This is a genomic window from Amycolatopsis sp. NPDC104819, assembly GCF_055583145.1.
In genome coordinates, this window is sequence record NZ_JBVJON010000006.1 from 65,928 (window position 1) to 153,213 (window position 87,286).

At 70.6% G+C, this 87,286-nt stretch carries 81 protein-coding genes and 2 pseudogenes; 45 read left to right on the forward strand and 38 right to left on the reverse strand.

The genetic code is table 11. The annotated features are described in order from the left end of the window. Positions 1–23 precede the first annotated feature (23 nt). Positions 24–767: an ANTAR domain-containing protein gene (locus ACZ63E_RS19690; RefSeq protein WP_465337574.1), complete on the forward strand. Its 744-nt coding sequence runs from the start codon at positions 24–26 to the stop codon at positions 765–767. Positions 768–1,088: 321 nt separating this feature from the next. Here the strand turns inward: ACZ63E_RS19690 and ACZ63E_RS19695 are convergent, their stop codons facing one another. Beyond that, positions 1,089–1,334: a hypothetical protein gene (locus ACZ63E_RS19695; protein ID WP_465337575.1), complete on the reverse strand. Its 246-nt coding sequence runs from the start codon at positions 1,332–1,334 to the stop codon at positions 1,089–1,091. A gap of 24 nt (positions 1,335–1,358) precedes the next feature. On the opposite strand from ACZ63E_RS19695, the gene ACZ63E_RS19700 reads away from it, so the two are divergent. The 3 genes from ACZ63E_RS19700 to ACZ63E_RS19710 all read left to right on the forward strand — a co-directional run bounded on the left by ACZ63E_RS19700 (position 1,359) and on the right by ACZ63E_RS19710 (position 3,275). Further along, complete coding sequence (locus ACZ63E_RS19700; protein WP_465337577.1) at positions 1,359–1,901, forward strand: hypothetical protein; 543 nt, start codon at positions 1,359–1,361, stop codon at positions 1,899–1,901. 298 nt (positions 1,902–2,199) lie between these two features. Continuing rightward, positions 2,200–2,586: a hypothetical protein gene (locus ACZ63E_RS19705; protein ID WP_465337578.1), complete on the forward strand. Its 387-nt coding sequence runs from the start codon at positions 2,200–2,202 to the stop codon at positions 2,584–2,586. After that, on the forward strand, positions 2,583–3,275 hold the full coding sequence (locus ACZ63E_RS19710) for a hypothetical protein (protein ID WP_465337580.1): 693 nt from the start codon (positions 2,583–2,585) through the stop codon (positions 3,273–3,275). The genes ACZ63E_RS19705 and ACZ63E_RS19710 overlap by 4 nt, the downstream gene beginning before the upstream one ends. A 221-nt stretch (positions 3,276–3,496) precedes the next feature. Here the strand turns inward: ACZ63E_RS19710 and ACZ63E_RS19715 are convergent, their stop codons facing one another. From ACZ63E_RS19715 to ACZ63E_RS19725, 3 genes are all read right to left on the reverse strand, one after another. Further along, positions 3,497–5,944, reverse strand: a complete 2,448-nt coding sequence (locus ACZ63E_RS19715) for a glycoside hydrolase family 3 N-terminal domain-containing protein (RefSeq protein ID WP_465337582.1) — start codon at positions 5,942–5,944, stop codon at positions 3,497–3,499. A gap of 215 nt (positions 5,945–6,159) precedes the next feature. Further along, a complete protein-coding gene (locus tag ACZ63E_RS19720; protein ID WP_465337584.1) occupies positions 6,160–6,711 on the reverse strand; it encodes a hypothetical protein in 552 nt (183 codons plus the stop codon). Between the two features lie 75 nt (positions 6,712–6,786). Continuing rightward, the gene (locus tag ACZ63E_RS19725; RefSeq protein ID WP_465337586.1) at positions 6,787–7,797 is read right to left on the reverse strand and encodes a helix-turn-helix transcriptional regulator; all 1,011 of its coding nucleotides are present in this window, start codon (positions 7,795–7,797) and stop codon (positions 6,787–6,789) included. Positions 7,798–7,807: 10 nt separating this feature from the next. On the opposite strand from ACZ63E_RS19725, the gene ACZ63E_RS19730 reads away from it, so the two are divergent. The 3 genes and pseudogenes from ACZ63E_RS19730 to ACZ63E_RS19740 form a co-directional block, all read left to right on the forward strand. Then, a complete protein-coding gene (locus tag ACZ63E_RS19730) occupies positions 7,808–9,214 on the forward strand; it encodes an FAD-dependent oxidoreductase (protein ID WP_465337588.1) in 1,407 nt (468 codons plus the stop codon). 30 nt (positions 9,215–9,244) lie between these two features. Then, positions 9,245–9,382, forward strand: a pseudogene (locus tag ACZ63E_RS19735) (helix-turn-helix domain-containing protein); the annotation flags it as partial. A gap of 382 nt (positions 9,383–9,764) precedes the next feature. Then, a pseudogene (locus ACZ63E_RS19740) lies at positions 9,765–9,977 on the forward strand (SDR family NAD(P)-dependent oxidoreductase); the annotation flags it as partial. Positions 9,978–10,206: 229 nt separating this feature from the next. On the opposite strand, the gene ACZ63E_RS19745 reads toward ACZ63E_RS19740, so the two are convergent. Further along, entirely contained in the window at positions 10,207–10,938 is a 732-nt protein-coding gene (locus tag ACZ63E_RS19745) for an anti-sigma factor domain-containing protein (RefSeq protein WP_465337590.1), read from the reverse strand. Continuing rightward, on the reverse strand, positions 10,895–11,509 hold the full coding sequence (locus ACZ63E_RS19750; protein ID WP_465337592.1) for an RNA polymerase sigma factor: 615 nt from the start codon (positions 11,507–11,509) through the stop codon (positions 10,895–10,897). The genes ACZ63E_RS19745 and ACZ63E_RS19750 overlap by 44 nt, the downstream gene beginning before the upstream one ends. 155 nt (positions 11,510–11,664) lie before the next feature. Between ACZ63E_RS19750 and ACZ63E_RS19755 the strand changes: the two genes are divergently transcribed. The 7 genes from ACZ63E_RS19755 (at position 11,665) to ACZ63E_RS19785 (ending at position 17,282) form a co-directional block, all read left to right on the forward strand. Then, positions 11,665–12,495, forward strand: coding sequence for a DUF4397 domain-containing protein (locus ACZ63E_RS19755; protein ID WP_465337594.1), 831 nt, complete (start codon positions 11,665–11,667; stop codon positions 12,493–12,495). After that, the gene (locus ACZ63E_RS19760) at positions 12,492–13,154 is read left to right on the forward strand and encodes a class F sortase (RefSeq protein WP_465337596.1); all 663 of its coding nucleotides are present in this window, start codon (positions 12,492–12,494) and stop codon (positions 13,152–13,154) included. Before ACZ63E_RS19755 ends, ACZ63E_RS19760 begins: the two co-directional genes overlap by 4 nt. Before the next feature lie 436 nt (positions 13,155–13,590). Further along, positions 13,591–13,719 (forward strand): hypothetical protein, encoded by a 129-nt coding sequence (locus ACZ63E_RS19765; RefSeq protein ID WP_465337598.1) that lies wholly within the window; start codon positions 13,591–13,593, stop codon positions 13,717–13,719. A 246-nt stretch (positions 13,720–13,965) separates the two neighbouring features. Beyond that, on the forward strand, positions 13,966–14,433 hold the full coding sequence (gene msrB / locus ACZ63E_RS19770; RefSeq protein WP_465337600.1) for a peptide-methionine (R)-S-oxide reductase MsrB: 468 nt from the start codon (positions 13,966–13,968) through the stop codon (positions 14,431–14,433). Continuing rightward, complete coding sequence (locus tag ACZ63E_RS19775; protein WP_465337601.1) at positions 14,430–14,981, forward strand: molybdenum cofactor biosysynthesis protein; 552 nt, start codon at positions 14,430–14,432, stop codon at positions 14,979–14,981. The genes msrB and ACZ63E_RS19775 overlap by 4 nt, the downstream gene beginning before the upstream one ends. A 67-nt stretch (positions 14,982–15,048) precedes the next feature. Next, positions 15,049–15,675, forward strand: coding sequence for a TetR/AcrR family transcriptional regulator (locus tag ACZ63E_RS19780; protein WP_465337602.1), 627 nt, complete (start codon positions 15,049–15,051; stop codon positions 15,673–15,675). Beyond that, complete coding sequence (locus ACZ63E_RS19785) at positions 15,672–17,282, forward strand: carboxylesterase/lipase family protein (protein ID WP_465337603.1); 1,611 nt, start codon at positions 15,672–15,674, stop codon at positions 17,280–17,282. Before ACZ63E_RS19780 ends, ACZ63E_RS19785 begins: the two co-directional genes overlap by 4 nt. 19 nt (positions 17,283–17,301) lie before the next feature. On the opposite strand, the gene ACZ63E_RS19790 is transcribed toward ACZ63E_RS19785, so the two are convergent. Beyond that, positions 17,302–18,537, reverse strand: a complete 1,236-nt coding sequence (locus ACZ63E_RS19790) for a hypothetical protein (protein WP_465337605.1) — start codon at positions 18,535–18,537, stop codon at positions 17,302–17,304. A gap of 305 nt (positions 18,538–18,842) precedes the next feature. Between ACZ63E_RS19790 and ACZ63E_RS19795 the strand changes: the two genes are divergently transcribed. The 3 genes from ACZ63E_RS19795 to ACZ63E_RS19805 all read left to right on the forward strand — a co-directional run bounded on the left by ACZ63E_RS19795 (position 18,843) and on the right by ACZ63E_RS19805 (position 20,943). Continuing rightward, a complete protein-coding gene (locus ACZ63E_RS19795; RefSeq protein WP_465337606.1) occupies positions 18,843–19,451 on the forward strand; it encodes a hypothetical protein in 609 nt (202 codons plus the stop codon). A gap of 145 nt (positions 19,452–19,596) precedes the next feature. Continuing rightward, positions 19,597–20,223 (forward strand): hypothetical protein, encoded by a 627-nt coding sequence (locus tag ACZ63E_RS19800; RefSeq protein WP_465337607.1) that lies wholly within the window; start codon positions 19,597–19,599, stop codon positions 20,221–20,223. Positions 20,224–20,442: 219 nt separating this feature from the next. Then, on the forward strand, positions 20,443–20,943 hold the full coding sequence (locus ACZ63E_RS19805) for a hypothetical protein (RefSeq protein WP_465337609.1): 501 nt from the start codon (positions 20,443–20,445) through the stop codon (positions 20,941–20,943). Here ACZ63E_RS19805 and ACZ63E_RS19810 read toward each other — a convergent pair. Further along, the gene (locus ACZ63E_RS19810; protein ID WP_465337610.1) at positions 20,934–23,966 is read right to left on the reverse strand and encodes a S1 family peptidase; all 3,033 of its coding nucleotides are present in this window, start codon (positions 23,964–23,966) and stop codon (positions 20,934–20,936) included. The two genes, ACZ63E_RS19805 and ACZ63E_RS19810, sit on opposite strands and share 10 nt — an antisense overlap. 804 nt (positions 23,967–24,770) lie before the next feature. Between ACZ63E_RS19810 and ACZ63E_RS19815 the strand changes: the two genes are divergently transcribed. Beyond that, positions 24,771–26,606, forward strand: a complete 1,836-nt coding sequence (locus ACZ63E_RS19815; RefSeq protein ID WP_465337611.1) for a DUF262 domain-containing protein — start codon at positions 24,771–24,773, stop codon at positions 26,604–26,606. Positions 26,607–26,694: 88 nt separating this feature from the next. Here ACZ63E_RS19815 and ACZ63E_RS19820 read toward each other — a convergent pair whose 3' ends face one another. Both ACZ63E_RS19820 and ACZ63E_RS19825 read right to left on the reverse strand, forming a co-directional pair. Further along, on the reverse strand, positions 26,695–27,111 hold the full coding sequence (locus ACZ63E_RS19820) for a peptidase inhibitor family I36 protein (protein ID WP_465337612.1): 417 nt from the start codon (positions 27,109–27,111) through the stop codon (positions 26,695–26,697). A 198-nt stretch (positions 27,112–27,309) separates the two neighbouring features. Further along, positions 27,310–28,209, reverse strand: coding sequence for an RNA polymerase sigma factor (locus ACZ63E_RS19825; RefSeq protein WP_465337613.1), 900 nt, complete (start codon positions 28,207–28,209; stop codon positions 27,310–27,312). A gap of 1,419 nt (positions 28,210–29,628) precedes the next feature. On the opposite strand from ACZ63E_RS19825, the gene ACZ63E_RS19830 reads away from it, so the two are divergent. The 11 genes from ACZ63E_RS19830 to ACZ63E_RS19880 all read left to right on the forward strand — a co-directional run bounded on the left by ACZ63E_RS19830 (position 29,629) and on the right by ACZ63E_RS19880 (position 36,281). Next, positions 29,629–30,018 carry a hypothetical protein gene (locus ACZ63E_RS19830; protein ID WP_465337614.1) on the forward strand — a complete coding sequence of 130 codons (390 nt, stop codon included), beginning with the start codon at positions 29,629–29,631 and terminating at the stop codon, positions 30,016–30,018. A 240-nt stretch (positions 30,019–30,258) separates the two neighbouring features. Continuing rightward, complete coding sequence (locus tag ACZ63E_RS19835; protein ID WP_465337615.1) at positions 30,259–30,558, forward strand: hypothetical protein; 300 nt, start codon at positions 30,259–30,261, stop codon at positions 30,556–30,558. A gap of 47 nt (positions 30,559–30,605) precedes the next feature. Continuing rightward, the gene (locus ACZ63E_RS19840; protein WP_465337616.1) at positions 30,606–31,022 is read left to right on the forward strand and encodes a YbaB/EbfC family nucleoid-associated protein; all 417 of its coding nucleotides are present in this window, start codon (positions 30,606–30,608) and stop codon (positions 31,020–31,022) included. After that, positions 31,019–31,330, forward strand: a complete 312-nt coding sequence (locus ACZ63E_RS19845; RefSeq protein ID WP_465337617.1) for a YbaB/EbfC family nucleoid-associated protein — start codon at positions 31,019–31,021, stop codon at positions 31,328–31,330. Before ACZ63E_RS19840 ends, ACZ63E_RS19845 begins: the two co-directional genes overlap by 4 nt. After that, positions 31,327–31,725 carry a hypothetical protein gene (locus ACZ63E_RS19850; RefSeq protein WP_465337618.1) on the forward strand — a complete coding sequence of 133 codons (399 nt, stop codon included), beginning with the start codon at positions 31,327–31,329 and terminating at the stop codon, positions 31,723–31,725. Before ACZ63E_RS19845 ends, ACZ63E_RS19850 begins: the two co-directional genes overlap by 4 nt. Beyond that, positions 31,722–32,456, forward strand: a complete 735-nt coding sequence (locus ACZ63E_RS19855) for a hypothetical protein (RefSeq protein ID WP_465337619.1) — start codon at positions 31,722–31,724, stop codon at positions 32,454–32,456. Before ACZ63E_RS19850 ends, ACZ63E_RS19855 begins: the two co-directional genes overlap by 4 nt. Beyond that, positions 32,453–33,043, forward strand: a complete 591-nt coding sequence (locus ACZ63E_RS19860) for a DUF3558 family protein (RefSeq protein ID WP_465337620.1) — start codon at positions 32,453–32,455, stop codon at positions 33,041–33,043. Before ACZ63E_RS19855 ends, ACZ63E_RS19860 begins: the two co-directional genes overlap by 4 nt. A gap of 175 nt (positions 33,044–33,218) precedes the next feature. After that, positions 33,219–33,761: a hypothetical protein gene (locus tag ACZ63E_RS19865; protein ID WP_465337622.1), complete on the forward strand. Its 543-nt coding sequence runs from the start codon at positions 33,219–33,221 to the stop codon at positions 33,759–33,761. A 141-nt stretch (positions 33,762–33,902) separates the two neighbouring features. Continuing rightward, on the forward strand, positions 33,903–34,532 hold the full coding sequence (locus ACZ63E_RS19870; protein WP_465311269.1) for a TetR/AcrR family transcriptional regulator: 630 nt from the start codon (positions 33,903–33,905) through the stop codon (positions 34,530–34,532). A 100-nt stretch (positions 34,533–34,632) separates the two neighbouring features. Continuing rightward, entirely contained in the window at positions 34,633–35,190 is a 558-nt protein-coding gene (locus ACZ63E_RS19875; RefSeq protein WP_465337623.1) for a DinB family protein, read from the forward strand. After that, on the forward strand, positions 35,187–36,281 hold the full coding sequence (locus ACZ63E_RS19880; RefSeq protein ID WP_465337624.1) for a winged helix DNA-binding domain-containing protein: 1,095 nt from the start codon (positions 35,187–35,189) through the stop codon (positions 36,279–36,281). Before ACZ63E_RS19875 ends, ACZ63E_RS19880 begins: the two co-directional genes overlap by 4 nt. On the opposite strand, the gene ACZ63E_RS19885 is transcribed toward ACZ63E_RS19880, so the two are convergent. Further along, the gene (locus ACZ63E_RS19885; protein ID WP_465337625.1) at positions 36,278–37,117 is read right to left on the reverse strand and encodes a GNAT family N-acetyltransferase; all 840 of its coding nucleotides are present in this window, start codon (positions 37,115–37,117) and stop codon (positions 36,278–36,280) included. The genes ACZ63E_RS19880 and ACZ63E_RS19885 overlap by 4 nt on opposite strands. Before the next feature lie 43 nt (positions 37,118–37,160). Beyond that, the gene (locus ACZ63E_RS19890) at positions 37,161–38,117 is read right to left on the reverse strand and encodes a helix-turn-helix transcriptional regulator (RefSeq protein ID WP_465337627.1); all 957 of its coding nucleotides are present in this window, start codon (positions 38,115–38,117) and stop codon (positions 37,161–37,163) included. A gap of 111 nt (positions 38,118–38,228) precedes the next feature. Between ACZ63E_RS19890 and ACZ63E_RS19895 the strand changes: the two genes are divergently transcribed. Both ACZ63E_RS19895 and ACZ63E_RS19900 read left to right on the forward strand, forming a co-directional pair. Continuing rightward, entirely contained in the window at positions 38,229–38,687 is a 459-nt protein-coding gene (locus ACZ63E_RS19895; RefSeq protein WP_465311264.1) for a nucleoside deaminase, read from the forward strand. Positions 38,688–38,725: 38 nt separating this feature from the next. Continuing rightward, positions 38,726–39,685: an isopenicillin N synthase family dioxygenase gene (locus tag ACZ63E_RS19900; protein WP_465337629.1), complete on the forward strand. Its 960-nt coding sequence runs from the start codon at positions 38,726–38,728 to the stop codon at positions 39,683–39,685. Here ACZ63E_RS19900 and ACZ63E_RS19905 read toward each other — a convergent pair. Further along, on the reverse strand, positions 39,682–40,959 hold the full coding sequence (locus tag ACZ63E_RS19905; protein WP_465337630.1) for a GGDEF domain-containing protein: 1,278 nt from the start codon (positions 40,957–40,959) through the stop codon (positions 39,682–39,684). The two genes, ACZ63E_RS19900 and ACZ63E_RS19905, sit on opposite strands and share 4 nt — an antisense overlap. A gap of 239 nt (positions 40,960–41,198) precedes the next feature. On the opposite strand from ACZ63E_RS19905, the gene ACZ63E_RS19910 reads away from it, so the two are divergent. Continuing rightward, positions 41,199–42,158: a chitinase gene (locus tag ACZ63E_RS19910; protein WP_465337632.1), complete on the forward strand. Its 960-nt coding sequence runs from the start codon at positions 41,199–41,201 to the stop codon at positions 42,156–42,158. A 131-nt stretch (positions 42,159–42,289) separates the two neighbouring features. On the opposite strand, the gene ACZ63E_RS19915 is transcribed toward ACZ63E_RS19910, so the two are convergent. The 11 genes from ACZ63E_RS19915 to ACZ63E_RS19965 all read right to left on the reverse strand — a co-directional run bounded on the left by ACZ63E_RS19915 (position 42,290) and on the right by ACZ63E_RS19965 (position 55,008). Further along, complete coding sequence (locus tag ACZ63E_RS19915; protein ID WP_465337633.1) at positions 42,290–42,778, reverse strand: hypothetical protein; 489 nt, start codon at positions 42,776–42,778, stop codon at positions 42,290–42,292. A 127-nt stretch (positions 42,779–42,905) separates the two neighbouring features. Then, on the reverse strand, positions 42,906–44,687 hold the full coding sequence (gene murJ / locus ACZ63E_RS19920) for a murein biosynthesis integral membrane protein MurJ (RefSeq protein WP_465337634.1): 1,782 nt from the start codon (positions 44,685–44,687) through the stop codon (positions 42,906–42,908). Between the two features lie 97 nt (positions 44,688–44,784). Further along, positions 44,785–45,042, reverse strand: coding sequence for a hypothetical protein (locus ACZ63E_RS19925; RefSeq protein WP_465311257.1), 258 nt, complete (start codon positions 45,040–45,042; stop codon positions 44,785–44,787). A gap of 186 nt (positions 45,043–45,228) precedes the next feature. Continuing rightward, positions 45,229–45,831 (reverse strand): TetR/AcrR family transcriptional regulator, encoded by a 603-nt coding sequence (locus ACZ63E_RS19930; RefSeq protein WP_465337635.1) that lies wholly within the window; start codon positions 45,829–45,831, stop codon positions 45,229–45,231. Further along, complete coding sequence (locus ACZ63E_RS19935; RefSeq protein WP_465337636.1) at positions 45,828–46,661, reverse strand: SDR family oxidoreductase; 834 nt, start codon at positions 46,659–46,661, stop codon at positions 45,828–45,830. The genes ACZ63E_RS19930 and ACZ63E_RS19935 overlap by 4 nt, the downstream gene beginning before the upstream one ends. A gap of 10 nt (positions 46,662–46,671) precedes the next feature. Beyond that, a complete protein-coding gene (locus ACZ63E_RS19940; RefSeq protein ID WP_465311254.1) occupies positions 46,672–47,838 on the reverse strand; it encodes an acyl-CoA dehydrogenase family protein in 1,167 nt (388 codons plus the stop codon). Next, entirely contained in the window at positions 47,835–49,784 is a 1,950-nt protein-coding gene (locus ACZ63E_RS19945; RefSeq protein ID WP_465337637.1) for an acetyl/propionyl/methylcrotonyl-CoA carboxylase subunit alpha, read from the reverse strand. Before ACZ63E_RS19945 ends, ACZ63E_RS19940 begins: the two co-directional genes overlap by 4 nt. 7 nt (positions 49,785–49,791) lie before the next feature. Next, a complete protein-coding gene (locus ACZ63E_RS19950) occupies positions 49,792–51,390 on the reverse strand; it encodes an acyl-CoA carboxylase subunit beta (RefSeq protein WP_465337638.1) in 1,599 nt (532 codons plus the stop codon). Then, positions 51,387–52,535: an acyl-CoA dehydrogenase family protein gene (locus ACZ63E_RS19955; RefSeq protein WP_465337639.1), complete on the reverse strand. Its 1,149-nt coding sequence runs from the start codon at positions 52,533–52,535 to the stop codon at positions 51,387–51,389. The genes ACZ63E_RS19950 and ACZ63E_RS19955 overlap by 4 nt, the downstream gene beginning before the upstream one ends. Further along, positions 52,532–54,220 (reverse strand): acyclic terpene utilization AtuA family protein, encoded by a 1,689-nt coding sequence (locus tag ACZ63E_RS19960; RefSeq protein ID WP_465337640.1) that lies wholly within the window; start codon positions 54,218–54,220, stop codon positions 52,532–52,534. Before ACZ63E_RS19960 ends, ACZ63E_RS19955 begins: the two co-directional genes overlap by 4 nt. Further along, positions 54,217–55,008: a TIGR03084 family metal-binding protein gene (locus ACZ63E_RS19965; protein WP_465337641.1), complete on the reverse strand. Its 792-nt coding sequence runs from the start codon at positions 55,006–55,008 to the stop codon at positions 54,217–54,219. Before ACZ63E_RS19965 ends, ACZ63E_RS19960 begins: the two co-directional genes overlap by 4 nt. A gap of 139 nt (positions 55,009–55,147) precedes the next feature. On the opposite strand from ACZ63E_RS19965, the gene ACZ63E_RS19970 reads away from it, so the two are divergent. From ACZ63E_RS19970 to ACZ63E_RS20000, 7 genes are all read left to right on the forward strand, one after another. Further along, the gene (locus ACZ63E_RS19970; protein ID WP_465337642.1) at positions 55,148–55,978 is read left to right on the forward strand and encodes an enoyl-CoA hydratase-related protein; all 831 of its coding nucleotides are present in this window, start codon (positions 55,148–55,150) and stop codon (positions 55,976–55,978) included. Beyond that, entirely contained in the window at positions 55,975–56,577 is a 603-nt protein-coding gene (locus ACZ63E_RS19975) for an acetoacetate decarboxylase family protein (RefSeq protein ID WP_465337643.1), read from the forward strand. The genes ACZ63E_RS19970 and ACZ63E_RS19975 overlap by 4 nt, the downstream gene beginning before the upstream one ends. Positions 56,578–56,855: 278 nt before the next feature. Beyond that, the gene (locus ACZ63E_RS19980) at positions 56,856–59,792 is read left to right on the forward strand and encodes a ribonucleoside-diphosphate reductase subunit alpha (RefSeq protein ID WP_465337644.1); all 2,937 of its coding nucleotides are present in this window, start codon (positions 56,856–56,858) and stop codon (positions 59,790–59,792) included. Positions 59,793–59,806: 14 nt separating this feature from the next. Then, on the forward strand, positions 59,807–60,880 hold the full coding sequence (locus ACZ63E_RS19985; protein WP_465311245.1) for a ribonucleotide-diphosphate reductase subunit beta: 1,074 nt from the start codon (positions 59,807–59,809) through the stop codon (positions 60,878–60,880). 162 nt (positions 60,881–61,042) lie between these two features. Further along, positions 61,043–62,503, forward strand: a complete 1,461-nt coding sequence (locus ACZ63E_RS19990) for a cytochrome P450 (protein ID WP_465337645.1) — start codon at positions 61,043–61,045, stop codon at positions 62,501–62,503. Between the two features lie 236 nt (positions 62,504–62,739). Continuing rightward, positions 62,740–64,557, forward strand: coding sequence for a putative bifunctional diguanylate cyclase/phosphodiesterase (locus tag ACZ63E_RS19995; RefSeq protein ID WP_465338086.1), 1,818 nt, complete (start codon positions 62,740–62,742; stop codon positions 64,555–64,557). A 70-nt stretch (positions 64,558–64,627) separates the two neighbouring features. Further along, the gene (locus tag ACZ63E_RS20000) at positions 64,628–65,089 is read left to right on the forward strand and encodes a peroxiredoxin (protein ID WP_465337647.1); all 462 of its coding nucleotides are present in this window, start codon (positions 64,628–64,630) and stop codon (positions 65,087–65,089) included. 209 nt (positions 65,090–65,298) lie between these two features. Here ACZ63E_RS20000 and ACZ63E_RS20005 read toward each other — a convergent pair whose 3' ends face one another. The 5 genes from ACZ63E_RS20005 to ACZ63E_RS20025 all read right to left on the reverse strand — a co-directional run bounded on the left by ACZ63E_RS20005 (position 65,299) and on the right by ACZ63E_RS20025 (position 69,405). Next, on the reverse strand, positions 65,299–65,496 hold the full coding sequence (locus ACZ63E_RS20005; protein ID WP_465337648.1) for a hypothetical protein: 198 nt from the start codon (positions 65,494–65,496) through the stop codon (positions 65,299–65,301). Beyond that, a complete protein-coding gene (locus ACZ63E_RS20010) occupies positions 65,493–66,023 on the reverse strand; it encodes a GNAT family N-acetyltransferase (protein WP_465337649.1) in 531 nt (176 codons plus the stop codon). Before ACZ63E_RS20010 ends, ACZ63E_RS20005 begins: the two co-directional genes overlap by 4 nt. A 42-nt stretch (positions 66,024–66,065) precedes the next feature. Further along, positions 66,066–67,268, reverse strand: coding sequence for an LCP family protein (locus ACZ63E_RS20015; RefSeq protein ID WP_465337651.1), 1,203 nt, complete (start codon positions 67,266–67,268; stop codon positions 66,066–66,068). 97 nt (positions 67,269–67,365) lie between these two features. Continuing rightward, entirely contained in the window at positions 67,366–68,619 is a 1,254-nt protein-coding gene (locus ACZ63E_RS20020; protein ID WP_465337652.1) for a class I SAM-dependent methyltransferase, read from the reverse strand. 93 nt (positions 68,620–68,712) lie between these two features. Further along, positions 68,713–69,405 (reverse strand): alpha/beta hydrolase, encoded by a 693-nt coding sequence (locus tag ACZ63E_RS20025; protein ID WP_465337653.1) that lies wholly within the window; start codon positions 69,403–69,405, stop codon positions 68,713–68,715. Between the two features lie 117 nt (positions 69,406–69,522). Here ACZ63E_RS20025 and ACZ63E_RS20030 point away from each other — a divergent pair, with 117 nt between their 5' ends. Both ACZ63E_RS20030 and ACZ63E_RS20035 read left to right on the forward strand, forming a co-directional pair. After that, positions 69,523–70,251 (forward strand): SIS domain-containing protein, encoded by a 729-nt coding sequence (locus ACZ63E_RS20030; protein WP_465337655.1) that lies wholly within the window; start codon positions 69,523–69,525, stop codon positions 70,249–70,251. A gap of 113 nt (positions 70,252–70,364) precedes the next feature. Beyond that, entirely contained in the window at positions 70,365–71,531 is a 1,167-nt protein-coding gene (locus ACZ63E_RS20035; RefSeq protein ID WP_465337656.1) for a serine hydrolase domain-containing protein, read from the forward strand. Between the two features lie 136 nt (positions 71,532–71,667). Here ACZ63E_RS20035 and ACZ63E_RS20040 read toward each other — a convergent pair whose 3' ends face one another. Both ACZ63E_RS20040 and ACZ63E_RS20045 read right to left on the reverse strand, forming a co-directional pair. After that, positions 71,668–73,542 carry an ABC transporter ATP-binding protein gene (locus tag ACZ63E_RS20040; RefSeq protein ID WP_465337657.1) on the reverse strand — a complete coding sequence of 625 codons (1,875 nt, stop codon included), beginning with the start codon at positions 73,540–73,542 and terminating at the stop codon, positions 71,668–71,670. Between the two features lie 97 nt (positions 73,543–73,639). Beyond that, positions 73,640–74,077 (reverse strand): MarR family winged helix-turn-helix transcriptional regulator, encoded by a 438-nt coding sequence (locus ACZ63E_RS20045; RefSeq protein WP_465311234.1) that lies wholly within the window; start codon positions 74,075–74,077, stop codon positions 73,640–73,642. 72 nt (positions 74,078–74,149) lie between these two features. Here ACZ63E_RS20045 and ACZ63E_RS20050 point away from each other — a divergent pair, with 72 nt between their 5' ends. Beyond that, complete coding sequence (locus ACZ63E_RS20050; RefSeq protein WP_465337659.1) at positions 74,150–75,004, forward strand: LLM class flavin-dependent oxidoreductase; 855 nt, start codon at positions 74,150–74,152, stop codon at positions 75,002–75,004. Between the two features lie 81 nt (positions 75,005–75,085). Next, on the forward strand, positions 75,086–76,399 hold the full coding sequence (locus ACZ63E_RS20055) for a glycosyltransferase 87 family protein (RefSeq protein WP_465338087.1): 1,314 nt from the start codon (positions 75,086–75,088) through the stop codon (positions 76,397–76,399). On the opposite strand, the gene ACZ63E_RS20060 is transcribed toward ACZ63E_RS20055, so the two are convergent. The 5 genes from ACZ63E_RS20060 to ACZ63E_RS20080 all read right to left on the reverse strand — a co-directional run bounded on the left by ACZ63E_RS20060 (position 76,386) and on the right by ACZ63E_RS20080 (position 83,962). Continuing rightward, positions 76,386–76,595, reverse strand: coding sequence for a helix-turn-helix domain-containing protein (locus tag ACZ63E_RS20060; RefSeq protein ID WP_395924901.1), 210 nt, complete (start codon positions 76,593–76,595; stop codon positions 76,386–76,388). The genes ACZ63E_RS20055 and ACZ63E_RS20060 overlap by 14 nt on opposite strands. Before the next feature lie 177 nt (positions 76,596–76,772). Then, positions 76,773–78,401, reverse strand: coding sequence for an ABC-F family ATP-binding cassette domain-containing protein (locus tag ACZ63E_RS20065; RefSeq protein WP_465337660.1), 1,629 nt, complete (start codon positions 78,399–78,401; stop codon positions 76,773–76,775). A 136-nt stretch (positions 78,402–78,537) separates the two neighbouring features. After that, on the reverse strand, positions 78,538–79,209 hold the full coding sequence (locus ACZ63E_RS20070; RefSeq protein ID WP_465337661.1) for an acVLRF1 family peptidyl-tRNA hydrolase: 672 nt from the start codon (positions 79,207–79,209) through the stop codon (positions 78,538–78,540). A gap of 72 nt (positions 79,210–79,281) precedes the next feature. Beyond that, positions 79,282–82,158 (reverse strand): S8 family serine peptidase, encoded by a 2,877-nt coding sequence (locus ACZ63E_RS20075; protein WP_465337662.1) that lies wholly within the window; start codon positions 82,156–82,158, stop codon positions 79,282–79,284. 232 nt (positions 82,159–82,390) lie between these two features. Beyond that, positions 82,391–83,962: a deoxyguanosinetriphosphate triphosphohydrolase family protein gene (locus ACZ63E_RS20080; RefSeq protein ID WP_465337664.1), complete on the reverse strand. Its 1,572-nt coding sequence runs from the start codon at positions 83,960–83,962 to the stop codon at positions 82,391–82,393. Positions 83,963–84,021: 59 nt separating this feature from the next. Here ACZ63E_RS20080 and ACZ63E_RS20085 point away from each other — a divergent pair, with 59 nt between their 5' ends. Beyond that, complete coding sequence (locus ACZ63E_RS20085) at positions 84,022–84,378, forward strand: PASTA domain-containing protein (protein ID WP_465337665.1); 357 nt, start codon at positions 84,022–84,024, stop codon at positions 84,376–84,378. On the opposite strand, the gene ACZ63E_RS20090 is transcribed toward ACZ63E_RS20085, so the two are convergent. Continuing rightward, positions 84,375–85,010, reverse strand: a complete 636-nt coding sequence (locus ACZ63E_RS20090; protein WP_465337666.1) for an SRPBCC family protein — start codon at positions 85,008–85,010, stop codon at positions 84,375–84,377. The two genes, ACZ63E_RS20085 and ACZ63E_RS20090, sit on opposite strands and share 4 nt — an antisense overlap. Then, positions 85,007–85,354: an ArsR/SmtB family transcription factor gene (locus ACZ63E_RS20095; protein WP_465311226.1), complete on the reverse strand. Its 348-nt coding sequence runs from the start codon at positions 85,352–85,354 to the stop codon at positions 85,007–85,009. Before ACZ63E_RS20095 ends, ACZ63E_RS20090 begins: the two co-directional genes overlap by 4 nt. 157 nt (positions 85,355–85,511) lie before the next feature. On the opposite strand from ACZ63E_RS20095, the gene ACZ63E_RS20100 reads away from it, so the two are divergent. After that, positions 85,512–87,176: an EAL domain-containing protein gene (locus ACZ63E_RS20100; protein ID WP_465337667.1), complete on the forward strand. Its 1,665-nt coding sequence runs from the start codon at positions 85,512–85,514 to the stop codon at positions 87,174–87,176. Positions 87,177–87,286: the final 110 nt, after the last annotated feature.

The following is an 87,286-nucleotide window of genomic DNA, read 5'->3' on the forward strand; positions in this document are numbered from 1 at the left end:
ACAGCCACCCGAGGGAGCGCCCGATGGACGACAACCTGCTGCACGAGCGCGACGCCGCGCGGAGAGTGGACGACGTCACCGCCGCGCTCGACCGGCTGGCCGGCACCTTCGCGGAGGAAGACGACCTGCTGGTGGTCCTGAACCGGGTGTGCCGGCAGGTCATGCACGCGGTGCCGGACGCGGAGCTCGCCAGCATCACGCTGCTGCGCGACGGCGCCCCGTACACCGCGACGGCGACCGGGGACAGCGCGCACCACGTCGACCAGGCGCAGTACGCCGCCGGGCGCGGCCCCTGCCTGGAGGCCGCCCGGACCGGCGAGCTCCAGCGGGTCAAGGTGACCGAGGCGGCTCCGCGGTGGCCCGAGTTCGCCGCGGCCGCGGGCGAGTCCTCGATCGTCGCCTACCTGTCCGCCCCGCTGTTCGTCGACCACCAGTACCACGGTTCGCTCAACCTGTACGACACCGGCGGCAACAGCTTCGGCGCGCTCGACGCGGCCCTGCTGGAGCTCTACACCGCCGCCGCCGAAGCCGCTCTTCGCAGCACCCGCCGGCACCAAACCGCCCGCGAGACCATGGAGCAGCTGCGCACGGCGCTGACCTCCCGCGCGGTGATCGACCAGGCCAAGGGCATCCTGATGGCCCTGCACCGCATCCCGGCCGACGACGCCTTCCAGCTGCTCGTCAAGGCGTCGCAGGAGCGGAACGCGAAGCTCCGCGAGATCGCCCACGACTTCGTCGAGACCGCCTTGGCCGCGCCGGACCGGTGACGCACGAAGGCGCCGGCTCGCTGCTGAACCGACGCCGTCGCCGAATCACCGCCAAGCACGGGAGGTGACTCGACTCGGCGGATACCCGGCTCGCACGGTTCTTGAACACGGTAGTGAGCAGAACGCAGCCCGGGACGTCGAAGGACGAAGAGCCGATCCTGCTCGACCCGCTACCGGGGCGCACGACTGACCGCTCGGCCGCCTATCTCTCCCTGCTGCGGGAGCTGCTCGAGCTGGTCGGCGCCGACCTTCCGGCCGCGGACGAGACCGACGTTCATTCGCGGTGGTACCACGATGCCCGCAGGTCGATCGGCGACATCGTCACGCGCCGCGCGAAAGCGGCTCCCGTTCCCGAGGAATGGTTCGAGCCAGCCGCAGGACGAACCGTGCGAAGATGCCGGCCATGGGCTCGGACTGGAACTGGACGTTGTCACTGCCCAGCGGAACGATGAACCCCACGACGGTAGAGCTGCTGCTGACCCTGGCCGGCAACGCCGGGCTGTCACGTACCGGCCGGACGGCAGGATCAACGGTTTCGACAACGCGCCGGGCCGCGAAGGCGAACACCGGGTACTCGACCGGGATCAGCTGGTGCACAGCCTCGCCACGGGATCGTGGTCGACCAATCTGTGGACCGGGACCGAAGTGGACATCTGGCTCTCCACCAAGCCCGACGACGGACGCGGCTGGGACTCCCTGCACCTGGCGCTGGACTCGGTCCACTGCCCACGGACCCCCGCCGCCCACGCCGAACCGTTCCGGAAGCTGCACCGGCTGCTCACCGACCTGTGGATCACGATCGCGGACCAGACCGGTGCGCTGTTCGGCCGCGTCGAGGACGAATGGTCGTGGGAACAGATCTGGTCCGAGCTGCCCGACCCGCTCTCGGGCGGCACCCCGCCACCGTGGGGCTCCTGGCCGGACTGGCTGAGCTGGTGGACCTACGTCGACGCAGACCACTACCGGCTGCTGCCCCCGATCACCGAACACCTGGGCACGGACATCCGCCGCACTCCCGGCAACGCGGCGGTGATCGCGTTGCCGACCGACCCGGCCACCGTCGACCCGCTGAGGTTCGCCCGGCTGAACCAGGAGTACCGGCTCGCCGTCACAGCCGATCCTCGTCGCGGCTGAGCAGCCATTTCGTCCGGTCGATCGCGACCGCGGGACATCCGGTGCCATGTCCCCGCCGCTCCGTGAGGCACGATTCCCGAGGCCGCGCTGGGTGACACCTTCGTCTTCGTGAATGCCTCGGGCGTCGGCGAAGCGGTCCAGCCACTGGCGGGCAACGGGGGACACCAAGGTGCCCGGCGCGATGTCTGCACCTAGCCGTACCTGCGCGAGTAACAGCGCAGCCGCCGCACGCGACTTGCCGACGTCCGATCGGAACGCGGAAGAGGCGGCTGTGCCGAGTGTGTGGAACCGACTGTCGGTGCTCGAGAAGGTCGTCGAGGTCCTGCGTGAAATGACCCCAGAGCCGCCGGGTCACCACCTCGGCCGCCCGTACGCCACGGCCTATCAGCTGGCCATCGCGCTCCACACGAGGTACCCCGAAGTCGCCCATGAGCTGGGCTTCGAGATCGGCGGCGCCGAGACCGGCCGCCACAACAGCCTCGCGCAGTACCTGGGCCAGCAGCTATCGACGCGCATCGCCCGCGAGGGCGACGCGAGCGCGATCGAAGGGGCCTTCCTGTCCGGCGACCACATGGCGGCCCTGGAATTCGTCGATGCCCACGGCGGCCGTCACGCCAGCAGCCTCATCGACAGTGGTTTCCCGCTGACGATGTTCCGCCTCCGCCCGGTCGAAGCACGGCCATGACCACGGCCGCGGACGTCCACCGCCTGGTCGAAGCCGCCACGGGGCTCGACATCCGGCCCCGCGCCCGACGATGGGCGCACCTGCCGGTGTGCGTGCTCGACTCGGTGTTCTCGATCAACGCCCGGTACACCAGCACGATCGCGGTCTGCGACCGGTACGCGAAGCACCAGGGTCTCGTGCCCCACCTGGTCGACGTCGCCGACTTCGCCACCGTGGCCGGCACCACCGCCGAGCAGCCCGTCGACGCGCTGGCGGACCTGGGCCGCCGGCTGGGATCGGACCGGTTCGCCACCGACATCCTGGAGAACCGGGGCCGCACCAGCACACGAGGCGGCGTGCTCAAGGCGGAAGCCGCAGTGTGCTACGCCGAAGTCCTCGCCGGCTCCGGCGTGCACACCCTCGGCGAAGTCACCACGCTCCTAGCAGACCTCACCCGGCTCGACGCCGTGGAAAGCCGGCTGCGAGCCGTCCCCGGCAACGGCACGCACGACATCCGGCTCCGCTACCTCTGGATGCTGGCCGGCACCGACGAGCAGGTGAAACCGGACCGGAAGGTGCTTGGCTGGCTGATTCGCCACCTAGGCCACCAGGTCACCGTCCCGGCCGCACGGCGGCTGCTCGCCGACGCCGCTGCCGAGCTGGGCCGGACACCCTGGGAACTCGACCACGCGATCTGGAAGGCCGCTTAACCGGAGATCTTGGCCTCGCAGCTGGTGTTGCCGCAGACGCATTCGACCGGTCGATCTCGGCTCTCCGGTAGCCGCGCCACGGCTGCGACTCGTCTCCTCGTAGTGAAGTCTTCATTCGACGCCGGGGAACGGTCACCATCGCCGAACCTCAGCAAGAGGACCAGAGCCTGGACCGCCCGTGCGGAGCGACGCGCCGACGTCGCCCCGCACTCGACCCCGGGCTACCGGATCAGGAACGGCGCCGACACGTCCACCTCGTACGGTGTCGTGCCGTTCTTGTCCAGCTGCAGCACATAACTGCCCGGCACCACGGCGGGCGGGCCGGACGCGTTGATGTCCGGTGCGCTTTCGGCCAGTGCGGCCGCCGGGAAGGACACGCGCACGACCTGTGACCGGCCCGGGTCGAGCGTCACCCGCGCGAAGCCGACCAGCCGTTGTGGCGGGACCACCACCGGGCTCACCGGCTGGGCCACGTACACCGGCACGATGTCGGTGCCGGCGCGGGTCCCGGTGTTGGTGACGGTGAACGTCGCGGTGGCCGTCCCGCCCCGCGCGACCTTCGGCGTCACCGCCAGGTTCGTGTGCGTGAACGTCGTGTACGACAGGCCGTAACCGAACGGGAACTGCGGGTTGTACGCGTTGCCCTGACCGGACGCCGTGCTGGGCAGCTGGTCGAAGAACTTCGGCTGGTCACCCAGCGGGGACGGCGCCGTGCCGGCGAAGTCGCCGCCGACGGCCGGCGCGTCGGACGGCCAGCTGATCGGCAGCTTGCCCGCGGGGTTCGTCTTGCCGAACAGCACATCCGCCACGGCCGTGCCGGCTTCCGTGCTGCCCTGGTAGGCCATCAGCACTGCGTTCGCCTTCTCCGCCGGGCCCAGCCCGACCGGCCGGCCCGCGACGACCACGACGATCACCGGTTTGCCGGTCGCCTCCAGCGCCGTGATGAGGGCCTGCTGGTCGGGCGCCAGGGCCGGCGCCGGGTTGTCGCCCAGCCCCTCCGCATAGGCCTTCTCCCCCACCACCGCCACATAGGCACTGGTGTCCGCCGCGGCCGCGACGGCGCTGGCCTGGTCCGGCGCGTAGACCGCGGCCGGGTCCTCGGCCCGGATGCCGCCCAGCACGGTGGTGCCCGGTGGAATCTGGTTCTCGGGGCCCATGCAGCACACGTGCCCGGCACCCGCCACGCCCTGCCAGCTCACGCTCCAGCCGCCGAGCTGGTTGGTCATCGAGTCCGCACTCGGGCCGGTCACCACGACCTTCGCGCCGGCCGGCAACGGCAGCGCGTTGTTCTCGTTGCGCAGCAACGTGATCGACTCCCGCGCGGCCTTGGCCGTCTGGTCCCGGCCCGCGGTGACGGCGGCGTTGGCGGCGTTCGCGTTCACGCACGGTTTCGCCGGGTCGGCCACGCACGGCTGGTCGAACAGGCCGAGCTGGAACTTCAGCGTGAGGATGCGGCGCACCGCCTGGTCGATCCGCGCGGGCGAGATCTTGCCCGTGCTGACGGCCTGCAGGATCGCGGTCTGCCACCCCGCCGCGTCGGAGACCTGCATGCTCATGTCGACACCCGCGTTCACGGCGGCGGCGATGGCACCCGGGAGATCCGCCGCGATGTGATAGGCGGTCTGCAACGCGGTGACGTCCTGGTAGTCGCTGATCACGACACCCTGGAAGTGCATCTGGTCGCGCAGGACGTCGGTCAGCAGGTAGTGCGACGACGTCGCCGGCACGCCGTTGATCGACCCGGAGTTGACCATCACCGTCCCGGCGCCCGCGTCGATCCCGGCCGCGTACGGCGGCAGGATCGTCGTCTGCAGGTAGTTCATGGGAAGGAGCGCCTCGGCCCGGTCGTGGCCGTTGACCGACTGCGAGTAGCCGGCGAAGTGCTTGACCGTCGCGCTGACGTTCAGCTCACCGCGCCTGCCGGGCGTCTGCAGGCCCTTGATGTTCGCGGCGCCCATCGCGGCCGCCAGGGCCGGTTGCTCGGCCCACGTCTCGTAGGTGCGGCCCCACCGGTTGTCGCGCGCGATGTCCTGGACCGGGGCGAAGTTCCAGTTCCAGCCGGTCGCGCGCAGGGCGTCCGCGGTCGCCTTGCCCCCGGCCTGGGCGAGCGCGGGGTCCCAGGTGGCGCCCATGCCGATGGACTGCGGGTACAGCGGCGCCTGCCACGGGTGGCCGAAGCCGTGTACCGCGTCGACGCCGAACACCACCGGGAGGTGCAGGCGCGAGTTCTTGATCGCGAACTGCTGGATGATGTTGTATTCCGTGGCCCAGTCGTAGCCGGTGTTGCCCACGCCGCCCTTGCCCGTGGTGTCGACCGGATTGTCGGTACCGCCCGCGAGAATCGAACCGACGTTGGAGTCGACCAGGATTTTTCGCATGCAGTCGGGATTGGGCAGGTTGAAACCGTTGTTCCCGCACCGCGTGCTGTCGGCGTCGGTCAGCGTGCTGACCAGCTGCTGGTCCATCTGGCCGACTTTCTCGGGCAGCGTCATCGCGCGGAGCAGGGCCTCCACCCGCGCCGGCACGGGGCGGTGGGTGTCCAGCCAGGGCGTGGCGCCCAGGTCGACAGCGGCACTGCTACTGGCGGTGAACGTGGGAACCGCGAGCAGGGCCGCGGCCGCGAGCACCGTGACGGTGGAGCGGGTACTGCGTCTGTGGTTGCGGAACACCTGACCTCCTTCAGCCGTGGTCGGCATGGACCGGCCGCGTGGGTGCGAGCGCACCGTAGGACCGTCGGCGTGAGCTGTAAAGCGCCGAACGGCGGCCGGGCATCCGTTTGTACACACCTTGAAGTAAGGGCATCCCGTGCCGGCGTCGTCGACCCGCTGAGGTTCGCCCGGCAGGCCGCCGGAGGTGGCCGCTCGGGCCACCTCCGGCGGAGCGGTTACTTGCGGATCATCGGGTTGCCATACCCGATGACCAGCCCCTGGGTGAACGCCGTGACGCCGAACGTCTTGTTCAGCAACGCAGCCGCCGGCGCGGTGAGCGCCAGGGTGACTCCGGCGGGGGTGGCCGCGCCGATCGTGAACAGGTCGGCGCGCGCCCCGAAGTTGATCTTCCCGCTGAGCACTCCGCGCTTGAGGTCGATGGTGTAACTCGTCAGGTAGAGGCACTTGCCACCCGCACGCAGCAGCAGGCCGCCCACGTGCTCGATCGTCCCGTCGTTCGGGTTGCCGACGATGGTGAACCCGAAGACGGTCTTCCCGCCGGGATGGCTGACCTTGGCGAAGACCGGCGACACCTTGACGCCGAGCGACGTGAGCGCCTTCGCCGCGGCGGCGTCCAGCGTGAGGTCGGTCCGGCCCTTGCCGAAGTGGTGGTGCGAGACGGCGTGGGAAGACGCGGTCACCGGCTGAGCAGCCTGGGCCGGCGCCGCGGCGACACCGGCCATGGCGGCCGCGGCGACGACGGACACCCCGAGCATGCGAAGGCGCATGATGACTCCGTTCTCGTTGCTTCCTGGACACGAGGGATACGCCAAGAGCACCTCGAACGGATGCGGGCAAGCGACCTAGCCTGGCGAGTCCGCGTCCGCCGCGACAGCCCTCCATCGCTGCATCAGGCGGCGGCAGGCCTGGACCAGCTCCGGTGGCTGCACGTGGGTGAGATCGGCGTCGAAGGTGGCGAGGATTCCCGCGATGCCGGCCCACGACCAGGCGCCGATGCTGACCCGGCAATGCCGCGCGTCGAGGTGTTCGACGACCGATCCGCCGGGAGCCCAGCGGGCCACGGTCTCGGCGGGCAGGTTCAGGTGCGCGGTGCCGGTGCACTGCCAGGCGGCCGGCGTGTCGCCCCGCTCGTGGCTCGTCATGACGAAGTGAGCGACGTCGCCGCCGGGGAGCTCCCGCGCGGCGAACGAGGAGCGCGTCTCGGCGCGAGCGTGAAGGCGGTCGACTCGGTGGACGCGCCACCGCTCGTCGGCGACGTGGTAGGCGACCAGGTACCACCGTCCGGCCCACACGACCAGGTGGTGCGGCTCGATCCGGAGCGCAGGCGTGAAGCCGGCATCCCGTGGCTCGGCGCGTGAGCCGTCGGCGCGCAGTTCCTCCACGGTCAGCACGCGGCGGCGGCGCACCGCATCACCCACCGTCTTGAGCGCGTCCGAGTCGATGGGCGGAGCCGGGAACTCCCAGTAGTTCGGCAGCCTGGTCAGCCGCAGGGACTCCATCGCGGCCCGCAGCCGGGCCGGCATGACCTGCTTGAGGGCCTCCAGCGCCCGGGCCGCGTCGTCTCCGAGACCGAACACCGTGCGGGGTGCGGTCTGCAGGGCCACCGCGACCGCGAGGGCTTGGTCGTCGTCGAGCAGCAACGGCGGAAGCGCGTGACCGGCGCCGAGCCGGTAGCCGCCGTCGGGACCGTGGACGGTGGCGATCGGATAGTCCAGCTGCCGGAGCGTCTCGATGTCACGCCGGATGGTGCGTTCACTGGCGCCGAGCCGGCCGGCGAGCTCGCCGAGCGACCACTGCCGGCGGGCCGCGAGCAGCGACAGCAGTCGCAACGCCCGCCGTGAAGTGTCCGCCACGAGAAACATCATGCCCGGTCGAGGCCACTCGGTGTCCACTACTGGTGCGAGAGTCGCCGCTGAGGGGCAGCAACCAAGAGGGAGTCGAAACAGGATGCGTGTTGTCGTAGTCGGGGGCGGAATCGGTGGCCTTGCCCTGGGTGCAGGTCTGCGTCGCCGGGGGTTCCGGGTCACGGTGTTCGATCGCGACCTCGAGGTGGCGGCGACCGGTGGATACCACATCACGTTGGACGAGCGCGCGCAGTCGGCGTTGCGGAAGCTGATCGCACCGCAGATCTTCGAGCGGCTGCTGGCGTCCGCATCCGCACTGCGCCTGCGGGACAGGGATGCGTTCTGGGACCGGCGCGGGCGGTTGCTGGGAGAGGGCCCTGACCTCAGCGGTGAGTCCGGTGTGGACATCGACCGCGTCACCTTGCGGACTCTGCTGGCCGAAGCCGTCGGCGACGACCTCCACCTCGGCCACGAGGTCACCGGCGTCGATCGCGCCGAAGACGGCACGCCCCTGGCCAGGTTCGCCGGCACCCCGGCCGTTCCGTGCGACCTGCTGGTCGGCGCGGACGGGACCCACTCCCTGGTGGCTCGTTACCTGGCAGGCGGCCCCACCAACGCACCAGCGGGCATCGTCGGCTTTTCCGGGCGAACGTCCTTCGAGGCTTTGAGCCCGGGCGAGCAGCAGCGGCTCGGACGCCGATCGGGGCTGGCGATCGGCCCTCGTGGAGCGGCCCTCTACGTCGGCTTCCTCGACCCTGCCGGCAACGCGGTGCTCGACGCGCCCGGCCTGCGGATGGCGGTCACCACCGGGCCCACCTACATCTGGGGCGCCATGTTCCCCGAGTCCCCGGCCACGGACTCGCTGCGCGACCTTCGCGACGCCGGCCTGCGGGACTCGCTGGCGGCCAGGTTCCGCGAGCTGGGCTGGCGCGGGCACGCACTCGAGGTGATCACCCGCGCCGATCCGGGGAGTGTAGCCGCGTTCCGGTTCAACGCCGCCTCGACGCGAGCCCGTGACCTGGCCCCGTGGCCCGCCGGTTCGATCACCGCTCTCGGCGACGCCGTCCACGCGACTCCCCCGACCGCCGGCATGGGTGCGGGAGCTGCCATTCGCGACGCCGCCAGCCTGGTCGAACACCTGGAAAGGGTCGCCGCCGGCACGACCACACTGACCGTGTCCATCAGCCTGTTCGAGGCAGCGATGCGGGCCCGCGGAAGTGAAGTCCTCACCACGGCCATGAAGCCGGTGCGGTGGATTCTGGCCACCGACACCCCGCTGGGCGCCGCGGCCACCTTCGCGGCCACCCCGGTCCTGGCTGCGGCGAGACGGCTCGGAAGGTGGGTGTCGCAGAGCTACCCGGCCGCCGAGGGGGCGGCCTACCGTCGGCTGCGGCAGGAACGGCGTGCGGAGGAGGTCGCGACATGACAAAACGGCAGATGGCTCCTCGTTTGGGCGATTTTCTCCGGGCGCGGCGAGGTCGCGATGCTGGCCGGGGTGAGCACGGACTACTACGTCCGGCTGGAACAGGGCCGGGACCGGAATCCCTCGTCGCGGGTCGTCCAGGCGCTCGCTGACGCGTTGCTCCTGGACGAAGAAGCGACCGCGTACCTCCGCGGCCTGGCAACGCCCGCGAAACCGAAGCGGACACGGGCGGCGCCGGAGCTCGTCTCGCTGCTGAACACGTGGACCACCACTCCTGCCCTGCTCTACGGCCGCTACTTCGACATCCTGGCCGTGAACCCGCAGGCGCAGTCGTTCTACCGGGACTGGCCGAGGATCGCTGTGGGGCCGGCACGACGTGCGAGCGAAGACCGCGACGACCAAGTCGTGGCAGCAGCCCGAAATCCCGCGGCCGTCGCCGAGCATCTGTCACGGCACGGCGGTGCGCTGCTGACTGTGCCGCTCGACGTCACCGACCCCCGCTCAGGCCGAGGCAGCCGTCGCTGCGGGCGTAGCGCGTTTCGGCCGGATCGACGTGTTGGTCAACAACACCGGCTACGGACTCTTCGGCGCGGTGGAGGAAGCTTCCGGCTCGGAAGTGCGGGATCTCTTCGACACCAACGTGTTCGGCCTGCTCTCCAGCGCCGGTTTCGCGTCCGGAGCGGGACGCGGCCTTTACAGTGCCTCGAAATTCGCCGTCGAAGGGATCAGCGAGGCCCTGCGGGCAGAACTCGCCCCGCTGGGCGTCCACGTCATGATCGTGGAGCCCGGCTCGTTCCGCACGGACTTCTTGACCAGCACCAGCAAACGCCGCACCGGAACCGCCGCTTCGCCTGCAACTGGGCAGCGACTGCTTGCGGCTGGTGGAAGACAAGCTCGCCACGGTGGCCACCGAGCTCGCGCAGTGGCGCGAACTGGCGGAATCCACTGACTTCGCCGACGAATGATCTTTCTTCGCCGGCCGGCACATCGCCCGCTCAGGTGCCGAGTTTTCCCTGCAACATGCTGACGCCGTGCTCCTGCTGGCCGAGCTCCTGCACGGAAACGTCGACAACGGGATAACTGCTCAAGGCCAGGTTGGGCGGCACCGAGACGTCGGCTTCGGTACCCGCAGTCACCCCGAGGGGAATCATCGTCTTGGCGCCGTCGTACAGCCAGATTTCGTACAGCCCGGCCGGAGCCGGCATGCCGGTCAGCTGGACCTGCAGCCGCAACGAGCCTGTTCCGGTGTCGACGATCCGGACCCGCCCGGACGCGCCGGGCGGGGCGGATTCCTGAGGGCTCAGCTGGGCTTCCGCAACGATCCGGTCGTTCTCACCACCAGCGTTCACGACGATCAAGGTGCCGGCCACACCGATCGCCGCGGCGGCGGCCGCGACGACCGTATAGCGCGCGCCGCGGGAGATCCGGCGGCCACTTGTGCGTTCGACGCCCGCCGGCCGGCGCGAGTGGACCTGCCCGCCGTTTTCGTTCGACGGTGGCCGGGTCGCCTGACCGGTTTCGGCGGCGATCCGCTCCCAGACGGCTTCCCGCACCGGCGGCAATGACGTTTCCGTGATCGTCTCGCGGCCGAGCCCCGCGACGGCACGCAGCGACTCGATCTCGTCGCGACACTCGGCGCAGCCGTCGAGGTGGGCGGTGTCCTCCGGTTCGAGGTGCTGTTCGTCAAGGGCGAGCAGCACGAGCCGATCGGGATCCGGGTGCGACATCGTTCACCTCCTCCGGGGTGCGGTCGAGCTGAGAGCGCAGGTTCTGCATTCCACGCCGGAGGTGGCTCTTCACCGTGCCCAGCGGCAGTCCGGTTTGCTCGGCTATCTGAGTGTGGGTCAGATCAGCGTAGAAGGCGAGCTGGAGGACTTCCCGCTGCGGGTCGGGCAGCCGGGTCAGGCCGTCGACGACGACCAGCCGGTCGAGCACGCGTTCCGGCGACTCGGCCGCGGCCTCCTCCGTCGGCGCGACCGCGGCGACCGCGGCACTGTCCCGCTGCTGGCGGCCCCGGGCACGCAGCAGGTCGACTACGCGCCGTCGCGTGATCCCCAGGAGCCAGGCCAGCAACCCGGCCTTGTCCGGGTCGTAGGTGTGACGGCCGCGCCACGCCGAGACGAAGGTCGCCTGCACGACGTCGTCGACGTCGGCGGAATCGCGCAGGCTCGCCCTGGCCAGGCGCTGCACCGCGGGTCCGTGGCGGTCGAAAACCGCGCGCAACGCATCCGGCTCGCCCGCGGCGAACCGCCACGCGAGATCGTCGGCTGTGCCGCTCGTCACGGCATCTTCGGACACGGACGACACCCTAGCCGCCGGCGGAGGTGAGGCGACACCGTCGATCGTCACGTCGGAGAGGGCATCCGGAAAGAAGACTCACGCCGCTGCATCCGGCCGGGCGGTTCCGGACGAATCGACAAGCACCTGGAACGTCGGCCTCGAAGGAGCAGTTGATGAACTCCGCTCTGCGTTCACTCACCCTACTGGCCTCGGCCGGGATTCTGGCCGCGCTCTCGACCGTCTCGCCCGGGGTGGCGGCGGCAGCCGCCGAGTCGATGGTGTCGGTGGTGCACGGCATTCCCGGTCAGCCGGTCGACGTCTACGTCAACGGGAAGAAGACCCTCGACAACTTCCAGCCGGCCGCCATCGCCGGACCGCTGAGCCTGGCCGCCGGCACGTATGACGTCGCGCTGACCAAACCGGGCGAGGCGGCGACCAGCGCGATCCTGGAGAACAAGAGCCTCGCGGTGCCGGGTGGCAAGAACCTCAGCCTGGTCGCGCACCTCGACACCGCGGGCAAGCCCGCGCTGACCGCGTTCGTCAACGACACCGCGATGATCGCCGCGGGCCAGGCCCGGCTCGTGGTCCGGCACACGGCCGCCGCCCCCGCCGTCGACGTCCGGGCCGCGGGCAAGCCGGTGTTCCCCGGTCTGACCAACCCGAAGGAAGCAATGGCCGACCTGCCGGCGGGAACGGTGAGCGCCGACGTGACGCTCGCCGGGACCGGCACCGTGGTGCTCGGCCCGAAGGACCTGGACCTCGCGGCGGGCACTTCGACCATCGTCTACGCGATCGGCTCGGCCGACGCCAAGACGCTCGCGCTCACCGCGCAGACGATCAAGGACCTGGGTGGTGCACCCTCCTCGATGCCCACCGGCACCGGCGGACTGGCCGCCGACGACGCCGGCGCCTGGTGGTCGACGCTGTCCGTGAGCGGTGTCCTGCTGGTGCTCCTCGGCGTCTTCCTGCTGTTCCGGCGGCGCGCGGGCAACCCGGCCCGGTGAACCGGGATCGACGCAGCGGCGCGTCCCGGCAGTTCGCCGGGACGCACTGCCCCGCGGCTGTCGCACTCGTCACCGCCGGTGTGCTGGCGGTAGTGGCCGGCACCCTGCTGGGCAACCGGGCGGACTCACCCGGCCCCCCGGCCCCGATCGTGACGCGGCTGGAGGCGCCACCACCGACCGAACCCGCACGGCCGGCCACCCCCGGAAAACCGGCCGTGCGGCCGGTGCGCCTGACCATCCCCCGGATCGGCGTCACGGCGAAGGTCACACCGGCGGGGGTCGACCGGACCGGCGCCTTTTCGGTCCCGCCGAGCGTCGACACCGTCGGCTGGTACCGGTTCGGGCCGGCGCTGGACAGTCCGGCCGGCTCGCTCGTCATCGGCGGCCACGTCGACAGCGCCACCACCGGACCCGGCGCGTTCTTCCGGCTGCGTGAACTCGACCCGGGGGCAACGCTGTCGCTCACCGGCGAGGACGGGGCGACCCGTTCGTTCGTCGTCGTCGCGCGCGAACAGATCCCCAAGGACAAGATCGACCTGCAGCCGTACTTCGCCACCACCGGCAGGCCCCGCGTCACCCTGTTCACCTGCGGCGGTTCCTTCGACCGCACAGCCAGGAGCTATCGGGACAACATCGTCATCACGGCTGTTCCCGGGTGATGTTTCCCCGCGGTGACTGACGCGCTCGGCAGCGGAACCGCTGGGCGACCGGTCTGCAGTTGGGCCTGTTCATCGTGTTCGTGGGCGCGGTCGCCCGGCGCGTGCCCGGTCCGCCCCCGCCCGGACCGTGACCCTCGCCGCCGGGGACCGGTCCCCACGGTGTTCCGCTAAGAAGAGAACGAGACCGGCCGTCCGGCGGAGCGAGGTGGGAATCGACGTGGTGAGGAAGCGTGGCGGTCCTGGCTTCGACGGTCGGCCCCGACACCTACGTCGACTCATCGTCCACGGTGGACGTCTACACCAACGTGGTGGGAGGAACCGGGAGAAGACCAAGGCGGGCATCGGACTCGCGGTCGAGGACTACTCCGAAGGCCGGCTGCCGTCCTCGGTGCGAGTCTTCGACAACCTCTCCACCGGCAAGGCAAAAGGATCCCTCGTGATCGATGCCGACCGGTTCGCCGGGACGAACGTGCTGCGCAACAAAGTCGTCGCCGGGCCGTTCACGGCCGACCACAACCGCCCGGCGGGCGCGGGCTACGACATCGGCGCATACGAACGGAACTGACGACACCCGCCGGAAAACCGGTCTCCCAGCCGACGGCTCGCCGTTCATCCCAGGCGACGGGCCGTTCGGGCGCGGGGGCGTCCGTCCGGGAACACCCGGCCGGGCGTCCCCGGACGCCCGCTGCGGCGGGGAGGGCCTGCGCCTGTCGGAATAGAGCGGGTACGCCGCACGTCTGTACAGCTGTACGTCCAGGTGCGCTTCACCTGGCGCCCCAGCTTCGCGCCGCAAGGCGGGGAAGGGAGAGCTGTGTCCCAGCAGGCCAAGTACCACAAGAGTCCGGACGCCGTGTCGCAGCTGGCTCCGGAGCAGTACCGCGTGACCCAGCAGGACGGCACGGAACGTCCGTTCGCGAACGCGTACTGGGACAACCACGAGCCGGGGATCTACGTCGACGTCGTGTCCGGCGAGCCGCTGTTCGCTTCGGTCGACAAGTACGACAGCCGGTCCGGGTGGCCGAGCTTCACCAAGCCGATCGTCAAGTCGAACGTCGTCGAGCGGGAGGACTTCAGCCACGGGATGATCCGCGCAGAGGTCCGCTCACTCCACGGGGACAGCCACCTCGGCCATGTCTTCGACGACGGCCCGCTCGACCAGGGCGGAATGCGCTATTGCATCAATTCCGCGTCGTTGCGGTTCATCCACCTCGACGACCTGGAAGACGCGGGCTACGGCGACTACCGCACCCTGTTCACCAGCGACACCGACGGGCAGTGAGAACGGCGGGCACGATCTCGGCCCCGGTGGAGATCGTCGCGCTGCTGGTCTCGTCCGCACACGCCTTCGAAGGCCGTCCTGCGGACGGCCCGCGGCCCGACCCGGAACCCGTCGAGCGCGCCGAGGTCGCCGTGCGCGCCACGCTCGGGATCGTCGGCGACCGGTACTTCAACCAGCCCGCCCACCGCCGCGCCGCCGTCACCCTCTTCGCCGCCGAGTCGCTCGACGTTCTCGGACTCGACGTGGTACCCGATCCGCACCTGGCGCGACGCAACATCGTCCTTCGCGGGTTTCCCGTTGACGAGCTGGCCGCGCCGCGTGGCGGAACCGGAGCCGTTTTCGGCCTCGACTCAGGGGCGGGCGAAGTCCGTTTCCAGGCCTACCGCCCGGCCCACCCGTGCGCCTGGATGGACGTGGTGCTGGCGCCCGGCGCGTTCCGCGGCCTCCGCGGGCGCGGCGGCGTGCGCTGCGCCCCTCTCGATGACGGAATCCTGCGAGTCGGTCCCGCGACCCTCACCGTGGTGCGCTCCCCCGCGGGCCTGACGTAGCTCCCGCCGGGGACACGAGATTACGAACAGGGCTGTTCGATTCCGAATAGGCCTGTATGGTGAGCCCATGGCAGCAGCCGGCGAGCCGACCGATCGCACCAAGCGGCCCTCGTTCATCCGCACGGCCAGGCGGGCCCAGCTGGTCGAGTGCGCGATCGAGGTGATCGCGCGTGACGGCCTGGAGAACGCCTCCACGGTCGTGATCGCGCAGCACGCGGGCGTCAGCAGGGGCGTGCTGACCCACCACTTCCGGGACCGTGCCGACCTGATCGACCAGGTCCTGCAGACCGTGTACGAGCTCGGTGTCCGCGAGGTGGGACCGGCCGTTGCCGCCGCGGAAAGCCCGCGGGACGCGTTGCTGGCGTTCATCGGAGGCAGCGTGGACTTCTACGCCGCCTACCCGAACCACGTCGCCGCGCTCGGCGAGATCTTCGGCGCCGCACGGCACACCGATGCTCCGACCCGCCCGCAGACCGCGGCGCACAACCAGGAGATGACCGACGTCCGGGAGGTCCTGCTCGCGGGACAACGCGACGGTCAGTTCCGTGACTTCGACGCCGACCTCATGGCGTCCACCGTCCGCGCGGCGCTCGACGCGGCCGCGGGACACCTCTCCCGAGGCAGCCGAGCAGACCACGTACGCGGCGAACTGCTGCGCACGCTGGATGCCGCCACCCGCAAGGAGGACACGTGAAACGCACCACCACAGCCTTTTCCCTTGCCTTGGTCACGCTGGCGAGCACACTCGTGGCGTGTTCGTCCACTCCCGGCACTCCGGCCGCCGAGGACTCACCGCTGACCGTGCAGACCACCAGCGGCAGCCTGCACGGCCTGAACACACCCACCGCCAGGGAGTTCCTCGGTGTGCGCTACGCACAGCCCCCGGTCGGGGCGCTGCGCTGGCAGGCACCCCAACCCGCGCCTGCGGCACCGGGCGTCGTCGAAGCGACCAAACCCGGGGCGGCGTGCGCGCAGGCGTCCACGCTGCCCGGTGCCGAACCCTCGGCGGCCGAGGACTGCCTGTTCCTCAACGTGACGACACCCCGCCGGATGCCGGCCGGCGCGAAGCTGCCGGTGATGGTGTGGTGGCACGGTGGCGGCTTCACCTCCGGCTCCGGTGCCGCCTACGACGCGCAACGCCTCGCCTCACGCGGCAACGTCATCGTGGTCACGGTGAACTACCGGCTCGGCGTGTTCGGCTACTTCGGACTGCCCGGCCTCGCGGGCTCCGGCACCTTCGGGCTCGCCGACCAGATCGCGGGCACCGGGTGGGCGAAGCAGAACGCCGCCGCGTTCGGCGGTGACCCCGCCAACGTCACCGTGTTCGGGGAATCCGCGGGCGGCATGTCCGCCTGCGCGTTCCTGACCTCCCCGGCGGCCAAGGGCCTCGCGCAACGGGTGGCCATCTCTTCGGGCTCGTGCCTGCTGAACTGGCCCGCCGGCGTCATCTACCCGGGCCTGCCCGCCGACACGCCGTACAAGCCGCTGGCCGTCACCGAACAACGCGGCGACGCGGCCGCGAAGACGTTGGGCTGCAACGGCTCCAATCCGATCGAGTGCCTGCGCAAGCAGCCGGTGTCCGCGTTGACGAAGCTCAACACGGACTTCTCCAATGGCCTGACCTACGGCACGGACCTGCTGCCCGAGGCGCCCGCCGACGCGCTGCGGGCGGGCAAGGTCGCCGACGTTCCGGTGCTGTCGGGCGGAAACCGCGACGAGCACAACGCGTTCGTCGCCGGAGACATCGCGGCCGACCCGACGACGATCACCGCGGCGACCTACCCGGCACTGGTCCAGGCCGCCTACGGCGCGGCGGCTCCGCAGGTGCTGGCGCGCTACCCGCTGAGCAGGTTCCCGTCGGCGCCCGCGGCCTGGGCCAAGGTGACCTCCGACAGCACCTGGGGCTGCCAGACGCTGTCCGGCAACCGCGCGATGGCCGCGAAGACAAAGGTGTACGGCTACGAGTTCGCCGACCCGAACCCGCCGAACATCAACGGCAACGTGGTCCCCGGCCTTCCCCAGGGCGGCGCCGCCCACGCCACGGACCTGCCGTTCCTGTTCGACCTCGGCGGACGCAACCTGGTGACCGACCCGGCGAAGGCCCAGCTGGCCGACACGATGATCGGCTACTGGAGCAGCTTCGCCCGCACCGGCGTGCCGACCGCGCCAGGTGCACCGGCCATGCCGGCCATGAATCCGGACTCCAGCTCCGTTCTCGCCCTGGCACCCAACGCAACCCGCGCCGACGACACCTCGGCCACCCACCAGTGCGACTTCTGGCAGACCACGCAACCACACTGACGAGGAAGGCTCCGACCGGTCAGCGGCCGTGCCACTCGCCGCGATCGGTGAGGTAGGCGCCGGTGGGCCGCATCGTCGTCCTGTCAAGCGCGTTGAACCGCTTCGTGTTCGCGTCCCACTTCGCGAACAACGGGAACAGCGCGGAGCGGTGTGTGCGGTAAGCCATCACGATCTCGTTCACCTTCTGCGCGGCGCCCGCGCCGAGGATCACGCTGTGCTGCAGGGCGTTGGTCCGCCGGGCGGCGAGGTCGGTGTCGTCCGCCATCACCTCGTCCTCGCCGCGCGCCCGCTGGACCCGGCCGGTGACGCCGTAGCGGATCTTCGGCGGGTCCTCCGGCCGCTCGCTCACGTCGACCAGCGTCGTGTGCATGTCACTGCCCTGGGCGAACCGGAGGTGAGTGAACGAACTGCGCTTGCCGCGCAGGTCGGTGACGTCCGGGTCGCGCAGGGTCGTGATCGCGTGGAAGATCTGCGCGTCGTCCTCGGTGGGCACCGGCATGAACACCACGATGGAGTCCTTGTACGGCTTGAGCTGGCCGAGAACGGTCAGCGACTCCTTCGTGCTGTCCAGCAGCGTCGCGCTCAGGTCGTGCAGACCGAGCTCGTCCTTCCGGCGGCGCCCGGTCTCCGGGTCGAAGAAGTTCGTGGGCACCAGCCGCGCCAGGATGCCGCCGGCGCCCCGGTCCAGCACGATCTTGCGGCTGCGCGCCGGGTTCTTCCGGTCGAACTTGTTCTGCACGGTGAACGTGCCGCCCATGACCGACGTCGACCCGATCTGCCGCGCCGACATCCGGTTCTGCGAGAAGGCGGTCTGCCATGTCTCGGCCGCCTCGGCATCGCGCACCCGCGACCACCACGCGTCGATCTCGCGCTTGCGTCCGGCCCACGTGTCGCCCGCGCCCCCCAGCTTCGACAGGCCCAGCCGGAGCAGTTCGGCCTCGGTGGCCGCCTGCGCGGCCGCCCGCCGCTCGGCCTTCTCCTTCTGCTCGGCGATCCAGAGGGGGTCGTTGCGCTGCCGGAGGACGACGTCCATCTCCTTGAGCGCGACGTCCTCCACCCACGGCGCCCGGCCGCGGCCGAGGATGCCGCGCAGCTCGGTCAGGTCGGGGACGGACAGATCCGACGTGGAGGCCAGGTACTGCATGACCATGACGCCGTCGACCATCTTCTCCTCTCCGGTCGTCACCAGGGCCGCGAACCTGGCCTTGTCTCCGTCCTGGATGCCCTTGCCCCACGCCGAGCCCTTGATCAACATCTGCGGTCCGCTCCTCATCGCCCCGTGCCGGTCAGCCGTGACGGGTGTCGCCGGGGGCCGCGCTTCTGTTAACCGCCGTCCGGACGGACAACCCGGTCGGCCGAGCCGGGCAGGCAGTCCACCGAGATCTCAGGTACCAAGCGCTCACTTTGTGGCGATCTTGGGGGACGTGTCCCCGACCGAGCAACGGCAGGTTCGACCAGCTCGACTACGCAGAGTCGAAGCCTCCGCAGGGGAGGCGACATGTCGCACCTCCCGCGCGGCCGGTCTGGACAGGCGCGCCCCGCCGACCTCTGGCGCAGCCGGTGTCCCAACCAGGCATCGCACAGTGGACCTACGGCCTGTGCAGCGTCGACGGCTCCGGCCGCGTGTCCGAACCGGCGGTCCTGCGCACCCTCGGCTGGACGGCGGACGACCGCATGACCTGCGCCGAGCACCAGGCGAAGCACGCGATACGCCGTGACGTGGCGGCCCTTGTGCTCGACGAACTACACGACCGCTGTGGCCGGCCTCCCGGCGACAAGGACGAATACCGCGAAGCTGGAGAGGCAGGCCCTGACATCGTCAGCTCGACCTGCGGATACGTTCGGACACGCTCGCGCCGATCCCGCCGTCGGGATGGCCGCGCGGCAGACGCTTTATTCGGCACCAACCGCAACAACAACCGATCAATCACGGCCGACATCATCGCTCACCAGCGAGCAATCACCACGCAAGGCGCACTCTTAGTGTCGACAAACTGCGGTGGCACAACGCTGCCCACCGCGAACGCCGCAGCCGCGAGCATGAAGATCGAGTTCGGCAAGTGCTCACTCAGGCTGCCGACAAGTCCGCCAGTCGTGCCGCTGACGTCGAGAACATTGATGTGGACGCGACATGCGGCTGTAACGGGCACCGGAACCAGACCGATCTAATCCGGTGTACAACATGAGTCGATCGTGCCCGAAGGCAGGTGAGTTCGAATTTCCTCGGCCCTTACTTCGGCGCGTCTCGCAATCGTCAAGAGCGCCCGAGATGTGAACGCGTGCGACCGGACCGCGACGATAGGCGAGTGACCTGATGCCCAGCAGGCAAGCATACAACGCGTCCACCATTGACTGGTCGCGCCTCCGCGCCTACGCGCGGCGTGTCGCCCAGGAAACCCGTAAAACCGCCGAGAAAGACATCTCCTACACGATTACTGAACACAAGACCGTTACGAAGCGAGTCGAAGTAAAGTACGGTCTTTTCAACATGTTCACGAAGTATCAAAATAAAGAAGAGGAAATCACGGCCAGCAGGCAGGTCGACGTCGTCGGACGTCACTGGAAACTGGATCAGCGCCACCACCACATCCGACGCATCACAAAGGAGCGGACCTACACGGTGGAGGAGACCACTCACGAGAATCACCATATCGTCCTGCTCGCGGACGGTAGCCTGAAGAAGGTCGTCCTGATGGAAACCGAGGTCCTCAGCACCTCTCACGGCCGCACCTCGCACTTCGCCACGAACGAGCACAGCTTGTCGGACCCGGACGCCTCTGACATCGAGGCGATGGACTTCGAGAAGATCCACTACGAGACTAGCCCCGACCGCACGGGCACCAAAGCCTGGGGCGATCGCGAACCCGGGAGCCGGTTGCTCAACCACGCCAAGGGTGTCGGCGTTACCAAGGCACTGAAGCGATTGTTGCCAAGCTCGTAGCGAAGGTGCCGGTCCAGGTGAGGGACCTGCTTTCCGCTCGGCAAGCGAGTCAGGTAATGGATCCTCCGGGCAGTACCGGGCCCTCGTGGTCAGTTCGTCCGGCGCAGGGGTTCGTCCGGCTCGGCTCATCAAGGGACATCGGGCCGCACTCCGGATTCGGTGCGGGGCCGAACAGCGATCTAAGCAGCCGTGACACCGCTGCTTGAAGGGACACCCACCATGCCGGACCACCAGACCACCGCGGAGAACGTGAAAGCACCCGGGCAGTGGACGTGGCAGTTCTGGACCACGATTGGGCTGGTGGCTGTCTTTGCCGTGTTGATCGCAGTGATGTTCACCTATGCGGACGGCAGTGAAACGCTGTGGCAACGTCGGGTCTACCTCTTCAGCGCGCTGGAAGCGATCGTCTTCACCGCCGTCGGCTGGCTCTTCGGCCGCGAGGTGCACCGGTCGGCCGCTGAAACCGCGCAGAAGGATGCGGCCGGCGCCAAGCAAGAGGCGAGTGACGCGAAGGCCGAGGCGCTGTCCGAAGTGCGGGAGGCCGAGACAGCCAAGCGGCAGGCCGCCGAAGAGAAGCTCAAGGGCAGGTTGGTGCAGAGTGCGGTGCGCAGCGCCGTTTCGACGGCGCCCGGAAACGGCATGCGGGACGTGAGCGCTTCGGGGCAGGGCGAGCCGCCGCTGCACGCCCTCGCGGCGCTGCTGGATGAGCTCTACGACTGAGCCATCGTCTTCAGGATTTCAGCGCGCCGCATCCGGGCACGCTGCAGGCCGTCGCGGTTGCGTGGAGTGTCCGGCAACGACTCCCGTTCCGCGATCGCTTCTTCGGCGTCACGCAGGGCTTCGTCCATCCGCCCGAGCGCCGTCAGGCATCTCGACCTGCGCAGCAGGGAAGTCGCGAGGCTGTCGGCTTGCCGGTGGGGCGAGTCGGGCGCCGCGCGCTTGATGGTGATCGCCCGGTCCACCGCTTCGAGTGCAGCCGCGTGCTGGCCGACATCGCAGAGCCGGGCGGAAAGGTTGTTCAATGACAAGGCGAAAGAACGCTGGTAGCGCTCCGGGGCGACGTAGGCGAGCCGCTCTCGGATCCCGACCGCCTCCCGCGCCAGGTCCAGCGCCCGGTCGGGGTCGGCCGACCCGACGTAGGCCGCCTGGTTGTTCAGCGACATCGCCAACGCGGGCAGGTAGGCGTCCGGGTACTGCTCGGCCAGCCGACGCCGGAGGTCGACGGACTCCGCGATGGTCGTCAGCGCGCTCTCCCGGTCACCGCCGCGTGCGAGCCGGACCGCCAGATTGTTCAGTGACAGCGCCAGGCTCGCGACGTCGCCTTCGGCCTCGCCGGCGACCTCCCGTTTGATCCGCACCGCCTCCCGGATCGTGCCCAGCGCGTCCTCGCCGAGCACGGCCAGCCGCACCGCCAGGTTGTTCAAGGACTTGGCCAGTTCCAGCTTCCGTCCGGCGTTGCCGTCCGACGCCAGCGTCATGTTCAGCTCGACTGCCTCCTTGGCGAAGTCGGCGGCCTCGCCGGACCGGCCGAGGTTGCCCAGCCGGATGCTCATTTCTCGCAGCGACTTGGCGAGCGGGATGTTCGCGACCGGGTCGCCGGCCGCCAGCTGCCGGTGGATCTCGAGTGAGCGTCCCGTCTGCTCGAATGCCTCGTCGTACCGCCGCGCAGAGCTGAGCCGGATCGCGTACCGGCTGATCAGTGCCGACCGGTCGGCATCCGGCAGGTCGTCCGCCAGTTCGACGGCGCGTTCCGCAAGCTCCAGGGCCACGTCGCCCAGCGAGATCGAGACCTCCGGAATCCGGCGCTCGACATCAGCGAGCGCGATCGGGTCGGTAATGCCGGGTGAGGCCGTTTTGAGGATCGGCACCACGATGGCGGGTTCGCCGCCGTCGATCGCCCCAGCGACGGCGGCTCCCAGCCGGCCGGTCACGTCTGCCAGAACGCTGTCGGCCAGCAGTTCCGCCAGCCGCGGGTGCCGAGCGGCCGCCCGGGCGAGCACGATCCAGATCCGCTGGGCCTGACGGGTACTCGCGGCGGTGAGCACCGCGTCGAGCAGGTGTGGCCGGACGCCGAGGCAGCGGGCGACATGATCCTCACCGAGCCGGTCGGGTTCCAGCGGATTGAGCCACTGCTCGCCCGGGTACAGCGTGCGCAGCCAGGCGCAGTACCGGCCGAAGTGGGCCGCCGGGAACTCGGGCACCGCGGTCAGCAAGGTTCGGGCTTCCGCGCGGTCGTCGGCCGCGGCCAGCGTCACCGCGCAGACGATGTCCGCGAGCAGGGTGGTGTAGCTGTCCGGCAGTTCGGCGGCCAGCGCTGTCTCTCGCCAGTACCGGGTCTCGTGGTCGAGCAGGCGCGTGCTCGGCTCACCGAGGGCTCGGCGGGGCACCTCGCCGGCGCCGTTCAGCACGGTGCCGAGCGCGTCCACACAGATAGTCAGCGCGTGACCCTGTGTCGGGGCGAGCGGAGGAACAGGCTCTGGCAGAACCAGTTTCGCTGCGAAGGCTCCAGCCGCCTGAGTCCACAGTGTCCACCGGTCCTCAGCAGTATCCGCCAGCGGCGGAAGGTGCCAGAACGGCGCGGCCTCCAGGAACAGGGCCACCGTATCCGGGCTGCGTTCGCGCAGGCGTTCTGGCCAGTCTGCGTCCGAGCGGGCGAGCAGCAGCACACGCACGTGGTGCTCGCCTGGCGCCGCGATTTCCGTGCAGAGCCGGATGAGCTCTGCTTCGCGGCTCTCCGCGTAGTCGACGATGATCAAGACTTTCCCAGTTACGGCGCGCAGGCGAGCCAGTGCACTGGCCGGGGCGTCGCGTCGCAGGAACCCCGCGATCGCCGTGCCTTGCGCCGTCGCGGCGCGGCAGAGTTCGAGCGCCAGGCGGGTCTTCCCCTCGCCGCCCCGGGCTGTGATGGCCGAGACCGCGACGTGCCCGGGCTGGTTCTGCCACACCGCGAACTGGTCCATGACGTCCGTCCGGCCGAAGAACGGGGTAACGCCGTAGTCGCTGCGCAGCAACAGACTGGGCGGGCACGGTTCGGGCAACCTGCCCGGCGACGTCAGCACCTCGTCGATCAGCCCAGGCCAGTCCTCCGCGCGCCGCAGCCAGTCCAGGTCGGGCTCGGGGACGGCCACCGCAGGGCGCACGGCACGCAGCTCTTCGAGAACGCGCGGGCTCGGCACGATCAGGGCGCCGAGGGCGCTGCCCACGTCGCGGCTCGTCCGCAAGAGGCCTGCCACCCTGCCGGTCCGCACATTCAGGGCGGGGCTGCCGCTCATCCCGGGCACGGCCTGCCCCATCCCCAGCTTGACGATCTCCTCGGCCTCGGTCCGCAGCTGCCCGGTGACCCGGAACAGTTCCGACTCGACTCCACCGCCGAACGCCAGACTCGTACCGTGGACGAGGACTTCGTCGTCGAGTTCGGGCGGTGACCGGTCGAGCAAGACGCACGGGTGCGGCGGAGCGTCATCGAGCCGAACGACCGCGATGTCGGGTGGCGGGTGCAGCCCGCCGCCCGTCGGCCCGGCCGGACAGACGTGCACGACGACGCCCTGGTAGGACAGCCCGCCCCAGCCGACAATGACATGGGTCCCGGCGCCGCCGCGCACGAGGTGGGCGCACGTGACCACGATACCGGGGGCCACGAAGAACCCCGAGCCCTCTACCACGCCGTTCACCCACACCACCGCTGTGGCACCCGCCAGCAAGTCCGCGAGGGCGCCGAGGCGGGCCGATGCCAGTTCCGTCACGCACGGAAGTCGTTCGGGGTGGGGCTCGCATTACTCTCGGGAAAATCTCATTTTCGACGGTCAGTCGGTGCCGGCGCTCTGGTGGCGAGCGGCTGCTCCCGGCCATCAAGGCCGTTGGGCTGGCGGCGTTGAGCCGATCCAGGCGTCCAGGTGCCGGCGCCGTTCGCCTCCCTGAAGTCGGCGGTTGTGCCTTGGCCTGCCTACGTGTTGCTGGAGAAGCTTCCGGCGCCGACGGACGGCGTCCGCCGGACCGGCTGGTGTTCGACCTCCTCGTCGCCGACGGGCTCGCCGCATACGCAAAACGCCGGGTGCCAAGGGAATGCATCGGTATCATGGCATCGACACCGGCGGCGCCGTCGGCCTACGCCAAGAGGCCGGCACAGCGGCTCGCTCGGGAGACACCGGAGTCCGTGGACAGCGGTGGTCGCGAAGGCCCAGCGCACCGGCCGGGCGTTCGTCGACTGCGGGTCGAATGCGTCGTCGGTGGCGCCGACCGACACCGCGAGTCCACCCAACAGACTCCATATTGTTCCACTTGACACAACGACCTCGCGCCGGCCGGCAATTCTACTCGAACGGGTCATCTACAGAATTTCGCTTCTGCCACGGCATCCTCATCCGTTGATACGGTGCCAGTTCGCGCTGCAGGTCACGGTCCTTGCCGACATCAGCTTGGGCTCGCAGGTGGACCTCGCGGCGCCGGCGTACGGGTGATCCGCCGTGGTCTCGGGCCAGCGGCGACCGGCGGCAATCGGAAAGGGCCGCTAGGCTTCCTGATCGCACCCAATTGCCGTACTCCGGGGGATGTCGTTCGTGGAAGCCAACACGCTGACGCCGCAGAAGCTGTTCGAGCCGCAGGTCCGCTACGTCATCCCGGTCTTCCAACGCCCCTACGTCTGGGACTTCGAGAAACAGTGGGAACCGTTGTGGGAGGACGTACGGGCAGTGGCCGAGGAGGTGCTCGAAGCCGGCCAGCGATCGACGCCGTCCGAGGTGACCGCACACTTCTTGGGTGCCGTCGTTCTCGATCAGCAGCCCAACCCCGCCGGTTTTATCCAGGTCAGGCACGTCATCGACGGCCAGCAGCGGCTCATCACACTCCAGCTACTGCTCAACGCCACGCGTCAGGTCGCAGCAAAGCACGGCCGACCACGGGACGCGGCTCTCCTGACCACCTTGGTCCGGAATCCCGAGCATATTGTCGACAGCGACGACGAAATCCTCAAGGTCTGGCCGATCAACGCCGACCGTGCTGCCTTCCAAACCGCGATGGACGATGACGAGGCCAACGACACGAGCGACCATCGTGTCAGCCAAGCCATCGTCTTCCTGCGTGAACGCATCACCAGCTGGGCGTTCGACGCCGCGACCGACAACAACAGCGCGCCGTCCGATCGGCTGCGCGCGCTCACCATGGCCCTCGCCCTCAACCTCAAACTCGTCGTCATCAACCTGGAGCCGGCGGACAACGCTCAAGCGATCTTCGAAGCCCTCAACGACCGCGGTGCGCCGTTGCTAGCGGCCGACCTGGTCAAGAACGCCGTCTTCCAAGCCGCCGAGCGGCAACACCTGGACGTCGACAAACTCGATCGCGACTACTGGGACACGCTGTCCGGCGACTTCTGGCGCGAAGAGCAGCGGCAGGGCCGGCTGAACCGGCCGCGGATCGACATCTTCCTGAGTTACTGGCTGACCATGCGGCGCGCACACGTCGTCCCATCCGACCGCGTCTTCACCGACTTCCGTGACCACGTGCTGCAGCCAGCCGAAGACGTTCTGCCCGTCATGGCCGACCTGCAGGCCGATGCGAAGACGTACCGGCGCCTGTCCGACTTCCCACCGCATTCGGTCCCAGGCACCTTCTACTACCGGGTCATCCAGGTCATGGACATCGCCGCGACCATGCCACTACTGCTCTGGCTGGCGCGCCCAAGTTCGGGAGTGCCCGAACAGGCCCGCGACCAAGCACTGACCGCCCTCGAAAGCTGGCTCGTCCGACGCATGCTCTGCCGACTCAGCATCGCCGACACGACCAACTTGGTCGTCGAACTCCTCCGACGGCTGCGCACAGCCGACCCGGCCGACGCCGGACAGATCACCGAGACGTTCCTTGCCGAGCAAACCGCCGAAACCCGCCGCTGGCCAACAGACGAAGAAGTCATCGACTCAATCCGGCGCATCCGCTTCTACAACGCCATGACACCGCGCCGCCGCGGACGCATGATCCTCGAAGCACTCGAGGACAGCTACCGATCCCCCAAGACCGAAGAAGCCCACTGCCGACGCGGCGACCTCACGATCGAGCACCTCATGCCCCAGAGCTGGGAGCAGTACTGGAGCGCGGGCTACCCCTCCGACCCTGCCTCGATCCAAGATCGAAATCACCGTGTGCAGACCCTCGGCAATCTGACGCTGGTGACCGCCCGGCTCAACCCCCTCATCTCGAACAGTCCGTGGCCACCGACACCCGGCGCTCCAAGCCCCGAGGGAAAGCGCGCCGGCATCAGCACGCACAGCGTCCTGCTCCTGAACAAGCGACTCGTCGACGATCACCTCGACGAGTGGACCGACCAGGCGATCGCGGATCGAACAGCGGATTTGGCGCAGCGAATCACAAGGATCTGGCGGCTCCGCGCCTAGCTCCGCTCGACTGAAACAGCCCGCTCGCATGGAAACACTTTGGCGGGATACCCATGACGGGATATCGCGAACGTGAGAACCCTGGCATTCAGCAGGGCTTGACGTCGACGACGGGCGTCCAATCGGCCTCAGGATCCGACGAAGGAGCGGGCGTGGTGATGTACTTCGTTCCATCGAAGTTGGTGAATACCGCCCGAGTTCCGGAGGTCTGGTTGTTGATCCATGATCCGATGCCCACCCACCTCACCGGGTAATCGTGACAGTAGTACAAAGGAAACATTTTTCCCGTGTAGTTCGCCCCCTGGTAGATGCAGAAGTTCTTGTAGGGACAACTCTCCGCGCCGGTCGCGCCACCGCCTGAGACGACGGACGCTGCCGCAGCGGGTCCGCCGAACGCAAGCAATGCCGCCTTCGTCGCGGCCGACGCGCCGATGATTCGCCGAAGTCGACGTCCCCTGAAACCTTGCGACAGGACCGCAGGCGCTGCGACGTAGCACGAAATCATTATTCCTCCTGTTTGGGTTACATTCTTTTGACGGTCCACATCAGCAGGTCGCCATGCGGACCCTCGTCGATCGCCGGCAGACACTGGAAATAACGGCGACGTAGTTCGAATAAGAGCAAAAGACAGATCCGATAGTTCGACCCGAACCACAGAATGACCGACCTGCACCGACCTTTTACCCGCCCGGCGAGGCGAAAATCACCCCTGGCCAGTCTCGGTGACAGGCGGCGGTACAGCTCCGGCCTCACTCGTGGCAGGAGGCACCGGCCCCTCCGACCCTGGCAGATGAGGTTCGCCGCTACCAGGAGGAGGCACGCTCAGCTGTGTGGTCATGGGCGTTGTCACCGGCGCCGAAGACGCTGGCCGCGACAGAGCGTAACCGGCACCGAGCATCAGCAGACCTGCCGCCGCCGCGGCCGCGATCTTGACCACGACCGCACCCGACGCCGCGGCGGGCGGAACCGGAGCGTTGTGCCCACCGGATCCTCGCTCGACGTTGCCCGGCCGAGTACCGGCCGAGGCAACGGGCGGGAGAAGCTGCAAGACCGATTTCAACCGGCCGGATTTGCGCAACCCGGCCAACCCCCGAGAGAGGCGGCTTTTCACCGTGCCTGCGGAGATCGCGAGAACCTGAGCGGTTTCGGCCTCGGACATCTCCAGCAGGTACCGACAGACGATGACCTGCCGATACTTCGGTGCGAGAGCGTCGAGGGCCTCGAGCAGCAAGTTCCGTCGCTCCGTCGCAAGGCAGCTCAGATCTGCGGGTGCGGCCGGGCGCGGTCGATCGACCTCGGCCAACCGGGACACCAGAGCAGCATGGCGTCCGGAACTCCGACGCTGGTTGAGCGCCTCGTTGATGACGATGCGCTGCAACCAGGGCCGGAACGGCCGGGACGCGTCGAGCCACCCGAGCGCGGCGTGGGCCCGGGTCAGCGCCTCCTGCAGGACGTCGTCCGCCTGGGCTTGGCCGACGATCGCAAGTGCGGCCCGTCGCGCGGCTGGGAGATGCCGGCTGACCAGCCACCCAAAAGCGCGCTGATCACCGGCACGCGCGCGCTCGACGAGCGCTGCATCGTCTTCGACATCGATCCCGTTCATCGGCCCCCCTCGCGGTCCACTCACCTACTACAAACCACGGGGCGGGAATCGGTTCCCGAATCGAAGCCGATCGAGGAGACTTCGCGGATGGTCACGACGAAGGGCGTCGCCTGGGCCGCGGGGGTGTCGCAGGGCCGCGGGCATGAGCAGTATCGCGGTCGGCGTCGTCAGCAAGGGCGCGGCACGGCGGCGACGGCCGCGATCACCGGAAGTCCCGGGTGCGGAGCCATGTCCCGGGACGGCCCGGTCGTCGGAGTGAACCGGCGGCTCGAGTCCATGTGGTGCCGGCGGGTGACCTCCAGGTGGATCACCCGCGAGCTACCCGCCCGGACAGCCGTCACCAGGCTCAGCAGCCCCCACAGGTGCCGGTTCTTCACCGGCACCGTCGAGGATCGCGGCTCGCAACGTGGGTGCCGAGACGCCGAGTGCCGCCAGGATCGCCTGCACCAATCCGCGTCGGTCGCCACCACCACGGCTCCCAGCTGATGCGCCCCCACTTGGGTCGCGCCGCCACAGCCGGCCTCGCGCACGGCGGCCCGCAGGCACGACCGCGCCCGGCAGGTGGCCTGGCAGCCGGCGGCGGGTCCGGTGCGGAGACGTTCGCGACCGTCCGAAGTTCGCTTCGATTGCCTCTCGTACCGCGTCCAACATCCGGCGCGGCGTGACGATGAGCCGGTCGGTCGCCATGGCGACGCCTGGTTCCTCATCTCGTCCCCGGACGCGGCGCCCGTGCTCGCGGTTCACCGTCTGCTTGGCCACGCCCAGCCGCGCGGCGATGTCCTGCCACGACCGACCCGACCCGCGGGCTCGGACCTGGTGGTCGCGGTGCCGATCCTGCACGACTCCCGGCTCCAAGGCATCGTGCGCGCCTCGGCTCCACACACCGAGTGGTACCAGAAGGTAGCGGTCTCCTGGCCGGCGATGGCCGGGCCGGCCCTCGCCGCACTCGCGTTGACCTGTTCACTCAGCTCGCGGCTCGCGGCCCGCGTCGCCAGTCCGCTCGAGCAGCTGTCCGGATCGGGGACGCACTGGACCGCCGGCGCGCGCTCGCCGCGGACGCGTCACACCAGCTGCGAACCCCTGGCCGGACCGCGGCTGCAGCTCGAATCGGACCTCGATCCCCCGATCAGGGTCTGGCCGCCGCGGTGGAAGCCGCGCTCACGAAGATGGATCGGATGGAGACCACGATCGACGACCTGGTGACCCTCGCCAGCCGCCCCCCCTCGGATAACCGCGGCGTGATCGATCCCGAAGGCCTGCTGCGTGACGTCGTGGTCGGCCGGCGAGGCATACTCGCCGGCCAAGACCCCGCCTGCGGATCGACGGTCAAACGGCGAACTGGCCACGGGCGGCCGAAGCAGCGTTGCGGCAGACCCTCGGCGTCCTGCTCGACAACGCCGTCGTCCACGGCCGGGGAACGTGACGATCACGACCCGCGAAACCGGCGACGCCTTCGTCGTCGACGTCGCGGACGAGGGACGCGACGCCGCCGACGTGCCGAACATGTTGACCCGCGGCCACAGCGGCGCCGGTGGCTCGGGGTTCGGCCTGGCCCGGGACCTGGCCGAGGCCGAAGGCGGGCGGTTGCAGTTCGGCGGCACGACGCCCACGACGTTCACCTTGCTGCTGCCTTCGGCCCGCTCAGCGCACCGGCTCGCGGTCGGCATGTCCTGGGTAAGCGCCGTGGGCGACGAGCCGGCGACGTCGGGCCGGAACAGGTTGGCGCTGACCCTTCCGCCGCGGATGTCCAGCTCCATGCCTCGCACGGCCCCGCGGCCGAGAGCGCGTCCGCGAGCGCGGACAGGGTGAGCTGGGTTCCCGCGACGTAGATCAAGCGGCCCTGCGCATCGACGCCCACCCGGAGCGCCAGGTGAACTGGAACTGGTTCTTCGCGGACAGCCGAGACCAGCAAACGGGGACAACGCACGCCCAGTGACGTCAGCGCGGTACCAGCGCGAGGCTGCACGACAACATACGCCGCGGCCCGGGCGGTGACCGTCAGCGGCCGTTCCGCGGGGCAGCGCGACTTCGGGGTTCAGGCTGGGATTCGTGTCGTTCAGCGCGCTCTCGCGCTTCACCGCTCCGGTCTCCACCCCAATCGGACGGCGCAGCCCTCGCTGTTCGGCGGGCTGCGACTCCTACCGAGAAAGCCGGATCACGCTCGGGGTCGCCCTGCACCACCACGCCAGCACCTATCTCGCCCACCGCGAGGCCCTGGCCGGCTACCACGGCACCGCCGACTGGCTGGTCAAACACGCCCGCGATCTCGTGTCCTTCCGGAAGTTCGGACCGTTCGGCAAGTACGACGGGCTCGACATGGAACCGACCCGAGCAGCCACGACGTCCTAGGATGACCACCGCAAGGGGAGCACACCGTGGTCAGGGGAGGACCGAACGTGGCGCTGAACGTCGCCAAGCTGCGCGCGCAAGCCGCCGAACTCGACGCCCAGCTGGGCGCAACCCGGTACCCAGGGAAATCGCCCGACGGCACCGTCAAGGCCGTGGTCACCGGACACGGCGAGCTGGTCGACCTCACGATCGACGAGTCCGCCGTCCGCGGCCCACATCCACAGGAAGTCGGCAACCTCGTCGTCATCGCGGTCACCGCCGCTCGGCGGTCCGCCCTCGAATCCGCCGCACCACAGGTGCGGGCCGTCCTCGACGACAAACTCGAGTGGCAGCCGGCCTCACTCGCCCAACCACCAACGCCGCCTCCCCCGCCCGCGCCGTCGCGGGCGGCGGTCGACGACGAGAACTTCGCCGAGCTGGACTTCCTCACCGACGAGGACGAAGACGACCGGGGGCGCTGGTGAGCACCGACGACGAGCTCTACAACCTCGCCCGCGAGATCGACGAGGCCGTCGGCGAAGTACGCGCCACCGCCTCGCGGGTGGCGACGTCACCCGTCGAGATCCGGCTGCCGGGCGAGCTCGGCACCATCACCGTCAGCGGCGCCGGCGAGCTGCGCCGGATCGACCTCGAACCCGACGAGGTGCGCAACTACTCCGCTGAAGCGCTCGCCCGCCAACTACTGACCGGCATCCGGCAGGCCGAACGCGACGCCGCCCAGCGGCGTCGGAGCACTATCGACGCGGCGATCGCGAAGGAGCACCTGCGATGACCTTCGACCCGATCACCCCCGTCAACCCCGGTGACCCCGGGCCCGGCAAGGGTTACCACGTCTATCCCGAAGCGCTCCGCTCCACCGCGGCCAAGGTCGCCGAAGCCGCCGGCCTGCTGAAAGCTCTCGCGGACCGCGACCTGCAGGACACCGTGCTCGGCGAATACGACCTCGGGCTGCCCGGCACCCTGACCGTGCTCATGCCCGGCCGCCAAGGCCGCGGCACCGTGCACGAGTTCAACGAAGCCGTCGGCGCGATCCGCTCCACCACCTCGACCAACGCCGACCGGATCCAGCGCCTCGCCGACGCCCTCGCCACCGCGGCGACCTACTACGAAACCCGCGACGAGGCCGAATTCGAACGGCTCAAGAAGCTGGAAGGCGGCGACCGGTGACCAGCCCTGACCTGCAGAAGACCCTCGAGGATCTGAACAACCTGCAGTACCCCGAAGACACCGACGCCGAAGTCCGCAAGTACGCGAACCTGATCGGCGCCCACGGCATCACCCACCTGCTCGACACGCTGCGCGTGTTCATCGGCGGCAACATCGGCAAAGTCCTGGTCATCGGAGACAGGTTCGCGAAGGACAACACTTTCACCGAAGCGGTCAAACTGCTCAACGAAGCCAAACTGGACCTGCAGGCACGCTGGCACGGCGACGCCGCCGACCAGTTCAACTCCTACACGACCACAGCTGTGGCCGTCCTCGGCCAGAACCAGACGTCGCTGAAGGCGCTGATGGACGAAACCGCCCGGATCGCCACCGTGATCATCAACAACTACAAGGATCTGCTGCTCGCGCTCGCACGGTGCGCGTCCAACCTCGCCAGGCTGGGGGGCTCGATCGTGATCTCCTTCCTCGAGACCACCCTCGTCCCGCCGATCGCACCCTTCAAGCTCAGCGACATCGCCGAGGACATCAACAGCGCCTTCAAGAATTTCTGGGACGACTGCTCCGCCCTCCTCGGGTCGATGCTCAGCAGCATCGCCGCCCAGACGAGCACCCTCTTCACGCTCGAAGCGGTCAGCAGGAACTTCGCCCAAGTCCCCGACCTCGCCTCCACCACCGAAGTCGTCGACGACCCCGCCCGCTACCGGGTCAAGCCAGGAGCCGACCACCAATGACCCGCCAGCACCTCACCGTCCTCGCCGTCCTGCTGCTCGCCAGCACCGCGGCCTGCACACCGAAGCTTCGGCCCGCGCCGCCGCCCGAACCGTCGGTGTCCGTGCCGCCCATCCCCGGCTTCGGCCTGAAGGTCGTCGGGCTCAACGCCGACCCGTGCAAGGCACTCTCCCTCGACCAGCTGCACGAGATCGGGTTCGTCGGCGGCCGGCAACAGGTCGAAAACGGCTATCGCTGCATCGCGCGCTTCGACGAAACGACCTCCGTCGGCGTCTGGATCAACGGCGCCACGCTGAAATTCCTCTACACCGAGCGCGCGCGTGGCCACTCCGGCGGCCTGAACCGGTTCGACCCCATCACCATCGACACCTACCCCGCGGTCGTCACCTACGTGAAAGAGTCACCCCCTTCCATCCGTATCGGGACGGACACCTGCAGCATCGAACTCGGCGCCCGGGACGACACCCTCATCGACATCGACGTCTACGTCGGTTACTCCACTCCCGACCCCGCCGGGCCATGGAGCCACGACGCCCGCGGCGCGGCGGAAAAAGTGGCCTCGCTGGTCATCGGCAACCTCTCGCGCTGAAAGCCTGGTCAAGAGATAGCGAGCTCCGCCGCCAGGAGCGAGCACGGCAGCGACGAACAGTCCCAGTCTGATCTCTGCGAACCGCACATCCCCCGAGGAAGATGCCAGCGATGCGCCGCTGAAGTCGGCGATGTGGACCGGACCACACATTCGCCGGCCGTTTTCCATACCAGCCGTGTTCACCACCACCGCTCAGGTCGCTGTCACAGCCTTTTCGATCATGTTCCTCTCGATGCAGGTCAAATCATCGGTGTGGCGCGGCAGAACTCTGCTGAGCGTCGCCGCGGTCGCTGCTCTGGTGGAGCTCTTCGTTCCCCTTCTCACCGCGATGATCACGGCGATGGGCGATCACCCGTGGCGGCTCGGTGCCGCCTTGGCCGGCGGTCTGGGGCTCGTCATGGTGCTCGTCCACTGGACCGTGTACTTCTTTGAGAAGGGGAAGACCACGCCCTCCGGCTTCGATCGCCTTCAGCTGTGGGGAAGCCTGCTGTCCCTGGCTATCTACTCCTTGGTGGCGGTCTCCGCGTTCGACCCCGGCGGCTGGGGACTCCAGCTTCTCGCCGGGACGTGCGTGTGGTTGCTGCTGTCGGGGTCTTTCGAGGCGTGGTGGCTCCTTGAACCCGGCGACACGTCCGCGAAGCCAACGGAAAACGAGGATCACGCCGATTCCGGCAAAGCGCCGGAGCAGCCATCGGAAGGCCAGGCTGCCGGCAGCTGAGCTGCTCAAGCCCTCCCCCGCCGTGTCGTGCGACGGGATATGTCCCCAGACTCGCCGACAAAGCGCTCGCTTACAATGGGCCGATCGGGGCTGGCCCTCGTGCCCGGCACTCGGGGCGGTGCGATCTGGGAGGATCACCGGATGACGATGTCGCTGTCGGCCGAACTGTGGCCGGACGTTCAGCCCGAGACCGCTCGGCGGCTGATGCTGGCCGGCGTCGAAGCCTTTGCCAAACGGGGGTACCACGCCACCACCACGCGGGACATCGCCGGCGCCGCGGGGATGAGCCCTGCTGCTCTCTACGTGCACTTTCCGTCGAAGGCCGCGCTGCTGTTCGCCATCAGCCGGTACGGGCACGAGCAGACCCTCGCCCTCGTGGAGAACGTTGTCGCGAAGGTGTCGGATCCCGTTGAGCGGATCCGGCTGATCGTCGAGGACTTCGTGGCCTGGCACGCCCGGCGCCACACCGTGGCCCGGGTCGTGCAGTACGAGCTGCAGGCCCTGCCCGAGCAGGAGTTCGAGGTGGTCGCCGAGCTGCGGCGGCGGATCGAGCGGATCGTGCGCGACGTCATCACCGCCGGCGCCGCCGATGGCGTCTTCACCGTCTCCGACCCGCACATCTCGGCGCGCGCGGTGCTCTCGCTCGGGGTCGACGTCGCCCGCTGGTACACCGACCGGGCTCGGCAGACGCCGACCGCGCTCGGCAAGGAGTACGGCGAGCTCGTGCTGCGGATGCTCGGCGCGAAGCCTGAGACTCAGGTCACAGACTGAGCGGTTGGTCACGGCGCCGAACCCGCGAAGCCCGGAGGTTCCGGCGTCGCCCCCGTAATAGCGGACACACCCTGCCCGCTATTGCTGACACAGTGGCCGTATGCCGAACAACGAAGACGAGCGAGCCGATCTGATCGCCGAGCTCGCCACTGCCCGGACCGCGCTGATCTCGACGACGCACGGGCTCACCGACGAGCAGGCCGGCGCCCGGCCCACCGTCAGCGCGCTGTGCCTGGGCGGCCTGGTCAAGCACGTCGCGGCCATCGAGGAAGGCTGGCTGCGCTTCGTCGTCGACGGCCCGGCCGCGCTGAGTTTTGCGCTCCCCGACGGCGTGACCTGGGCGGACATGGCTGCCGGGACCGCTCGTGAGGTCCCGCAATGGGCGATCGACCACCAGAACAACTTCCGGATGCTGCCCGGCGAAACCCTGGCCGAAATCGTCGCGCGCTACGAGGACGTCGCGAAGCGCAGCGAGGAGATCATCACGGCTTTGCCCGATCTGGCCGCGAAGCATCCGCTGCCGGAGGCGCCTTGGAGCCCGCCGAACGAAGAGCGGAGCGTGCGCCGGGTGCTGATGCACGTCATCGCCGAAACCGCCCAGCACGCCGGGCACGCGGACATCCTGCGCGAGACGCTCGACGGCCAGAAGTCGACGTGAGCGTTCTAAACGCCCGGGCGCTCAACCGCGCCACGCTCGCCCGGCAGCTGCTGCTCGACCGCGCCGACCTGTCCGCGCACGACGCCGTCGCGCACCTCTGCGGCCTGCAGGCGCAGGAACCGCAGGAACCCTTCGCCGGGCTGTGGTCCCGGCTGCGCGCCTTCGACCCGGCGGGGCTGTCGGACCTGCTGACCGGACGGCGCGTCGTGCGGACCCACCTGATGCGCCGGACCGTCCACCTGCTCACCGCCGACGACGTCCTGACCTGGCGCTCCCGCTTCGACGGCATGCTGCGCCAGCGTGTCCTCGGCACGTACCGCCGCGAGCTGGACGGCGTCGACCTCGACGAGCTCGCGGCGGCGGGCCGGGCCGTGCTGGCCGACGGTGAGCCACGCTCGATGGGCGAGATCGCGCGGGCCGTCGGCGACCGCTGGCCCGAGCCGGGGCCGCGGCCGCTCGGCGAGATGCTGATCGCCGCGCTGATCCCCACGGCCCAGCTGCCGCCCCGCGGGCTGTGGCGCACGAATGGCGGCGTGCGCAATCTGCCGCTGGCCGCCTGGCTCGGCCGCGACGTCGACCCGCCTGCCCCGGACGGTGCCGACCCCGTCGGGCAAGCCCTGGTGCGGCGCTACCTGGCGGCTTTCGGCCCGGCGGCCACGGCCGACCTGCGGGCTTGGAGCGGCCTGGCCGGGTTGCCGGCGGCGGTGAAGGCGGTGCGCGAGGAGCTGGTGGCCTTCCGCGACGAGCGCGGCCGCGAGCTCCTGGACCTGCCGGACGCGCCGCGCCCCGACCCGGCCACCCCGGCCCCGGTGCGGTTCCTGCCGGCGTTCGACAACGCGATCCTCGGCTACGACGACCGCGGCCGCATCATCGACGACGCCCATCGCCTGCTCTCGGTGGCCGGGGAGCGGGTCGTCCTGGTCGACGGCCGCGTCGCCGCGACGTGGAAGACCGACGACGGAACCGTGGCCGTCACCCCGCTGGGCCGTCTCGGCCGGGCTGACCGCGACGCCGTCGCGGAGGAGGGCGCCGAGCTCGCGAAGTTCCTGTCCGACGGCGAAAGCGACCAAGTGCGGATCGAAAAGACCTAGGCGTCCCGGCGCAGGTCGCGGACCTCGGCCAACGGCTCGAACCCCGCAGCGACGTAGGTCGCGACCCCACCGACGTTGGCGCTCGGCGTGCAGACCAGGGCGCTCGACGAGCCCAGCTCCCGCAGCGCGGCCGCGGCGGCGAGCGTGATCGCCCGGCCGTGCCCGCGCCCCCGGTGGTCGTGATGCACGCCCATCGGCTCCAGCAGCCCGGGCCTGCCCGCCCCGGCCGACCACACCGTCACCGCCGCGACCGTGTCACCGCCGTCGAGCGCGACCAGGCTCCGGGCCTCCGCGTACGGCGAGCCCGAAGCCATCGCGTGCCAGCGCTCTTCGGTGAACGTCGACCTGGCGAACGCCGCCCGCACGACCGCGGCGTGTGCCTCCGCCCGCGCCGGTTCGATCACCTCGATCCGGACGCCCGGCTCTTCCACCGGCTTCGCGAGGGAACGACGCAGCGGCGTCCACGGCTCGTCGGCCTGCCACCCGGCCGCCGGCAGCAGGTCCTGGACGACGGCGTCTCGCGGCGCTTCGAGGTTGACCTTGCCCGGGGGCAGCACGCCGGCCAGCTGCCGCGCCAGGTCCTCGTCGCCCCGGGCGTCCGGCGCGAACGTCACCCGCAGCAGCCCGGGCCCGTCCAGCAGCCCGACGGCGACGATCCGGCCGTCGCGGCGCCAGGTCCGGACCGCCGCGGCCGTCGCTTCCGCGCCGAACCGCCAGAACCAGCCGATGTCCCCCGGGTGCAGCTGCATCGGCGCCGCGTCCTCCTGCCACTCGCGCAGCGCGGCCACGGCCTCGCGCAGGCCCCCGACGGCCGGCTCGTCCACGAAGATCCCCATGCCCCCGATCACACACCACGGCCGGGGCGACGGCATCCGGTTTTCAGCCGACCGCCCGCGCGAAGCGGCCGGCGATCTCCCGCAGCCGCTCGACCAGCCCCGGCGGGGCCTCCTCGACCACGAAGTCGTAACCCCACTGGGCCAGGTAGTACGGCACGGCGTCGAGCGAGCTCGCCCCGGTCCGCACGCGGCAGCTGTGCTCGTCGATCGGCTCGACCGCGCCGCTGGTCGGCGGGACGCGCTGGGCCAGCACCTCCGCCGGCGCGGCGACCCGCAGCACGAGCTGGTGCGGGTAGGGCGCCGACGAGATCTGGCGCGAGACGTACGCCGCCAGGTCCTCGGCCGGGGGTTCGCGCGGGGTGAACCGGAAGCTCGGCGCCGGGACGCCGGTGATGCGGTCGACGCGGAACGTGCGCCAGCCGTCGCGATCGAGGTCGAACGCCACCAGGTACCAACGCCGTCCGGTGTGGACCAGCCGCAGCGGCTCCACCGACCGCTCGGTCTCGGCGCCGGAGCGGTCGCCGTAGCCGAAGCGCAGCCGTTCCTGGTCGCGGCAGGCCGCCGCGATCGCGGTCAGCACCGACGCGTCGACCGTCGGCCCGCCGCCGGGCAGGGACACCGTCGCCGCCTGGAGGGCGCCCACCCGCGGCCGCAGCCTGGCCGGCAGCACCTGCTCGAGCTTCGCCAGCGCGCGGACCGACGTCTCCTCGATGCCGCTGACCGTGCCGCTCGCGGCCGTGCGCAGGCCGACCGCGACCGCGACGGCCTCGTCGTCGTCCAGCAGCAGCGGCGGCAGGGCGGCGCCCGCGCCGAGGCGGTACCCGCCGGCCACCCCCGGTGTCGCGTGCACCGGGTACCCGAGCGAACGCAGCCGCTCGACGTCGCGGCGGATCGTGCGGACGTCGACCTCGAGGCGCGTCGCGAGGTCGGCGCCGGGCCAGTCGCGCCGGGCCTGCAGCAGTGACAGCAGCCTGAGCAGGCGTTCCGAAGTGCCGTACATGGTCGGCAGTGTGCCAGACATCGCGGACAGTTCCGGTCCTCGATCGGCCGGATGGTGCAGCCGTGCGGTCAAAGACTTGCCAGGCACCGCCCCCGGCGGAAAGAGTGGCGCATGCCGATCGACCCTGGCGCCCTGCTCGCCGTCGCCCGAGAAGAAGCCGAGCTGGGCAAGGCCGAGGGCGGCGTGCCGATCGGGGCCGCCCTGTTCGACACCGCGGGCACCCTGCTGGGCCGCGGGCACAACCGGCGCGTGCAGGACGACGACCCGTCGATGCACGCCGAGACCTCGGCGTTCCGCAACGCCGGCCGGCGCCCGCACTACCGCGACACGATCATGGTCACCACGCTCTCGCCGTGCTGGTACTGCTCCGGGCTCGTCCGTCAGTTCGGCATCGGGCGCGTTGTCATCGGCGAAGCGGAAACCTTCCACGGCGGGCACGACTGGCTGGCCGGCCTCGGCGTGGAGATCACCCTGCTCGACGACCCCGCGTGCACGGCGCTGATGACGGAGTTCATCAGCACGCGCCCGGACCTGTGGTTCGAGGACATCGGGGTCGAAAAGTCCGGATAGGACAGTGCTTTCCAGCACAGCGCTTGCGAGGAGCCGGTATGCCGTCATCCGTTCCGCTCGTGGACCTTTCGCCGTGGTTCGCGGGCACCTCCGATGGCCGGGCCGAGGTGGCCGGGCAGGTCGACCGCGCGCTGCGGCAGTCCGGGTTCCTGCTGGTCACCGGGCACGGCGTCGCGGACGACCTGCGCCGCCGGACCCGGGACCTGGCCCGGCGGTTCTTCGCGCTGCCGGAGGACGTCAAGCAGCGCTACGCCGTCACCGTCGGCGGCCGCGGCTGGCTGCCCCCGGGTGTCGAGGCCAACGGCTACGCCGAGGGCACCGAGACCCCGCCGGACCTCAAGGAGTCCTACTCCGCGGGCGCGGACACCCGGATCGGCGTCGCCGAGGTCGACGGGTTCTGGTTCCAGCCCAACGTCTGGCCGGACGAAGTGCCGGGCCTCGCCGAGACGGCCACCGAGTACATGCGCCGGATGCGCGCGCTGTCGGACCACCTGCTGGAGATCTTCGCCGCGGCGCTCGGCCTGGCGGAGAGCCATTTCACGCGGCACACCGCGCACCCGACGTACACGTTCAACATCAACTGGTACCCGCCGATGACCCGCGTCGGCGCGCCCGAGCCGGACCAGTTCCGGATCGGCCCGCACACCGACTTCGGCACCGTCACGGTGCTCGACCGCCAGGCCGGCGTCGGCGGCCTGCAGGTCTACACCGGCGGCGAGTGGGAGGACGCGCCGTTCCACCCCGACGCGCTGACGGTGAACATCGGCGACCTGATGGCCCGCTGGACCGGTGACCGCTGGCGCTCGACCCGCCACCGCGTCCTCCCGCCGGCGGCGACGGCGCCGGACGAGGACCTGATGTCGCTGGTCTTCTTCTACGAGACCGACCACGACGCGCGGATCACGTCGCTCGCGCCGCCGCTGGGCCGGCGGATCTACCCCGAGGTCATCGCGGCGGACTACCTGCGGGAGAAGCTCGACGCGATCACCATGAGCTAGCCCGGCTCCGGCTCCGCGCAGATCGTGCGGTTGCGGCCCGCCGCCTTGGCCCGCAGCAACGCCGCCTCCGCGGCCAGGAGCGCGTCGGCCAGGGGCTCGTCGGCCGCGCAGCCCGCCACGCCGATCGACACCGTCACGCCGACGAACTGGGGCCCGTCGCCGGACGCCTTGAGCGCCACCAGCGTCGAGGCGACCCGGAGCCGGATCCGCTCGGCGATCGCCATCGCGTCGAAGCGGCCGGTGCCGGGCAGCAGCACCGCGAACTCCTCACCGCCGGAGCGGCCCACGAGGTCGGCGGCGCGGACCTCGTCGCGCAGGGTGTCGGCGACCGCGCGCAGCACCGCGTCGCCGATCCGGGCGCCGTAGCGGTCGTTGAGCTGGCGGAAGTGGTCGAGGTCGAGCAGGAGCACGGCCTGGCCGGGGCCGTGCCGGCCGAGGCGCGTGACCTCGGCTTCGGCGGCGCCGCGCCACGAGGCGGAGGTCAGCACGCCGGTGCCGGGATCCACGGTGACGTGCTCGCGGCGGCCACGGCCCAGCCCGCCGCGGTGCAGGACGACGGTGGCGCCGGCCAGCAGCGGCACGAGCAGCGGCGCGGCGGTGGCGGCCCAGGCCAGCGGCAGGCCGAACGTGGTCATCGCGGCGTCGAAAGCGTGTCCCGGCAGGGCTTCACGGGGGCCGCGGGGGCCGTCGGCGGCGGTCACGAGCGCGGCGTTCACGGCGAGGAACACCACCCCGGCGACGACGAGCAGGGCGACCGCGCGGGTGTCCAGGACCGTGCCGAACGGCCGGCCGCCGGTCGCGGTGAGGAACGCCCCGGCGACCAGACCGGCCAGCGCCGTCGCCGCGGCGCCGAACACCTGCCGGTAGACGGGTCTTCTCCGGACCCGGACCCACTGGTGCAACGCCGAGAGCGCGATCAGCGCGACGGCGAGACCGGGCCGGAGCACCACGACGCCGGCGAAGATCCACGCCGTGTCGACGCCGGGGCCGAGGAGGGTCTCTTCGCGGTGGCGTTCCACCGGGCGCGCGAGCTCCGCCGAGGCGAGCATCCCGGCCAGGAGCAGCGCGAACGGCGTCAGCATCGTGGTCAGCGGCGGGAACCGGACGGCGGCGAGGACCACGGCGGCGACCGCGAGGACGTCGATCAGGACGAGGTAGCAGACCTGGCCGCGGCGCGGCAGCCGCCACAGCGCCCACCGCTGCAGGAGCACGGCGGGCGGAAACCGGCCGGGGCGGCGTCCCCCGCCGGCTGCGACCGTGGAATCCCCCACCATTTCGGCAAAGTAGCCGGTACGCGGCGTCGTGTCACTCCGCCTTCAGGGGAATCTCACATCGCCCTGAGCGACGGGACGCTCGGGAGCCGAACGCACACAGTGGGTCATTTTTCCGACCGAAGAAGGGTTGACACGCAACATTGGTCTAGTCCACTGTGTGGGGGCACACAGCGCTCCTCCTGGGATGATCCCGCCGCCTCAAACCGGAGGTGCTCCACTCACAATTGGAGGACCCCCCTATGAAATCAGTGCGCCGTCTGGTGACCCTCGCGGTCGCGGCCGGAGCCGCGATGGCGACGGCCGTGGGTCTCGCCCCGCAGGCCATGGCCGCGGTGGACCCGGTGCTCGCATCGCCGTACCTGTACCAGTGGGGCGGGCAGACCAGCCCGACCGCGGCGATGTCCGCATCCGGCGTGAAAGCGTTTACCCTCGCGTTCGTGCTGTCCGACGGCACCTGCAACCCCAAGTGGGACGGCAGCCGCTCGCTGACCGGCTCGGACAAGACGATGATCCAGAACATCCGCAACGCGGGCGGGGACGTGATCCCCTCCTTCGGCGGCTGGTCCGGCACGAAGCTGGGCTCGAAGTGCACGTCGGCCTCGGCGCTCGCGGGCGCGTACCAGAAGGTCATCGACGCCTACTCGCTCAAGGCGATCGACCTCGACATCGAGAACACCGACGAGTTCCAGAACAACACGGTGCAGGACCGCATCCTCAACGCGGTCAAGCTGACCAAGCAGGCCAACCCGAACCTCAAGGTCGTCATCACCATCGGCACCACGACGACCGGCCCGGACTCGTGGGGCAAGCGCCTGATCAACCAGGCCAAGGCGATCGGCGCCCCGGTCGACGTCTGGTCGGTCATGCCGTTCGACTTCTCCAGCGGCGGCGACATGGCCGCCATGACGAAGTCCGCGGTCGACGGGCTGAAGAACCAGCTCAAGACCACGTTCGGCTGGAACGACGACACCGCCTACCGGCACAGCGGCCTCTCCTCGATGAACGGCAAGACCGACAACGCGGGTGAGACGGTCACGGTCGCGAACTTCAACTCCATCCGCGGTTACGCGACGAGCCACCACCTGGCCCGCTTCACGTTCTGGGCCACCAACCGCGACTGCAGCGGCGGCGGCGAGTGCTCCGGCATCTCGCAGGACAAGTACGCGTTCACCAAGATCGTCGCCGGCTACACCGGCTGACACAGACCCGTAGTGGGGCTGTCGGAGGCTCTCTCACCGGCATCGGGGCCGGTGAGGGGGTCTTCGCGGGTTCCGGTGAGCGGTAACGGTTCCGGTCACCGGGAACCGCTTTCCCTCCTGGACCGCGGACCTCAGCGCACCGGGGTGCCGTGCCCGCGGCACCCGTACGGATAACACCGGTAGTAGTCCGTTGTGGACGGTGGGGGCACGACCACGGTCGTCACCGGATCCGACGGCGGCGGCAGCTCGATCGTGACCGTCGGCGTTGGCGTGGGCGTCTGGCGGGCGTGCATCACCACCGGCGACGGCGTCGTCGTCCGGGTCGGCACGGCGATCGCCGAGGTCGGGACGCCCGTGGCCGGCTGCAGCTGCGGGAACCGCGTGGTCCCCGGGACCGGCTCCGGCCGGGTCGCCAGCGCCAACGCGAAACCGCCCAGGACCACGAGCACCGCCGAGGCCAGGGCCAGCCGGCCGCCCGCGCCGCGCGGCTGGGGCGAAGGACTGCGCCGGGCGGCCGCTTCGGCCGACCGTGAGCCGGGTTTCCGCGGCCGCGCTCCGGCTTCCCGCAGCAGTTCGTCGACCGTCACCCTGTCCCGCCGCCTGCGCGCGCTGCGCGTCATGCACGACCTCCACCCCATCGCTGATCCCGCTGGATACTAAGAAGCCGCGCCGGAATTGTAAACGCGCTGATCGCAGCGCTCTCGTTACCGTTTCGAGACATCCGGACCGGCTTTCCGGCCGTAGTCGTCAACGAGGCGCGAGCCGCCGCAGGAGACCGCCCACGCGCCGGGTCACCGGGGTGAACTCGGGCAGCTTCAGCACCGCCAGCAACCCGAACGGCACGGCCATCCCGAGCAAGGTCTGGACCGGGAGTTTCACCCACGCGACGGGGATCGTGCCGAGCGAGCCCGGCACCGCGTACCCGGCGAGCACCGCGGCCCCGACACCGAGGGCGCTGGCCCCGAGCGTGATCAGCCCGACCCGCAGCGAACGCTTGCTGCGCAGGTGCCCGAGCCGCACCCACAGCCAGACCTGGCCGAGCACCGCGCCGACGACGAACCCGGCGCCGTTCACCAGCATCACGCCGTAGACGATGTGCTCACCGTCGAGCAGCCCGCGGCAGAGCAGCAGCAGCGGGATCTTCACCGCCGTCATCACGAGCATGATCAGCGTGGGCGTGCGCGCGTCCTTCATCGCGTAGAACACCCGCAGCTGCAGCATCACCAGCGCGAACGGCAGCAGCCCGGCGGCGGACACCGCGAGGGTCTGGCCGAGGCGCTCGGCGTCGTCCAGGGTGCCGCGGCCCAGCGTGAAGATCGCGATGCCGACCGGCGCGCCGACCACCGCGAGCACCGCCGAGATCGGCAGGAAGAGCACCGTCGAGATGCGGGAGGCGAGCGAGAGGTCGCCGACCAGCGACACGGTGTCGCCGTCCGCGGCGGCGCGGCTCATCCGCGGCATCAGCGCGGTCAGCAGCGAGACGCCGAGGATGCCGTAGGGCAGCTGGAAGAGCAGGGACGCGTAGCTGTAGGCCGTGACCCCGCCGCTGGTGCCGCCGGTCAGCACGCGCGTGGTGAAGACGAACCCGACGTGGCTCACCACGACGTAGCCGAGGATCCACGCGGCCAGCCCGCCGAACTCCTTCATCCGCGGGTCGAAGCCCCAGCGCCAGCGGAACCGGAACCCGGTGCGCAGCAACGCGGGGATCAGCACCATCGCCTGCACGACGATGCCGAGCGTGGTGCCGAGGCCGAGTACCAGCAGCTTCGGGTCGCTCATCCGGACCGGGTCGAGCGTCAGCTCCCCCGGCACCACCGCGAACACGACGAGCGTCCCGGTGACGACGACGTTGTTCAGCACCGGCGCCCAGGCCGGCGGGCCGAAGACGTTCTGGGCGTTGAGGATCGCCGACAGCAGCGCGAAGAGGCCGTAGAAGAGGATCTGCGGCAGCAGCAGGTACGCCAGGGCGGTGGTCAGCCCGGGGTTGGCCGTCGGGGACGATTTGTCGACGTAGAGCGCGGTGAACAGCGGGGCGATCGCCACCGCCACGGCCGTGCCGACGGTGAGCAGCACGAGCGCCATCGTGATCAGCCGCTGCGTGTAGGCGCGGCCGCCGTCCGGGTCGTCCTGCGAGCGGACCAGCAGCGGCACGATGACACTGGCCAGCACCCCGCCGAAGAGGAGCTCGAACACGATGTTGGGCAGGGTGTTCGCGACGGTGAAGGAGTCGTTGACCACCCCGGTCCCGACCACGGCGGCGAGCAGCAGCTTCGCGACGAACCCGGTGATCCGGCTGACGGTCGAGGCAACGGCCATCCGGCCACTGGAGCGAGCGAGCGACGAGCCGGCGCCTTCACCCCGGCCGGCGCTGACCGGCGAGGCGGGCGGCCGGGCGACGATCTGGGTGGCGAACTCGTCGTAGGGCCGCCGGGAGACGTCGAGGTCGCGAGTGGGCCAGTGGGGGCCGCGCAGCTCGCTGGGGAGGAAGACCGTCGCCTGGTCGTCCGCCGGTGGGGGGTGCTCCGCCATGACGAACAGCCTGCCAGGTCAGTGCCGCGGACGGGACGCGCTCCGGCACCGAACGCGCGAGCGAACCGACCACACTGCGTAACGCACATGCGGGTGCTCAGGCGGCGAGGCTGATCTCCAGGGCGGCGCGCCCCGCTTCGGTCAGCTCGGCCGGGACTCGCCCGGTCGCTCCTTCGGCCGCGGGTTTCAGGTAGCCGCCGTGGGCCAGGGCGTGGGCCGTGATCTGATCACAACACGCGAATCCGTCGATGAAGAGGTCCGGCTCGCAGCTGCACGACATCTGCGCGCGGCCGGCTCCCACCGCCCTCAGCATCGCCATCGCGCGGTGGGTGAGCTCGACTCCTGTACCGGACACCGGACTGCCTTCCTCTTCGAACCTGCTACTACGGGTCATCGTCCATTGCGCCAATTGTGTTAGCTACCGCACTAGGACGTTTACTAGACCCGGTCGGTTCCGGTAAGGAGCCCGGCGGCGCGGGCACGGCGAACGGCGGCCCGGTTGCGCCCACAGGTCGCGGCCGGTGCGACGAGCGGCCCGGCCTCAGCCGCCGGCGAGCCGCAGTTCCAGGGTGCGGGCCCACTCCCGGACGATCTGCCGGCGGCGCCGGGTGTCGTCGGTGAGCAGGTTGGCCAGGCCGAGGCCGCGGGCGAGGTCGAGAGTGGCCTGGACCAGTTCCCGCACGCCCCGGCGGGACTCGTCGACACCCAGCAGCTCGACGGTCACCCGGTGCGCCTCCCGCCCGACCCGGGCCTCGAGCGGCACGAGCACGGCACGCAGGGCCTCGTCGGTCGCCGCGACCGACCAGAGCTGCAGGGCGGCGCGGAACAGCGGCCCGGTGTAGAGGTTCAGCACCATCTCGACGACCCGCTCGATGCGGGACGCGCCGGTCGGCAGGTCGGCGGCCTGGGCACGTAGCTCGTCGATCTGCGCCTCGCCCAGGAGGTCGACCGCCGCCGCGACGAGGTCCTCCCGCGTCGGGAAGTGGTGCTGCGCGGCGCCCCGGGAGACGCCCGCGCGTTCGGCGATCCCGGCCACCGTGACGCCGTGCCAGCCGCGCTCGCCGAAGCTGTCGAGCGCGGCCTCGATCAGCCGCCGCCGCGTGGTGCGGCTGCGTTCCTGCTGGGGCTCGCGGACGCCGGTCAAGCCGGATCGACCCAGAAGTCGAGCTGGAGGTCCTCCTCCGAGCCGCCGATGCGGTACTTCGCGAAGTCCGTGACGCCTTCCGCGCGCAGGACCTCGTCGTCGAGGAAGAAGTTCCCCGTCGCCTCGCGGCTCGGCTTGGTGAGGATCGCGTACGCCGCGTCGGCCATGATCTCCGGCGTGCGGCTGCGGTCGGCCAGCTCGGCGCCGACGACGTTGCGGATCGCCGCCGTGTCGATGGTCGTGCGCGGCCAGAGCGAGTTGACGGCGATGCCGTCCGCCTTCAGTTCCGCCGCGAGCCCGACCGTCACCAGGCTCATCGAGTACTTCGCGATGCTGTACGCGAGGTGCCCGGCGGTGAACCACTTCTCGTCGAGGCTGATCGGCGGCGACAGCGTGAGGATGTGCCCGTTCGCCGCCTTCTTCAGGTGCGGGATGGCCAGTTTGGACAGCAGGAAAGTACCGCGCGCGTTGATGTCCTGCATCAGGTCGTAGCGCTTCATGCTGACCTGCTCGGTCGGCGTCAGGTCGATCGCGCTGGCGTTGTTCACGACGATGTCGATGCCGCCGAACTGCTCGACGGTCTTCGCCACGGCCGCCGCGACACCGTCGTCGTCGCGGACGTCGCCGAGGATCGGCAGCGCGTGCCCGCCCGCCTTCTCGATCGCCTCGGCCGCGGTGTAGATCGTGCCAGGCAGCTTCGGGTGCGGCTCGGCGGTCTTGGCCAGCAGCGCGACGTTCGCACCATCGGCGGCCGCCCGGAGCGCGATCGCCTCGCCGATGCCGCGGCTGCCGCCCGACATGATGATCGTCTTGCCGTCCAAAGTAGACATGACGACTCTCCTAGTAGGACTTGGGAAGGCCGAGGCTGTGCTGGCCGACGAAGTTGAGCACCATCTCGCGGCTGACCGGCGCGATCCGGCCCAAACGCACCGCCGTGACCAGCGTGCCGAGGCCGTACTCGGTGGCGAGGCCGTTGCCGCCGTGGGTCTGCACGGCCTGGTCGGTCGCACGGATAGCGACCTCGGCGGCGGCGTACTTGGCCATGTTGGCCGACTCCCCCGCGCCGAAGTCGTCACCGTTGTCGTAGAGCGACGCGGCCTTCTGCGTCATCAGCTTGGCCAGCTCGAGCTCGACCTTGATCTCGGCGAGCGGGTGCGCGAGACCCTGGTGGGCGCCGATCGGGGTGCCCCAGACCTGGCGCTGGTTGGCGTAGGAGACGGCCTTGGCCAGCGCGTACCGGGCGATGCCGAGGGAGAACGACGCGCCCATGATGCGTTCCGGGTTGAGACCGGCGAACAGCTGCGCGATCGCGGCGTCCTCCTCGCCGACGAGCGCCTCGGCGGGCAGGTGGACGTCGTCGAGGAACAGCGAGTACTGGTTCTCCGGCGCGATGATGTCCATCGGGATCTTCGTGTACTCGAACCCGGCGGTGCCGGTCGGCAGGATGAACAGCGCGGGCTTGAGCTTGCCGGTCTTCGCGTCCTCCATGCGGCCGACGACGAGCACCGCGTCGGCCTCGTCGACGCCGGAGATGTAGACCTTGCGTCCACTGAGGACCCAGCCGTCGCCGTCGCGTTTGGCGGTGGTGGTGATCTTGTGCGAGTTCGACCCGGCGTCCGGCTCGGTGATGGCGAAGACCATCCGCTTGCTGCCGTCGGCGATGCCGGGCAGCCACTGCTTCTTCTGCTCTTCGGTGCCGAAGCGGGAGATCACGGTGCCGCAGATCGCCGGCGAGACGACCATGAGCAGCAACGGCGAGCCGGCGGCGGCGAGCTCTTCGAGCACCGCGGCGAGGTCGGCGATGCCCGCACCCCCGCCGCCGTACTCCTCGGGGATGTTGACCCCGAGGTAGCCCAGGCGGCCGGCTTCGTCCCACAGCTCGTGGGTCTTCTCGTCCGCGCGGGCCTTGCGCGCGTAGTACTCGTGCCCGTACTTGGCGCCGAGCTCGGCGACGGCCTTGCGGAGCGCGATCCGCTCTTCCGGCTCGACGAAGTTCATCGCGTTCATGCTTCTTCTCCCACCACCGCGAGGATCGTGCCCACTTCGACCTGCTGTCCGACCATGACCGGCAGTTCCGCTACAACCCCGTCGGCGGGGGCGGCGATCCGGTGTTCCATCTTCATCGCTTCGAGCCACAGCAACGGATCGCCCGCCTTGACCGGGTCCCCGGCCTGCACGGCGAGCCGGACGACCGTGCCCGGCATCGGCGCGACCAGCGACCCCGCAGCCAGCGCGGCGTCCGGGTCGGCGAACCGCGGCGCCGCTGTCAGCGCGACCGAACTGAGCGCGGAGTCCACGTAGGACACCCCGTCGTGCCGGGCGACGTCGAAGGTGCGCCGCACCCCGGCGACGTCCAGGACGACCCGGCCGGGTTCGGCGGTGATCAGCTCCGCGTCGTACCCCTCGGCACTCAGGCCGTCTCGGCCGAGTGTGTAGACCACCTCGTACTCGCGGTCGCCCACCGAGAAGACCTTGCGCTGCCCGGCCGAGCGGACGTTGCGCCAGCCGCTGGGGAGCCGTCCTTGCGTGGTCGCCGACGCGCGGTTGCCCGCCGCGTCCGCCAGCGCCGCGGCGAGCGCGGAGACGCGCTCGGTGTCCACAGTGGCCAGCGGCGCGGCCAGGGTGTCCAGGCCGTGCCGGTCGAAGAACGCCGTGTCGGTCTCCCCGGCCAGGAACGCGTCGTGACGCAGGATGTTCACCAGCAGGTCGCGGTTGGTGACCACACCGTGGATCTTCGTCGCGGCCAGCGCCTTGGCGAGCCGTCGCGCGGCCTCCGCGCGGGTCGGCGCCCAGGTGATCACCTTGGCGAGCATCGGGTCGTAGTGGACCCCGACGACCGAACCGGTTTCGAAGCCGGAGTCGAGCCGCAGCCCCGGGCCGTGCGTGAACGACCGGTCCACGTCGGGCACCTCGAAGGTGTGCAGCGTGCCGCTCTGCGGCTGCCAGTTCGCCGCCGGGTCCTCGGCGTAGAGCCGGACCTCGATGGAGTGCCCGACGGTCGGCGGCGGCTCGGCGGCCAGCCGTTCACCATCCGCGACCCGCAGCTGCAGCGCCACCAGGTCCAGGCCGGTGACGTTTTCGGTGACCGGGTGCTCGACCTGCAGCCGGGTGTTCATCTCGAGGAAGTAGAACCGGCCGTCGGGCCCGGCGAGGAACTCGACCGTGCCCGCGCCGACGTAGTCGATCGCCTGGGCGGCCTTGCGCGCGGCGTCGAACAGCTCCGCGCGCATCGCTTCGTCGACAAACGGCGAGGGCGCCTCTTCGACGACCTTCTGGTGGCGGCGCTGGATCGAGCACTCCCGCTCCCCCACCGCCCACACCGTGCCGTGGCGGTCGGCCAGCACCTGGACCTCGATGTGCCGCCCGGTCTCCAGGTAGCGCTCGCAGAAGACGGTCGCGTCGCCGAAAGCCGACGCGGCCTCCGCACTCGCCCCTTCCACGGCCTCGGCCAGCTCGTCGAGCGAGCGGACCACGCGCATTCCGCGTCCGCCACCGCCCGCGGAAGCCTTGACCAGCAACGGAAGATCCGCCTCGGTGACCGACGCGGGGTCCAGTTCGGACAGCACCGGCACCCCGGCAGCCGCCATCAACCGCTTCGACTCCACTTTGGAGCCCATCGTCTCGATGGCCTCCGGCGGCGGCCCGACCCAGGTCAGCCCGGCGTCGAGGACGGCGCGGGCGAACGCGGCGTTCTCGGACAGGAAACCGTAACCGGGGTGGACGGCGTCGGCGCCGGTGTCGGCCGCGGCCTTCACCAGCAGTTCGGCGCGCAGGTACGTCTCGGACGGCGCGTTGCCGGGCAGCCGGACGGCCGCGTCGGCTTCGAGGGCGTGGGGTGCGGCGGCATCGGCGTCGGAGAACACGGCGACCGTGCCGATCCCGGCGTCGCGGCAACTGCGGAAGACGCGGCGGGCGATCTCACCGCGGTTGGCGACCAGCAGGTTCTGGATCATCGCTCACTCACATCCGGAAGACGCCGAAGCCCTCGGCGCCCTTCACTGGTCCATTGTGGATCGCGGACAGGCTCAGCCCCAACACGGTGCGGGTGTCGCGCGGGTCGATGATGCCGTCGTCGTAGAGCATGCCGGAGAGGAACATCGGCATCGACTCGGCTTCGATCTGGCCTTCCACCATGGCGCGCATGGCCTTGTCGTTCTCCTCGCTGTACTCCTGGCCGCGCGCCTCGGTGGCCGCGCGGGCCACGATCGACAGCACGCCGGCCAGCTGCGCCGGGCCCATCACCGCGGACTTCGCACTCGGCCACGCGAACAGGAAGCGGGGATCGTAGGCGCGGCCGCACATCCCGTAGTGCCCAGCGCCGTAGGACGCTCCCATGAGGACGGACAGGTGCGGCACCTTCGAGTTCGACACGGCGTTGATCATCATCGCGCCGTGCTTGATGATGCCGCTCTGCTCGTACTCCTTGCCGACCATGTACCCGGTGGTGTTGTGCAGGAAGACCAGCGGGGTGTGGATCTGGTTGGCCAGCTGGATGAACTGCGCGGCCTTCTGCGACTCCTCGCCGAACAAGACGCCCTGGGCGTTAGCCAGCACACCGACCGGGTAGCCGTGGATGCTCGCCCAGCCCGTCACCAGCGACGAGCCGTACAGCGGCTTGAACTCGTCGAAGTCGGAGCCGTCGACGACGCGGGCGATCACCTCACGCGGGTCGAACGGCACCTTGAGGTCGGTCGGCACGATGCCGAGCAGGTCGTCGACGTCGTAGAGCGGCTCGTCGTACTCCGGCTTGGGCGACGGCCCCTGCTTCGTCCAGTTGAGCCGCTTGATGATGTTGCGGCCCAGGCGGATCGCATCCTGCTCATCGACGGCCAGGTAGTCGGCCAGGCCCGAGGTCCGCGCGTGCATCTCGGCGCCGCCGAGCGACTCGTCGTCGGACTCCTCACCGGTCGCCATCTTGACCAGCGGCGGCCCGCCGAGGAACACCTTCGCGCGTTCCTTGACCATGACGACGTAGTCCGACATGCCCGGCAGGTACGCGCCGCCGGCGGTCGAGTTGCCGAAGACCAGCGCGACCGTCGGGCAGCCCGCGGCGGACGCCCGCGTGATGTCGCGGAAGATCCGGCCGCCGGGGATGAAGATCTCTTTCTGCGTCGGCAGGTCCGCGCCGCCGGACTCGACGAGGTTGATCGTCGGCAGCCGGTTCTGCGCGGCGATGTCCGCCGCCCGGTAGGACTTCTTGGCCGTCCACGGGTTGCTCGCGCCACCCTTGACCGTCGGGTCGCTGGCCGAGACCAGGCACTCGACGCCTTCCACGACACCGATGCCGGTCACCAGACTCGCGCCGACGCGGTAGTCGCTTCCCCAGGCCGCCAGCGGCGACAGCTCCAGGAACGGCGAGTCCTCGTCGAGCAGCAGCTCGATCCGCTCGCGGGCGAGGAGCTTGCCACGCTTGCGGTGCCGTTCGACGTACTTGTCCCCGCCACCGGCCACCGCCTTGGCCTGCTCGGTGTCGATCTCGGCGAGCTTCTCGAGCATCGCCTCGCGGTTGGCGCCGAACTCGGCGGCCCGCGTGTCCACTGTGGACCTCAGGGTCGTCATGAGGTATATCCCAATCGCTTCGCGGCCAAGCCGGTGAGGATCTCGTTGGTGCCGCCGCCGATGCCGAGGATCCGGACGTCGCGATAGTGCCGCTCGACCTCGGCCTCGCGCATGTACCCGAGCCCGCCGTGCAGCTGGACGGCCTCGTTGACCACCCACTCGGCGGCCTCGACGGCGGTGTTCTTGGCAAAACAGGCTTCGGCGATGACTTCCTCACCCGAGACGTGCCGGATCGCGGCCTGCCGGGCGTAGGTGCGGGCGACGTCGACCCGCCGGGCCATCTCGGTCACCTTGTGCTGCACGAGCTGGCGCGAGATGAGCGGCCGCCCGAAGGTTTCGCGCAACCGGCACCAGTCCAACGTGAGGTCGAGCGCGCGCTGCGCGTGCGAGTACGCCTGCACCGCAAGAGAAAGCCGTTCGGTGACGAACTGGGTGGCGACCTGCGCGAATCCGCTGTTCTCGGCGCCGACGAGGTTCTCGACCGGCACTCGGACGTCCACGTAGGACAGTTCGGCGGTGTCGGAGCAGAGCCAGCCCATCTTCTCCAGCTTGCGGGAGACGGTGAACCCGGGCGTCCCGCGTTCGACGACGATCAGCGACAGCCCGTGGGCACCCTCGCCGCCGGTGCGCACGACGGTCGTCACGAAGTCGGCGCGGCAGCCGGAGGTGATGTAGGTCTTGGCGCCGTTGATGACGTACTCGTCACCCTCCCGGACGGCCGTGGTCCGGATCCCGGCGACGTCCGAGCCACCGTCCGGCTCGGTGACGGCCAGCGAGCCGATCTTGTCCCCGGCTAGGGTCGGGCGCACCCAGCGTTCGATCTGCACCGGGTCGTTCGCCTCGGCGATGTGCGGGACGGCGATGCCGCAGGTGAACAGCGACGCGAACAGCCCGCCGGAGCCACCCGCGTAGTGCATCTCCTCGGCGACGACGAGCGCGTCGAGGTAGTTGCCGTCGCCCCCGCCGACCTCTTCAGGGAAGGCGACGCCGAGCAGGCCCAGCTCACCGGCCTTGCGGTGCAGGTCGCGCGGCAGCTCGCCGGCGCGCTCCCAGTCGTCGAGGTGCGGCAGGACCTCCTGCTCGACGAACTTCCGCACGGTCTTGCGCAGCTCCGCCCGTTCGGGCGTCCGAAAAGGATCGGTCACAGGAGCACCTCGGGAATGTCGATCTCACGGGACCGCAGCCACTCGCCGAAAGCCTTGGCCTGCGGGTCGAACCGCGCCTGCGAGGCGACGCCTTCACCGAGAATGCCCTCGACGACGAAGTTCACCGCCCGCAGGTTCGGCAGCAGGTGGCGCGTCACCGGCAGGTCCGCGGTCTCCGGCAGCAGCAGCTTGAACTCGGCGACGGTCAGCCGGTGCACGAGCCACCGCCAGGCCTCGTCGGACCGCACCCAGACACCGAGGTTGGCGTTGCCGCCCTTGTCCCCGCTGCGGGCGCCGACAACCCGGCCGAGCGGCGCGCGCCGCACCGGCCCGTGGTCGAGCGGATCGGGGAGCGCGGGCTCGTCCACATCGGACAGCTCCACAGTGGACGCTGGAGGAGCTATGTCGACACGCATCCCGTCCGGCAGCACCGCGATGTGCGGCACCAGACCGGCGTCCACATAGGCCGCGGTGTAGACGCCGTAGGGCGAGGCATCCGACGGCGGCGCGGTGACGTGGAACCCGGGGTAGCTGGCCAGCGCGAGCTCGACCGCGGCGCCGGTGAACGCCCGGCCCGCCACCTGGGGATCGGCGTCCTTGACCGCGACGTGCAGCAGCGCGCTCGCGGTCTGCTCGGTGTCGGCGTCGGTGTGGTCGGTCCGGGCCAGCGTCCACTTGACGTCGGCGGGCGGCCGTTCCTTCAACGCGGCTTCGAGCTGTTCCTTCACCAGCGCGGCTTTCGCCTCGATGTCGAGTCCGGTGAGGACGAACGTCGTCTCGTTGCGGAACCCGCCCAGCGTGTTCAGCGCGACCTTCAGGGTCGGCGGCGGAGCCTCGCCGCGGACCCCTGAGATGCGGACGCGGTCGGGCCCGTCTTCGGTCAGCGACAGCGTGTCGAACCGGGTCGTGACGTCCGGCCCGGCGTAACGGGCGCCGGTGATCTCGTACAGCAGCTGCGCGGTGACGGTCCCGGCGTTCACCACTCCCCCGGTGCCCGGGTGCTTGGTGATGACGCTGGAGCCGTCGGCCTCGATCTCGGCGATCGGGAAGCCCGGCACGCCCAGGGAGTGCTCGGTGAAGAAGGCGTAGTTGCCGCCGGTGGCCTGGGCGCCGCACTCGATGACGTGCCCGGCCGCGACCGCGCCGGCGAGCGCGTCGTAGTTGTCGCGGGCCCAGCCGTAGTGCGCGGCGGCCGGCCCGACGATCACCGAGGCGTCGGTGACCCGGCCGGTGACCACGACGTCCGCGCCCGCGTTCAGGCACTCCGCGATACCCCAAGCGCCGAGATAGGCGTTGGCGGTCAACGGTTTCCCCAGCGACAGCTCGTTGGCGCGGGCGACCAGGTCGTCCCCTTCGACGTGCGTGATCTTCACGTCCAGGCCGAGCTTGTCGGCCAGTTCGCGCAAGGCGTCCGCGAGCCCGGCGGGGTTGAGCCCCCCGGCGTTGGCGACGATCTTGACGTCGTTTTCGCGCGCCAGCTCGAGGTTCTCCTCCAGCTGCCGCAGGAACGTCTTGGCGTACCCGCGGTTCGGGTCCTTCATCCGGTCGCGGCCGAGGATGAGCATGGTGAGCTCGGCGAGGTAGTCGCCGGTCAGGACGTCCAGCGGGCCGCCGGTGAGCATCTCGCGCACCGCGGAGAAGCGGTCGCCGTAGAACCCGGACGCGTTGCCGATGCGGTAGGTCATGCGAACTGCCCCGGCTTCCGGCCTTCCCCGGGCGGGCCGGCGAAGGCCTGTGCGACGGTCAGCCACTCCTCGACGTCGGCGCCGTGCGACACCAGGTCGGTGTCGGCCGGGTGCCGCCGCTGGGTGACGACCAGGCAGAAGTCCACGGCGCTGCCGGTCAGCTTCTGCTCGGCGTCCTCGGACCCGAACGCCCAGGTGGTGCCGTCGGGCGCGGTGAGCTCGACGCGGAACTCCTCGGCCGGCGGCGCGAGGGAGTTGAGCAGGTAGGCGAAGTCGCGGGTGCGGGTGCCGAAGCGGGCGATGTGCCAGAGCCGCGCGGTCGGCTCGCGCGTCAGGCCGAGGGCGTCGTAGATGTCCTGGCCGTGCGCCCAGGTCTCCATCAGCCGCGCGGTGACCATCGACGCCGCGCTCATCGGCGGCCCGTACCAGGGCAGCTTCTGCCCGTCCGGCACCGCGGCGAGGGCCTCGGCCAGCCGTTCCCGGCCGGTTCGCCAGCGTTCGAGCAGCTCTTCCGGGGACGCCTGAGCCCCTTCGGCCGCGGCTTCGTCGACGTAGTGCTCGCCGACGGTGAGCAGGCTTTCCACCTCGGCCTGCCAGTCTTCGGGGTGGGCCGCCGCGATCAGGGCCTTCCCGTCGGTCCAGGCCAGGTGCGCGATCTGATGCGCGATCGTCCACCCCTCGGCGGGGGTTTCCCGCGCCCAGTCCGACGCGGGCAGGTCCGCCACCACGTCGTCGATCGTCCGTGATTCCGCGTCGAGATCCCCGAGGATCACGCCGAGGTCCGCCATCGCCGCCTCCTTGCGTACTGGCGCCCAGCGTGGCATCGGCCCCAAGAAAAATCAAGCACGCCTGATTGTTTCACCCCGGACGCTGCGGACACACTATTGACATCTTGCCAGTAGTGCCGGACTGCCTTAGTTTCGTCGCATGGCCGAGACCACCTACGCCGTCGCGGACCGGATCGCCACGGTGACGTTGAACCGCCCCGAGGCGCGCAACGGCTACACGATCCGGATGGCCGACGAGCTCGGCGCGGCGATGGACCGCGCCGACCGCGACGAGGACGTCCGCGTGGTGGTGCTGACCGGCGCCGGCAAGGACTTCTGCGTCGGCGCCGACCTGTCCCAGGGCGGCTTCGACTTCGACCCGGCGACCGGCCCGGACGCGGCCTGGCAGGAACCCGCCGGCCGCTGCTCCAAACGGATCTTCACGATGAACAAGCCGGTGATCGCGGCCCTGCACGGCGCGTCGGTCGGCGCGGGCAGCACGATCACGCTCCCCTGCGACTACCGGCTCGCCTCCGAGGACTCGCGCTTCGGTTTCGTCTTCACCCGCCGCGGCATCTACCCCGAAGGCGCGTCGGCCTGGTTCCTCCCCCGGCTCGTCGGGATGGGCACCGCGCTCGACTGGATGATCAGCGGCCGGGTCTTCCCCGCGGCCGAGGCCCTCGCGAAGGGGCTGGTGCACCAGGTCTTCGCCACCGGCACGGTGCTGGAGGAGGCCTACAAGCTCGCTCACGAGCTCATCACGAACACCGCGCCGGTGTCGGTCGCCGTCACCCGCCAGCTGCTCTACCGGATGGCGAGCGCGGACTCGCCGTTCCCGGTCCACGAGCTCGACTCCCGCCTGATCGGCGGCCTCGGCACCAACGCGGACGCCGTCGAAGGGGTCATGTCGTTCCTGCAGAAACGGCCGCCGTCGTGGGGCCTGCGGGTGGACAAGGACCTGCCGCCGTACCTCCCCTGGCTGGACGCATGACCGCCTATCCCCCGCAGCCCTGGAACCTGGTCGCCGACGCGCGCGTGTCGGTCTGGCGCGTCCCGGCCGCCGACCTGCCCGAGCTGGCGACCGAGCCACTGCTCGTCGCGGGGCACGCGTCGGTGTTCACGGCGTGGATCGACTACACCCCGCCCGGTCAGCTGGCCTACCACGAGCTGCTGGCCGCGACGGCGGTCAAGGGCCGCCGCGTCTCGTGCTCGATCAGCGAGATCTGGGTCGACAGCGAGGTCTCCCTGGCCGGCGGCCGCGAGCTGTGGGGCATCCCGAAGGACCTGGCGACCCTCGGCTTCACCGGCGACCGCTCGTTCACGGCGACGGCGGCCACCTCCGACGACTGGATCGCCACGGCCGCGTTCCGCCGGCGCGGCGGGCTGCCGCTGCGCCTGCCGACCGTCTTCGAGGTTGCGCAGTTGCTCGACGGCACGCTGCTGCGGACGCCGGTTTCGGCGAGGATCAGCCCGCGCGCCGCGGCGGCGGACTGGAGCTTCAACCCGGCGGGCCCGCTCGGCTACCTGTCCGGACGGCGTCCGGTGGCGAGCCTGGAGCTGCCCGGCTCGCAGCTGCGCTTCGGCGCCTGACCCGGCCGAACGGCGTCGAAACCTACCCCCGGGGCGTCCCGGGCGCACCCCGAACTGCTTCTCTGGGTGATCACTTAACCCGCCAGGGTTAAGCGTACGACACGCCATCTGGGGTCCCGTGCGGGCAACGACCCCTACATGTAGTCTCTGGTGACCGGCAGGGCCCAGCGACGGGGAGACCGCTGCAGAGAACTGCCGGGCCGTTTTGAAGAACCTGCAGCGCACGGCCTCGTAAGGCCGTGTGGCGATCGAACGCGCCCGAAAGCTTGGAGACACGCATGTCCGTCGAAACCGGTCAGCGGCCGCCCGCCGCCGACACCCCCACCGCGATCCGGGTCATCCGGCGGGACGGCAGCGTGTCGCCGTTCGACGCCGGGAAGATCTCGGTCGCGCTCACGAAGGCGTTCCTCGCGGTCGAGGGTGGCGACGCCGCCGCGTCCTCCCGCGTGCACCACGTCGTCGCGGAGCTGACCCAGCAGGTCGAGACGACCCTGCTGCGCCACGCCGGCCCCGAGACCGCGCTGCACATCGAGCAGATCCAGGACATCGTCGAGCTCGCGCTGATGCGCGGCGAGCACCACAAGGTCGCCCGCGCCTACGTCCTCTACCGCGACGAGCGCATGAAGGCCCGTGAGGCCGCCAAGCCGGCCACGACCGAGGTCGCGCTGAACGTCAAGGGTGTCGACGGCGTCCTGCGCCCGCTCGATTGGGCCCGCGTTTCCCACGTCGTGGGCGAGGCCGTCGCCGGGCTCGAGGACGTCACCGCCGAGCCGGTGCTGGCCGAGGCCAAGCGCAACCTCTACGACGGCATCAGCGCCGACGAGCTCGCCCTCGCCCAGATCATGGCCGCCCGGGTGCTGGTCGAGCAGGAGCCGAACTACTCCTACGTCTCCGCCCGCCTGCTGCTGGACAAGCTGCGCGGCGAGGCCCTGAGCTACCTCGCGAAGAAGCCGCGCCTGGCCAGCCAGGACGAGATGGCCGCCGAGTACCCCGCGTACTTCCGCAACTACCTGCGCCGCGCGGTCGAGCTGGAGCTGGTCGACGGCGAGCTGCTGTCGTTCGACCTGGACAAGATCACCGCGGCCATCGAGGCCAAGCGTGACCTCGACTTCGGCTTCCTCGGCCTGCAGACGCTGTACGACCGGTACTTCCAGCACCACAACGGCACCCGCTTCGAGCTGCCGCAGGCGTTCTTCATGCGCGTCGCGATGGGCCTGGCGATCCGCGAGGACGACCGCGAAGCCCGCGCGATCGAGTTCTACGAGCTGCTCTCGACGTTCCACTTCATGGCGTCGACGCCGACCCTGTTCAACTCGGGCACCACCCGCGCCCAGCTGTCGTCCTGCTTCCTCACCACGGTGGACGACGACCTGGACTCGATCTTCCAGGCGTACAAGAACAACGCGCTGCTGGCCAAGTACTCCGGCGGACTCGGCAACGACTGGACCCCGGTCCGCGGCCTCGGCGCGCACATCAAGGGCACCAACGGCCAGTCGCAGGGTGTCGTGCCGTTCCTCAAGATCGCCAACGACACCGCCGTCGCGGTCAACCAGGGCGGCAAGCGCAAGGGCGCGGCCTGCGCGTACCTCGAGACGTGGCACGTGGACATCGAGGAGTTCCTCGACCTGCGCAAGAACACCGGTGACGACCGCCGGCGCACGCACGACATGAACACCGCGAACTGGGTGCCGGACGAGTTCCTGCGCCGCGTCGAGGCCGACGCGCAGTGGACGCTGTTCTCGCCGAACGAGACCCCGGACCTGCACGACCTCTACGGCAACGCGTTCTCGGAGCGCTACCGCGAGTACGAGGCGATGGCCGAGCGCGGCGAGATCAAGGTGTTCCGCAAGATCCGCGCGGTCGAGCTGTGGCGCCGCATGCTGACCATGCTGTTCGAGACCGGCCACCCGTGGATCACGTTCAAGGACCCGTGCAACCTGCGCTCGCCGCAGCAGCACGTCGGCGTCGTGCACTCGTCCAACCTGTGCACCGAGATCACGCTGAACACCAACAGCGAAGAGGTCGCGGTCTGCAACCTCGGCTCGGTGAACCTGCTCAAGCACGTCACCCCCGAGGGCCTGGACACGAAGCGCCTCGAGAAGACCGTGCGCACGGCCGTCCGCATGCTGGACAACGTGATCGACATCAACTTCTACACGATCCCGGAGGCGCGCCGCTCCAACCTGCGCCACCGTCCGGTCGGCCTGGGCATCATGGGCTTCCAGGACGCGCTGTTCGAGATCGGCGTCCCGTTCGCCTCCGACGAGGCCGTGAAGTTCGCCGACGTCTCCATGGAGCACCTCTCCTACTACGCGATCTCGGCGTCGACCGACCTCGCCGAGGAGCGCGGGCAGTACCAGTCGTTCGAGGGCTCGCTGTGGAGCAAGGGCATCCTGCCGATCGACTCGCTGCAGCTGCTCATCGACGCCCGCCAGGGTGACGGCCTCGACATCGACACCTCGTCCACTTTGGACTGGGCGCCGCTGCGCGAGCGCGTCAAGACCGTCGGCATGCGCAACTCCAACGTGATGGCGATCGCGCCGACCGCGACGATCTCCAACATCTCCGGGGTCGGCCAGTCGATCGAGCCGCTGTTCCAGAACCTGTTCGTCAAGTCGAACATGTCCGGCGACTTCACCGTCGTCAACCCGCACCTGGTCCGTTCGCTCAAGGCGCGCGGGCTGTGGGACGAGGTCATGGTCAGCGACCTCAAGTACTTCGACGGCAGCCTCGGCCAGATCGACCGCGTGCCGGACGACCTGAAGGCGCTGTACGCGACCGCGTTCGAGATCGAGTCGAAGTGGATCGTCGACGCCGGTTCGGTGCGCCAGAAGTGGATCGACCAGGCGCAGTCGCTGAACCTCTACATCGCGGCGCCGAGCGGCCGCAAGCTCGACGAGCTGTACCGCTACGCGTGGCACAAGGGCCTCAAGACCACGTACTACCTGCGGGCGCGGTCCGCGACGCACGTGGAGAAGAGCACCCTGCGCGGCACCGACGGCAAGCTGAACGCCGTCTCGGCCACCCCGGCCCCGGCTGCTCCCGCGGCGGCCCCGGCCCCCGCGCCGACGCCCGCCGCCGCGGTCCCGGCCGTCCCGGTGACCCCGGCTCCGAAGCCGGAGTCGAAGGAACTGCCGAAGACCGACGTCGACTTCGTCGCCACCGAAGGCGCCGCCTGCCGCATCGACGACCCCGACTGCGAAGCCTGCCAGTAAGGAACCCGAGGAACATGACCAACGTGGAGACGACCGGCGCGACCGGCCTCGGTGAGATCGAGGTCGGCGCCGCCCGGATCAACGTCGACGACAAGCGCATGATCAACGCGCGCGCCGACGTCAACCAGCTGCTGCCGATGAAGTACACCTGGGCCTGGGAGAAGTACCTGGCCGGCTGCAACAACCACTGGATGCCGACCGAGGTCGCCATGCAGGCCGACATCGCGCTGTGGAAGTCGAAGGACGGCCTCACCGAGGACGAGCGGCAGATGCTGAAGCGCAACCTGGGCTTCTTCGCGACCGCGGAGTCCTTGGTGGCCAACAACATCGTGCTCGCGGTGTACCGGCAGATCACCAACCCCGAGTGCCGCCAGTACCTGCTGCGCCAGGCGTTCGAGGAGGCCGTGCACACGCACACCTTCCAGTACATCTGCGAAAGCCTCGGCCTGGTCGAGGGCGAGCTGTTCAACATGTACCGCGAGGTCCCGTCCATTTCGGACAAGGACGCGTGGGCGCTGAAGTACACCCAGCACCTGGAGGACCCGGACTTCGAGACCGGGACGCCGGAGGCCGACACGGCGTTCCTGCGTGACCTCGTCGCGTTCTACGTGATCTTCGAAGGCATGTGGTTCTACACCGGCTTCGCGCAGATCCTCTCGCTCGGCCGCCGGAACAAGATGGTCGGTATCGCCGAGCAGTACCAGTACATCCTGCGCGACGAGTCGATCCACCTGAACTTCGGCATCGACTGCATCAACCAGATCAAGATCGAGAACCCGCACCTGTGGACCGAGGAGTTCCAGGAAGAGGTCCGCGGGATGCTGAAGGAAGCGTGCGAGCTGGAGGTCGCGTACGCGCGCGACACGATGCCGCGCGGCATGCTCGGCCTGTCGGCGCAGCTGTGCGAGCAGTACATGCACTTCATCACCGACCGGCGCGCGCAGCAGATCGGCCTCCAGCCGATCTTCGGCGAGACCGAGAACCCGTTCCCGTGGATGTCCGAGGCGATGGACCTGAAGAAGGAGAAGAACTTCTTCGAGACCCGCGTCATCGAGTACCAGTCGGGCGGCGCCCTCGACTGGGACTGACGTCTCGCGCTCAGCTCGGCCACGCCTTGGTTCGCCAGGGCGTGGCCGAGCTGTTTTGTGCGGAAGGCACGGCACGGACCACCCGAAAAGAGGACACCCCAACCTGTTGTCAGGTCGTCAACAAGGGTGCATCGTGGAGGGGTAGCCGATCTCGACGGGGAGATGGTCACTTTGACGAGCACCGTGGGCCGAGCCGCCGAAGCACTGCGTGAGCGGGTGCCGCCCCTCACCGCGCTCCCCCTGCCGCGCAAGGTCGACGAGCGCTGGCTGCAGTCGCGCTGGCCCGTCCAGGAGCTCGCGACCCCGCCCGCCGGCAGCGGCCTCAAGCCCGTTCTCGGCGACGAGGGCCCGCCGGTCGTCGGGCACATGCTCGAGATGATGCGCTTCGGCCCCGCCTTCGGCCTGCGCCGCTACGAGCTCTACGGCCCGGTGTCGTGGACCAGCGGGTTCGGCAGGCGGATCGTCGCGCTGTCCGGGCCGGAGGCGACGCAGATCGCGCTCGTCAACAAGGACAAGGCGTTCTCGCAGGAGGGCTGGAAGTTCTTCATCGAGAAGTTCTTCGAGCGCGGCCTGATGCTGATGGACTTCGGCGAGCACCACCTGCACCGCCGGATCATGCAGGAGGCCTTCACCCGCGACCGGCTCACCGGCTACGTCAACGAGATGGGCCCCGCCCTGCGCGAAGGCGTCGCGACCTGGGGCTCGACCGACCGGCCGCGGCTGTACTGGGCGCTCAAGCAGCTCACCCTCGACGTCGCGACGCGCGTGTTCATGGGCATGCGCAGCGGCGCCGACGCGCACCGGATCAACCGCGCCTTCGTCAGCTCCGTGCGCGCCGGCACCGCGCTCGTGCGCGTCCCGGTGCCCGGCGGCCGCTGGGCGGCCGGGCTGCACGGCCGGCGGGTCCTGGAGCGCTACTTCGGCGAGAACCTGCCCGCCAAGCGCGCCGCCGACGGTGAAGACCTGTTCTCCGCGCTCTGCCACGCCACCACCGAGGACGGCGACCGCTTCAGCGACACCGACATCGTCAACCACATGATCTTCCTGATGATGGCCGCGCACGACACGACGACCATCACCAGCAGCGCCATGGCCTACTACCTCGCCAAGCACCCGGAGTGGCAGGAGCGGGCGCGCGAAGAGTCCCTCGCGCTCGGCGACGACGTCCTCGACATCACCGCCATCGACCGGCTGGAGACGCTCGACCTCGTCATGAAGGAGGCGCTGCGGCTGGTCGCGCCGGTGCCGACGCTGACCCGCCAGACCGTCAAGGACACCGAGGTCCTCGGGCACTACATCCCGGAAGGCACGCTGGTCGGCGTCTCACCGACGGTGAACCACTTCTCGCCCGAGTGCTGGACGGACCCGTTCACCTTCGACCCCGAGCGGTTCGCCGAACCGCGCCGCGAGGACAAGTCGCACCGGATGGCGTGGATGCCCTTCGGTGGCGGCGCGCACAAGTGCATCGGGCTCCACTTCGGCGGGCTCGAGGTGAAGGTGCTGATGCACGAAATGCTGCGCGCGTACCGTTGGTCGGTTCCGGAGAGTTACACCGCGCGCTGGGACTACGTCTCGCTGCCGGTCCCCGCCGACGGTCTCCCGGTGCGCCTGACGCCGCGGTGACGCAGGACTGTCCACCACTGCATACACGCGGTGACAAAAGGTCACCACATGTGGAGATTCGTTCACTCGTTCAGCCGGTAGACACCCCGTTACGCGCATGATGGCGTGGCATCGATCGATGCCGAGGGGTACCTAGTGTGGCTTCATGATCCCCGGCACCGTGTCTGAACTGGGCTGACCTGTGCGTGAAGAGGTGGAGTGTGCCTGAGCTCGGTGCCGCGCCGGGGCTGCTGGACGTGGCGCGCAGGTGGGCGGCCACGTTGGCCGACACCAAAGGAGTAACACTTCCCCCGGAGGAGCTCGAACTGCTCCTGCTCGAGATCGCGCACGACGCGGTCGATCACGTCGCGCCGGAACCGGACGGCGCGCTGCACCGGTTCACCGCGCTCTACGCGGCGTCCCCGATGGGGATCGCGCTGGCCGACCCGGACGGCGAAATCGTCGAAGCCAACCTCGCGCTGGGCCAGCTGCTCGGCTGCTCACCGGAGAAGCTGCGCGGCCGGCACCTCACCGAGCTCGGCTCGACCGACCACGACGTCTCGCGCCTCAAGGCCGGGCTCGAGCAGGTTCGCCTGGGGCGTGAGCGCTACCAGGAGCGGATGCTGCTCGACCACACCGAAGACGGCCGGCTCTGGACCGACGTCACCCTCGCCCGGCTGCCCGGCGACCGGCCGGGCTCGGTCTACCCGGTGCTCATGGTGTCCGACGCGAACGAGCTGCACCTGCTGCAGGAACGCCTGCTGCACCAGAACGTGCACGACCCGCTGACCGGGCTGCCCAACGCGTCGTCGTTCACCACCAAGCTCGAAGCCGCGCTCGGCGCCGGCGCGCGCGACGACATCGCGCTGGTCTACCTCGACGTCGACGGCTTCAAGGTCGTCAACGACGGCCTCGGCGCCGGCGTCGGCGACCAGGTGCTGCGCGGGATCGCCGGCAAGCTCTCGGCCGTGTTCACCGGCCACCACGACGGGTTCGTCGCGCGGCTGTCCGGCGACGGCTTCGCGGTGCTGCTGCGGGGCGAGCTCAGCCCGGCCGAGGTCGTCGAGCTCGTCGAGCGGGCGCTGGAGGACCTCAACGAGCCGATCTACCTCGGCGGGCACGGCATCGGCGTCAGCGCGAGCGCGGGCATCGTGGTGCGCGCGGCCGTCGAAGGCGGCGCGGCCGAGCTGCTGCGGGCGGCGGAGATCGCGCTGCACCGGGCCAAGGAGGCCGGCAAGGCGCAGTGGATGCTGTTCGACCCCGAGCTGGACGCCCGCGACCGCGGCCGCTACCAGCTGGGCGCGGTGATCGCCGGCGCGCTGGAGAACGGCGAGTTCTCGCTCGTCTACCAGCCGACGGTCAAGCTCGCCCGCACCGACGAGCTCGCCGCCGTGAACGCCGGCCTACGCTGGAACCACCCGGACAAGGGCGAGCTCGACTCGGCCGAGTTCTACCCGCTGGCCCAGACGACGGGCATGACGGTGCCGCTCGGGCGCTGGCTGCTGGCCGAGTCCCTGGCCGCGACGGCCCGGTGGCGCTCCCGCTTCGGCGACGCGGCCCCGGACGTCTGCGTCCGCCTGCCCGCGCGGCTGGCCATCGACCCGGACCTGGTGCTGCTGGTCAAGGAGCAGCTGGACAAGCACGAGCTGCCCCCGAAGGCGCTGCGGCTGTGCACGGACCGCGAGTCCGTCCTCGACCCGGCCGGCGAGGTCCTGGAGTCGTTCACGGTGCTCGCCGACCTCGGCACCCAGCTGGTGCTGACGATCTCGGGCTCGGCCGACCTGGAGCTGATCCCCCAGCACGACCTGCCGGTCCGCCACGTGATCCTCTCGGGCCCGGTGGTCGACGCGCTCGACACCGACGAGCCGGCCGAGACCGACCTGCGGCACCTGACCCAGCTGATCACCCGGGCCCGCGAGCTGCAGCTGCGTGTCGGCGCGGAGGGCGTGCGCACGCACGACCAGGCGGCGCGGCTGCGGCAGCTCGGGGTGCTGGCGGCGCGCGGGGAGTTCGTGAGCGCGTCGGCGACCGGGGACGAGGTCGACGAGCTGATCGCCCGTCACCCGGGCGGCTGACCAAGCCGGTGGCGGGGCGGCTCCGAAGACCCGGCAGGATGGGTTCTGCTGCCGACGAGAAGGGACGTCCATGGACGCCGGAGACCTCGCCCCCGACTTCAGCCTGCCCGACGACCAGGGCCGCGAGCGCAAGCTCTCGGACTTCCTGGCCACCGGGCCGGTCGTGCTGTTCTTCTACCCCGCCGCGATGACCGGCGGCTGCACCGCGGAGAGCTGCCACTTCCGCGACCTGGCCGCGGAGTTCGCGGAGGTCGGGGCGCACCGCGTCGGGATCAGCCCGGACGGGGTCACCAAGCAGCGGCAGTTCTCCGCGGCCAACGACTTCGACTACCCGCTGCTGTCCGATGTGGAGGGTAAGGTCGCCAAGCAGTTCGGCGTGTGGCGCAAGCTCATCCCCCTGCACACCAAGCGCGCGACGTTCGTGATCGGCGAAGACCGGCGGGTGCTCGAGAAGATCAAGAGCGAGCTGAACTTCACCCTCCACGCCGACCAGGCGCTCAAGGTGCTGCGGGAGCGCAACAAGGTGTCCTGACCGTCACCGGCGGGGCGGCCACGGCCGCGGCCGGCGCACTCGCGCGCCGGCCGCCTGCCACCTTCTCAGGCCGTCACGCCGACGCCGTCGTCCGATCGGGTACTCGTGCGCTTCCGCACGGGTCTCACGCTTGGCGGCGCGGTTGGGGAAACCCCGTCGCTCGCACAGCCACCGCTGGCTCGGCTGGGTCACTTCGGCAAAGACCTGTGTCACGGCTTCTCCTTGCGCCACACGTTGTTCGTGCCGGGCCCCGCGCCGAACCCGAACGCCTCCTCGGTCACCGGCCGCGCCGCGCGGGTCATCACACCGATGCCACCCGCGAGCGTGCCATCGACGCGGATCGCCCACTCGTACGCACCGCCCGATTCCCACTGCTCGTTGGTGCGCTCGGGAAACGTCTCCTTCACGGCTTCTCCTTGCGCCACACGTGGTTCGTGCCCGCACACAGCGGGGCCAGGGGCTTGTCGGCCGGCTCCTCACGCACCTTCGTGAAACCCAGGCGCGCGGGCACTGCTCCACTTCGGACGTTCCGCACGTCGTGCTTGATCTCGACGTAGCCCGCGCCGAGGCGGAACGCCTCTTCCGTCAACAGTTCCGCCGCGCGGGTGACCAGGCCGCGGCCGGTGTGCTCCCGGGTGAGCCAGTAGCCGATCTCGACCCCGCCCTCGCGCGCCATCATGCCGACGGCGCCGGCGATCGAGCCGTCGACGCGGAGGGCGAAGTCGTGCGTTTCGCCGGTCTCCCAGTTCTTTTCCGTGCGCCGCAGGAACTCGGCGCTGTCTTCGGCGGTGTAACCGTCGGCGGCCCAGATCATCCAGGCGCCGATGTGGTCGAGGGACCCGGCGACCGTCGCGGTGAGCGCCGGTGCGTCGACGGGGGTCCACCGGGTCAGCACGAACTCGTCACGGGCATACAACTCGGCCGGGGTCTCCATGGCTTCCATGGTGCCCCGGCCGGGTGTTCGAGCGCTCCCGAATTAATTGACGATGACGCTGTCCGGGATCTCCGAGTCGTTCTTCAGCGCGTCGAACAGCTGCTTCGACTTGTTCTTGTCCCAGTTCTCCGCCGACGCGCTGGTCACCGGAACCGTCGTCGTGACGACCCCGCCGGAGGAGATGCCGCGCATCGCCAGCGCCAGGCCCACCAGGTTGTGCACGTGGTCGCCGGAGTCCAGCGTCAGCGCGTCCGGCCCCGAGGACAGCAGCGGGAAGAAGTGGAACGGGTTGAGCAGCGTGCCCGGGCTGGCGATCTGGCTGACCAGCGCGCCGATGAACTTGCGCTGGTTGGCGACGCGGTCGAGGTCCGAGCGCGGGGTCGCCTCGCTGTGGCGCATCCGGACGAAGCCCAGCGCCGAGCGGCCGTCGAGCGACTGGCAGCCGGCCTTGATGGTGATGTTGGTGAAGGTGTCGCTCATGTCCTTGTCGATGCACATGTCGACGCCGCCGATCGCGTCGACGATCTTCGCGAACCCGCCGAAGCCGATCTCGGCGTAGTGATCGATGTGCAGCCCGGTGGCGCCTTCGACGGTCTTCGCCAGCAGCGCCGGCCCGCCGAGGGAGAACGCCGCGTTGATCTTGTTCTTGCCGTGGCCGGGGATCGTCACCTGCGAGTCGCGCGGCAGCGACAGCAGCGTCGGCTTGGTGCTGTTGTCCGGGATGTGCGCGACCATGACCGTGTCGGTGCGCTGCCCGCCCGCGTTCGCGACGTCGCCGGTGGCCAGGCGCTCCTCGTCCTCGGCGGTCAGGCCCTCCCGGCTGTCGGAGCCGACGATCAGCCAGTTGGTGCCGGCCGCCGCGACCGGGCGCCCGTCGTAGTCGGCCAGCGCGTCGACGCGCTTGATGGAGAACTCCAGGTAGACCCAGATTCCCGCGAGGAACACGACGAAGACCAGCAGCAGGGTCATCAGGACCCGGCCGAAGCCCCAGCGGCGACGCCGGCGCGGCGGCCGGGACGGCGGGTAGTCCTCGTCGGTGCGGGGCGGGTCCCGGCGCGGCGGCGGGGGCGGCGCGTACTGGGGCTCCGGGTCGCCCATCGGGCGGGTGCGCTCGTCGTACGGGCTGCGGCCCCGCCCGGGCAGCGGCATCATCTGCGCGCGCTGGTGCTCCCGGGGGCGGCCGGTGGGCGGCCGGGGCGGCGGCATCCGGCGCCCGCCGTCGTCGCCACGGTACGTCATCACCATCACCCAATCCCGATCCGGACAAAAGTGTCGTCTTCAGTACACCGCACGCCCTCGAAAGGAGGACGTGCGGGACCGGGGTCGGGTTGGCCGCCCGAGGTTACTTGTCGGTCACCTCGTACCCGAACTGGTGGACCTTCAGGTACCCGGAGCGGAACCCCGCCTCGGAATAGGCCAGGTAGAACTCCCACATCCGGCGGAAGACGTCGTCGAACCCGAACCCGGCGATGTCGGCCCAGCGGTGCAGGAACCGTTCGCGCCACAACCGTAGCGTGTGCGCGTAGTCCTGGCCGAACTCGCGCATGCCGGCGAGCTTGAGCCGGGTGTTCGCGCGCAGGCCGTCCTCGATCGAGCGAACCGACGGGATGATGCCGCCGGGGAAGATGTACTTGTGGATCCAGGTGTAGGCGCGCGACGACGCCATCATCCGGTCGTGGTCCATCGTGATGGCCTGCAGGCCGAACCGCCCGCCGGGGCGCAGCCGCTCCCCGATCGTGGCGTAGAACGTCGGCCAGTAGGACGCGCCGACGGCCTCGATCATCTCGACGCTGACCACGGCGTCGTACTGGCCGCTCGACTCGCGGTAGTCGCACAGCTTCACGTCGACCCGGTCGGCGAACCCGGCCGCGGCGATGCGCTCGGTGGCCAGCGCGCGCTGTTCCTCCGAAATGGTCAGTGACGTCACGTTCGCCCCGCGGGCGGCGGCGCGGATCGCGAGCTCACCCCAGCCGGTGCCGATTTCGAGGACTTCGCTGCCCGCGCGCACCCCGGCGTAGTCGAGCACGCTGTCGATCTTGCGGTGCTGGGCGGCGGTGAGGTCGTCGGCCGGACCGAACAGGGCCGAGGAGTACATCATCGACTCGTCGAGGAACGTGCCGAAGAGGTCGTTCGACAGGTCGTAGTGCCGGTGGATGTTGGCGCGCGCGCCTTCGAGGCTGTTCTCCTCGGACGGCGGCTGCGTGCGCTCGGCGATCTTCCGGAACTTCTGCAGCACCGGCGGCACGAGCGTGGCCATCCGCTCGGCGAACGGCGTCAGCACCTCGGCCAGGTCGGACGCGGTCCAGTCACCGGCCATGTAGGACTCGCCGAAGCCGATCTTGGCGTCGACGCCCAGGCGGTGGAAAAAGGCTTCCGGCCGCAAAATACGCATTTCGGGCGACTCCGGGCCGCCGGCGCCGAGCACGGTGCCGTCCGGGAACGTCACCCGCACGTCGAGCGGGCGGACCGCGCGGCGGAACAGCGTGGCGGCGATCCGCGCCCGCAGCGCGGAGTGCGGTGGGGTGGCCAGGCCCGGCCACCGGGATTCGTCGGGGACGTCCTGGGCCGACGCGCGGTCAACACTCGAGGTGGTCACGGTTCTCCCTCCGGCCGGCCAGCTTCGCCGGTGAACGATCTTAGTCGCCGCACCCCACGGCGCGCTTCGCAATATGCCCTGTTCGGGGCGGTGTCACACGGTTATTCGCAGCCGCTGCGGCCCCGGTGCGGCCCATGCCTCACGAAGTTCTCCGACGGTGTCGCCGGCGAACACTTCCAGTGTGAAAGCAATCGTCAGCCGGGTCCACACGGACGACCGGCGCAGCATCGCGTGGCCTTCGCCGGCGATCTCGAACCGGGCGACCCGGGCCGCGACACCTTCGGCCCGTTCGGCGAAGGCGTGCGACTCGACCGGGCTCGTCATGCGGTCACGGATGCCGTGCACGACGAGCAGGGCGCGGCCGGCGACGGCGTCGACCGGCTCGCCCCGCGGCGTCCAGGGAGCCAGGGCGCAGACCCCGCGCACGGCCGGGTCGTCGGCGACGCGCAGCGCCACCCGTCCCCCCATCGAATGACCGACGAGCACAACCGGTACGCCGGGATGGTCGGCGTGGATGCGGTCGAGGGCCCAGCGGGCGTCCCGGACCGGGTCGAGGGCGGGCGCGTTCCAGCCGTAGCGGCGGTTGCGCAGCAGCCGCACCTCGACACCGGCCTTGCGGCCGGCGCGGTGCAGGGCTCGTGCGATCGGGACCATCCGCAGGTAGGCAAGCTTCCAGGGCGGCACGCCGCTCGTGCTGTGCTCGGTGCCGCCGTGCAGCACGAGCACGACCGCTTCGGTGCGCCCGTGCGCCGGCCACACCGACACCGCCGGTTCCGCCTCGCTCACCCGCGTCCTCCTCCTCGCCCGCATCCGGGTCAACCGCGACCGCCCACCGGGCTATTCCACCGCGCACCACCATCTTCGCGGTAGATTCGGCGCCCGATCCCCTACGGAAGGGTGGGTGTGGTGAGCGCCACGGACATCTCGGGCAGCGTCGCGAAACAGCTGGCCGACGTCGAGCAGGCCAACGCCGAAGCAGTGCGCGAAGCGGCGGATCTGGTGCTGGGGGTGATCCGGGCCGACGCACTGGTCTATACCGCCGGGGCCGGGCACTCGCTGGCGGCCGTCGCCGAGACGTTCTACCGGGCCGGCGGGCTGGCCTGCGTCTACCCGCTGTACCACCCGGAGCTGCTGCCGCTGCACGGCGCGGTGAGCAGCACGAAGACCGAGCGGCGCACCGGGCTGGCCGCCGAGGTGCTGGCCGAGCGCGCGCCGGGGCCGGCCGACGTGCTGGTGGTGTTCTCGACGTCCGGGTCGAACCCGTACCCGGTCGAGCTGTGCATCGAGGCGCGCAAGCGCGGCGCGGCGGTCATCGCGATCACGTCGCGGGCGTGCGTGGCGGCGGCGCCGAAGCGGTCGTCGAGCACCCTCGTCGAGCAGGGCACCGTCGTGCTGGACTCGCTGGTGGTCCCGGGCGACGCGAGCTACCCGCCAGACGCCCCGCGCACCGCGCCGCTGTCCACTGTGGTCAACGCGTTCCTGTGGAACCTGGTGCTCGCGCAGGTCTACGACCGCGGGACGGCCGAGGGGCTCGACGTCCCGTTGTGGCGCAGCTCCAATGTGGAAGGCGGCGACCAGGCCAACGAGGCGCTGCTGGCGAAGTACGGCGAAATCGTGCCGCGGCTGCGGTAGTTGTTGGTGAAAAAGCTCCGGCCGGGCCCGTCTTGACGGGCGTGCCCGGCCGCTTTAGCGTCGGCATACCGACTGGTCGGTGTGGTCCGGTCGAGCGGTCGGAGGAGGTCTTCATGGACGTTTCCACGGCGACGGTGCACGGCGAGTGCGCCCCCGGGTTCGAGCCGGTGCGCGAGGCCTTCGAAGCGAACTTCCGCGAGCGCGGCGAGCTGGGCGCGGCGTTCACCGCGATCCGGCACGGCGAGGTCGTGGTGGACCTGTGGGGCGGCTGGTCCGGTCCGGACCGCGCGCGGCCGTGGCGGGCGGACACCCTGGCCAACGTCTGGTCGACGACCAAGGGCATGACCGCGATCTGCGCGCACAAGCTCGTCGACGCCGGTGAGCTGGACGTGGACGCGCCGGTCGCGAAGTACTGGCCCGAGTTCGCCGCGGCGGGCAAGGGCGGCGTCCCGGTGCGCTGGCTGCTCACCCACCGCTCCGGTGTGCCCGGGATCGGCCTCGAGCGCCCGGTCGCGGTCGAGGAGCTCTACGACTGGGACCTGATGACGTCGCTGCTCGCGGCCCAGGAACCGTTGTACGAACCCGGTTCCGCGGGCGGGTACCACGCGCTGGCCTACGGCTGGCTCGTCGGCGAGGTCGTCCGGCGGATCGCCGGGCAGGGCATCCGCGAGTTCTTCGCCGAGCAGGTCGCGGGACCGCTCGGCGCGGACTTCTCGATCGGCTTGACGCCCGGCGCCGACCTGCAGCGGTGCGCGACGCTCGTCGACCCGGTCATGACCGAGGAGATGGCGAACGCGCTGGCCACGGCGTTCGCGGCGGCCGGCCCGGTCGCGCAGGCGGCGTTGACCAACCCGCGGCTCACGGGGCACCACGCGAACGAACCGGCCTTCCGCCACGCCGTCATGCCGGCGTTGAACGGCCACGGCACGGCCCGCGCGATCGCGACGATCTACGGCGGGCTCGTCGACGGAACGCTCCTGTCCGCCCCGACGCTGGCCAAGGCTCGGGAGAGCCAGGGCAAGGAGGTCGACGCGGTGCTCGGCCCGCCGAACGAGTGGGGCCTGGGCTTCTACCTCGGCAGCGACGCCCGCGGCTTCGGCCCGAACCCGGCGGCCTTCGGCCACGACGGCCTCGGCGGCTCCACCGGCGGCGCCGACCCGGAAAACGGCATCGCCTTCGGCTACACCCTCAACCAGCTCGGCCCCCTGATCCGCGACGACCCCCGAAAAATGGCCCTGGTCCAAGCCCTCTACACGTGCATGGAGGGGCATCACGCGTGATCAGAGGGGCATCACGCGTGTCTGCAGGGGACACACGCGTGATTGGCGGGGCATCGGCGTGATACCCCGCCAATCACGCGTGATGCCCGCCCAATCACGCGTGTGTCCCCGCCAGACACGCGTGATGCCTGGCTGATCACGCGATGGCGGGTTCTTCTTCGGTGAACTGGGTTGCGTGGAGGGTTGCGTAGCGGCCGTTGGCGGCCAGGAGCTCCTCGTGCGTGCCGCGTTCGACGATCTCGCCGTGCTCCAGGACCAGGATCTGGTCGGCCGTGCGGACCGTCGAGAGGCGGTGCGCGATCACCAGGGCCGTGCGGCCGGCGAGGGCGTGGGTCAGGGCTTCGCCGACCGCCGCTTCGGACTCGGAGTCCAGGTGCGCGGTCGCCTCGTCGAGGACGACGACCTTGGGCCGCGCCAGCAGCAGCCGCGCGATCGTCAGCCGCTGACGCTCGCCGCCGGAGAGCCGGTAACCGCGCTCCCCCACCGTCGTGTCGAGGCCGTCGGGCAGCGAGTGCACCAGCTCGCCGAGGCGAGCCTGCTCGAGCGCCGCCCAGATCTCGTCGTCGGTGACGCCGGGGCGCGCATACGCCAGGTTCGCGCGGATCGTGTCGTGGAACAGGTGCCCGTCCTGCGTGACCACCCCGACGGTTTCCCGCAGCGACGCGAAAGTCAGATCCCGGACGTCCACATCGGACAGTCGCACCGACCCGGTGTCGACGTCGTAAAGCCGCGGCAGCAGCGACGCGATCGTCGACTTCCCCGCCCCCGAGGACCCGACCAGCGCGACCATCTGCCCCGGCTCGGCGCGGAACGAGATCCCGTGCAGCACCTCTTCACCACCGCGGTGGTCGAGCGTCGCGACGTCTTCCAGCGACGCCAGCGAGTACCGGTCCGCCGCCGGGTACCCGAACCGGACGTCGGAGAACTCCACCGAGACACCCTCGGAAGCCGCGGGCAGGGACCGCGCGGCCGGCTTCTCCTCGATCATCGGCTTCAGGTCGAGGACCTCGAAGACACGCTCGAACGACACCAGCGCCGTCATGACGTCGACGCGGACGTTGGCCAACGCGGTCAGCGGCGCGTACAGCCGGGTCAGCAGCAGCGCCAGCGCGACGACGGTGCCCGGCGCGAGCACCCCGGTCAGCGCGAGGTACCCGCCCAGGCCGTACACGAGCGCCTGCGCCAGCGCCGAAACCAGGGTCAGGCTGGTCATGAACCAGCGGGTCAGCATCGCGGTCCGGATGCCGATGTCCCGGACGCGCCCCGCGCGCAGGCCGAAGTCGTCGGCCTCCTGGACCGGCCGGCCGAAGAGCTTGACGAGCGTCGCGCCCGGCGCGGAGAACCGCTCGGTCATCTGCGTGGTCATGCCGGCGTTGAGGTTCGCGGACTCCCGCTGCAGCCCGGCCATCCGGCGGCCGAGCCGCCGCGCGGGCAGCACGAAGATCGGCAGCAGCACCAGCGCGAGCAGCGTGACCTGCCACGACAGCGTGAGCATGACGGCCAGCGAAAGCGCCAGCTGGATCGTGTTGGTGACCAGGCCGGACAGCGTCGCGGTGAACGTCCGCTGCGCGCCGATGACGTCGTTGTTCAGCCGCGAGACCAGCGCGCCCGTGCGGGTGCGGGTGAAGAAGGCGATCGGCATGCGCTGCACGTGCTCGAACACCGCGCGCCGCAGGTCGTAGATGATGCCCTCACCGATGCGCGCGGACTGCCACCGCTCGACCAGGCCGAACCCGGCGTCGGCGACCGCGAGCCCGGCGATCACGACCGCTAGCCAGATGACCAGCGGCAGGTCGTGCCCGCCGACGATCGCGTCGACCACCTTGCCGGCCAGCACCGGCGTCGACACCGCGAGGACCGCCGAGACGACGGTGAGCACGAGGAACGCCAGCAGCCGCCGCCAGTGTGGACGGGCGAAGCGGGCGACGCGCTTGAACGTGCCCCGCGTCAGCCCCTTCGGGACGTCGTTGGCGCGCATCGCCGAGCTGAGCAGCGCCCAGGTGTTGTCCACGGGAGACCCCCAGTTCCAAAACCTCTACCTTAGCTGAGGTTTTCTTCGGATATGACCTGGACAACGCGGTCGCCGTCCGATTGCTTCCCGGCCGCGTTCACTCGCCGCGAACAACCAGGTGCAGCGCGGCGCGCAGCCGCTCCGCATCATCCCCGAGTGGCGCCAGCAGGAGCGCCTCGGCCTCGCGCGTCGCCGCTTCACCGGCGTGCCGGACCCACTCACCCTCGCTGGTCAGCCGCACCAGCCGCTTGCGGCGGTCGCCGGGCGCGACCTCGCGCCGGACCAGCCCCTTCGTCTCCAGCTCGTCGACCAGCGCGACCATCGTCGTCCGGTCGACGCCGAGGCGGGCCGCACCGTCCTGCTGCGACTGCGCCGGCCCGTCGCCGAACAGCGTGAGCAGCGCCAGCTGCCGCCCGGTGACGCCGAGCGGCTCGTACAGCGGCTCGGCCAGCTCCGCGAGCCGGGCCTGGGCGTGCTTGAGCAGGTACCCGAGCCGGCGAGTGACGGCGGACGGCACACCGAGGTCACTGGACATGCGAGAACTCTACACTTACGCTGATCGTCAGTCTAACTGACGATTTGTAGAGCTGACAATCAGGAGTGCCTCGTGACGACCGTCGGGATCAAACCGCCCCAGCAGCACCTCGGCATCACCGCCCTCCGCGAGGTCTGGACGATCGCCGACGACGCCGGCTTCGACGGCTGCTGGGTGTTCGACCACCTCGCGCCGATGGGCCCGGACCGCACCGGCGACGTCTTCGACGGCTGGAGCCTGCTGGCCGCGATGGCCGAGGCGACCGAACGGGTCCGCATCGGCTGCCTCGTCTCCGGAAACACCAACCGGCACCCGGGCACGTTCGCGAAGATCGCCGCGACCGTCGACCACCTCTCCGGCGGCCGGCTCGACGTCGGCCTCGGCGCGGGCGGCGACGCCCACACCGACCGGATGATGGGCACGCCGACGCCGGCACCGGTCGAACGTGTCGAAAGACTGGCCGAAACCTGCGAAATCCTCCGTCTGCTGTGGACCCGGCCGAGCGTGGGCTTCCGCGGCCGCCACTACACGCTCACCGACGCGATCAGTGACCCGAAGCCCGTGCAGGTACCGAAACCGCCGCTGTGGCTGGGCAGCAGCGGCGAAAAGCGTGGGCTGCGCGTGGTCGCCGAGCACGCCGACGTCTGGCTCAACGCGGCCCTGCCGGGCACGGAAACCGCCGAGCTGCAACGGCTTTCCGCCGTCCTCGACCGCCACTGCGCGGCGGCGGGCCGCGATCCGGCGGAAATCCGCCGGGCCGTGCAGTTCCGGCTGCCGTCCGATGCGGACAGTGCCCTGCGCCTCGCGCAGAGCTACGTCGACGCCGGGTTCACCGAGCTCGTCCTCATGCCGACCGGCCACGACAACGTGGTCAAGGCGGCCGAAGCCGCCGCGAAGCTGCTCCCCCGCCTGCGCGACGTCGGCTGAAGCGGACCAAAGCGCCGTCGGTAGCCTGACGGGGTGGAAACGGAGGTGGGCCGGGCGCCCGCATGGCGGCGCGCGGCACGGCTGTTCACCGCGCCTTCGTACCCCGCCGGTCTCGCGGCGCTGCGCTGGGACCTGGTCTTTTACCTGGGCTGCCTGGCCTTCGCGCTGCCGACGGCGCTGAAGTCCGAGTTCTACGGCTACCGCGTCTGGGGCAACTTCGCGACGGTCGCGTACGCGCTCGGCGCGCTGCACAGCGGCTGGCTGCTGCTGTCCGCACGCAAGGGCCGTACGCCGACCGGCGCACTCGGTTCCCGCTGGTGCGCCATCGCCGCGGTCGGCCTGTTGGCAATGATCCTTCCGTTGGCGCTCCTGGTGATCCGCCGGCTGACCGGAGTGGACTGGCTGGTCACGCCGGGCTCGTGGGCCGCACAGCCCGAGGTCTGGGTGATCGAGCGGTCCGCGGATCTGCTGCTGCACCACGGAACCCCGTACGTCGACGTCACCGCGCTCGGCCGCGCGCCGGAGGTGAACGACTACACGCCGTACGGCCCGGTGATGGCCGTCTTCGGCCTGCCCCGGGCGCTGTTCGGTGGCTCTCCGGTGGCGAACGCGCTCACCGACGCGCGCTGGATGTTCGCCCTCGCCGCGTGCGCGTGTGTGCTGGGCACGCTGAAACTGCTGAAGTGGCCGAAGGTTCCGGTCGGCGCCGCGCAGCTCGCGCTCGCCTGCCCGCTCACCGCGCTGACCTGGGCCGTCGCCGGCCCGGACCTCGCGATCGTCGGCCTGCTGGTGCTCGCGTGCGCGCTGGCCGCGACCGGGAAGATCGCCTGGTCGGGACTGGTGCTGGCGCTGGTGATCAGCGCGAAGCTCATCGTCGCGCCGGCGGCCGCGGTCCTGGCGGTGTTCGTGCTGGTACGCCGGGGCGGCCGCAAAAACGGGCTCGGCTGGCCCGCGCTCGGGCGGTTCGCGGCCGCGCTCGTCGCGACGACGGCCGCCGTGCACCTGCCCGTCTACCTGGTGGATCCGGCCGCGTTCGTCGAACACGTCTTCCGGTTCCCGCTCGGGATGGGTGCTGTGCGCTCACCCGCGGCCAGCCCGCTCCCGGGCCACCTGATCGCCGAGACCGGCCTTTTCGGCCAGGTGGCGGCGTTCACGCTGGTCGGCGTCGCGGCCGTGGCCATGCTGGTCTGGCTGGTGCGCCGGCCCCCCGCGAACGGCTCCGACGCAGTGCTGCGCATCGCCGTCGGACTCGGCGCTTTGATCCTGCTGACCCCGGCCACCCGCTACGGCTACCTGGTGTACCCGCTGGTCCTGCTCGGGGCCCACCTGGTGTTCCGCGTGGCCGAAGCTCCCGCTGCGCCCCCCGCGCAGCAGTCCGCGACTACTTCTTCTTGACCCTGGTGGCCCCGCCGCGCCCCCGCAGCTGGACCCCGGACTCCGACAGGACCCGGTGGACGAACCCGTAGGAGCGCCCGGTGGACTCCGCCAGCGCCCGGATGCTCTGGCCCTTCTCGTATTTCTTCTTCAGGTCAGCGGCCAGCTTGTCGCGCGTGTTGCCGGTGATCCGCGCGCCTTTCTTGAGATCAGCCACGTCGATCGCCTTCCCGCCGAGAGTGTTCTGGGCCACATATCGGCCCCTGCCGGGGCAATGATCGAACACTGAGCGCCGGAATGCCAGACGACAGACGTAAAACGGCCGAAACTGCGATCACATTGGGCCATTCCAGTGCCCGGCGGCCGTGATCTTGCACCCGAATGGACGCACCGGTCACGCTAGCTGGACAAGTTCCAGATAGTCCGCCGACCAATGGTCCTCGGTGCCGTCGGGCAGCAGGATGACCCGCTCGGGCTCCAGCGCTTCGACCGCGCCGGGGTCGTGCGTCACCAGGACGACGGCGCCGGCGAAGCTCCGCAAAGCGTCCAGGACCTGCGCACGGCTGGCCGGGTCGAGGTTGTTCGTGGGCTCGTCCAGGAGCAACACGTTGGCAGCGCTGGAGACCAGGCCCGCCAGCGCGAGCCGGGTCTTCTCGCCACCGGAAAGCGTCCCGGCCGGCTGGTCGAGCTGCTCGCCGGTGAAGAGGAACGAGCCGAGCAGGTTCCGCAACTCCTGGGCGCCGGTGTCCGGCGAGAGGTGTCGGATGTTTTCCCACACCGACGCATCATGATCAAGAGTTTCGTGTTCCTGTGCGTAATAGCCCAAACGCATTCCGTGACCCGGCACGATCTCACCGGTATCCGGGGTTTCCATTCCCCCGAGGAGCCGGAGCAAAGTGGTCTTTCCCGCGCCGTTCAGCCCGAGTACGACGACCTTCGAACCGCGGTCGACCGCGAGATCGACGCCGGTGAAGATTTCCAGTGAGCCGTACGACTTGGACAGGCCCTCCGCGGTGAGCGGGGTCCGGCCGCAGGGGGCGGGGTCGGGGAACTTGATCCGGGCGACCTTGTCGGCCTGCCGGGTGTCCTCGAGCGCGGACAGCATCTGCTCCGCGCGGCGCGCCATGTTCTTGGCCGCCACGGCCTTCGTCGCCTTCGCGCCGAGCTTCGCGGCCTGCTGCTGCAGCGCCGACGCCTTCTTCTCGGCGTTCGCGCGTTCGCGGCGGCGGCGCTTCTCGTCGGTGGCACGCGCGTCGAGGTAGCGCTGCCAACCCATGTTGTACAGGTCGAGCTCGGCGCGGGTGGCGTCGAGGAACCAGACCTTGTTGACGACGTCGGCGAGCAGCTCGACGTCGTGGCTGATCACGACCAGGCCGCCGTCGTGCTGCTTGAGGAACCCGCGCAGCCAGTTGATGGAGTCGGCGTCGAGGTGGTTGGTCGGCTCGTCGAGCAGCAGGATCGTCTCGGACTTGCCGCCCGCGCCGGCCTCGGCCGCCGCGAACAGGATCCGCGCCAGCTCGACGCGGCGGCGCTGCCCGCCGGACAGCGTCTGCAGCGTCTGCGCCAGGATCCGGTCGGCCAGGCCGAGGTTCGAGCAGATCCGCGCGGCTTCGCTCTCCGCGGCGTACCCGCCGAGCGAGGCGAAGCGCTCTTCGAGCCGGGCGTAGCGGTTGATGGCCTTGTCGCGCGCGGCGTCGTCGACCAGCTCGGCCATCGAGGCCTGCGCCTTTTCCATGTCGCGCATCAGCTTGTCGAGGCCGCGCGCGGAAAGCACGCGGTCCTTCGCGGTGACCGAAAGATCACCTTCGCGCGGGTCCTGCGGCAGGTAACCGAGCTCGCCGGTGCGGCGGACCTCGCCCGCGTGCGGCTCGCCTTCGCCGGCGAGGACCTTCAGCGAGGTGGTCTTGCCCGCGCCGTTGCGGCCGACGAGGCCGATGCGGTCGCCGGGCTGGATGCGGAGGGTGACGCCGTCGAGCAGGATGCGCGAACCCGCGCGCAGCTCAAGGCCGGTGGCCGTGATCAAGGGAACTCCCGTGGAAAGGGGGCGTACGGAGGACAGCTTCGGGCGGCCTTGCGGGCCGCGGCGTCACTCCAGCTGGATATCCACGGAGACCAGTGTACGGGCTGCGGTCGACCGGTTTTTCCGGACGTGTGCGGTCTCACCCGTCGCGCAGCGTGACCTGCACCGACAGCGCGCGCACGGCCGCATCTTCGAGGACGGTCCGCCGCGGTTCGCCGATCTCCAGCACCCGCGGTTCGGCGCGCGCGAACAGCGGGGCCAGCCGGCGGTCCGCGCGCAGCTCGTCGAGCGCCCGCCGGTCCCCGCCGAGCACGACGGCGTCCACTTCGGACAGCCGCGGCAGCAGCACCTCGAAGACGTCCTGGGCGGCCGCCTGCAGCGCTTGCCGCGCCTGTCCCGCGCGACGCCGGGCGAAACGCTGCTGCGACCAGCCGCCCGCCGCGGACCGGCCCTGCACGAGGTGCCGGCCGGTGCGGGAGACCTCGATCCGGCCGTCCCACGCGACCCCGACGCTGTGCCCGCCGAGGCGCGCCAGCACGAGCGCGACCCGCCTCGGCACCAGCGCGTGGGCGACGAGCGCGTCGACGACCATGCCGTCGAACGTCCCGGGCGGCGCTTCGAGCGGTCCGAAAGGGACGGTCGCGGTCGCCGTGGCGCCGTCGACGGCCACCACGTGCACCGCGCGCTCCGCGACCTCCGTCGTCACGACCCCTTCGTGGCGGGCGGAGAAGCGGTCGAACCAGCCGGCCAGGCGGTCGGGCGGCACCTCCACCGCACGGCCGCCGCCCGCGACCTGCCGGGGCTTCGCCATGGGAGAAACGGTACGGGGCCGCCGCGTCACCGCGACGGCCCCGTTCGGGTTGTTCACTTCACTGTCAGGCCATCACAGCGGGTGCACGGGGCCGTTGTTCGTCACTCCCCGCACGTTCGACGGCGCGCCGGCCGCCGGGGGCTGGACGAACCCGTTGATGTGCAGGGCCACCGAGCGGATCGAGCCGACGTCGCCGCCGGCCGCGTCCACCACGCCGAAGGTCCACGTGCCGTCCACGGCCGCGCCGGTGAGGCCACCCGTCAGCGCCTGCGTCGGCCGCCACGAGCCGGTGAACGGCGCGTTCGCCGAGGTCACCGTGCTGAACGCGGCCGCGGCGTTGTCGGCGAAGACGACCTGGCACAGGTTCTTGCCGGAGCCGCCGTTGCGCTGGAACACCGTCGCCTTGGCGCCCGAGGGCGCGGTCAGCGTGCCGACCAGGTCACCGACGTAGGAGTGGTTCAGGCCCACCGTCGTCGAGGTCGGGTCGGTGCTGCACGCGGTGCCGTCCACCGAGAACGTCACCTTGGACGCGCGGCCGACCCCGGTGACCGGGATGGTCACCGACGCACCGACCGGGCTGTTGTCCGGCACCGCCACCGGCGCGCCGGTGTAGGCGAAGTCCTGCGCGACCGGCGACGGGGTGCCGACCGGGAGCGAGAACGTCGACGTCGTCGGCGAGTGCGCGCCGGCGAAGGTGACCTTGGCGTTCAGCACCACCGGCACGCCGAGCTGCTGGCTCGCCGGGACGGTGATGGTGAAGTCGTTGACGCCGGTCTGTCCCGGGCTGATGGTGCCGTAGGACTTCGAACGCGGCGCCACCGTCACACCCGGGGTCGGGCTGGTGAGCACGACGCTGGTGGACACGGCCGCGCCGTCACCGTCGTTGGTCACCGGCAGGGTCACCTTGGCGGTGTCGCCCGGGTCGAGCGCGGAGCCGCCGTCGGCCGGGGTGACCGTCGGCTGCTTGGCCACCGCGAGCGGCTGCGGGCTGGCGCCGGTGTAGGCGAGCACCTTGTCGGCGAGGATGACACCCGAGCCGGTCACGTTGTCGCGGCCCGGGGTTTCGATGTCGATCGCGGTGTTGATCAGCGCCTCGCGGACGTCCGCCGGCGGCAGGCCCGGGTTGCCCGAAAGCACGAGCGACGCGATCGCCGCCGCGTGCGGGGCCGCGGCCGAGGTGCCGAAGAACGGGTTGAAGCCGGTGACGCTGGTCTTCACGCCGTCCGCCGCGGTGATCTCCGGCTTGTTCCGGACCTCACCACCGGTCGAGGAGACGTTGCCCGGGGTGATCGGGGTGCCGTCGGCCTCGTAGAACACGCGCCGCGGGCCGTCGGAGCTGAACCGCTCGGCCTTCGACGTGCTGCTGAACGAACCCGGGAACGGACCGGTCGGGTTGGCCGGGTCGCCCGGCTCGAGGGGCCGGCCGAACGCCGCGGCCGCCGGGGTGGCGGCCACGCTGAAGGCGTCGCGCGCGGCCGAGTGGCCGACCGTGACACCCGGGGTGTTGTAGGCCTTGAGGCCGTCGGCCGAGTCCTTGAACCGCCCGCGCAGCGCGGAAAGCGAGAGGTACCGGGCCTGCCCCGAGAACTTCACGACGGCCAGGCGCAGCCCGGTGCCGCCGAAGACCGGCGTCTGCAGGATCTCGTACGGGTCCTGGGTGCCGTCCTGGACGTTCTGGCTGAAGCTGACGACCGCGCCCGCGGAGTTGAGCAGGTAGAGGTCGTAGTCGTTCGACGAGTGCCCCAGCGGGTCCGACCAGTGCAGCGTCACGGGGACGCCGGCCGAAGACGCGTCCGAAACGGGCTCGTAGATCTGGTTGCCCGCGGAGCCCGCGAAGTTGTGCGCGGCGCCGGCGAACTTGCCGACCGACTTGCCGGAGTCGACGAAGTCGCCTTCCCAGTGCCCGGCGGTGCCGTCGAGGACGTTGCCCTCGTTGCCCGCCGAGGAGAAGTAGAGCGCGCCGTCGGCGGTCACGTCGTTCACGGCCTGGGCGATGATCCAGTCCTGGAACGGGGATTCCTTGAAGTAGATGACGTCGTCGACGATGACGTCGCAGTGCGACTCGAAGCGCAGCTTGCGGATGTTGTCCGCGAAGCTGGCGTCGGAGTTGAACGCCGACGCGAAGCCGAGCGCGGCGTTGGGCGCGAGGTCGTGGATGATCTCCAGCATCGCGGTGCCTTCGTCGCCGCTGCCCTCCTGGCCGGCGATGACGTCGACGTTCGGCGGGAGCTCACCCTTGGCCTGCGAGGTGGCCAGGGAGTCGACGCCGTCGGACAGCGCGCACGCCTTGACGCCGACGCCGGTGACGCCGAACTGCTGGCGGGCGATGTCGGCGTTGTGGGCGCGGTCGCCCTCACTGGTCAGGGTCGCGGCGGCGGCCGCGCTGCGCTGCGACTTGCTCGCCACCGCCTTCTGCAGCTCACCGGCGATGCGGTCGGCCTTCTGCTGCTTGGTCTCGGTCTTGACCGGCGTCGTCGCCGGGGTGGCCAGCTCGCGCGCGGTCATGGCCTGGTCGGCCTGCTCGACGCGCTTGACGTCGCCGCGCGCGGCGATCGCGTCCACGGCGGAAAGCGGCACTTCGGCCCGGACGCTGCCGTACCGGTCGGACACCGCGCGGATGCCCGCCCCGGCCTTGGTGAGCCCGGCGATGAGGTCCGGCGAGACCTTGCTCGCGCGGATGTCGACCAGGACGGTCCCGGCCGGGGAGACCTGGGCCCCCGACTGCAAGGCGTTCAGCTGCTTGGTGACGCCCTTCTGGGCGGCGAGCAGGTTGCTGTCCACTTTGGACTCGGAGCCGGTGCGGCCGGCCTTGACCGCCTGCAGGGCGGCGATCTGCTGCTGTGCGACTTCGCTGAAGGTGTCCGGTGTGGACGCGGTGGCGGCGCCCGCGACGGGCGGCGACACGAGGCCGAGGGCGGCGAGCAACGCCGCGGCCCCGGCAGTGAGCACGGTGGATCTCGATCTCGTGGAACGGGTACGACGCACGTGCGCCCTCCGATTATCTCCAGGCGCGTGCCCCGACTCACGCTGACCGATCGCCGGTGATCACCGGCGAGACCCAGTCAAGTACGGTGAGTTCTCCGTAAAAACCCGCCGTTCGAGTGACAAAGGACGGATAATTTCCCGAACCGGCCAGAGGTCGTAGGCCGTTCAGTCCAACCGTGAATTTTCCACCGGACAGCTACAGGACAAACGAGTCCGACCACGGCTGCGCGGCGCGCCCGGACAGCGCGTCCAAAAGGGTCACCGCCTGCTTGTCGGTCAGCGACGCCACGAAGTCCACCACGGCCCGCCCGCGCGCCAGCCCGCGCACCGCGTCCGCGCCCGTCACCGGCTCGCCGGTCGCGCCGACGAGCAGCTCCGGCGCCGAGCGCGCCAGCTCCGAGTACTCCGCGCGCGCCAGCTCGACCAGGTCGTGCAGCCGGCGCGGCAGCCGGGACACCTCGTCGCGGTCGAGCAGCCACGCGTCCAGCGCGTCGACCAGGCTCGCCACGACCCCCGCCTGGCCGCGCTGGTGCAGCGCGAGGTCCGGCCGCAGCAGCACGAACCGGCGGTGCACGAACTTCAGCACCTGGACCTCGTGCCACTGCGCGGGCCGCAGCGACACGTGCCCGCTGCGGGTCGAGGGCGAGGCGACCACGTACACGCCGTCGACCAGCCGCGCCGTCCAGTTCGCGGAGAACGCGGCCGTCGCCTGCTCGGCCTCGACCGAGCCGTCGAACTCGCCGGCGAGCAGGCCGTCCACCAGCTCCGCGCGCACCCGCGCGACCGCGGCGGCGAACGCGTCGTCGTCGACGATCCAGGCGTCCTTCGCGTGCATGCGACGGCGGAGGCGTTCCAGCGACCGGCCGGGCCGGCGCAGGCCCGCGTGCAGCGTCTCGTCGTCCAGCGCGGCCAGCTCGTCCGCGTGCTCCAGCCACTGCCCCAGCTCCGCCGCGACCGGCGCGTGCTGCAGGACGCCGATGCGGTGGAAGTCCTGGAGGTCGTGGATGGCGTAGGCGATGTCGTCGGCAGTGTCCATCACGGACGCTTCGACCGTCTGCTGCCAGCCTTCGACGCGTCCGGCGAACGCCGCGCGGGCCTGTTCGAAATCGTCGAGCTCGGTGGCGTAGGCGGAGAACTTGGCCGCGCCGGTGCCCGGGTGGTCGTCCGGTTCGCCGGCCCCGCGCGGCGGCACCGCCATCCCGGACGGGTGCGGCGCGGGGTGGTGCAGCCGCAGCCAGGGGTACTTGAGCACGGCCGCGCGCACGGCGGCGGTGAGGTCGAGCCCGATCGCCGACGGGCCGCGCACGTCGGTCGTGGTGATGATGCGGAACGACTGCGCGTTGCCCTCGAAGCCGTCGGCGAGGCCGAACCGGTGGCGGGCGATGCGGTCGAGGGTCTGCTCCCCCAGGTGCCCGAACGGCGGGTGCCCGAGGTCGTGGGCGAGCGCGGCGGCCTCGGCGACGTCCGGGTCGCAGCCGCCCAGCTTGGCGGCGAGCTCGGCGTCGTCCCCGGCGGTGATCCGCTCGGCGACGGCGCGGGCGACCTGCGCGACCTTCAGGCTGTGGGTGAGCCGGTTGTGCAGCAGGCCGGCGCCGCCGGCGCTGACCACCTGCGTCACCCCGCCGAGGCGGGCGAAGAACGGCGACGCGGCGATCCGGTCGCGGTCGATCCGGAACGGGCTGGTCGCCAGGTCGGTGAACCCGCCGACGTTCGCCACGGGGTCGCGCCGGCCCGCCCGCGGGTCGGTGTGCTCGGTGCCCTGATCCATGCGCCGACCCTATCCGGCTTCACCCGATCGGCGGGCGGGTGCGTGGGTACCCCACCGGTATGTCCGGACGCATGGTCACGACGCTCGCAGCCCTCGCCTTCGCCCTGGTCGCGTGCGGCGCGCCGCCCGGGGACGCCGGCACGCCGTCGACGTCACCCAAGGCGGGCACCTCGGCCTCGGCGGCCGCGAAGCGGATCAAGGTCCCGGACGTCTCCGGCATGAACCACCAGGACGCCCAGAACACGATGCAGAAGGCCGGGCTCTACAACCTGCGCGAGGTCGACGGCACCGGCCAGGGCCGCGCGCTGGTCATCGACCGCAACTGGGTCCAGACCGGCCAGGACCCGGCCGCCGGGACCGAGGTCGCGCCCGACGCCGTGATCACCCTGACCGCGGTCAAGGCGAACGAGCGTTAGGCCTCCGGCGGGGTCGTGTACGCCTTCAGCGTGCGGTCGGCCGCCGCGCGGGCCTGCTCCGGGTCGGCACCCGCGGCGACGTCGGCCTCGTACCAGGCTTCGCCCGAGGCCGTCATGAACCGGATGCCGTCGGGCGACATCATCCAGGCCATCGCCGCCTCCGGGTCGACCGCCGAGCCCGGGTTGGCCGTGTGCAGGGCCAGGCCGACCAGGGCGCCGTCCCAGCCGATGCCGACCGCGCCCGGGCCGAACTCGTCCCAGCGCTCGTCGACGTGCGCGACGTGCTCCAGCTCGAACCGCGTCCCGGACCCCTCAGGGGTCAGGCGGACCTCGATCCAGCTGACGTTGCCGCCGAACTCCCATGTCGCGGCGAAGCTCTTCGGCGGGTCGCAGCGTTCGACCGTGCCGCCCGCGTTGCCCTCGAACTGGTACTTCCCGCCGAGCTTCAGCTCGCCGCTGACCGGCAGGAACCAGCGCGGGATGCGCTCGGGGTTGGTGCAGGCGTCCCACAGGTCGTCGACGTCGGTGTCGTAGACCTGGCCGATGGTCAGGAACCGGGCCTCCTTGCCTTCGAGCACCCGGTCGCCGAGCGTCCGGCGCACGGCGCTGATCTGGTGGCTGACGTCGATCACGAACCTTCTCCTTCGGTGAGGCGCCGCGCGCGCTTGCCGCGGGCGATTTCGGTGGCCAGCGCGTCCAGTGGCGGGGTCCAGTACCGGCGGAACCGGTCCAGCCAGCCGTCGATGTCCCGCAGCGGCTCGTGCCCGACCGCGTACAGCCGCCGTGTGCCCTCCTGGCGGACGAGCGCGAAGCCGTTCTCGCGCAGGACCTTGAGGTGCTGGGACACCGCGGGCTGCGAGATGCCGAACTCGGCCCGGATCACCCCGGTCACCTCGCCGGCGGCCCGCTCGCCGTCGGCCAGCAGCTCGAGGATCCGGCGGCGGACCGGGTCACCGAGGACGTCGAACGCGTGCACCCCGCCAAGATAAAAGTTGATGCTTATATAAGTCAAGACTGAAAAAGTGGCAGGTGTCACAGCGTGTTACTCCGATTCAGGTAACCCGCGTTCCTGCGCGGTGAACATCAGTCGACATCGGTTTCGTTTCGCCGCGAGACCCGCGACGATCGAAGCCGTGAAGTCGCCACGCGCGGTCCGCTTCGCCTTCCAGCCGCTGTACAGCCTCCACACGGGGGGCGTCGTGGCTCACGAAGCGCTGGCCAGGCCGGGCCACGGAACCGTCCCCGAACTGCTCACCCAGGCGCGCCGCGAAGGCCGCCTCGCCGAGGTCGACCTCGGGCTCGCGATCGCCGCCGTCCGGCAGGACGAGACGGCCCTCCCCCTGCACCTGAACCTCTCCGCCCGCACGCTCGCCGCGCCGCCGGCGATGTTCGACGACCTCCTGGCCGAGCTGGGCGACGCCGGTCGCCGCACCCGCGACGTCGTGCTGGAGATCGGGCCGCCGTTCGCGCCGGTGCCCACCGAGCGCGCGCTCGCCGGCATGCGGGCGCTCACCGAGCTCGGCTTCCGGCTCGCGCTCGACGGCCTCGGCCGCGGCGACCTGCCGCTGAACCTGCTCGTCGAGGCGCCGATCGACCTGGTGAAGCTCGACCGCAGCGCGCTGCGCGGCCTGCCGGACGAGCAGGCCGCAGTCGCCGTCGTCGAAGCGCTCCTGCACTACACGAACCGCACCGGCACCCGGCTGGTGGCGGCCGGTGTGGAGACCGATTTCCAGCTGGACGCCGTGCGCGGGCTGGGCATCCGGATCGCGCAGGGGAACCTGCTCGCCCCGCCGACCGCCGAGGGCCCGGCCCCGGCGCTGCTCACGCGGCCCCGGGTCGCGCCCGCCCCGGCCGCACTGGCGCCGTGCGTCGGCGACTTCCTCCGCCCGGCGACCACGCTGCCGGAAACCGCGACGTGCGACCAGGTGCGCGAAGTGCTCGCGGCGGCCGACGCGCCTTCGGGCGTGATCGGGGTCGACGAGCTGAACCGGCCGCGCTGGTCGATCGACCGGACGCGGTTCCTGGTCGCGGTCACCGGCCCGTACGGGCACGCGCTGCACGCCAAGCGCGCGGCGGCCCGGCTCGCCGACACCCCGCACACGATCGAAGCCCGCGCCGGCGCGATGGAGTTCCTCGAGCTGGTGACCGACGCCGACTGGGGCCGCACGGGCGACGACGTCGTCGTGGTCGACGACGTCGGCCGCTGCCTCGGCGTGGTGCTGGTGACCGAGGTGGTGCGCGGTGTGGCCGAGGCGAAGGTCGAAGCCGCGGCGGCGCTGAACCCGTTGACCCGGCTGCCGGGCAGCGACACGGTGGCCCGCGACGTCGCCCGCCGTATCACGATCGGCGAGCCGTTCGTCGCGGCGTGGCTGGACATCGACTCGTTCAAGACGGTCAACGACACGGCGGGTTTCGCCGCGGGCGACGACCTGATCCGCGAGCTGGGCGCGGCCCTGACGGCGTTGTCCGGCGGCCTGCGCCGCATGCGGGTGAGCCACGTGGGCGGCGACGACTTCCTGGTGGTCTGCGACGTCGACGAGATCGCGACGGTGGCGGGCGCGCTGCTGGACCGCCGCTGGTCGGCGGACGGCCTTCCGGTGACGGTCTCCCTGGCGACGCTGGTCTGCGCGAGCGGCGCGGTCCCGTCGTACCAAGAGGTTTCGCGGTTGCTGGCGCCGTTGAAGAAGCGGGCGAAGGCGGTGCCGGGGTCGAGCTGGGTGCTGAGCCGTCCGGGCTCGGACCGCGTGGAAGTGCTGCGCGGCATCGGAACGCGGGGCTTGCAGGCCGCGGCCGGGTAAGGGGCCTGCCGCGGGAGTGGGGGGGGGGGGGGGGGGGGGGGGGGGGGGGGGGGGGGGGGGGGAGGGGGGGAGGGCGGAGGGGGGTGGTGTGTCTGAGTTTGTCTACCTCT

Excerpts from the sequence above, each read along its gene's own strand:
- ACZ63E_RS20035 (WP_465337656.1), top strand. The coding sequence starts at position 70,365 with ATGGACGTTTCCACGGCGACGGTGCACGGCGAGTGCGCCCCCGGGTTC.
- ACZ63E_RS19945 (WP_465337637.1), bottom strand. The coding sequence starts at position 49,784 with ATGATCCAGAACCTGCTGGTCGCCAACCGCGGTGAGATCGCCCGCCGC.
- ACZ63E_RS19850 (WP_465337618.1), top strand. The coding sequence starts at position 31,327 with ATGACCTTCGACCCGATCACCCCCGTCAACCCCGGTGACCCCGGGCCC.
- ACZ63E_RS19975 (WP_465337643.1), top strand. The coding sequence starts at position 55,975 with ATGACCGCCTATCCCCCGCAGCCCTGGAACCTGGTCGCCGACGCGCGC.
- ACZ63E_RS19860 (WP_465337620.1), top strand. The coding sequence starts at position 32,453 with ATGACCCGCCAGCACCTCACCGTCCTCGCCGTCCTGCTGCTCGCCAGC.
- ACZ63E_RS20015 (WP_465337651.1), bottom strand. The coding sequence starts at position 67,268 with ATGGTGATGACGTACCGTGGCGACGACGGCGGGCGCCGGATGCCGCCG.
- ACZ63E_RS19960 (WP_465337640.1), bottom strand. The coding sequence starts at position 54,220 with ATGACCTACCGCATCGGCAACGCGTCCGGGTTCTACGGCGACCGCTTC.
- ACZ63E_RS20085 (WP_465337665.1), top strand. The coding sequence starts at position 84,022 with ATGTCCGGACGCATGGTCACGACGCTCGCAGCCCTCGCCTTCGCCCTG.
- ACZ63E_RS19990 (WP_465337645.1), top strand. The coding sequence starts at position 61,043 with ATGGTCACTTTGACGAGCACCGTGGGCCGAGCCGCCGAAGCACTGCGT.
- ACZ63E_RS19710 (WP_465337580.1), top strand. The coding sequence starts at position 2,583 with ATGACCACGGCCGCGGACGTCCACCGCCTGGTCGAAGCCGCCACGGGG.
- ACZ63E_RS19690 (WP_465337574.1), top strand. The coding sequence starts at position 24 with ATGGACGACAACCTGCTGCACGAGCGCGACGCCGCGCGGAGAGTGGAC.
- ACZ63E_RS19825 (WP_465337613.1), bottom strand. The coding sequence starts at position 28,209 with ATGAACGGGATCGATGTCGAAGACGATGCAGCGCTCGTCGAGCGCGCG.
- ACZ63E_RS19910 (WP_465337632.1), top strand. The coding sequence starts at position 41,199 with ATGAAATCAGTGCGCCGTCTGGTGACCCTCGCGGTCGCGGCCGGAGCC.
- ACZ63E_RS19985 (WP_465311245.1), top strand. The coding sequence starts at position 59,807 with ATGACCAACGTGGAGACGACCGGCGCGACCGGCCTCGGTGAGATCGAG.
- ACZ63E_RS19790 (WP_465337605.1), bottom strand. The coding sequence starts at position 18,537 with ATGTTGATCAAGGGCTCGGCGTGGGGCAAGGGCATCCAGGACGGAGAC.
- ACZ63E_RS19815 (WP_465337611.1), top strand. The coding sequence starts at position 24,771 with ATGTCGTTCGTGGAAGCCAACACGCTGACGCCGCAGAAGCTGTTCGAG.
- ACZ63E_RS19800 (WP_465337607.1), top strand. The coding sequence starts at position 19,597 with ATGCCCAGCAGGCAAGCATACAACGCGTCCACCATTGACTGGTCGCGC.
- ACZ63E_RS19900 (WP_465337629.1), top strand. The coding sequence starts at position 38,726 with ATGCCGTCATCCGTTCCGCTCGTGGACCTTTCGCCGTGGTTCGCGGGC.
- ACZ63E_RS20000 (WP_465337647.1), top strand. The coding sequence starts at position 64,628 with ATGGACGCCGGAGACCTCGCCCCCGACTTCAGCCTGCCCGACGACCAG.
- ACZ63E_RS19970 (WP_465337642.1), top strand. The coding sequence starts at position 55,148 with ATGGCCGAGACCACCTACGCCGTCGCGGACCGGATCGCCACGGTGACG.
- ACZ63E_RS19980 (WP_465337644.1), top strand. The coding sequence starts at position 56,856 with ATGTCCGTCGAAACCGGTCAGCGGCCGCCCGCCGCCGACACCCCCACC.
- ACZ63E_RS19935 (WP_465337636.1), bottom strand. The coding sequence starts at position 46,661 with ATGTCTACTTTGGACGGCAAGACGATCATCATGTCGGGCGGCAGCCGC.
- ACZ63E_RS19950 (WP_465337638.1), bottom strand. The coding sequence starts at position 51,390 with ATGACGACCCTGAGGTCCACAGTGGACACGCGGGCCGCCGAGTTCGGC.
- ACZ63E_RS19965 (WP_465337641.1), bottom strand. The coding sequence starts at position 55,008 with ATGGCGGACCTCGGCGTGATCCTCGGGGATCTCGACGCGGAATCACGG.
- ACZ63E_RS19820 (WP_465337612.1), bottom strand. The coding sequence starts at position 27,111 with ATGATTTCGTGCTACGTCGCAGCGCCTGCGGTCCTGTCGCAAGGTTTC.
- ACZ63E_RS19870 (WP_465311269.1), top strand. The coding sequence starts at position 33,903 with ATGACGATGTCGCTGTCGGCCGAACTGTGGCCGGACGTTCAGCCCGAG.
- ACZ63E_RS19755 (WP_465337594.1), top strand. The coding sequence starts at position 11,665 with ATGAACTCCGCTCTGCGTTCACTCACCCTACTGGCCTCGGCCGGGATT.
- ACZ63E_RS19875 (WP_465337623.1), top strand. The coding sequence starts at position 34,633 with ATGCCGAACAACGAAGACGAGCGAGCCGATCTGATCGCCGAGCTCGCC.
- ACZ63E_RS20010 (WP_465337649.1), bottom strand. The coding sequence starts at position 66,023 with ATGGAGACCCCGGCCGAGTTGTATGCCCGTGACGAGTTCGTGCTGACC.
- ACZ63E_RS19940 (WP_465311254.1), bottom strand. The coding sequence starts at position 47,838 with ATGAACGCGATGAACTTCGTCGAGCCGGAAGAGCGGATCGCGCTCCGC.
- murJ (WP_465337634.1), bottom strand. The coding sequence starts at position 44,687 with ATGGCGGAGCACCCCCCACCGGCGGACGACCAGGCGACGGTCTTCCTC.
- ACZ63E_RS19915 (WP_465337633.1), bottom strand. The coding sequence starts at position 42,778 with ATGACGCGCAGCGCGCGCAGGCGGCGGGACAGGGTGACGGTCGACGAA.
- ACZ63E_RS19805 (WP_465337609.1), top strand. The coding sequence starts at position 20,443 with ATGCCGGACCACCAGACCACCGCGGAGAACGTGAAAGCACCCGGGCAG.
- ACZ63E_RS19730 (WP_465337588.1), top strand. The coding sequence starts at position 7,808 with ATGCCCGGTCGAGGCCACTCGGTGTCCACTACTGGTGCGAGAGTCGCC.
- ACZ63E_RS19745 (WP_465337590.1), bottom strand. The coding sequence starts at position 10,938 with ATGTCGCACCCGGATCCCGATCGGCTCGTGCTGCTCGCCCTTGACGAA.
- ACZ63E_RS19905 (WP_465337630.1), bottom strand. The coding sequence starts at position 40,959 with ATGGTGGGGGATTCCACGGTCGCAGCCGGCGGGGGACGCCGCCCCGGC.
- ACZ63E_RS19780 (WP_465337602.1), top strand. The coding sequence starts at position 15,049 with ATGGCAGCAGCCGGCGAGCCGACCGATCGCACCAAGCGGCCCTCGTTC.
- ACZ63E_RS19895 (WP_465311264.1), top strand. The coding sequence starts at position 38,229 with ATGCCGATCGACCCTGGCGCCCTGCTCGCCGTCGCCCGAGAAGAAGCC.
- ACZ63E_RS20045 (WP_465311234.1), bottom strand. The coding sequence starts at position 74,077 with ATGTCCAGTGACCTCGGTGTGCCGTCCGCCGTCACTCGCCGGCTCGGG.
- ACZ63E_RS19890 (WP_465337627.1), bottom strand. The coding sequence starts at position 38,117 with ATGTACGGCACTTCGGAACGCCTGCTCAGGCTGCTGTCACTGCTGCAG.
- ACZ63E_RS20080 (WP_465337664.1), bottom strand. The coding sequence starts at position 83,962 with ATGGATCAGGGCACCGAGCACACCGACCCGCGGGCGGGCCGGCGCGAC.
- ACZ63E_RS19885 (WP_465337625.1), bottom strand. The coding sequence starts at position 37,117 with ATGGGGATCTTCGTGGACGAGCCGGCCGTCGGGGGCCTGCGCGAGGCC.
- ACZ63E_RS19720 (WP_465337584.1), bottom strand. The coding sequence starts at position 6,711 with ATGCGCCTTCGCATGCTCGGGGTGTCCGTCGTCGCCGCGGCCGCCATG.
- ACZ63E_RS20070 (WP_465337661.1), bottom strand. The coding sequence starts at position 79,209 with ATGGCGAAGCCCCGGCAGGTCGCGGGCGGCGGCCGTGCGGTGGAGGTG.